This window comes from Sphingomonas sp. LHG3443-2 (assembly GCF_049896405.1).
Taxonomy (GTDB): domain Bacteria; phylum Pseudomonadota; class Alphaproteobacteria; order Sphingomonadales; family Sphingomonadaceae; genus Sphingomicrobium.
In genome coordinates this window covers 1,715,510-1,829,268 of the sequence record NZ_JAFCUG010000001.1, presented here as the reverse complement: position 1 = coordinate 1,829,268, position 113,759 = coordinate 1,715,510, and the positions used below count along the sequence as shown (strand labels likewise).

The following is a 113,759-nucleotide window of genomic DNA, read 5'->3' as shown; positions in this document are numbered from 1 at the left end:
GTGGATGCCGCCGAGCGGATAGGCCAGCGCATGGACGCCCGCGACCGGAGCATTGGCGAAAGCGAGGCCGGCGAGGTGCGCGCCGATCAGCATCGCTTCGCGGGCCGCGACGTTGCCCGGCTCCTCGCAGGCGGTGATGAGGTTGGCCGAGAGCAAGCGCAGCCCCTCGCGTGCCTGCATGTCGGATACCGGGTTCTTCGCCTTGGCCGAGGTGTAGGCTTCGATGGCATGGACCATGGCATCGATCCCGGTCGCTGCGGTCAACGCCCTGGGTTTGCCGAGGGTCAGCGACGCGTCGAGCACCGCGAGGTCCGGGATCAACGGCGCAGCGTTGACGCCGCGCTTCTCGGCGCCCTCAACGGTGATGATTGCCACTGGCGTCGCTTCGGAGCCGGTGCCGGCAGTGGTGGGAACGAGCGCAAGCGGCAGGCGCGTGCCGCGGGCGAGGCCCACGCCCCAGATGGCATCGAGATCGTCGCCCGAGCCGAGAAGATAAGCGGCAAGCTTCGCCACATCCATCGGGCTGCCGCCGCCGAAACCAATGACCGAAGTGGCGCTGCCCGCTTGGCCCGCGTCCACCGCCGCCATCAGGGTGGCGCGGCTGGGGTCGGCCTCGACGCCATCGAACAGGACGACCTCGCGCTCGCGTTCCAGTTCGGTCAGCAGCGGGTCCAGCAGCCCCATCGTCCGCACTGCTTGATCGGTGACTAGCAGCACCGGACCATGGGGGAGGATGCCGGCAAGCTCCGGCGTGCGGCCATGGCCCATCAGGAGCCGCGGGCCGGGGTGGAGGATCTGCGTTTGGGTCACGTCCAAGCCGTAGCGGCTCAGCGCGGAGCGTTCCAGATGAGGTCGCGCTCGAGCCGGCCCATCAGCGCGCGCGCGGGGCTTGGCACCGGCTGGTCGCTGAGTTGCTCCTCGTCGAGACGCCGCACCCGCTCGTAAAGATCGATGCTCGACGAGATCAGTGCCTTGGCCGCCTCGGGCAGCTGCGCCAGCACCTGCGCATCGCTTGCACCCGCGTGGCCGAGCCGACGCTCGGGTCGGCGGCCCGATGCGGCGCTGAGTTCGCCCGTCTCGACCGCCCGCTGGGTCAGCAGCCAGGCGATAATGTGCATCAGCCTGGTCGTGACCTTGAGCGATTCGCAGGCAAAGCCGACCCGGACGAACGGATCGAGCGAGTCGCGGTCCGCCCTGCTCGCCGTATCGAAATAGGTCCGCGCCTCGTCGGCCAGCAGCATCGCTTCCGTATAAAGGCTTTCGACCAGACGCGGCGTGATGCGGCTGCCGGTGGCTGTGGCTTCGGGGTTCGACACGTCCTTCATATGCGGCTCACCATAGGGGCTGAGGCTCGGAAGAGGAAAGCCGTTGCGGCCGTCTGGCTCCCGGCCGTCCCGATGCGAGACGCGGGAACCTGCACGCGCCTGTTACGCGATGATGTCCGGGACGCAGGCATCGAGCAGCAGCTGGATCTCGTCCTTGAGCCGCAGCTTGCGCTTTTTCAGCCGGGCCAGCGACAACATGTCGTCATCGCCGGCCGCAGCGCGCGCGGCGATTTCAGCGTCGAGAATGCGGTGTTCGGCACGAAGCGCCTGCAGACGGGCGGTAGGCTGGTCGTCGTTCATGATCGTCCGTTACCGCCAAAGCCCCAACGCTTGGTGACCAGCTCCACGGCAAACTGCGGCAGCGGCGCGGCAGGTCGCGCAAATTGGACGGGACAAACGGGCGGTTTCATGGTTTCTTCTTGTGGCTGTCACACCAATGAAAGGGAATGACGCACGATGGAAAAGGCTCACGTCGAGGCACTCGAATCAAAGCATGCCGCAATCCAGTCACAGATTGACCAGGAAGAGCGGCGACCCAACCCCGACGACATCCTTCTTCACCAACTCAAGAAAGAAAAGCTCCGCCTCAAGGACGAAATGCTCGGCCTGACGGTGCATTGAGCTGACACTTCGCCTCCCTGTCGCGCCGCGGCGGGGAGGTGCCAGTCAGAGACCCGGCCCACCCCGCTCGTCGTGCGGTGAGGCATCGGCCGCTCCGGTCAGTCGTCGCGGCTGACCTTCTCGATCCGCTCGTGTCGCTCCTGCGACTCGAGGGTCATGGTCGCGATCGGGCGGGCTTCCAGACGGCCAAGGCCGATCGGTTCACCGGTCACTTCGCAATAACCATATTCGCCGGCATACAGGCGGCGAATGGCAGCGTCGATCTTGGCGATCAGCTTGCGCTGGCGGTCCCGGGTGCGAAGCTCGATCCCCCAATCGGTTTCGCTTGATGCACGGTCGGCAAGATCAGGTTCGCGCAGCGTGTCGACCTGAAGCTGGGCCATGGTTGCCCGGCTCTCCTCGACAATCGCCTCCTTCCAGGCGCGCAGCTTGGCGAGGAAATAAGCCCGCTGGGTCGGCCCCATGAACTCTTCCTCGTCGCTCGGGCGATAGCCTTCGGCGAGGATGATGCGATCGAACGGTTCCGGTGTGTCGTAGACGTCGCTGAGTGCGGTAGCCATCTTCCCCTCCCCAAGTGGGTCGGAGACCGGCGGCATGGTCACCATGGCGCGCCGGTACCAACCCAAAGCACACCCGCCGCTTGCCCCTGACTCGACGCAGGACCGCAAGAGGCGATCACAAGGCATTTCCGAAGCTTAGCTCCGGTTCGAAGCCCAACTCGGCCCCTGCCGCGCCTCTACTTATAAGCGCCTCCGTGAACAAGCGGTGAAACGCCTTTCCCTCACCATGTTGCCAAAATAACGCAACCTTCCGCGGGCACTGTGGAGGTTGCACCGCAGCATTGGCTTCGCGCATAGCGAGACCCATGCGCATTCTCCTGACCAACGACGATGGGGTGAACGCCTCGGGCCTGAAGCTGCTGGAAGAGGTCGCGAGCGCCTTTACGGATGATTTGTGGATCGTCGCTCCGGCCGAAGAGCAGTCGGGCACCGGCCACTCGCTAACCCTGACCCGCCCTGTCCGCCTGCGCCGGCTGGGCGAGCGGAGCTTTGCAGTGGCGGGAACGCCGACCGATTCGGTGCTGATGGCGCTGTTTCACCTGATGCCTGACGAGCGGCCGGACGTGATCATTTCCGGCATCAACCGCGGTGCCAATCTGGCGGAGGATGTGACCTACAGCGGCACCGTGTCGGCCGCAATGGAAGGCGCGCTGGCCGGAGTCCGTTCCATCGCGCTGAGCCAGGTCTATGCCCGCGAAGGCATGGGCGACACCGTCCCCTACGCCGCCGCCGCGCATTGGGCGCCGCGGGTGCTCGAGCAATTGCTGCAAACGCCGCATGAGCCCGGCACCCTGGTCAACGTCAACTTTCCGGCATTGGCGCCCGAAGAGGTCAAGGGCATCAAGGTCGTGCGCCAAGGCATTCGCGATTACGGCCGCACCCGTATCGTCCAGCGCACCGACCCGCGCGGCTATCCTTATTACTGGTTCGGCCTCGGCCCCTCGATCGAAACGCCAGGCCACCAGACCGATCTCGAGGCGATTGCCGATGGCTATGTCTCGGTCACGCCGCTCCACCTCGACCTGACGCACGACGCGTCGCTCCAGGCGCTCGCCGACCGCTTCGAGAACCGATGAGCGTCGATCCCGCGGTCTGGTTCGAGTTCAAGGAGTTCGTGCGCCACAGCACGGGCTGGCCGATGGACACGCTTCACGTGGTGGGCGGGGTCGTTCTGCAACTGATGGTCGCCGCGTTGCTGCGTACCTCGCTGGCGAGCAAATGGCCGTGGCTGATCGTGCTCGGCCTGGAGTTCGCCAACGAAGCCTATGACCTGTGGCTGGAGCGCTGGCCGTCGATGGCCATGCAGTTGGGCGAAGGCGCGCGCGATCTTGTCGGCACCATGCTGTTGCCGACGCTCCTGTGGTGGGTCGCGAAACGCCGCCCGCGATTGCTGACCGGCGCCAAGCGGTGAGCCCTTTGCGCTCGTTCCGGCTGGTCGTCGGGGCACTCTCGGCAAGCGGGCGTCGGCAGCTCACCCTCCTAGCGCTGCTGACCGTCGCTGGCGGAGTGCTCGAGTTCGCACTTCTCGCAAGTCTCGTGACGCTGCTGCGGCAGTGGCTGGGGGGCACGGGCACTGCGGCGAACGCAGGCACCATCGGGCTGTTCGTCGGCGCAGTGCTGGCGACGGGTCTGGTCCGCTTCGCCCTGCTTGCCCAGACTCAGCGCCTCGCCTTCGGCACCGGCCACCGGCTGATCGTTGCGGTGCAGCGGCGCGTGCTGGCCCGCGACTGGCCGACCCATGTCGCTGCCCGCGCCAGCGGCCCGCTCGCCGCCATCGAGTTCGCCGAGCAGTGGCTTTACTGGGTGCTGCTGCCGATGCTGCAGGCGGCGGGAGCAGCGGTGCTGGCGATCGGCATCATGGCTGCCCTTCTCTGGTATGACGCGCCCGTCGCGCTAGCCGCCGGAGGCCTGCTCCTGGCTTTGTTCGCCGCCGCCAACCTGCTTGTCCGTGGCCGCATGAAGCGGGCCGGCGCTGATCTCGGCGACGGGTTCGAAGAACGCATCGCGGCAGTGCAGCAGAATGTCGGCGCGATGCGCGAGCTAATCCTCGCCGGCGCGCGCGGTGCTGCGGCCGAACGCTTCACCCGCATCGATCGCGCGCTTGCCGATACCCGCACCCGGCTGCTGACCGCGCAGGGAGTGCCGCGCATCCTTGTCGAAAGTGTTGGCCTCGCAGCGCTGGCTCTTGCCGCCTGGTGGCTGGCACAACGCAGCGGCGGGATTGCGGCGGCGCTTCCCTCGCTCGCCGCGCTTGGCCTCGGCGCGCAGCGCCTCCTGCCCCTCCTCCAGACCATTAATCACAGCCTGAACGCGCTAACCTCTTCCGGAGCGATCCAGGAGCGAATGGCAGCGCTGTTGGCCGAACCCGACCTCGACCTCTCCCCGCCGCCGCCGCCGCTGCCCTTCGCTGCGACCATCGTGCTGGAAGGTGTCGGCTTCACCTACCCGGGCCGCGATGAGCCGGCCCTCGACGGTATCGAGCTGACCATCCACCGCGGCGAGCGGATCGCGCTTGCGGGCCCCAACGGCAGCGGCAAGAGCACGCTTGCCGATCTCGTGATGGGCTTGCTCCTGCCCTCGGGCGGGCAGTTGCGGATCGACGGCCGGCCGCTTGATGCCCCCGACGTACCTTCCTGGCAGCGCAACGTCGCGCACGTGCCGCAAGCGCCTTTCGTCGCCGACACGAGCCTGATTGCCAACATCGCCTTCATGGATCCCACCCCCGACCAGCGCCGCGTGGACGAGGCGGTGCGGCTTGCAGGGCTGGAGGAGCTGGTCGCCACCTTGCCGCATGGCCTCGCGACGCGTGTCGGTGACCGCGGCCAATTGCTGTCGGGCGGCCAGCGCCAGCGGCTCGCGCTTGCTCGTGCGCTTTATGCGCCAGCACCCCTGCTGGTGCTCGACGAGGCGACCAGCGCGCTCGACCCGGCGTCGGAAGCCTATGTCCTGAGCGCCCTCGACGTGCTGCAACAGCGCGGGACCACCATCCTCATCATCGCCCACCGCGAGACGATGCTGGCGAGCTGCGACCGGGTGGTGCGGCTGGAAGGCGGCCGGCTGGTCTAGGCGGCGTTCGACAGGCTGGCCGACCCTTGCGCGTCCATCCAGCTTTCGAACATCAGGATCGACCACAATGCAACCGTGCTGTCGCGGTGGCCGGATTGATGCTCGGCATAGCGGCGACGGATTGCCTCGACATCGAACAGCCCGCCGCGGCGCAAACGCTCTTCGGACAGCAGATCGTCCGCCCAGGCTTTGAGCGGCCCGCGCAGCCATTCGCCGACCGGAATACCGAACCCCGCTTTGGGCCGGTCGGTCAGTTCGCGCGGCACATGGCGGTCGAGGATCTTGCGGATGATAAGCTTGCCGCGCCCGTCGGCGATCTTCATGCCGATCGGAATCCGCGCCGCCACCGCCGCCAGCCGGTGATCGAGGAACGGCACGCGGGTTTCGAGGCTCACCGCCATCGACGCGCGGTCGACCTTGCACAGGATGTCGTCGGGGAGATAGCCAAGCGCATCGCCGACCATCATCCGCTCCGCCGGGCTTGCGCCTGCGAGTGAAAAGGGCACGTCCGGCACCGGAGCGGCGCCCAGCACCGGGCTGCGCTCGAACGCCCATTCGTCGATGAAGGCGCGGTAGATGTCGTTGGGGCCTTGCGCGTTGGTGGCAACGCGCAGCCCCTTGGCGATGCGGGCAGCGCCGGTGCCGCGCGGGCCGCTGCGGACCAGCAGCTCGAACCAGCGCTGCGGCAGACTGCCGAGCGGTTTGCCGAGCGCACGAAGGCCCGCCGGAATAGGCTGAAGCCGGCGCCACATCGCCGGACCGATGACATGGCGGTTGTAGCCGCCGAACAGTTCGTCGCCGCCGTCACCGGTCAGCGCTACCGTGACGTCTGCCCGCGCGAAACGGCTGACCAGATAGGTCGGGATCTGCGAGCTGTCGGCGAACGGCTCGTCATACATGGTGGGCAGCAGCGGCAGCACCTCCATCGCCTCCCTGGGCGTGACGTAAAGCTCGTGATGCTCGGTGCCGAGGTGGGCGGCGACGGCTCGCGCATGAGGTGCTTCGTCGAAGCCCGCTTCGGTGAAGCCGATCGAATAGGTACGGACGGGCCGGCCCGAAACCTGCTGGTAAAGAGCAACTACGGTGGAGCTGTCGAACCCGCCCGACAGGAACGCGCCGACCGGCACGTCGGCTACCGCCTGATCGGCGATCGCTTGGCGCAGCGCTTCCTCAGCGGCATCGAGGGCCTGTCCCTCGTCGCGGATCGGGTTGGCGAGCCCGGCTGCGACCACTGCCGAATAGTCGTAGTAACGGGTAAGTCGCAGCCCCTGTCCTGCCTCGCCGAGCGATGGTGGCGCCGTCCGGGGGGCGACTCCCGGCGTCACCCCGAGAATGCAGCCTGGCTGGAGCTTGAAGACCCCGCGGTAGATGGAGAGGGGCGCCGGAATGTAGGAGCGCGCGCACAGGCCGGCGACTGCCTGCCGGTCGATCTCGGCGCTGAAGCCGGGCAAGGCGCGGATCGACTTCAGCTCGGAGGCGAAAGCAAGATCCTTGCCGATCCACCCGTAGTATAAGGGTTTCTCGCCAAACCGATCGCGCACGAGGCTGAGCGTCCTACTGCTCCGGTCCCATAGCGCCAGCGCGAACATCCCCGCCGCACGCTCCAAGGTCGCAGCGAGCCCCCAGTGGGCAATCCCTTCGGCCAGCGTCTCGGTGTCGCTATGCCCGCGCCAGCCGCCGTCCGGCGTCGCGCCCGCTGCATCGAGCTCGGCGCGCAGGTCGCGATGATTATAGATCTCGCCGTTGTAGCTCAGCACATAGCGACCGTTGAACGAGGCCATCGGCTGCGCCCCGTGGGGGCTGAGGTCGACGATCGCCAGCCGGCGATGCGCAAAGCCGACGCCGGCCTCCCCGTCCGCCCACACGCCGCCCGCGTCCGGCCCGCGATGGAGGATAGGACCGGCCATCTCCTCCAGCAAGCGTTCGTCGCCCGCGGAGGGGCCCAGCAATCCAGCGATACCGCACATGGCCTCGCCTCTACCCCGCCCAGTCTCGGCAGGGAAGCGGGCGCGGGGGCCTGCGGGCTGGCCAGCGGCTCCCTCCCCCGCTAGTGCCCGGCGCGTCAGGGAAGGATAGAAGAACTTTATGCGCATCTGCATGATCGGCACCGGCTACGTGGGCCTGGTTTCTGGAGCCTGCTTCGCGGATTTCGGCCATGACGTGACTTGCGTGGACAAGGTCCCTGCCAAGATCGAAGGCCTGCTCGCCGGCAAGATGCCGATCTGGGAGCCGGGGCTCGAGGCGCTCGTCAAGCATAATGCCGATCACGGCCGCCTGAAGTTCACCACCGACCTTGGCGAGGGCATTCGCGACGCCGATGCGGTGTTCATTGCCGTTGGCACGCCCGCGCGGCGCGGCGACGGCCATGCTGACCTCAGCTTCGTCTACGCCGCCGCCAAGGAGATCGCCGGCGCGCTGACCAAGAAGGCGGTGATCGTCACCAAATCGACCGTTCCGGTCGGCACCGGCGACGAGATCACCCGCATCCTCGCCGACAATGGCGCGCCCGAGGGCACCAGCGTCGCCTCCAACCCCGAATTCCTCCGTGAAGGCGCCGCTATCCGCGACTTCAAGATCCCCGACCGTATCGTGGTCGGGGCGGAGGACGAATTCGCCCGCGAGGTGCTGCGCGAGGTCTATCGCCCCTTGTTCCTCAACAAGGCCCCCATCCTGTTCACCGGCCGGCGCACGGCCGAGCTGATCAAATATGCCGCCAATGCCTTCCTCGCGACCAAGATCAGCTTCATCAATGAGATCGCCGACCTCTGTGAAGCCGTTGGTGCCGACGTGCAGGAAGTCAGCCGCGGGATCGGCCTCGACAATCGCATCGGGCCGAAGTTCTTGCACGCCGGCCCCGGCTACGGCGGAAGCTGCTTCCCCAAGGACACGCTGGCCTTGCTCCAGACTGCCGAAAAGGAGCAGGTCGGCATGCGCATCGTCAACTCTGTCGTCGAGGTGAACGATGCGCGCAAGGCGGCCATGGCCGACCGGGTCCGTGAAGTTCTCGGCGGCGACCTGCAGGGCAAGCGCGTCGGCGTACTCGGCCTCACCTTCAAGCCCAACACCGACGACATGCGCGATGCGCCGAGCCTGGCGCTGATCAAGCGCCTGCAGGAAGGCGGCGCCGAGGTCATCGCCTTTGACCCGGTCGGGCGTGAGCAGGCCGAACCGATGCTTCCCGGCGTCACCTTCGCCGAGGACGCCTACAGTGTCGCCGCCGGTGCCGATGCGCTGGTGCTGGTGACCGAGTGGGACGAGTTCCGCGCCCTCGACCTCCGCCGCCTCGCCGGCGCGATGCGGGCCAAGCACCTCATCGACCTGCGCAACGTCTACGATCCCGCCGACGTCGAGCGGGCGGGCCTCTCCTACCGCGGCATTGGGCGCGGCGAGCAGCGCGGCTGAACTCGCCATGGCGGTCCTCGTCACGGGCTGCGCAGGGTTCATCGGGATGCATGTCACCCGGGCCCTGCTTGCCCGCGGCGAGCATGTGGTCGGGATCGACAACCTCAACGATTATTACGACCCGGCGCTGAAGCACGCCCGGCTGGCCGAGATCGGCCGAGCGGGCGGGGAGTTCGCCTTCCACCAACTCGATTTCGCCGATGCGGCGGCGCTCGAGGCCGCGCTGGCAAGGGTCGAGATCGACCGCATCGTCCATCTCGGCGCGCAGGCGGGCGTTCGTTACGGCCTTGAAGCGCCGGCGACCTACATTCTTTCCAACCTCGTTGGCCATGCCAACATCCTCGAACTGGCGCGGCACCGGGAAATTGGGCACCTCGTCTATGCAAGCTCCTCCTCGGTCTACGGCGGCGGCACGACCTTGCCGATGTCGGTCGACCAGCGCGCGGACCGGCCCCTGTCGCTCTACGCGGCAACCAAGAAGTCCGACGAGCTGCTGAGCGAAAGCTACGCTCACCTGTTCGCGCTGCCGCAGACGGGGCTGCGCTTCTTCACTGTGTATGGACCCTGGGGCCGGCCGGACATGGCGATGTGGCTGTTCACCGACGCGGTGCTCGCTGGGACCCCGATCAAATTGTTCAACCATGGCCGGATGCGCCGGGATTTCACCTTCATTGACGATATCGTCGATGGGCTGATCCGCACCCTCGATCGCCCGCCCGCAGCAGACGGCAGCGCGAAGCCCGGCGGCAGCCGCGGCCCTCACGCCATCTACAACATCGGCAACAGCCGCTCTGAAGAGCTTGGCCGTCTGGTTTCCCTGATCGAGCAGGCGACCGGCCGCACGGCCATTGTCGAGCACGCCGAGATGCAGCCCGGCGACATGACCGACACCTTTGCCGACACCAGCGCCATCGCCCGCGATACAGGGTTCGCGGCGCGCACCAGCCTCGATCAAGGCGTGCCGCGCTTCGTCGAGTGGTTTCGCCACCACCACAACCGCTGAAACATCCTCCGCATCGGCGAGGCCTTGCCTCCCCACCCCCTGCCTCTAGAAGCGGCGGCAGTATTCCGTCCGGAGCCTCGCTTGACCCTGCCCACCCTTCCCGCCGGCTGCCGGATCATCGACTTCGCCCTTCGCGGCGACGAGCGTGGCAGCCTGATCGCGCTGGAAACGGGCAAGGACGTGCCTTTCGACATCCGTCGCACCTATTACATTTTCGGCACGCTTGAAGGCGTCAGCCGCGGCTTCCACGCGCATCACCGGCTGCAGCAGATGGTGGTGGCGGTCAGCGGCTCGTGCGACATCCTGCTCGACGATGGCAAGGAGCAGGTCACCGTCACCCTCGACCGCCCCGACCAGGGGCTTACCCTTCCACCGATGGTCTGGCACGAGATGCACGACTTCTCGCCCGGCTGCGTGCTGCTGGTGCTTGCCGACGACCTCTACGACGAGGCCGATTACATCCGGAACCACGACGACTTCATGGCGCTGGTCGAAGGCGCGGCTGCGTGACCGTACCGTTCCTGGAACTTGGCGCGGCCTATCACGCGCTCAAGGCTGAGATCGACGCGGCGGTGAGCCGAACGCTGGATTCTGGCTGGTACATCGGTGGCCCCGAAGTCGCGGCGTTCGAGCAGGCTTTTGCGACGTCGGTAGGCGCCGCTCATTGCGTCGGGGTCGCGAACGGCCTCGACGCCTTGCACCTGGCCCTGCGCGCGCTCGGGATCGGTCCAGGGGACGAGGTGATTACCGCCAGTAACAGCTATATCGCAACGCTGCTGGCGATCAGCATGGTGGGCGCGACGCCGGTACTGGTCGAACCGGACGAGCACACGCACAATCTCGACCCAGCGAATATCGAGCGGGCGATTACGCCCCGCACCCGCGCCATTCTTCCGACCCATCTCTACGGGCAGCCCGCCGACCTCGATCCCATGCTGGAGATCGCCGAGCGGCACGGGCTGAAGCTCGTCGAGGATGCGGCGCAGGCGCATGGCGCGCGCTACAAGGGCCAGCCGGTCGGCGCCCACGGGCACGTGGTCTGCTGGAGCTTCTACCCAAGCAAGAACCTCGGCGCACTGGGCGACGCGGGCGCGGTCACGACCAACGATCCCGAGCTTGCCGACCGCATCCGCACGTTGGGTAACTACGGCAGTCACAAGCGCTACGTGAACGAGGTACGGGGAACGAACAGCCGCCTCGACCCGGTGCAGGCTGCAGTGCTTGGGGTGAAGCTCAGGCACCTTGCCGAGTGGAACGAGCGCCGGCGCGCGACAGCGGCCTTTTACCTCGAGCGCCTTGCCGGCACGAATCTTATCCTTCCCGCAGTGCCCGAGTGGGCCGATCCGTGCTGGCACCTGTTCGTCGTCCGCAGCCCCGAGCGCGATCACCTGCAGGAGCGGCTGGCAGAAGCGGGCATCCAGACGCTGATCCACTACCCCATCCCGCCGCACCGCCAGCAAGCCTATGCCGACCTCGGCCTCGGCGAAGGCGCTTTCCCGATCGCCGAACGGCTCGCAAGCGAAGTGCTGAGCCTCCCCATCGGCCCGCATCTCGCTGGCGAACAGGCTGAGCGGGTTGTCGAGGCGGTGCGACAGGCGGCAGCGCAGTGATCGCGGCCGACGCGACGATCCACCCGCGAGCGGAGGTTCATCCCGGCGCGGCGATCGGCGCGCGAACCCGCGTGTGGCAGTTCGCAATCGTGCTCGGCGGCGCGCAGGTCGGCGCGGATTGCAATCTCAACGCACATACCTTGGTCGAAGGCGGAGCCACGATCGGCGACCGCGTGACCCTGAAGTGCGGGGTCTACGTCTGGGATGGAGTTACGCTCGAGGACGATGTGTTCTGCGGGCCGAACGCCACCTTCACCAACGACAAGCAGCCTCGCTCGCGCCAGCATCCGCAAGCCTATGCGCGTACGGTGGTCGAGCGCGGCGCTTCCATTGGAGCGGGCGCGGTTATCCTGCCAGGCCTGCGTATCGGTGCCGGTGCGATGATCGGGGCGGGCGCGGTGGTCACCCGTGACGTGCCGGCAGGCGAGACCTGGGTTGGTAATCCCGCTCGCCCGCTCGCCTGAGCCGGGCGGATGGTGAAGACGTCTCACAGCCAGATCTTGCGCGCTACCTCGCTGCTTGGCGGCGCGGGGGTGGCGAACATCCTGATCTCGCTCATCCGCAATAAGTTCGCCGCGGTGCTGCTGGGGCCAAGCGGCCTTGGCCTCGTTGGGCTGATGCTGTCGCTGATCCAGTCGGCAAGCGCGCTCGGCGGGCTTGGCATCCCCAACGCCGCCGTGCGCGAGGTTGCGGCGAAGCAAGCGGGCGGTAGTGACGAGGAGCTTGCCAAGGTTCGCTGGGGAGTGACGCTGGGCACGGTGCTTGCAGCCACGCTGAGCGGGGTGCTGCTCTACCTCTGCCGCCAACCGATTGCCGATCACGTGCTCGAGCAACCGGAACTTGGCTCGATGGTCGGGTGGATGGCTCCAGCTGTCGCCTTGTCCATCATCACCGCAAGTCAGGTCGCCCTGATTGCAGGGTCCGGCAAGGTCAGCTGGGTTGCTGGAGCAGGGGTCGTCGGTGCCGCCATTTCGACCGCGCTTGGCGTTGCCGTTCTGCTGATCTGGGGCGACGCGGCGATCCTCCCGTATATCCTGGCAACGCCCGTAGGGAGCTGGCTTGCAGCGCATCTCTTCGCCCGGCGCCTTGCACGGCCGCGGCCAACGACCATTTCCGCAGCCTTCGAGCAGAGCCGCTGGCTCATGCTGATGGGCGCTCCGATGATGCTTGGCACCTTTGTGACCTATGGCTCGCAATTCGCGGTGCGGGCGATTGTCAGTGTCGAAGGTGGCATCCATGAGGTCGGCCTGTTCCAGGCGGCCCTGGCGCTTTCGACCATCTATGTCGGGGTGCTGCTGCAAAGCATCGGTAGCGATTTCTACCCTCGCTTGAGCGGCGTCATCGACGACCGGGAGACGGCGGTCCGGCTGATCAACGAGCAGACGGAAACGCTGCTCATGCTCGCCGGCTTGGTGGTGTTGGGCTTGTTGGCGCTCGCGCCGTTTGCGCTGAGGCTGCTCTACGCCGATGCGTTCGACGACGCGGCCACGGCGCTTCGCTGGCTGGTTCTCGGCAATCTAGTTCAGATCGCAGCCTGGCCGCTGGGCTTCTGCCTGCTCGCCGCCGCCCGCAGCAAGCTGTACCTGATCCTGGAGATCGGTGCCGCCGTGGTGACGATCGGATCGGCGAAGCTGCTGGTTCCCGCCTTGGGCTTCGAAGGCGCGGCGATTGCCACGCTGTGCGGGGCGTCCGCCTATCTCCTCGCGGTTGGGATCACGACCGCTTGGATCCGGCGCTCGGCGTGGCGGACGAAGACCTATGTTCTCTTCTTGGCCTTGCTCGGCGCCGCAGCTGGCGTGTTCGCTGCCGCGCAATTCGACTTCTGGTTGGGGACACTGGTCGGAGCGCTGCTCACCTTGTTGTGGATCGCCCTGGTATATCGGGAACTGCGCTTCCTGATCTTCCCGAAACGCGGCGTGGAGCCTGCCTCCTAAGGCCTGAACCGATAGGGTGCGGTGGACAGCATTTTCAGCGGTGGGTAGGCCGCCGGGCATGAGCATGCGTGAGCGCCCCCTGGTGACCCTGGCCGTGATTGCCTTCAACCAGGAGGAGTATATTGAGGAGGCGGTCCGCGCCGCCTTTACGCAGACGCATCAACCGCTTGAGATCCTGCTCAGCGACGATTGCTCCACCGACAGCACGTTCGCCCGCATGGAAGCGCTGGCCGCGGCGTACGACGGCCCGCATCGGGTCCGGCTCAACCGTAATGCGTCGAACCTTCACATCGGCGGCCATATCCAGAAGGTAGGAGAGCTGTCGTCCGGTGAGCTGATCGTGATCAATGCCGGCGACGACGTGTCCGAACCGAACCGCGTCGAGCGTCTGGTCGAAGCATGGTTGTCGGCCAGCCCCCGACCCGATCTCCTGCACAGCGACACTCGCCGCTATTCGCCCGAGGGTGAGCTTGGCGCGGTGGTCAAGCCAGCCGCCCTGCTCCGCACCAATCCCAGCCCGCTGAAGCTAGCCGAGAGCGGCGAAGGCGTGCTGGGAGCGACCCAGGCGTGGAGCCGCACCTTGTTCGAGCGCTTCCCGCCGCTTGGGTCTCACATCCATTGCGAAGACCGCATCCTGCCTTTCCGCGCCGCGCTGGGCGGGGGAATCGCCTATGTCGAGGAGCCGCTGCTGCGCTATCGCACTGGCGGCATCTCGGCGGACTTCCTGGCGAACAGCGCACGTGAGACCCTGTGGGGCAGCGGCCTCAAGGTGCATCGCTGGCTGCGCGACGGCTTTGCGCAGATGCAGCGGGATCTTGATGCGCGCCCCGACCTTGCCGTTGCGCCGGGCTTACGGGAGACTCTCGCCCGGCAGGAAGCTTGTAACGCAGCGCCGCTTGATCTTGCCGCGGCGCCATACGGCAAACGGCTGAGTCTCGCAGCCCGCCTGCTGCGTGATGCCAAGCTGTCATGGCCCGACCGCCTGCGCCCCGCTTTCATGTATCTCGCGCCAGCGCTGTGGAGCCTGCAGCTCGAAGCCAAGCGCAAGCTCGGCCGGCTTTAGCGGCGTCCAAGCAGGCGCTTGACCAGTTCAGCCCCGCGCTCGGCACGATAGGCGCCGACCCCTTGGCTCAGCAGTCGCAGCGGCAAGGGGCTTGTTCTAACGACACCGCCGTCGATCGCTTGCGCCATGGCGAACAGCCGCTCTGCTGCAACCCGGTCGCGCGCTCGCGCGGCATCGCGTGCAGCGACCCAGATCGCTTCCTCCATGGCCTGCCGCGCGTGCAAGTCGAACTCCGGAACGGCGGCAACCTCCTCTGTGATCGCCGACCACAACTGCACCGCGCGGCTTCCGAACTCACGATTAGCCGTGCCGGACAGCCGCGGCGCGTCGTGGATCCGGACGTTGATCGTCGGCACCTCGGTTGCGACGTAACGCAAGCCAGCGGCATGAACTCGGACTGCGAATTCCTGGTCTTCGCCAAGCCGGAGGCCGGGTCGAAGACCCCCGAGCCTGCGAAACAATGCGGCCGGAAGCAGCGTCAGCCAGAGCGGCATCGTTCCAGAGAGAAGCCCGGCAAAGTCGAGCTCCTCGCCCCGTCGGACCGAGCCGAAGCCATATTTCGCGGCTTCAACGGGGCGACCAGCCTCGTCGATGGTCGTGGCTTCGCCAAACGGGATTTTGGTCGGTCCGAGGAGCCTGGCCTCGTCAAGCAGGCGCCCTACAGCGCTCGGTTCGATAAGGTCATCAGAGTCCGCGAAGAAGAGATAGTCACCGCGCGCGGCTTCTGCCGCCAGGTTCCTTGCCGCGCTCGGCCCCTTGTTCGCTTGGCGCAGCACGCGGATGCGGTCGCCATAGCCCGCCAGCAAGGCGGCCGTGTCATCGGTGGACCCATCGTCCACCACGATCACTTCGTAGCGCTCGCCCTGCGCCAACGCACTGTCGATCGCACCGCTCAGGAGGGCTGCGCGATTGTAGGTCGGAATGATGATGCTGACGTCAGGCACCTGCGAGGCTTAGCCGCTACAGCTCAGCCGGCAAGAAGCTCTTCGTAACGCTGAAGATTGGCCGGACCGCTGATCTCCCGCGCCCTTGCCCGCTGCCGCACGGCATTTGGTGGTGCGTCCAGTTCGTCCAGCATGGCGTGGGCGAGCGCCCGTTGATCGCCGACCGGCGCAAGGCGGCCATACCGGCCACCCTCCAGCAACTCGGCCGGTCCCGCTTCGCAGTCGGTGCTCACCACGCGCAGGCCGGCGTGCAGCGCCTCGACCAGAACCAGCGACATGCCCTCGTAGTCGGAGGAGAGCACGAACAGGTCTGCCTCCGCATAGAAGGGCCAGGGGTCGAGCTGGAAGCCCGGCAGCACCACCTTGTCGCGAAGGTCGAGTGCGTCGCGCAGCGCTTCCAATTCCCCCCGCAGCGATCCCTCGCCAAGGATGATCAGCCGCGCCTGCGGATGTTGCTCCGCTACGATCGCAAAGGCTCGGATCAGAAGCTGGTGGTTCTTCTCTGCCTTGAACGATCCGGCGGAGATGATGCGGGGCGAGGCGCCAGCCCAGGACTCGCATGCGCCCGCCGTGGTTTCAATCGTCTCGGGCAATCCCACCGGATTGTAGATCACCTCGACAGCCTCGGTCGGCAGGCCAGCAAGCTTTGCGACATCGGCTGCAGCTCCCCGCGACACTGCGACCCGGTGTTCGGCGCGGGGATAAAGCAGACTCATGCTGGCTCGCAGCGCCATGTGCTTGCGCGCGCCCGAGTAATGGTCGGAGAGAAACGTATGGTCGCTCAGCACCAGCTTGGTGCGGGAACGAGCCAGAGCCCTCGCGGCAATGGCGATCACCGTGCAGGGCCACATGATCGCCTGAAGCGACCATGGGCACTCTGCCTTCAGGTAGCGAACGAGCCCTGCCACGCTCGCGGCAAGGCGAGAGGACTGCAGCTCCACGACACGGACGCCAGGGGGCACCAGCGGGAGCAACACCCCGCCACTGAAGGCCAGAACGAGGTGCACTTCATGCCCCGCCGCAACGAGATGGCGCATGATTTCTAACTGCACCCGCTCCGCCCCGCCCCCAGCCATGTCGGGCAGGAAGAAAGCGACCTTTCGCCGTGGCCGGGGTGGAGCCGCGGCCGGCGGCTCAGACAAAGCGGCGGAAATAGTCGATCGTCCGCGCCAAGCCCTGCTCAAGCGGAACGGTCGGCTCCCAGCCGAGCTTTTCACGAGCGACGCTGATGTCGGGCTGGCGCTGCTTGGGATCGTCGGCAGGCAGCGGCATGCGGATGATTTCCGAGCTGCTGCCGGTCTGCCGGATCGCCATTTCGGCGAGTTCCAGGATGGTGAATTCGTTCGGATTGCCGATGTTCACCGGACCCGTGATCTCGGCCGGCGATTCCATCAGCTTGACGAACCCGTTGATGAGATCGTCGACGTAGCAGAAGCTGCGGGTCTGACTGCCGTCACCGTAAATGGTAATCGGCTCACCCTTCAGCGCCTGCATGATGAAGTTCGACACCACGCGCCCGTCGGCCGGGTGCATGTGCGGACCATAGGTGTTGAAGATCCGGACGACCTTGATCTCCATCCCGTGCTGGCGGTGGTAATCGAAGAACAATGTCTCGGCGCAGCGCTTGCCCTCGTCGTAGCAGCTACGCGGGCCGATCGGATTGACGTTGCCCCAGTAGCTTTCCTGCTGCGGATGGACGTGGGGGTCGCCGTAGACCTCGCTGGTCGAAGCCTGGAAGATCCGCGCGCCGAGCCGCTTGGCAAGCCCCAGCATGTTGATCGCGCCGATCACGCTGGTCTTGGTCGTCTGCACCGGATCGTGCTGGTAATGAATCGGCGAGGCCGGGCAGGCGAGATTGTAGATCTCGTCGACCTCCACGAACAGCGGGAAGGTAATGTCGTGCCGCAGGAACTCGAAGTGCGGGTTGCTTGCGACCGCCTTCAGATTGTCCTTGGTGCCGGTGAACAGATTGTCCACGCACAGCACTTCGTGCCCGTCGTCGAGCAGGCGCTTGATCAGGTGGGAGCCAAGAAAACCGGCGCCGCCGGTAACCATCACACGCTTGCGGGAAGAATAATTGCGGGGCACGGCGGCTTTCGAAAGTTGAGTGAACAGGCCCAATCATTGCCCCACGTGGCGAGGGCTGTCCAGCGGACTGCATCTTCTCTAAGCGGGCCGCCGTCATGGCCGCCATTCTATATCTTTCCTATGACGGTCTAACCGATCCGCTGGGACCGAGCCAGGTTCTCGCCTACCTCGTCGAACTGGCAAAGGCGGGGCACCGGATCAGCCTCATCACCTTCGAAAAGCCGGAGCGGTCGGCGGCCGAGCGCGCCGCGCTGGCGGAGCAATGCCGGGCGGCCGGGATCGACTGGCATCCGCAAACCTATACCAAGAAGCCGCCGATCCTGTCGACGCTGAAGGATCTGCGGGTCATGACCAAGGTGGCCGAGCGGCTGGCCGCGCAGCACCGCTTCGATATCGTTCATTGCCGAAGCTACCTTCCCGCGCTGGTCGGGGCGCGGCTGAAGCGCAAGGCGGGCACCCGGTTCCTGTTCGACATGCGCGGCTTCTGGGCGGACGAGCGGGTCGAAGGCGGGCTGTGGGATGTCTCCAAGCCGATTTACCGTACGATCTACGGCTGGTTCAAGAAACAGGAAAAGCGCCTGCTCGCCGCGGCGGATCACGTCGTCGTGCTGACCGTAGCCGGACGCGACATCTTGCGCGGTAAGTGGAACGTGCAGTCGGCAGTTCCCGTCACGGTTATCCCCTGCTGCGCAGACTTCGCCGCTTTCCCTGCGGTGACGCCGGACGCGCGCGATGCGGCACGCCGGACGTTCGACATTCCGGCGCACGCACCCGTTGCCGCGTATCTCGGGTCAATCGGCACCTGGTACATGCTCGGCGAGATGCTCGACTTCTTCGCGGTTCAGCGCGCCCGTGATCCCGCTTCCGTGCTGTTGTTCGTCACCCGTGACGCGCCCGAGCCGATCATCGCTGCGGCGGCGGAGCGCGGGATTCCCGTTTGGGCGCTACGCATCCAGGGCGGCACCCGCGCGGAGGTCCCGCGCCTCCTCGCCGCTGCCGACTATGGCTTGTTCTTCATTCGCCCGACTTTTTCCAAGCAAGCGAGCTCGCCGGTGAAGCTCGGCGAATTGCTGGCAATGGAGCTGCCGGTGGTCACCAATGCGGGCGTCGGCGATGTCGATCGTATCCTGGAGGAAACTGGTGCGGGTGTCTCAATCGCGACGCTGGACGAGCCCGGCTATGAGCGTGCGCTGACCAATCTGGACGCGCTACGGCCGGACATGGTGCGCTGGCGAGAAGGCCGTGCGCGCTGGTTCGATCTTGGCGAAGGCGTGCGGCGCTACGATGCCATCTATTCGGAACTCAGCCGCTGATCAGCCGCGCCCGACCGCACGGAAGAGGTCGATGAGCCGCGGTGCCTGCGACGCGAGCGAATAATTGGCGACCGCCCGCTCGCGGCCCTTGGCTCCGAGCTGTTGCCGAAGCGCGGGATCGGCAATCAGGCGGCGCAGCCCCACTTCCCACTCCGCTTCGCTGGTAGCGAGAAATCCGTTTCTCCCCTCCTCCACGATGCTGCTGTTGACCCCCACCGGCGAGGCCATGACGGGCAAACCGCAGGCCATGTACTGGATGAGCTTGAAGCCGCTTTTGCCCCGCTCGAACGGCCGGTCGAGCAAGGGCATGATGCCGATCGACAATGATCGCACCATCCCGATCTCGCTGTCCTCGCTCCACTCGATGAGGTCGAGACCATCGAACCGGTCCGCCTCCGCTGCCGAGCCAGCACCGATGGCGCGGACCCGGACGCCCGTGTCACGGTGAAGCCGCTCGAGGAGGGGGAGCAAAGGCCGCATGTTGGCCCACGTCGTCGGACTACCGATCCAGCCGATGATCGGCCGCTCGGCCAGTGGCGTTGAAGGCCGCCACCGATCGGTATCGACGACCGTCGGCACCACGACCGTGCGGTCACAGAAACGCGCGGCATGCTCGCGGAGCAGATCGTTGCCGCAGGTGACCGCCGCGGCTCCTTTCAGGAGGCGATCGAACTTGCCACCCAGTAGGCGGCGCACCGCTGCCTTCCCGTTGGCCTGGTAAGCAAGATGGAAGGCATCATCCCAGTCGTAGATGACTGGCACCCGGCGCGGCATGGCTGCTTGTTCAAGGGCGGCCGGCAAGTAGGGAAACAGCTCGCCATAGACCCAGAGGAGATCGGGTTTGCGAGCGGAAGCAAGGGTCGCCATGCGGCGCGCATAGGCTGCGGCAACGCCGCTTCCGGCGCCGCCACGCCCCTCGACCAGCCGCTTCATGTGGCCATCGCCGAGCAGCGGGTGCCATTCGACCTCGATGCCGGCGTCCGCCAGCGCGGGCAGGAACTGGAGCAGGCGATAGCGCGTGCTCGCCGCATCGCGGTCGTAGCGGGTGAACGCAAGCACCCGCATCAGCGTTCGTCCAGCAGCCTCTTTACGACCGGTGCGAGACTGTCTTTCCAGTCGGGGAGGGCGAGCCCGAAGGCGTGGCGAAGCTTGGAGCCATCGAGCACCGACCAGGCCGGCCGCTGCGCAGGAGTCGGGAACTCGCTGGTCGGGATCGGTCTGATGCGCGTCGCGGCGCCGCTGACGCGCATGATTTCGGCGGCGAATTCCGCCCAGCTCGCCTGCCCGCTGCCAGCTGCATGATAGGTCTCACCCCAGCCGGCGCGGTCGCCGGTCGCGCGGCGTGACGCAAGCGCAAGGATCAACTCGGCAAGATCAAGCGCGTTGGTGGGAGATCCGACCTGATCGGCGACGACCGCAATCTCCTCGCGCTCACGCGACAGGCGAAGCATGGTCTTCACGAAGTTGGCGCCGAACGGCGAATAGACCCACGCGGTGCGAAGGATCAGGTGATCACCCTGCCCCGCGCGGACCGCGGCCTCGCCCTCGGCTTTGGTCCGACCGTAGGCGCCAAGCGGGGCGATGGGCTCATCCTCGCGCATCGGCGCATTGCCAGTGCCGCCGAAGACGTAATCAGTGGAAACGTGGATCAGCGGGGCACCGACCGCCGCCGCCGCCTCGGCGATCTCGCCGGCGGCGTCGGCGTTGATGCGGTGCGCGAGATCGGGCTCCGCCTCCGCTTTGTCGACGGCGGTATACGCCGCGGCGCTGATTACTAGGTCCGGCTGTGCCGTGCGAATAGCGGCTGCAGCGGATTCGCGAACGGCCAGGTCGCATTCGGGACGCGCGGCGAAATGAAGCGATAGATCGGGGTACCCAGCCGCCCGCTCTGCCAGGCTCCGCGCAAGCTGACCGTCACGCCCGGTGACGAGGACCCTCATCAGGCCTTGCCGAGCCGCTCGCCGGCATACGCCTCACGCAGCGGGCCCCACCACCATTCGTTGGCAAGATACCAGTCGACGGTGCGGGCAAGGCCCTGCTCGAAATCGACCGAGGGCGTCCAGCCAAGTTCACGCTCGATCCGCGAGCAGTCGATCGCATAGCGCCGGTCGTGGCCCGGGCGGTCGGTGACGAAGGTGATGAGCTCGCGCCGCGGGCGGCCATCCGCCAGGGGGCGGCGCTCGTCCAGCACGTCGCAGATGGCTTCCACCACCTGCAGGTTGGTCCGCTCGGCCTTGCCTCCGACATTGTAGCTTTCGCCGACCACGCCGGTGCGGAAGATGGTCTCGAGCGCCGCGGCATGGTCCTCGACGAACAGCCAATCGCGGACATTCTCACCCTTGCCGTAGACCGGCAGCGGCTTGCCTTCGAGCGCGTTCAGGATGACCAAGGGAATTAGCTTTTCGGGGAAGTGGTACGGTCCGTAATTGTTGGAGCAATTGGAGAGCACCACCGGCAGGCCATAGGTGTGGTGCCAAGCGCGAACCAGGTGGTCGGACGCCGCCTTGCTTGCGCTGTAGGGCGACGAGGGCGCGTAGGGCGTTTCCTCGGTGAAGAAGCCGCTGTCGAAGGGCAGGTCGCCGAAGACTTCGTCGGTGGAGATGTGGTGGAAGCGGAACGCTTCTTTCGCGTCGCCTTCGAGGCTGCGCCAATAATCGAGTGCGGCCTGAAGCAGTTTGTAGGTGCCGACGACGTTGGTCTCGATGAACACGCCCGGCCCGTCGATCGAGCGATCGACATGGCTTTCGGCGGCGAGGTGCATGATGCCGCTGACCTGCTCTTCGCGTAGCAGTGCGCCGACCAGCGCCTGATCGCCGATATCGCCTTCGACGAAGCGATGGTTGGCGGCGCCTTCGACCTCCTTGAGGCTGGTCAGCGAGCCCGAATAGGTAAGCTTGTCGAGGGTGATGACGCGCTGGCCGGAAGCGACCAGCCGGCGCACCACCGCGCTGCCGATGAAACCGGCACCGCCGGTGACGAGAATGGCATTCATGAAAAAATGTCCGCCTCTGCGAGAAGGGGTGCGTTCTGGTCCTTGGCCGACAAAAGCCACTGATCGCGGGGCAGCGGCCAGTCGATGCCGATGGTGGGATCTTCGGGGTTGATCCCACGATCATGGTCAGGGCTGTAGGGCGCCGTAACCTTGTACTGCACCTCGCTCTCGTCCTCGAGCGCGAGGAAGCCATGGGCGAAGCCGGCCGGGACGAGCAGCTGGTTCCAGCTCTCCGCCGACAGGGTGACGCCGGTCCACTGGCCGAACGTCGGGCTGGAGCGCCTGATGTCGACTGCGACGTCAAATACGCTGCCGCGGGTCACGCGAACCAGCTTGGTTTGGGCAACGGGTTCGAGCTGATAATGAAGGCCGCGCAGCACGCCCCGCGCCGAGCGGCTGTGATTGTCCTGCACGAAGACATGGTCGAGCCCGGCTTCGCGAAAGCTCCGCTCGCTCCACACTTCCGAGAAGAAGCCGCGATCATCGCCGATCCGTCGCGGCAGGATCTCGAGCACACCCTCGAGGCTGGTCGCCCGAACCTCAAGCATGGGCAAGCTCCTGAACCCGGCGGCGCAGATAGCCGGCGTAAGGCGTCTTGCCGAGCTGCTCGGCCCGCTTCAGCACGGCCGCCCCATCGAGCCAGCCCTGTTCGAGCGCGATTTCCTCGGGGCACATCACCTTGACGCCCTGGCGATGCTCGATGGTGCGGACGAAGCTGCTGGCGTCGAGAAGGCTTTCGTGCGTGCCGGTGTCGAGCCAGGCAAAGCCGCGGCCGAGCCTGGTCACGTAGAGGTCGCCAGCGGCAAGATAGGCGCGGTTCACGTCGGTGATCTCGAGCTCGCCGCGCGGGCTGGGTGCCAGATAGGCGGCGATCTCGACCACGCGGTTGTCGTAGAAATACAGGCCGGTGACCGCGAAGTGCGATTTCGGATTGGCAGGCTTCTCTTCGATGTCGGTCACCTTGCCGTCGGCATCGAAGGTCGCAACGCCGTACCGCTCGGGGTCCTCGACCGAATAAGCGAACACCGTGGCGCCGCTCTCGCGTGCGGCGGCTTCGCGGGCGAGATCGCCAAGGCCGGCGCCGTAGAAAATGTTGTCGCCCAGCACGAGTGCGACCTTGTCGTCGCCAATGAATTCGCGGCCGATGATGAAGGCTTCGGCAAGTCCGTTCGGCTCGGCTTGCTCCGCATAGCTCACGCGGATGCCGAATTCCGTCCCGTCACCAAGCAGGCGCTGGAACAGCGGCAGATCATGCGGCGTCGAAATCAGCAGGATGTCTCGGATGCCCGCCAGCATCAGCATCCCGAGCGGATAATAGACCATCGGCTTGTCGTAGACCGGAAGCATCTGCTTGGAGACGGCCAAGGTCGCCGGATAGAGACGGGTCCCGCTCCCGCCGGCAAGAATAATCCCCTTCACTGCTACTCCCCGCTTCGCTACGCCGCGCCCCATGAGGCTGCGACACTCCGATAGCAGAGACTTGGGCCTAAGCGAGCGCAAAGTCGGGGCACTTGCCCCGCTGAGGGACGGCGCGGCGTGATCCCTTACTGGCTCCTTTGGGCCTTCTTCTTCTGCGGCGTGATGCTGTCCCAGCGCCAGCCGCGGGCGGAGCTGCAGCTGCAGCTGCAGTATCAGCAGTATCCGGGTTGGATGCCGCCACTTGGCCGTCCAGGCTTGTCGCTCGTCGCCATCGTCGGGCTGATCGGCATGACCCTGATGATCGGTCTGCGCTATGATGTCGGGGGCGACTGGAACGCCTACGAGTTCATCTTCAAGCGCGCCGGTTATCGCACCTTCGACCAGAGCCTGCTCCAGAGCGATCCCGGCTATGCCGTCCTGAACTGGCTGGTGCAGCAGGTCGGCGGCGAGGTGTGGCTGGTCAATCTCATTTGCGCCGCAATCACCGTCTGGGGCCTTGCCGCGCTGGTCCGGCGGGAGCCCAACCCGTGGCTCTCGCTGCTCCTTGCCGTGCCCTACCTCATCGTGGTCGTCGCAATGGGCTACACCCGGCAGGCAGCGGCGCTCGGGCTGCTGATGCTCGGCCTCGCGAACCTGCTGCGGACCGGAAGCCTGCCGCGCTTCATCTTCTGGGTCGCGCTGGCGGCGCTGTTCCACAAGAGCGCCGTGGTCTGCCTGCCGATGGTCGCCTTCCTCGGCAATCGCCGCAGGATTGTCGACCTCGCCCTGCTCGCCACCGCGGGCCTCGGCCTCTACACCCTGCTGCTGCAGGACAGCGTCGATACCCTCGTCAAGAACTACATCGGCGCACGCTACAGCTCGGCCGGCGCGGCGATCCGGGTGTCGATGTCGCTGCTGCCCGGAATCATCTTTCTGCTGTTCCGGCGCCGCTTCGGCTTCAGCGAAACCGAAGAAAAGCTGTGGCGCAACTTCTCGCTGGTCGCGATCGGCAGTGCGATCGCGCTTGCCATCTCACCTTCGTCGACCGCCGTCGATCGCATCGCGCTGTACCTGCTGCCGATCCAGTTCGTCGTCCTGGCGCGAATTCCCGGCACGTTGGTCCAGCGCGGCTTCGGGACGGTCCTGGTCTCTGCCTACAGCGCCGCCGTGCTGTTCACCTGGCTCACCTTCGGAGTCCACGCCCAGCATTGGCTGCCCTATCGCACCTGGCTCGACAGCTAGGCGATCACTCCACCGTCACGCTCTTGGCGAGATTACGGGGCTGATCGACGTCGGTGCCCTTCACTACCGCCACGTGATAGGCAAGGAGCTGCACCGGCACGGCATAGACTAGAGGCGCGATCAGCTCGTGCACCGCCGGCATCTCGATGGTCGCGACGCAGCCCTCACCCGCCGCGGCAATCCCTTGCGCGTCGCTGACCAGGATGATCTTGCCGCCGCGGGCGCTTACTTCCTGCATGTTGCTGACGGTCTTGTCGAACAACGGTCCTGACGGCGCCAGCACGATCACTGGCACCGCATCGTCGATCAGCGCGATCGGACCGTGCTTCATCTCGCCGGCAGCATAACCTTCGGCATGGATGTAGCTGATTTCCTTCAGCTTCAGCGCGCCTTCCAGCGCCATCGGATAGTCCGGGCCGCGGCCGAGATAGAGCACGTCGCGGGCGGGGGCGACGAGATGCGCCATCGCCTTGATGTCCTCGTCATGGTCGATCGCGCGGGCCATCGCTTCGGGCGCTTCGGCGAGGTGAGCGACGATCTCACGCTCCTCGTCCGCCGTGATCCGGCCGCGAGCGCGCGCTAGATTGACCGCCAACGCGGCCAGCACCGCCAATTGGCAGGTGAACGCCTTGGTCGAGGCAACGCCGATCTCCGGCCCGGCGCGGGTCGGCAGCAGCAGATCCGCTTCGCGTGCCATCGAACTGGTCGGCACGTTCACCACCACGGCGATCTTCTGACCTTCGGCGCGGGCATGGCGAAGCGCGGCCAGCGTGTCGGCAGTCTCGCCCGACTGGCTGATGAAGAGGGCGAGGCCGCCCTTTTCGAGCACCGGATCGCGATAGCGGAACTCGCTCGCGACATCGATGTCGACCGGAACGCGTGCAAAGCGCTCGATCCAATATTTGCCGACCATCCCGGCATAAAAACTGGTTCCACAGGCGACCATGGTCACCCGGTCAACCTGGCTGAAGTCGAAGTCGGCGGTGGGGATGGCGACCTCACCCTCGAACGCGCGGACATAGCTCTGCAGGGTCTGGGCAACGACCAGCGGCTGCTCGAAGATCTCCTTGCGCATGAAGTGCGCGTGGTTGCCCTTGGAGATCGTCTCGGCATTGGCTTCGCTTGTCACGATCGGCCGCTCGACAGCCTGATTGTCGCGATCGAAGATCCGCACCTCATCGTTGCGGACGACGACCCAGTCGCCTTCTTCCAGATAAGCGATCCGGCGGGTCCAGGGCGCCAGCGCGATAGCGTCGGAACCAAGGTAGTTCTCGCCCTCGCCATAACCGACGGTCAGCGGCGCGCCCATGCGGGCACCGATGACCAGCCCGTCATGATCGCGGAAGAGGAAGGCCATGGCGAAAGCGCCGTGGAGCCGCGGCAGGACGGACGCGACCGCTTCCTCGGGGCTCCGGCCCGCCTCGACCTCGCGCGCGACGAGATGGGCGACGACTTCGCTGTCAGTTTCGCTGAGAAGGGTGCGGCCCTCGGCGATCAGCTCGGCGCGGAGCGGCTTGAAGTTCTCGATGATGCCATTGTGGACCAGCGCCACCGGCCCGGCGATGTGCGGATGCGCATTGGTCTCGGTCGGCGCGCCATGCGTCGCCCAGCGGGTGTGGGCGATGCCGGTGATGCCCGGCAGCGCCTTCTCGGCAAGACGTGCACCAAGGTTGTCGAGCTTGCCCTCGGCGCGGCGACGCTCGAAGCCGCCGTCGACGAGGGTGCAGATGCCCGCGCTGTCATAGCCGCGATATTCGAGGCGCCGAAGCCCCTCGAACAGCCGCTCGGCGACCTCCTTTCGGCCGACAATGGCGACGATTCCGCACATGACGCTTACTTGCCTTTCTTGGCCGACTGGCGTTCGCGAAAGCGCGCCGCCCAGCCGGAAAGTTGTTTTTGCTCCGCGCGCGTGACGCCAAGCGCGTCGCCTTCGACGTCGCGGGTCACGACCGACCCCGCTCCAACGATCGCGCGGGGTCCAACATTGACCGGCGCAACCAGCGAACTGTTGGAGCCGATGAACGCGCCTTCGCCTATGCGCGTCGGATATTTGAAGAAGCCGTCGTAATTACAGGTGATGGTGCCAGCGCCGATATTGGCGCCCGCGCCGACGTCGGCATCGCCGATGTAGCTCAGGTGATTGGCCTTGGCCTTGGCGCCCAGCCGAGCCTTCTTGATCTCGACGAAATTGCCGACCTTGGACTTTTCGCCGAGCTCGGCACCCGGTCGCAGCCGGGCATAAGGACCGACTTCCGCTTCGGCGCCGACGCTTGCGCCTTCCAGATGCGAGAAGGCACGGACGATGGCGCCGTCGGCGACGCTCACACCCGGGCCGAAGTAGACGCTAGGCTCAACCAGCACGTCACGGCCGAGGTTGGTGTCTGCGCTGAACCACACGGTGTCGGGATCGATGAGCGTCGCGCCTTCCGCCATCGCCCGGGCACGGCGGCGGCCTTGCCAGTCGCGCTCGACCAGCGCGAGTTCGGAGCGGCTGTTGATGCCCGCGGTCTGCCACGCGTCGCACTCGACCGCCACGCTGTGACGCCCTTCCGCATTGGCGACCATGACGATGTCGGGAAGGTAATATTCGCCCGCGGCATTGTCGTTGCCGACCTGGCCCAGCCAGCGAAACAGGTCGGCCGCCGCAACCGCCATCATGCCGCTGTTGCAGAGCCGAACCGCCCGTTCCTGCTCGGTCGCATCCTTATACTCGACCATCTTCGCGATGGTGTCGCCCTGTTCAAGAATGACCCGGCCGTAAGCCGCAGGATCGGCCGGCGAGGACGCGAGCACCACCACGCCGGGCTTGTCGTCAGCTTCCAGCCGCTCACGCATCCGTCGCAGCGTATCGGCCTCGATGCAGGGCGTATCGCCATAGAGCACCAGCACGGTGCCATCGAAGCCGTCCAGCGCCTCGGCCGCCTGCGCAACCGCGTGGCCGGTGCCCTTTTGCTCTGCCTGCACAGCAAGGGTCAGCCGATGACCAGCCAGCGCGCCTTCCAGCTGCTCCCGGCCCTTGCCGACGACGACGACCCGCCGCTCCGCGTTGAGCGTGTCGGCGGTATCGAGGAGGTGCATCAGCATCGGCTTGCCGGCGAGGGGGTGAAGGACCTTGTGCAGGTCCGAACGCATTCGCGTCCCCTGCCCGGCAGCGAGAATGACAACGGCAAGCGGCTTCATGATCGTGGCTGTGGCAGAGGCGCGCCCAAAGAGAAAGGGCCTCCATCCAGTGGAAAGAGGCCCTGTCCTGCTCTCAACGGCTGGAGCTTAGCTGTTGCTGCCGCCCTCGCTGCCGCCATCCGATCCGCCGCCGCTCGGCTTGCGGGTCGATCCGCGCCGGGCCGCGCCCGTGCTGCGCGACGTGGTTGAGCGCGAGCGGGTCGCGGTGCCACTGCGGCTGGCGGCGGCACGCTTGGGCGTGGCAGCACTCTTGGCCGCACCAGCGGCGCCTTCCGCCTTCTTGCGGGTGCTGGTCGAGCCCCCGCTGCTGTTACCACTGCCGCTGCTGCTGCGCGAAGACGCCGAGCGACCGGTGCCGGTTGCCTTCTCCTTCGCACCCGACGCGCGTTGGCTGGCGCTGCGCTTGGCAGTGCTGGCCTTGCTCGACGAACCGCGGCTGCTGCCCGACGAGGACGACGACGACGAGGACGAGCTGCCGCTTCCGCCGAGCACCTTCTGCGCTGCATCGGCGACGGCTTCGGCGATCAAGGAACCCAGCTTGCCGACGCTGCTTGCCATGGAGCTTGCGGCGCTGCTGGCGCTGTCGGCGGCATCAAGGCCGGCATCGCGGATTTTGCGGCGCACGGACGGGCTGGCGCTGATCGCAGCCGCTGCGGCGGCGAGCCCCGCGGCAAGCATTTCCTTGCTCATCGCGGCCTTGGCGAGCTTGTCCAGCGTCTCGTTGAAATTGCCGTCGTTGCCGTCCTGCGCGGCGCTACCGCCACCCTGACCCGGCTTGCCGCCACCCGCGCCGCCGGTGCTGCCGCCAAGCGGATCGTTCTGCGCGGTGAAGCTGCTGCTGCCGCCCTGGTTGTTCGACTTCGACGTCTTGGACCTGGCCACGAGATGATCTCCCCGTTGTATGCGTTGCCGACAAGACGATGCAGAGCCGCAACGGTTCCCGCTTATGCGCCATCCCAGACGCGTAAAAGGGACCGTCGCCTCGAAAGACAACGGCCCCTTCGACATGGTCAGCGGCCGGAGAGCTCCAGCCCGGGAGACCATAAAATAGGCTGGTTAGGCCTGCATCTCCCGAACGAACTTCACCGTGCCCCTTGCTGAACCATGAGACATCGGATCACCTCCTTTCGCTGCGTTGTTGGTAGGTACGAGAATGCGCGAAGTTGAGGATCGTTCAAGTCTTGTAATGATCGTCAGCTTCGGCAATCCTCGACCGCTCGTGCCGGCTCCGGCGCAGAGCGCAGGACCAGCGGCATGACGCCGGTCGCATCCACCCACAACCGCCCGCGGCTAAACGCAATTGCGTCAAGCAGGGGATCGCTGGCGAGCAGCATGTTGCCGATCGGAAGCTGCCGTTCGCTGCTGGTCGTGGCGATGCGAATCGGCTGCGCCGGCGCGGCACCAGCGCGTGAGAAATTGACTCGCCGAGTCGCCCGGGTGCAACGGATCACCAGCTGAACGCCGCGCGAATCGGAGAACACCGCTTCGCTCGCTTCGGGCGAGTTGCGCCAGGTCCAGGCACCGGCGTTGGTCGGGCGGGTGCGCCAGTCCGCCGGCGGCGGCTGAAGCGTGGGTGCGGCAGCGGCTTGGAATGCGGCGAGCGCGAAGGCGAGAACACTCACGGCTCAGCTTCCCAGCTTGTCGACCTTGGCCCGAAGCGCATCGAGCTCGGCCTTCAGCGCCGCCACATCATCCTTGCCGCCGGCAGGCTCCGCAGGGCGCGCGCTGGGCGCGGCTGCAGCGCCGGTGAACGCCTTTGCGCCCTGTTCGAACAAGGCCATCTGGCGCTTGGCCATCTCGGCGAACAGATTGCTCCCGAACGCATCCCCGAACGCTGCCCGGTTCTTGGAGAAGCTCTGCATCGCGGCGTCGAGATAGCCCGGCACCATCGTCTGCATGCTGTTTCCGTAGAGCGCGATCAGCTGCCGCAGGAAGCTTGCGGGGAGCATGGTCGCGCCGCCGCGCGCTTCTTCCTCGACGATGATCTGGGTCAGCGCCTGATGCGTGATGTCCTCGCCGGTCTTGGCATCGACAACCACGAAATCACGGCCCTCGCGGATCATCTGCGCCAGCCGGTCCAGCGTCACATAGGTCGAGCTTTCGGTGTCGTAGAGCCGCCGATTGGCGTATTTCTTGATCGTGACCTTGTGGGGCGAGGCATTCATGGGCAGTCCTTGCGGCGACGTGGCCCACGACCTAGCACCGCCGCATACTGCACCGCAACAAATGCGCGGGCCACGGCCGCTGCCCTTGTTCCTCGACTTGCTGCGCGACACGGCTGCCCACGATCCGGCTTTTGGCCGCAAGGCGCTTGAAGGCTTACGCCGCTATCAATCGGCACCTCCTGCGCCACCGCGGCGCGAGCGGCCGATCATGCATCAGGTCGGCGAGGCGAGCTTGCGCGATTGCGGCGGCACGGGGCCGACCCTGGTGCTCGTCCCTTCGCTGATCAACCCGCCGACCATCCTTGATCTCGATCCCGATTGCTCGCTCGCCAACGCTCTCGCAACCCGCCATCGCGTCCTTCTGCTCGACTGGGGACCGGCGGCTGCGCGCAAGCACCTCAGCCTTGACGGCCACATCGACGAGCGGCTCATACCCCTCGTCGAGGCCGCGGGTCAGGCTGCGCTGGTCGGCTATTGTCTTGGCGGCACCCTGGCCCTGGCGGCAGCGGCAAGGAGCCGGGCTGTGGAAGTAGTGGCGACCCTTGCGTCACCTTACCACTTCGAAGCCTACGGGCATGCCGCCAGGACGGCGCTGGTGCACTTGTGGCGCACCAGCGAAATGGCGGCGGCGCAGCTGGGCTTTCTCCCGATGGAAGTGCTGCAGGTTGCCTTTTGGCAGATCGATCCGGCGCGGATCGTCGCCAAGTTCGCCCGCTTTGCAACGGCCAAGGCGGACTCTGCCGAAGCGCGCCGCTTCGTGACACTCGAGGACTGGGCAAACGGCGGCGAGCCCCTCCCTCTTCCCGCCGCACGCCAGCTAGTCGAGGTCTTGTTCGAAGGCAACGGAGCCCTTGCCCCTCTGCCCTCCTGCCCGACGCTCCATGTCACCGCTGCCGGCGACCGGATCGTTCCTGCAGCCACCGCCGCGCCGGGCGAGCAACTGCGCTCGCCTTCCGGCCACGTCGGCATGATCGTCGGACGTGACGCGAAAGCTTCTCTCCACGCGCCGCTGCTGTCATGGCTTGAAGGCACCGCACGGTCCCGCTAGGGCCGCTCGGCACGCACCCGTAGCTCAGCTGGATAGAGCGCTGCCCTCCGAAGGCAGAGGCCACAGGTTCGAATCCTGTCGGGTGCGCCAGTCTCAAAAAACCATCATCTCGCATTGCTTTGGCCTTTCGGCCGGGCGGACGCTGCCCTTATGGCGGCGCCATAAAAGGCCGATCAAGGAAATCTGGCCAGAACGTGGGGATCGCTGATGGATGATACGCAGGGCAATTCGCCATGGCCGAGCCGGCTGGTGGACGAAGGCGAATGGAGCGGATGGACGCAGTTCACCGCCGACCCGTTTGAAGAGCATGCCGGGCCGTTCTTCTTCCGCCGCGATGAGGATGGCGCTGTCCGTTGCGGCATGCGGGTGGAAGAAAAGCACCTGAACGGCGCCCACTTCATCCATGGCGGCGCCCTGATGACCTTCGCGGACCATTGCCTGTTCGCCATCGCGCAGGACGAGCTTCACGACAGCCCGGCGGTCACGGCGACCTTCAACAGCGAGTTCGTTGCTTCCGTTCCGGCCCTCGCTCTCATCGAATGCACCGGCGAGGTCATCCGCAGCACCCGGCATCTCATTTTTGTGCGCGGGCTGATGCGCAGCAATGGCGCGCCGATCTTTTCCTTTTCAGGGACTTTGAAAAGGATCCGCGCCAGCGCCATCGACCGGCACTGACGGAGCATTCCTAACGCTCTTGCATATCGAACTTACCGGACGATGCTGAGCCATCGGACAGCGTGCTGTTGCACCTGGCGCGATAATGGAGGGGAGTCCATGAAAGACGTTTATGCAACCTCGCTGATGGCATTGGCCGTCGCGCTCAGCCAGCCTGCCGCCGCGCAAACCGCCGGCACTGCAACCGCCCCGGCCGGCGATCCCGTCGAGGCGGCACAAACCGCGACAACCGCGCCGGCACCGGTGGCCGAAGAAGCTACCGGACCACAGGTCAACGACATCATCGTCACCGCGCAAGGTCGAAGCACGCGCCTGCAGGACACGTCGGCCGCGATCAGCGCCTTCGGCGGCCCCAGCCTCGAAGAAGATCGGGTCCTGAGCTTCGAGGATCTGGCCGGCCAAGCGACTTCTCTGTCGTTCACTGCGCTGTCCCCGCTCGACCAGGAATTCAACGTCCGCCGGACGACCAATCGGTCGGTATCTTCATCGACGACGTCTATGTCGGTCGCTCAGGGCTGTTCAACTTCGACCTATGACATCGACCGGGTCGAAGTGATCCGTGGGCCCCAGGGAGTGCTGCTCGGCCGCAACGTGGTCGGTGGCGCGGTCAGCATCTACAGCGCGGCGCCCAAGTCGATCTTCGGCGGAAGCATGACCGATGGCTACGGCAACTACAACGAGAAGCTGGTGAAAGGCCATCCGACCGGGCCGCTCAGCCAGGGCCTTAGCGGCCGATTCGCCTTCCAGGTTCGCCAGCGCGACGGCTTCAAGCGACATCGCCCACGACGTCGACCTCGACAATGTCGACAGCGTCCAGATGCGCGGCCAGGTCGAATATCGCCCCGACGGCAGCACCTTCTCGGCGCGTCTGATCGGCGATTACACCCGCGACAAGGCGAATGGCTTTCACTCGGTGGTGGTCGATGGCCCCGCTGCTGGTGCCGGCCCGTGGAGCCAGGCGCGCGCCCGCGTCGCCGCCCTTCGCGGGGGGCTGTCGGTGCGCGAGAGCCTGCCTGACTGGAACACCTACAAGGGCGACGCCTATCCGAGCCCGCAGGCGCTGAGCCGCAAGGCGTGGGCCTGACTCTTAACCTGCAGCAGGAGTTCGAAGGCTTTGTGACGCTGACGTCGATCACCGGCTACCGCCAGGGCGACGGCTTCAACCGCTACGACCAGACTGGCATCGGGCCGAGCAACGCTTATGGCATTTCGTTCCCCCTGCTGTTCCGCTCGCCGGTTCGCGAGTCACCGCGCCTTCGAGCGCGCGTGCAGGCCGGACATGCCCAGCGCCCGCGACCCAGATGTCGCCGGTTCGGCTCCATTCGGGGCTGCACAAGGCGACCAGCGCCTCGGCGGCATTCGCCGGCGACATACGGTCATCGGGCCCCCGGTCGGGCCGCGCCGTCATGTTGGTCGCCGCATAAGGCGCGATAACATTGACCTTGATAGCGGTGCGGCGAAGCTCGTCGGCAAGACTAAGCGCCCAGCCGTTCACCGCTCCCTTGGACGCCGCATAAGCAGCGCGCCCGCGCACACCATGCAGCCCTCCGGTCGACGACACGAACACGATCCGCCCCGCCGGGCTCTCGCGCGATGCGGGAAGCGCTGCCTCGACCAAAGCGGCGTTGGCGAAGAAGTTGATTCCCATGACGTCAGCCAGCGCGGTGTCGCCCTCCCCGACCTTGGTTGCGGGACCGCTGATCCCAGCGTTCAGGACCAGGGTGTCGAGCCTGCCGAACGCCGCAAGGGCCGCCGCAACAATACGCTTCCGGCGCACCCTTGGCATCGACCGCGCTGCCTTCGGCAATGGCAGTTCCGCCAGCCGCCTCGATCCGTTCCACAACCGCCAGCGCGCTGTGTGGCCGGTCGTGGTGCATCCTATTATTGACCACCACCCGGTGACTTCGGCCAAGCGCTTCCGCAAAGGCGGCGCCCAGGCCATTGCCCGCTCCGGTAACGACGGCCACGCGGCCGCTATGATCTTCAGCCATGCCGCAAGGGGTAACACGTCAGTATGATAATGAAAGTATCATCTGGCGTCCGCAGCGTTCTCGATCACCGAGTATTCGACCTCGTCGGGCTTCAGCGGCGCACGGCATTCCGAGCACACCACCTTGGGGTCGAGCGGCTTGCCGCAGACCTTGTGGGTCAGCAGCAGCGGTGGACCCTCGGGCGACACGTAATATTGATCGCCCCAGCGCAGCAGCATCAGCAGCACCGGGAAATATTCCACGCCCTTGCGGGTCACCCGATATTCGTTGCGCCCGGGTGACGTGGGATCAGGCCGCTGGCGGACTACCCCGACCGACTGCAGCCATTGCAACCGCTCGGTCAGGATGTTGGTCGCCATGGCAGTATCCATGCGGATGTCCTCGAACCGGGTAATGCCGGTGAAGATCGATCGCATGATGAGGCTCGCCCAGCGATCGCCCATCAGTTGCGCCGCCTGGTCGAGCAGCGAGGTCGCCCCCGCGCTCGATCCGCGCTGCTGGCGGCGACGGCTGTAGAGCGGCGCCATCAGGCCGACGCCAGGCCCTTCCTTCCACTCGACTTGCGTCGCATCGATCGTCTCGCCGCAGCTGCCGCAGGCGGGTTCGGGCGCGAACTGCTGACCGCAAATCTTGTGGGTCAGGACCACGCTGATCTTGTTGCGCGTTTCGCCGCACGTCTGCTCCCACCGGAGCATCATCAGCGAGGTCCAGTAGACGTCGCGCCCCTTGGGCGTCATTACGTAAGCATAGCGCGGCGGCCGCTCGCAATAGAGCTGGCGTTCCATCAGCCCGGCCGCGACCAGCCGCTTCAGTCGGTCTGACAGCAAGGCATTGAGCAGTCCGGTGCGGCTGCGCAGTTCGTCATACTTGCGGGCGCCGAGCCAGCTCGCCTCGAGGATCAGCAGGATCGGCGTGTCGCCGACCACTTCGAGGGCGCGCCAAACGGAACAGGTGCGGATCAGGGTCGGGGCGTTCATGGCGTCCGGTCTATAGCCGCCTCACATCTCCGCGGTCGAGCGGGCGGCGTGCCGCGCGGCGACGAAAAAGAGCGCGGCGCCAATCGCATATCCGGCCGGCGCCACGATCGCCATCGCATAGCGGATGCCGTCGCCGCCCGGGAACAGCGCGTCGCCCAGCGCCGCGGTGACGCTCGGCCCGAAACCGATTCCCACAAGGTTGATGATAAACACGTAAAGCGCGGCAACGGTGGCGCGCATGCCGCCTGGCGACAATTGCTGCAGCACCGAGGGTGCAGCGCTCACCACCCCGGCCGCGGCAGAGAAAAAGGCGATGAAGAGGATCGCCATCAGCCACAGGGATTCGACCAGCGGGAAGGCTGCGGCGGCCAAAACTGCGACCGACACCGACCAGCCGCAGAAGCGCATCCGCGACGCCGGCGTGCCGCCGCTCAAGCGGTCCATCAGCGCGCCGAACCCGATCATCCCGATCACGCCTCCGGCAATCAGCATCGCGCCCGACAGGAACCCCGCGTTGGCGAGCGCCAGCCGGCCGCCGCGCACCAGCATCGCCGGCAGCCAATTGACCGTGCCGAGCACCGACAGATTGACTGCTGCAACGCCCAGGAAGACCGACCAGAAGAAGCCGGCATTGCGGCTAAGGTGATCCCGCACCTCGCGCACGCTCCACGCCGGTGCACGAGCGCCAGTGGCGTGGCTGGGATCGCGAATCAGCAGGAACAATAGGCTGATGAGAAAGCCCGGAAGCCCCGCGACGATGAAGGCGAACTGCCACGGTCGCACCTCGCCGATCAGCGGCATCAAAACGCTATCGGCGCCCGCTACCAGCGACACCACCGCGCCCCCGATCATGAATGCGAGGCCCGCGCCGATCGCCGAACCGAGACCGAATACGCCCATGGCAAGGCCAAGGCGGCGGCGGTCAAAGCTGTCGGAGATCATCGAATAAGCCGCCGGCGACAGCACCGCTTCGCCCACCCCCACGCCCATCCGCGCCACGAACAGACCGCCAAAACTGGTCGCGAAGCCGCAGGCCACCGTCATTGCGCTCCACACAGCGATGCCGGCCGACACCGTGCGGGGGCGATGCACCCGGTCGATCAATCGGCCAAGCGGAATGGCTGCGAGGGTGAAGAACAGCGCAAACGCCAGCCCCTGAAGCAGGCTGATCTGGGTGTCGCTGATCTGAAGGTCGGCCTTGATGCTGTCGACCAGCAGGCCGATGATCATCCGGTCGATGAAGCTGACGATGTAGGCGACGAACAAGGCGGCGAGGAGTAGCCACGCGCCCAGCGTGTTGCGCTGGGCGGCGGCGACCGGCGGATCGGGGCTGAGCATGTCGGGCCTTTCGCCTAGAAGTCTTCGCCGACCCCCATCGCCTCCAGCAACTCCTTGCGATCGTAATACTCGCGCCATTCGGCGACCTTCCCGTCGCGGATCTCCAGCACACCGACCACCGGCACCTTGCCGCTATGACCCTTGAAGGTGAAGTTGTCGGTCCGTTCGAGGAAAACCGTGTTGCCTTTCACCGCGATGTTGCGCGGCTCGATCTTCATGTAGGTCGCGTTGTCGACCAGGAACTTCATTCGCGGGCGGATGTTTTCGCGCCCCTTGATCGGGTCGATCATCATCGAATGGAGCACGCCGTCCTCGGTAAACAGGTCGGCGATCTTGTCGCCGTCGCGGTCGTCCCACGCCTTGATCATCTGCATCACGACATCGACGGGATCCTGGCTCATGCGGCTCTCCTTGGCTGGTTTCGCTGTGGGTGCGGCTGAGGCCGCCTGAGGCAGGCACAGTGCCGCCAGCAACAGGAGGAATCCCCTCGCCAACGTCCTCATACGGCCTCCTCGATATTGTTATGAAAGTGGGACTGTATGGCAGCGGGGGTTGCGTCAAGAAGATTGTCGATAGACTTGCGCAATCGAACTTACCACCGTAATTCTGTGGCAACCTCCTTTGCCCGGAAGTGCGTCCATGAAAGTCGAACAGCTCCCGCCCGTCGTCTCCTCGCTGCAGCCGAGCAACCATCCCTATCTCAACGGAGCGTGGACCCCGCTCCACGAGGAGGTGAACGCCACCGACCTCGAGGTGATCGAAGGCACGATCCCGACCGACATCGACGGCAACTACCTTCGCAACACCGAAAATCAGGTCCACCAGCCGCTCGGCCGCCACCATCCGTTCGACGGGCACGGCATGATCCACCAGATCAGCTTCTCGAATGGCACAGCCACCTACCGCAACCGCTTCATCCGCACCCGCTGCTTCGAAGCCGAGCAGATTGCTGGCGGTTCGCTGTGGGGCGGGTTGATGGATGGTAATGCGGTGTCCAAACGTCCGGGCTTCGGCGCGCATGGCGGACTCAAGGGCAGCGCGTCGACCGACGTTATCGTTCACGCCGGCAAGGCGATCGCCACCTTCTACCAGTGCGGCGAAGGCTATATCCTCGATCCCGAGACGCTCGACCAGTCGGGAGTCGCCTCATGGGTGCCGCTGGACGGCGTATCGGCCCATCCCAAGGTCGACGAAGAGACCGGCGAACTGCTGTTCTTCAACTACTTCAAATCCGCGCCCTACATGCACTACGGTGTGGTCGATGCGAGTGGGAAGCTGGTCCATTACACGCCCGTGCCGCTTCCCGGACCGCGGCTTCCGCACGACATGATCTTCTCCAAGAACTGGTCGATCCTGAACGATCTGCCGGTGTTCTGGGACCAGGAGCTGATCAAGACCCGCGGCCTCCACGCGGTCCGTCTGCACGAAGGGATACCCGCGCGTTTTCGCGCTCATCCCGCGTCACGGAAGCGCCGACCAGATCCGCTGGTTCGAAGCCGCGCCGACCTATGTCCTCCACTTCCTCAACGCCTATGAGGAAGGCAACGAGGTGATCGTCGACGGCTATTTCCAGGAGAACCCGACGCCCAAGCCGCAGCCCGACGCCGGCGCGCACGGACACCTGATGAGCTATCTCGACGGCCATGCGCTCAGCACCAAGCTGCACCGCTGGCGCTTAATCTCGCCGACGGCACCACCCGCGAGGAGCGGCTCGACGACCGCACGGTCGAGTTCGGCATGATCAACCAGAAGTACGCCGGCAAGAAGTACCGCTACGCTTACTCCACCCTCGCTAAGCCCGGCTGGTTCCTGTTCGAAGGCTTCGTCAAGCACAAGCTCGAGCCCGGCCGCTACGGCTCCGAAGCCCCCTTCGCGCCGCGCATCAGTGCGGTCGACGAGCACGATGGCTATCTCGTCAGCTTCATCATCGACGAAAACCGCGGCACCAGCGAGTGCATCCTGATCGACGCCAAGCGCTTCGCCGATGGCTCGGTCTGCCGCATCGCCCTTCCGCACAAGTTGTCGAGCGGAACCCACGCCCACTGGGTCGACCGGACAAGCCTGCGCAAGGCCCGCGCGGACGAGATCGCCCGGCTCCAGGCCGCCGGCTGAGTCGCCTTACAGCTTCGCGAGCACCGCCTCGCGCAGCTCCGAGCGGACCACCTTGTTCATCGCGTTGCGCGGCAGCCGGTCGAGCGTCACCAGCCGCTCGGGCAGCTTGAACACTGCCACTCCGCGCTCCTTCAGGAACGCGCTGACTTCGGCGATCGATAGGTTTGCGCCCTCAGTCGGAACGATGCCCACCGCGACCCGCTCGCCTAGGTCCGCATCGGGTATGCCCACGGTTGCCGCCTCGCGGCTGCCGGGCAGTCCGGCGAGCAGATCATCGAGCTCGGCCGGCGAGATGTTGACCCCGCCGCGCACGATGATTTCCTTCGATCGCCCGACGAAGCGGTAGAAGCGTTTGAGATTGCCGTCGCCCGCAATCTCGAACTGGTCGCCAGTGCGGAACCAGCCCTCCTCGTCGAACGCCGCAGCGGTGATTTCCGGCCCGTGCCAGTAACCACCGAACAAAGTCGCGCCTTTCAGTCGCAGCTCTCCCGGCCGTCCCGGCTCCTCGATCTCCTCGCCGGTTTCGAGATCGACCAGCCGGGTCCGCAGTGCCTCGTGGTTGAGCCCGCTCCAGCCGTGCCCCTCGACCCCAAAGCGCGGGAAGTAGCGCGAGCGGTCGGTGGTGTCGGGCACGTCGACCGCACTCGAATAAAGCGAGGCGCCTTCGTTCGACCCGAAGATGTTGCAGATCTCGATGCCGCGCGCCTTCCAGCCTTCGATCAGCCACGGGGACAGCGGCGCCGAGCCCGATCCAATCGCGCGCAAGGACGACAAGTCGAACTTCTCCATCAGCGCCGGCTGCTTCAAGAGCGCGGTCAAGACCGCCGGCGGCGCGATGGTGTAGGTCACCTTCTCCGCTTCGATCTGTTGGAGCAAAATGCCGAGGTCGAACGGATGGTGCAGCACCAGCCGCGCTGGGAGCGTCAGCCACGGCATGACCAGCCCGCCGATCGACCCGATGTTCACCAGCGGAAAGGGGTTGAGCAACGTGTCGCCCGGCACCATCCCTGTCCCTTGCGCGACCACATGCGCGTTCAAGATCCAGTGATTATGATCGCGCGGCACGCCTTTGGGCCGCGACTCCGTGCCCGACGTCCAGCAGATGGTCAGCACCTCGCCGCCAACGGTCGGGTTCTCGGCGACATAGGTCGCTGTAGTGGCCGGGTCGACCTCCGCCATCTCGGACCGGAGGTCGCCGTTGCCATCACCGAACAACGCCACTTCGAGCCCCAGTTTGCGCCCCTGCGCGGCGTGATCGAAGCCGGCGAAGTTCGGCACCGCCACCAGCAGTCGCGGCCTGGTCTGGGCCGAGATGAAGGCGAGCTCGTGCACGCGATATTGCATGACCACTGGCGAGACGATCAGCCCCAGCCGTGCGCAGGCGAGAAACAGCAGCACCGCGTCGACCATGTTGGGGAGCTGCGCGACCACGATGTCGTCCTTGCGCAATCCGCGGGCAAGCAGCGCCGCCGCCAGCCGCTCGGTTCGCTCGGCCACCTCGTTCCAGCTCAGCCGCTCGGGCGCGCGTCCATCTAGCGCCTCGCGGTTGAGCGGATCGACCAGCGCCAGCGCGTCACCCCCCCTGCGCAACCGCCGAATGCAAGGCAGCGACGACATTGTCTCCGCTCCACCAGCCCTTGTCTTCGAAGGCGCGAATACGCTCGGGGGGGAGTGAGAAACATTGGTCCTCCATGGGCCTAGGCCGTGGTCGCCAACGGCCCGCTGCCAACTTTCATAAATATACTGACACCGGCAGGCAAGTTGGCTAGGCCAGAGGTACAGGCAGGCGGGGCAAGACGAAACGTGGCGACAATCGTGCACTGGGCGACGGGGTCGATGGGGCGGACCTCGATCCGCGGGATCCTCGACGCTCCACGTCACCGGCTCGTCGGCGGGTTCGTCTATGGCGACCGCAAAAACGGTAGCGACCTCGGCAACATCGCGCGGCGCGGTTCATCGGCGTCGCTGCTACCAACGACCGGCAGCAGATCCTCGATCTCGATGCGGACCTCGTCCTCCACATGCCGCGCATCACGCTTCCCTATGACGCGCTGGTCGACGACGTCGCCGCGCTGCTGCGGAGCGGCAAGAACGTCATTTCGGTTGCGGGCTTCCACTTTCCGCAAGCCCATGGCGAAGATTATGTCCGACGCCTCCACGATGCGGCGCTCGAAGGCGGCGTTACCCTGGCCGGGGGCGGCGTGAACCCGGGGCTGATTGTCGAGCGGCTGGCGCTCGCCGCCACCGCGATGAGCCACGACCTGAAGCGGCTGGCGGTGTTCGAGACGGTTGACGCCTCGGCGATGACCTCGCCCGACTTCGTATTCGGCCTGATGGGCTTCAACAGCGACCCGGCCACCACTGATATCCGCTCCGGCCCGCTCGCCGAGCTCTACGGCCAGCTCTTCTCCGAAGTGCTTCATTTCGCCGCGGCCGAACTTGGTACGAGCGTGCGCGAGATCTGCCCCGATCACCAGCTCACGCTTGCGCCTGCGCCCCTCACCATCGCCGCCGGCCAGATCGAGCAAGGCCGCGTCGCCGCCACCGAATGGCGCTGGACGGCGCTGACCGAGGCCGGTCCGGAGATCCTGATGTCGATCCTGTGGACCGCCGACCCGTCGCTCCACGGCCCCGACACGCTCGGGCATTGGAAGATCGAGATCACCGGCCGCCCGACCATCACCATGACCCTCGATATCACCGAAGCCGATCCCGCCATGCCGCCCTCGCGCGCGCTGACCGACGCGGTGGTCGCGGTCGCGGTCCGGGCGATCCCCGACGTCATCGCCGCTCCGCCCGGCTTCTTCGCCTATCGCCCGCCCGCCGTGTGGAGCGCCGCATGACCGTCTTCATTCACGACGCCGTCCGCACCCCTCGCGGCAAAGCCCGCTCTGATGGCGGCCTTGCCAGCCAGACGCCGCACGGCCTCGTCGCCCGGCTCGTCGATGCGCTCGAACAGCGCGGGAGCGACGCGCGGCGGGTCGATCAGCTGGCTCTGGGCTGCGTCGGTCAGGTCGGTGCGCAAGGGGGTCATGTCGGCATGGTGGCCAAGCTCGCGAGCGGGCTTCCCGACACGACCGTCACCCACACGCTCAACAATTACTGCGCCTCGGGCCTCAGCGCGATCGGACAGTCCGCTGCCGCAATCGAGGCTGGGCAGATCGACCGCGCGCTCGCCGGCGGAGTCGAGATGATGAGCCACGTGCCCTTCATGGCCGACCGCGCGACCTACTACGAGGCAACCGAATTCGAGCCGCGGCTACGCTACATCCCGGTCGCCCTCGCCGCCGACCTCTTGGCCGAGAAGGAAGGCATCGGCCGCGCCGAGCTGGACGCGGCGGCGCTGCGTTCGCAGACCCTTGCCGCAGCCGCGGAAGGCAATTCCGCCTTCCAGCGCTCGCGCATCGCTGTGGGAGGTCTCGACCGCGACGAAGCCGTGCGCCCGACCACTACCGAGAAGCTCGCCGCGCTCGATCCCGCTTTCGCCGCCATGGCCGGTGCCTACTCCGGACCGCTCGAAGCCAAGTCAATCGACCATCGCCATACCGTCGCCCATGGCCGACGGCGCCGCGCTCGCGCTGGTCGGCCGCGACGGCACCGGCGCACGCGCAAAGATCCTCGCCTATGCCGAAGCCGGAGGCGATCCTCGCGACAGCCTGACCGCGGGTTTCGCGGCGCTCGACAAGGTGCTCGCCGCGGCCGGCCTGTCGCTCGCCGACGTTGGTCGCATCGAATTCATGGAAGCCTTCGCGGTGGTGATCGCCCGCTTCCTTCGCGAGCGCCGCATCGCCGAGGATCGCGTCAACGTCTCCGGCGGCCACCTCGCCAAGGGGCATCCGATGGGCGCCACCGGGGCGATCCTTCTGTCAACGCTGCTCGATGTCCCCGAAGCCGCTGACGAAACCATCGGCGCGGTCGTCGCGACCGGGGCGCAAGGCGTCGGCGCAGCGATGGTGGTGGAGCGCCTCGCATGACCCACCCGCTCCTCGCCCGCCTCCGCCTGCCGGTCGTCGCCGCGCCGATGTTCCTGGTCACCGGGCCCGAGATGGTGGTCGCGGCCGCCCGCAGCGGCATCGTCGGCGCCTTTCCGACACCCAATTGCCGCACCGTCGAAGAACTTGATCGCTGGATGGAAGAAATCGCCGCCGGTTGCGCCGATGCGCCCGGCCTGTGGGCCGCCAATCTCGTCACCCACTCGACCAACCAGCGCCTCGCCGACGATCTTGCTTTGGTCGCCAAGCACAAGCCACCGATCGTCATCACCGCGCTCGGCAGCCCGGCCCCCGTGGTCGAAGCGGTGCATGGCTATGGCGGGATCGTATTAGCCGACGTCGTCAGCGAGACGCTTGGACGCAAGGCGGCAGCGGCGGGTGCCGACGGCCTCGTGGCAGTGGCGGCAGGCGCCGGCGGCCATACCGGCAGCCTGTCGCCCTTCAGCTTCCTCGCCGTGCTGCGCAGCTTTTTCGACGGCATCGTCTGCCTCGGCGGCGGGATCGCCGATGGGGCGGCGGTGGCGGGCGCGGTCGCGGCCGGCGCCGACCTCGTCTACATGGGCACCCGCTTCCTTGCATCGGAAGAGAGCCGGGCAAGCGAGGGGTACAAGGCGATGGTCATCGCGTCCGTCGCCACCGACCTTCTGGTCAGCCCGGCGATAACCGGCACCGCCGCTTCCTGGCTCAAGCCCTCGCTTGCCCAAGCCGACTACGACATCGACAATCTCGATAGTCCCGCCAAGCGCGACTATTCCGCCCCAACCGGCGCGCGCTGGCGGGATGTCTGGTCGGCGGGCCAAGGCCTCCACGCTGTGCAGGCGGTCGAGCCGGTCGCCGCCATCATCGACCAACTCGAGCGCGGCTGGAACGACGGCCGTGCCCGCCTTCTCAACACAGGAACGCCCGCATGACCGAACAGGAAATCGAAGCCTTCGCCGCCGACTTCGTCGATGCCGTCCAGCAGGGCGCCGCCGACCGCATGCGCGCCTGCTACGCGCCGGGCGGCGTGATCTGGCACAACACCGACGGGGTGGAGCAGACGATCGACGACAATGTGAAGGTGCTGGAATGGTTCATCCGCACCCTCCCCGACCGCAAATACACGGTCCTCCGCCGTGAACCGCTCAAGGATGGTTTCGTCCAGCAGCACATCCTTTCCGCGACCCTGCCCGACGGCACGCCGTGGAAGATGGACGCCTGCGTCGTCGTCAAGATGAAGGACGGCAAGATCACCCGCCTCGACGAATATATCGACAGCGCGGCGGGCGCGAAGCTGCGGGCGTTCGGCCGCTAGGCGACGGAGCGCTTGGGCGGCCACGGTACGAAGCCCGAGGTCCGCGACACATAGTCGGCATAGCCGGGCTTGGTCTTGGTCATCTTGCGTTCGACCGTCGGCGCGCCCGACCACTTCATCAGCGTCCAGGTCAGCAGCGCGGGGCCGATGAAGCTCCATACACCTGGGCTCGTCTCGGCCGCGATCAGATACATGCCCCACCAGGCGCAGGCATCGCCAAAGTAATTGGGATGGCGGGTGTAGCGCCACAGTCCGCTGGTCATCACCTGCCCCTGGTTGGCGGGATCACGCTTGAACCGCACCAGCTGCGCGTCGCCAATCGTCTCAAAGGCGATCCCGAACAGGCTCAAAGCCGCGCCGATCCACGCCAGCGTGCCCAGGGGCGGCTGCGCGGCGATCTGTCCCAATTGCACCGGCAGGCAGACGATGAACAGCAAGGGTGCCTGCGTGGCGAAGACCAGCAGTGCCGACGCTTTGGCGAAGCTCCATCCGCGCTGCGCTTCGGCCCTGCCGAGCAGCGCGACGTAACGCCGGTCACTGCCATGATCGCGCCACCGCCACAGCATGTAGCTGCCGAGCCGGATGCCCCACAGCGCGCACAGGCCAAGCAGGAGAAGCTTTCGCTCGTGCAGCCCGTCCGCAAGGAAGAAGCTGCTGACCGCCATCACCACCATGCCGAACGCCCAGAAGCTGTCGACGGGCGTCACGTCCTTGCCTTTGAGGCAGAGCGCCCGGGCTCGGCGCATCGGCATAGAGCTGCTCAACAAGGTCGCTGCGGTGGTCGAGCACCGCTCGGCGGTTGATCGTCCCTTTGTCCGAAATCTCGTGCGCATCGACCGAAGGCGGGCTGGTCAATATCGCCACCCGCCGGATCGTCGCCGACCCACCCTGCTGCCCCGCGTTGAAGTCGCGCAGCCGCTGGACGAGCTGGTTCAGCAAATCCGCGGGGGCATCGGCCTTGGGCCATACCAACAGGCCTAAGAACGGTCGGTTGTCATCCGCCAGAACGATCTCGGTGACCAGCGGCGACAGCGCCTTCAGCAGCGCCTCACGCAGCTGCCCGCCATAAACCCAGGTGCCGTTGGTGAGCTTGAACTCCTCCGCCATCCGCCCGGCGAAGGCGAGGCCCTGTTCGGGATGTGCCTCATCATGGAACACGGCCATGTCGCCGGTCCGGTAATAACCTTCCTCGTCGAACACCGCAGCGGTCTTCTTCGGCTCGTCGAGATAGCCGCTCATCAGCATCGGGCCCTTAAGCCGCACTTCGTAGCGCGCGCCGTTGGGCAACAGCTTGATATCGACGCCCGGCCCGGGAAGGCCGATCCCGACCTTGTCGGTCTCGAAGTGAATGGCGCAGCAGCCCGACACCGTCTCGGTCATGCCGTAGCCGGTGGTCATGTGGACGCGGTGCCCAGTGGCGGCCACCGCATGCTGCTGCAGGCGATCGTAGACCGGCTGCGGCAACCCCGCTCCGCCATAGAGCATCAGCCGCATCTTCGCGAAGAAGGTGTCGCGCAGGACTTCGTCGCGATCCATCGCATCGACCAGCATGGCGTAGCCGAGCGGCACGTTTTGAAATAAGCGACGCTCTTGCTGCGCAGGTTGTCAATCGAGCGCTCGAAGAGGCCGGGCGCGGGCTTACCGCTGTCGATATGCAGCGTGCCCCCCAGCATCAGCCCGGCGCGCAGCACCGACGCGCCCGCGGCATGATGCCACGGTAACCAGTCGAGCATCTCGTCATCCCATCCCGCGGCGCGACCAATCAGGCCGATCCCCTGCGCGGTGTTGGCGGCCAGCGCGTCGAGCGACTGCTCGACCACCTTGGGCAGCCCGGTCGAGCCGCTGGTTATCATGTACGAGCCGGTCGCGGAAGGATCGACAGCCGCGACGGCTTCATCCACCGCCTCGGTTGGTTCGGTCACGATGACGTCGGCAAAGGCCACGGCATTCCCGAACACCGACGGGTCGGTGGAAATGATCTGGCAGTCGGCGCCGATCTCCTGCAGCGCTTTGGCGTAGGGCGCTTTGGGATCGAGGAAGATGGCTGCCGGCTTCACCTTGGCGAACACGTGCCGAAGCCGCGCATGGTCGCCGCCAGCGATGCCATAAGCCGGGCTCACAGGGCACAGGATCCGGCCCGTAACAAAAGCCGCAAAGGTCATGGTCGCGACTGCCACGCTGTTCTCGGCCATGATCACCAGCACGCCGCGCGGCGGCAGGTGATCGATCATCCATTGCGCCGCGCCGCGCACATTGCGGGCAAGCTCGCGAAAACTGGTCGGCTTCCACTCGCCACCCTCGTCGCGCTCGGCCAGCGCCGGCGCATCACCTTTCTTCTCTGCCATGGCCAAAAAGGCTCGTGCGAGATTGCCGTCGATCGGTTGGTACGGGTGGTTGGTGGTCAGACGGATCGTGCCATCGGCATCGCGCTTCAGGTCGAGATCGACCGGCAGGAACTCGGCATGGCGGAACGGCGCCTTGCGCCAATCGCCTTCCGCAACGACGCGCTCCTTCTCCGCGACCGTCATTGCGCCGGCCGTCCAACCAGCTCCTTGACTTGCTCGGTCCAGCCGCCGCCGGCCTTTTGCGCCTCGATCACCCCCCGGTCGACATAGTCGCGCCAGCCGCTGATCTTGTCGCCGCGAAACTCGATCACCCCGGCGTAGGGCGCCGCAATCGCGATCCCGTCCTTGGTGGTATATTCGTCGACGCCTTCGACAAACAGGCGGTCGCCGACCTCCGCGTGGTGGAAGATCCGCCAGCGCACTTCGCCGATGTTCTTGCCGAACTGGTCAATGAAGGCCCGCGCCGCATCCTTTCCTTTGGCGACCGGCGCGATGGCGGCGGCATAATGCCACACGACGTCGTCCGTCATCTGGCTGAGCACATAGTCGACGTCCTTGCGCTTCCACCCATCGATCACGGCCTGGAACTGCTGCATTCTGGTCATTGCTGGTTTCCTCGCGAACGCCGGGGCGGGAAGAAATGGAAGGGTGGCAAGGGCAGCGAGTAACGGTCGCCGCTCAAGATGCATCACGCCGCCTGCTCCACGATGAAGCTGACGGTGGTGGTGGTCGATCCGCCGATGTTGAGGGTCTGGACGCGCTTGGCGCCCTCGACCTGATAGTCGCCGGCCGTGCCGGTCACCTGCTTGTGCGCGTCGAGAAGCATGCGCACGCCCGTCGCGCCGACGGGATGGCCGAGCCCGATCAGCCCGCCCGAGGGATTGATCGGGCATGATCCGCCCATCTCGATCACGCCTTCCTCGATCGCCTTCCAGCTTTCGCCGGGCGCGGTGAGGCCAAGATGATCGATCGCCATATATTCGGTAGCGGTGAAGCAGTCGTGGGTCTCAATCGCTGAGATGTCCTTGAGCTGGACGCCGGCACGGCGGCGCGCATCCTTGATGGCGCGGCGCACCTGCGGGAAGACGTAGGGCTGCCCTGCGCTTGCCTTGACCTTGTGATCGTAGCCGATGGGGGCACTGCGATGCCCCCAGCCGCTGATCCGCGACAGGCTCGACAGCGGAATGCCGCGCTCCCGGGCATAACGCTGAGCCCGCTCGTCGGACGCCAGGAAGATCACCGTCGCTCCGTCAGTGACCTGACCGCAATCCATCTTGCGGGTGCGCCCCTCGACCACCGGATTGGCCTCGTCGTCAGCGGTGAAGCTCTTGTCGGTGAAGCCGTACTTGCGGGTCTGCGCGTCGGGATTGCGCTTGGCGTTGCCGAAGTTGATCTCGGCGATCCGCATCAGATGCCCGTATTTAAGGCCATGGCGGGTGTCATATTCCTCCGCCAAGTCGGAAAAGGCCCGCGGCCAGACGTAATCGGCGTCGCCAAATTCCTTTCCGGTCCACGCCGCCGCCCCGAGGTGCTCGGCCGCCGTCTTACCCGGCACGTTGCGCATCTGCTCGATGCCGAGCACGCAGGCGAGGATCTCGGCCGTGGCCGCGAGGATTGCTACGCTGCCGCTTGCACAAGCCGCCTCGTGACGAGATGTCGGCAATCCGTCGAAATCAGGATGCACCAGACCGAAGAAGCCGCCAAGCAGCCCCTGCCCCGCAAAAAGCTCACCAACGAAATTGCCGACGTGGCCGGTCTCGATATCCTTTGGCTCCAGGCCAGTCTCGGCGAGGCCGTGGTTCAGCGCCTCCAAAAACGCGCCGGCGATATCCAGCCCTTCGCGGCTCCAATTGCGTCCGAAGTCGCTCTGCCAACCGCCAAGTATGTAGACGATCGCCAACGTCCCAATCGAAGCGGGTTTGATTACGCAAGGCTATGCGCGGCGCGAGCGAATGACAAGCTGCAAATCTGGTGCCCTCGCGCAAGCCGATAGTCGCGGGGCAGCGCGTCAGGGCGAACCGCCGGGAGACAGCGACGCGATCAAACGATAAGCGGCGGTCATGGCCCGGCTGCTCCTGTTCAACAAACCGTTCGGCGTGTTGTCGCAGTTCACCGACCGCGGCTCGCCAACGGTTCGCTCGACTTTGTCGGACTTCATCGACGTGAAAGGCGTCTACCCCGCCGGCCGGCTCGATCGAGACAGCGAGGGGCTGCTGTTGCTGTGCGATGACGGGAAGCTGCAGGCGCGCATTGCCGATCCGCGGTTCAAGCTGCCCAAGACCTACCTCGTGCAGGTCGAGGGCGAGCCGCAGGAGAACCAGCTGGAACAGTTGCGCTGGGGCGTCGAGCTCAAGGACGGAATGACCCGGCCGGCCGAGATCGCGCGCATCGAAGAACCGGACCTTTGGCCGCGCAACCCGCCGATCCGTGCGCGTAAGTCCATTCCCGACAGCTGGCTCAGGATCACCATTCGCGAAGGCCGTAATCGGCAGGTGCGCCGGATGACCGCCGCGGTAGGCCTGCCCACGTTGAGGTTGGTTCGCTGGTCGGTCGGCGAGTGGACCGTCGCCGACATATCGCCGGGTGAGTTCAAGGAAATCGCTGTCTAGCGCGGCACGCCGACTGTAGGCACATCACCGAAAGATCCATGAACTACCGTCATTCCTTTCACGCTGGAAACAGCGCCGATGTGGTCAAGCACAGCCTGCTGATCGCTCTTGTCCGCGCCTTGCAGCAGAAGCCGGGAGCGCTGACCCTGATCGACACGCATGCCGGCTGCGGGCTGTATGATCTGGAGGGTGAGACGAGCCAGCGGACCGGCGAGGCTACGCAAGGTGTGGTGCGGGCCTTTACCGACGCCAATCCCTTGCTCGACGACTATCGGGCCGCCGTGAAGGCGGTGAATGTCGCAAGCGAGCCGCGCCTGTATCCCGGCTCCCCGCGCATTCTGTCGCAACTGCTACGACCGCAGGACGTGCTGATCCTGAACGAAAAGCATCCGCAAGATGCTGTTGCCCTGCGCGCCGCGATGCGCGCCACGCCTGCCGCCGTGCACGAGCGCGACGCTTATGAGCTTTGGCTGGCTATGCTGCCAACCAAGACATCGCGCGGTGTCGTAGTGGTGGATCCGCCTTACGAGCAGACCGACGAGCGCGCCCGTATCACTGCCACGCTGGCCGCTGCGCATCGCAAATGGGCGCATGGCGTGACGGTGATCTGGTACCCACTCAAGGATCGCGACACTCATGAACGGTGGAAGCAGCAACTTCGCAGGCTGGCCATTCCGAAGTTCCTGGTGATCGAGCATTGGCTGTACGACGCCGACCAGCCCGGCATCTACAATGGCGCAGGCCTGTTCATCGTGAACCCGCCGTATGCGTTCACTCAGGCGCTGCCGCCTCATCTCGAAGCCCTGCGCGCCGCCCTTGCGCCTGATGGACACCGGGGTTCCATTAGCGCTGAATGGCTGAACGACTAAGCGAACACTGACACAGCTGTTGCAACTGCTTCGCAATAGCGGCTAAAGGCGCCGCCATGACGCGGTCGGCAATCCGGTTCTGGTATCTGGTCCACAAGTGGACGAGCCTTGTCTGCACCCTGTTCCTGTTGATGCTGTGCCTGACCGGGCTGCCACTCATCTTCCATGACGAGATCGACACCCTCACCAGCGACACGCCGCCGTTGAGCGGACCGGCCTCGTCGTCGAACGCGCCCGGTCTGCTGTCGCTCAACACCATGCTCGGACGAGCGCTGGCAGAGCGGCCCGGGGAAGTGCCGCTTTATATGGCGTTCGACAATGAAAGCCCGATGCTGACGGTCACCACTGGTCCCAATCCAAATGCCGATGCCACCGACATGACCTTGCTGTTGTTCGATCGGACCAACGGCCGGCTGGTCGCCCCGCCCGGCGAGGAAGGGTTCATGGACTTCCTCCTGGAACTCCACACCGACATGTTCCTCGGATTGCCCGGCATGCTGTTCCTCGGCGCCATGGGCGTGTTGTTCGTCGCGGCTCTGGTCTCCGGCGTGGTTCTCTACGCACCGTTCATGCGCAAGCTCGACTTCGGGACGCTTCGCACCAGCCGAAGCCGCCGTTTGAAGTGGCTGGACTGGCACAATCTCCTCGGCATCACCGCCTTTGCGTGGATGACGGTGGTTGGGGTCACTGGCATCATCAACGCGCTGGCGACCCCCTTGGTCGACCAGTGGCGGACCAGCGCTTTGGCCGAGATGACCGGGCGCGAGGCGGGCGCCGCCACGCTGCCCCCTTCCCGCTACGGTTCGCTAGACAAGGCCATGGCCTCCGCGCGTGCGGCGCTACCCGGCAACAACCCGCAGTTCATTGCCTTTCCGGGCGGCTCGTACAGCAGTGGTCACCATTATGCCGTCTTCTTCCAGGGCGACACTCCGGTCACGCAGCGGCTGCTGATCCCGGCGCTGATCGATGCCGAGTCCAGCACGCTGACCGATGTCCGTCCCATGCCGCTGAGCATGAAGGCGCTGCAACTAAGCCAGCCGCTGCACTTCGGGGATTATGGCGGATTGCCGCTGAAGCTCCTGTGGGCGGCGCTGACGCTCTTCACCATCGTGGTGCTCGGGTCGGGCGTCTACCTATGGCTCGGCCGTCGCCACTCGAGCCTGCCGCAGCGCCTTTCCGAAGTGACAAGCGGCGGCCGGATCGAGCCTTCGGTGAGCCCCGCCGAATGATCCGCTTGACCTTCTTTCTTCCTGTGCTGCTGGCGCTGCTCAGTCTTGCCGGTCTGGTCATCGCCCTCACCGGCGAAGGCTGGCGCGACCACCTGTCCTCACTCGCACTGCTGACCCCAGTGACCGCTGTCATCTGGGCAGTGGCACGATCATCTTCTCCAAAGGATCTCTCCAAGTGACGAACCGCTTTCTGTTGCTCGCCTGCGCCGCCCTGCCGACGCCCGCCCTGGCTCAGGAGGCGGCAACCAGCGAGGACGTCGTTGTCACCGCGCAGCGCAACAACCAGACCGATGTCCGCCGCGCCGGACAGGTCGGCATCCTTGGCGACAAGCCGGCCGAAGACGTGCCCTTCAGCATTCGCAGCTATTCGGACGCACTGATCTACAACCAGCAGCCGCAAAGCCTCGGGCAGGTGCTGGAGAATGATCCCACCATCCGCACCAGCTACGGCTTCGGCAATGCCTCCGAACAATTCGTCATCCGGGGCTTCACCCTGTTCGGGGATGATGTCGGCCTGGACGGCCTTTACGGCATCACCCCGCGCCAGCTGGTTGCGCCGGAGCTGTACGACAGCGTGCAGGTGTTGAACGGAGCGACCGCTTTCCTGAACGGCGCGGCGCCGGGCGGATCGGGGATCGGCGGCAGCATCAACCTCGTCCCCAAGCGTGCCCGCCGAGACCTGACGCGGGCCACCGCCAGCTATCTGTCGGATGGTCACGTCGGGGCCAGCTTCGACGTCGCGCGCCGGTTCGGCGGAGGCACTTGGGGGGTCCGCGTCAACGGCGCGCATCGTCGCGGCGAGGTCGCGATCGAGGACGAGAACCGCCGCGCCACCCTCCTCGGGTTCGGCCTCGATTATCGTGGCAGCGCCGTGCGCCTGTCGTTCGATCTCGGCTATCAGAAGATCCGGGTCGAGCAGCTTCGGCCCAAGGTGGCGGTCACCGGCTTCATCCCTCGCGTGCCGAGAGCCGATGCGAACTATGCGCAGCCGTGGACCTATACCGAACTGGAGGATCTGTTCGGCCTCGCCAGGGCCGAATGGGACGTTGCCGACAACGTCCTCCTCTATGCGCAGGCCGGCGCCCGCGACGGATCGGAAGATGGCGTATATGGCGGCATCACCGTCACCGGCATCGATGGATCGGCAACCGGATCGGGCACGCTGGTGCCGCGCACCGACAATAATGAAGCGGGCCAGGCCGGCATCCGCGCCAAGCTCGCGCTTGCCGGCATCACTCACGAGATCAACGCCGGCATCAGTCACATCCGCCAGGTCAATCGCAATGCGTTCGACTTTTTGGCGGGCTATGCGACCAATCTCTACAATACGCCCGACGTGCCACTGCCTGCGTCAGGGTTCGTCGGAGGCGACCTCGACGATCCTTTCCCGATCGGCCGCGCGCGCCTGACCAGCCTGTTCGTATCGGACACCATCGGCCTTGCCGGCGACCGCGTGCTGCTGACCGGCGGCCTTCGTCATCAGCAGATCAAGGTGACGAGCTACGATTATTACAACGGGGGCTTGTTCGATAACCGCTACAACAAGAGCGCGGTGACCCCGGTTGTCGGCCTGGTATTAAAGCCGCGCGCGGGATTGTCGCTGTTCGCCAACCGGATCGAGGGGCTGCAGCAGGGACCGATTGCGCCGATCGATCCCTTGCTCAGCAATCCGGGCGAAGTGTTCGCACCGATCAAGTCGGTGCAATATGAGGCGGGCGCCAAGGCAAGCTTCGGACGGCTGAACGGCAGCCTTGCCGCCTTCCGCATCACTCGCCCGAGCGGCTTCGCGATCGCCGATCCGAACGCGCCCGGCCAGCTTCGCTTCGGCTTGTTCGGCGACCAGCGCAATCAGGGTATCGAACTGACGCTGGACGGCGAGATCGCTCGCGGGTTGCGGCTGATCGCCGGCGGATCGTGGATCGATGCCGAGTTCCGCAACACCGCAGGCGGCTTGCAGGATGGCAAGGACGTCCCGGGCGTTCCCCATCTTCTCGCCAACGCCAACGTCGAATGGGACGTGCCCACGGCCCGCGGGTTGACCCTGACCGCCCGGGTCATCGCCACGGGTGAGCAGCCGGTCGATCCCGACAACAAGCTCGAGATCGATGGCTGGACGCGCTTCGACCTTGGTGCCCGCTATGTGACGCTGGTCGGCGGCCGGCCACTCACCCTTCGTGCGGGCGTCGATAACGTGGCGAACAAGCGCTACTGGGCCTCGGCGTTCGAGACATTCGGCACGTCGCTTCTCCAGGGACAGCCCCGGACCTTCCGCGCATCCGCCTCCATGGACTTCTGACGCGAAGGACCCTTGGTTTGGAGTCGTCATCGCTTCGGCGATGTGATAAACATTGGTTAAGCATCTCGCGAGGCTTCGAGTCACCAGATAAGCGACACTTCTGAGCAGGGGCGTGGGTTGGCCGGGCGCGACATCTTCATTTCCTACAGCCGAAGCGACCGCGCTGCTGCGCGGCATTTCGCCAAATGCTTCGAGGACGAGGGATTTTCGGTCTGGTGGGACGCTGCGCTCCACTCGGGCGAAAGCTTCGATCAGGTCATCGAGCGGGAATTGCGAGCCGCCGCCGCAGCGATCGTGCTGTGGTCGCCGCGGTCGGTCGCCTCGCGCTGGGTTCGCGCCGAAGCGACCCTTGCCGATCGCCAGGGCAAGCTGATCCCGGTCATCATCGAACAATGCGAACGCCCGATCATCTTTGAACTGACGCACACCAACGATCTTGCCGATTGGGCCGGCGATAACGCCGATGGGCGCTGGCAAGGGTTGGTGGACGACGTCCGGCGGCTAGTTCGCGATCGCAATGCGATAGCCGCACCTGCGCTTTCGGAGCCATCGGCCGCCGGACCCCTGCCCTTCTCCTCCGCGCTTCCGCTGCACCAAAGCCCTGCGCGTGCCACCAAGGGCGCGGTGCTCCCGCAGGACAATGACGATTCGCAGGCGACCCAATTCTTTGTCGGCGCCGATCGCCAGGACCATTTCCATTGCCTCGAGATCTGCACGGACGAGCATGGCGAACGCCGCTACATCGTCTCGCCGCAAGGGTTGCGGATCGGCCGTGCACCGCCCGCCGACATCATCCTTTCGGATCGCCAGGTGTCGCGCTCGCACTGCATGGTCGAACTCGACGGCGGCAATCTCAAGATCACCGACCTTGGATCGACCAACGGCACTTTTGTCGATGGGAAGCGGGTGGAGCGATCCGCATCGCTTGCGGTGGGCTCTGTCCTGAGTGTCGGCACGGTATCGATGCGCCATCAGGTGCGCAGCGCGCAGGTGGTGACCGAACGGAGGCAGGCCGTCGGCTAAGGCCGGTGTGTAAAGGGGGGTTATCTGGCATCAGCTCATCCGCCGCGGCCGCGGCTCACGCTCAACGTTGGAATTACCGGTCACCGGGCCTCCATCCTTCCTCCCGATCTCATCGATGACCTCGTGCCCGTGGTGGACGACGTCTTTCGTCAGCTCGCAGCGGCAATGCTCCGCCTGCATCGGCGCGAGCCGACCCTGTTCGATGCCGCTTCGCCCCAGCTTCGCCTGCACACCCCCCTTGCCTCTGGCGCCGACCAGATGGCCGCTCGCAGTGCCCGGGCCAGCAACTTTCAGATCAGGGCGCTGCTGCCCTTTGCCCCTGACGAATATCGCGCCGACTTCACCGAGAATGTCGAACGGGCCGATTTCGAGCGTGAGCTGGAAGCCGCCGACCAGCTTTTCTCTCTCCCGGGTCAGCGCTCGGAAGAAGAAGGCGCCTATGTGCTGGTCGGCAAAGCAGTCGTGGCGGCCGCCGACATATTGATCGCCATCTGGGATGGCGGTGCGGCAAATGGACTCGGAGGGACCGGCCAGGTGGTGGAGCAGGCGCTCGCCAACTCGGTTCCCGTGATCCACATATTGGTGGACCGAAGCGGCGGCGAAAGCGGCCTGCTTCGGCTGCTGACCGATGGTGAAGCGGGAACGGCAGCGGTCGCTGCCTTCGGCACGCCCGATGAGTATGACGCGCTGCTCGCCGACACCCTTCTTCCGCACACCAGTGACGAGCGGCAGCACATTGCCGATTTCTTCGCCGAGACCACGCGGACGTTCAATTGGCGGTTGGAATATCCACTCCTCCTCAGCAGCCTTGCGGTGAAGCCCCTGCCATCGGCGGCCTGGCGCGAAGCCCCGCTGCCCGCGCTCGACCGCAGCCGGCGACCGGATCTCGCGACCTACGCCTGGGCCAATCTGCTCGCCATTCGCTACGCCCAGATGTTTCGCAGTGGGCATGTCGCGAACTACATCTTGTCGGCATTGGCAGTGCTGCTGGCCCTCGTTGGCCTGCTGTTCCCGGCAGCCAAGGTGTTCCTGGTGATAGCCGAACTCGGTGCGATCGGGCTGCTGTTCCTCAACACGCGGGCGGGCACCGAAGGCGAGTGGCACCGGCGCTGGCTGCAATACCGGCATCTCGCCGAATCGCTCCGGCCTTTATTCTATCTCAAGGGGACCGGGCTGATCAGCACGCCCTTCCGAAGCGACTTCGTACGCGGAAGTGCCCACCGCGAAACAGGTGCCGATTGGACCCGCTGGTACGCGGCCGCCATCTGGCGCGAGATGGACAGCCCCACAGGCTCCATCGAACCTGCCGAAATCTTCAGCCTGGCAAGCCGGTTCAGTGAAGAACAGATCGTCCCGCAGGCACAATATCACCGCGTCAATGCCGCGCGCATGACCAAGCTCGACCATCGCCTGCACGAGGTCGGAAGCTTTCTCATCGGCGCGGTGATCTGCGTCTGCTGCCTGTATCTGGTCGGCTACGTCTTCTTCCATGACGTCGCCAAATCGCTGACCAATGCCTTTATCTTCCTCACCGCGGGTCTGCCGGCGGTCGGCGCAGCGGTGTTCGGCCTGCGCGGCCACGGCGAGCATCTGCTGGCCGCCAGCCGCTCGATCAGTTCTGCAGCCGCCTTCGATACGTCGGCGGCAAGGCTCGGCAGGGTGTCGGACGCCGAAGACCTTGCACGTGAGTTCGGGCATGCAGCTTCGATCATGCTCGCGGACCTCAACGAATGGACGATCACCTACCGCGAGCGCTCGTTGGAGATTCCCTCCTGATCAAAGTTTGTCGTCAGGGCCGTGGCGCCCCCACAGCCGCTCCATGATGAGGTAGGTGAAGGACGCGCTCCAGGCGACGAGCACCAGCCCATTCAGCGCCTCAAGACCGGCGAGGATGCGAATGTTGCCGTGCGGCAATATGTCTCCGATGCCGAGCGTCGTGTAGGATGCGATCGAAAAATAGAAATGGTCTGCGAACCAACCCGGCCCGCCAACGATCGCGCCGGTCAATTCTCCTTCACCGGCCCAGTCGAGCAGCGACAGACCAAGGGCATAAAGAAAGACCTCGAAGAGGTGCGCCAGGAACAGGGTCGTCAGGACAATCGGAAGCGGGTGACGAAGTTCGTCCCGGCGCCGGTAGACCCACCGACCGAGGCGCTCCAGCACCCACAAGTGGACGAGGAGGCAGCCGCCGATCAGGGCGATCGCGACGATTGAGGTCAGCAGCATCGCGGGGTCACTGCCAGGATTGCCACACGGCCTGAACGGCTATTGCGCTTGGGTTTGTTTGACCAGGAACACGAGATAGGCCCGCGTTCGCTTGGCACTGGTGATGATCGTATCTGCCTGGGCGTTCGTTCGCGCCGTGCGGGCAGAGCGTTTCAGCACCTTGAGATAATCGTCATAGCCGCGCGCCAGGCGCCCATTCTCACCCCGATCCGCCCGCATCACCTGCCGCGCCATTCCGCGCGCTTCATCGATGATGCCGTTCATCTCGCCCAGCTTGGCTGCCGACGCATTTTCCGAACTGGCCGCCGCAGGCGCGACGACTGGCGCTGGTGCAGTTGCTGCTGCAGGTGCGGCGGCGGCCAGCGCAGGCTTGGGGGTCACAGCTTTCGGGACAACTGCCTTCGGTGTCTCCGCTGGTGCGGCGAGCTTGGCTGCGTGGACACTGGCCAAGGTCGATCGCAACGCACGATAGCGGGCAAGCAGATCGCGCGCGGCGGCGGACGAGGCTGACCCGTCGGACGCCGCCGCCACCGCTTGCGCGGCGGTCTGAAGCCCGGCCCACTGATCGTTGAGGCGCGCAAGATAGGTGCGTTCCGCCGCACCGCTCGGCACCGCGCCGCTCTGCGCGGTCCACGGCACGGCGCCGGCCAGTCGTTGCCGCCGCGCCGCTGCGTCCTGCGCAAGCGCGGAGGCAAACGCCTTGTCGGAGCGCATCGCCAGCTCATTCATGGACGCCTGCAAGGTGGCGGCCTCTCCCGCGCGCTGAGCCTCGCCAAGGAGTGTCTGCACCTGTGCCTGGTCCTCGCCAAGTTTGTCGCCGGCGGCGGCAAGCGCGTCGATCGCGGCGACGGGCGCATCAGCGGCCCGCGCCTCGTCAGCCAGGGTCTTGAGACCCGATGCGAACATGCCGGTGTCCGGTCCGGAATAAGAGGCGACCGGCACCGAGGTATCGATGATCTCCTCTGACGACGGGCCGTCTGCGCCCGGATCGGTCCTCGGCAGCAGGTTCCATCCTGCGGTCCCCACCGCAAGCACGGCCGCTGCCACACCCGCCGCCAGCAGGCCCTTGCTTCGCTTCGCAGGCGCCGCCGCCGTAACGGGAGCGCTCGAAGGCTTCGCGATCTTGTCTGGTTCCTCCTCCTTGACCTCCGACGCCGCAGCAGCTGCGGCAGCGCTACCTCCCGCAGCGGCCGCCGCTTGGTCGGCCTTTTGCGCCAGACTGGGATCTTCACCCGCGCGCCGAAATCTCGCCGCGCCCGGTTCGGCGGGGACGTTCGTCTCGATCGGCACGTCCGCAGCTTCGGCGGGCGGTGCCACCGGGACGATCTCCTGTACCGCCACCTCGTTGATGGTGAAGCGCGTGCGCTCCTCATCCTCCGCGTCGCTTACGTTTGCCGAAGAGACCTGGGGAAACAGCGCGAGCCATTCGGTGATCGACTGCGGCCGTTCCTCAGGTTTGATCGTCATCGCCCGATCGATCGCGGCCAGGAACTTCTTGCTGTAGCCCGGCCACTTGCCGGCACTAAGCGGCGAAATCTGCCTACCATGCAGCCGTTCCAGCACCTCCGGCGGCTTGGCCCCGGTGACGCATTCGTACAGCACCACGCCAAGCGCGTAGATATCGGTCCACGGGCCCTGACTGTACGTTTTCACATATTGTTCGATCGCCGCGTAGGGCGGCGTGTGGAACGTGACCTGCGTGCTGGTCGCCTCCGCCGTATCGAACCGCGCAGAACCGAAGTCGATCAGCACCGAACGGCCTTCAGGCGTGATCAGGATGTTGGGCGGCTTGATGTCGCGGTGAAGAACGCCGACCCGGTGCGCCCGGTCGAGCCCTTCCGAGATCGGGGCGATAATGTCCCACAAGCTGCGCTCGTTGAACCGTTGGCTGTTCTTGAGCAGGCGCGACAGCGAGGTTCCGTCCTCGAAGTCCATCACCATGTAGGCGGTGCCGTGAATCTCGAACAGGCTGCGGACGCTGACGATGTTCGGGTGCCGGCTCGGCGTGGAGAGGTTCCACAGCAGCTTGGCTTCTTCGACGAACTTCTTCAGCCCGAGCGCGTGGACTTCCTCGGCATCGGAATCGATCGGAACAACCGTTGCTTCCTCGTCCCGCTCGCTGATCGAGCTCGGGAAATATTCTTTAATCGCGACCAGTTCGTTGAAGTAGATTCCGCGCGCCTTGTAGACGATGCCGAACCCGCCGACGCCAAGGACCTCTTCCAGCCGCCACTCGCGCAGCACCGTTCCCGGCGGCAGGGCCTTGTTCGAATACGCCTTGCTCATGCGTGATCAGCCCTCACGAACTGCTAAACTGGATCGCATAAATGGCTTGCAAATGCTAGTCATCTTAACCTCGAGCGGGGTGCACGCGATGGCCTTTGAATGCGTCAGTCGAACTCACGTCGGGTTGAAGCGCCGGGTGAACGAGGATTCGCTCATGATCCGGACCGAGCGGGGCCTGTGGGCGGTGGCCGATGGCATGGGCGGGCATGAGGCGGGCGACGTCGCCAGCAGCAAGATCTCCGATGCCTTGCAGCACTTGCCGATCGTCTACGATGTGGACGAACTCATTGGTTCAGCCGCTGCGTCGCTACAGCAGGTCAACCACGAACTGATCCAGCTCGCCCGCGGCGATGGGCTGCCGCGAACGATCGGCAGCACGGTGGTCGCTCTCGCAATTTCCGGAGCGGAGATGCGGTGCCTTTGGGCGGGCGACAGCCGGGCGTATCGGTGGCGGGGTGGCAAGCTGGTGCAGCTCACGCGGGATCACAGCCTGGTGCAGGAGCTTGTCAACGCCGGGATGCTGCACCCGCACGAGGCGCAGGATCATCCTCAATCGAATGTGGTGACCCGCGCCGTAGGCGTGTCCGAGGACCTGAAGCTAGAGGTCGCCACCGGTGATGCCCGGCAGGGCGACCTATTCCTGCTGGCCAGCGACGGTCTAACCAGAGTGGTGCCGGACGACGATCTTGCCGCCGAACTGGAGACCGGCACGCTCGACGCCATTGCTGATCGGCTGGTCGAATTGGTGCTGCAGCGCGGTGCGCCCGACAACGTCTCGCTGATCCTCGTCCGTGTGTGAAGCAATCAGGCCGGCCGCCGCGCGTAGAAGCCATAGCCGGCGATGACGGCATAGCAGGCGGCCGGCAGCAGCAGCGCGATTGCCAGGCTGCCGCTCGCATCGGCCAGCATGCCGGTCAGCAGCGGGATTACTGCGCCGCCGAAGATGGCGATGTTGATGATCCCGGATCCGTCCGCGGCGCGGGCGCCAAGCTTTTCGCAGGCGAGGCTGAAGATGGTCGGGAACATGATCGAGTTCATGAGGCCGATGCCGAGCAGGCTGTAGGCTGCGACCGCGCCGCTGCTGTTGGTGGAGATCGCCAGCAGCGCAATCGCGCCCGCAGCGACGGTCGCGAGGATCAGTCCGGGGCTCATGATCCGCAGGAACCAGCTGCCGATGAAGCGGCCGACCATGGCGCCGCCCCAGTAGATGAAGATCATGTCGCCCGCCGCACGCTCGGTCAGCCCGAGGACATGGCTTTGCTGGAGGTAGTTGACGATGAGGCTTCCGATCGAGACCTCGGCGCCGACGTAGAGGAAGATGCACAAGGCACCAAAGCCGAAGCGCTTGCGGCTGAGCAGCGAGAAGCCGGCCAGCGGCGAGCTTCGCTCGTGTTGCTCGTTCGGCAGCCGATTGCGGAACAGGAACACCGCGCCCGCGATCACCAGCAGCGCGGCAGCAAGGCCGATGTAGGTGTTCGAGATCGCCTGCGTTTCCGCAGTGCGATACGCCTCCAGCTCCGCCCCGCTGAAGTCCGACGCGCTGACACCCGCAAGTCCGCCCAGGATCAGCGCCGAGCCCACGATCGGAAACACGGTGGTGCCAAGGCTGTTGAACGCCTGCGCAAAGGTCAGCCGGCTGTGCACCGTCCTCGCCGGCCCGAGCAGGCTGATCAGCGGGTTGGCGACCACCTGCACCACCACCACGCCGCTTGCCAGCACGAACAGGGCGAACAGGAACAGCCCGTAGGTCGCGGTGCGTGAGGCCGGGATGAACAGCAGGCAGCCGGCCATCATCACCAGCAGCCCCGTCATCGCTCCGCGCATATAGCCGATGCGCTTCACCAGCTGCGCGCCCGGGATGCCGATCACCAGATAAGCGGTGAAGAAGCAGAACTGCACCAGCATCGCTTGGGTATAGTTGAGCGTGAACAGCTCTTTCAGCTTGGGCAGGATCACGTCGTTGAGGCTGGTGATGCCGCCGAAGATGAAGAACAAAGCGAACACGAAATACCGCAGCTCGGGCGCGTTGACGCCGTCAGTGGCGGCCGTTGTCGGATTGGCTGGTGCGGCTACGGCCATGCTGTTCTTCCCCCTCGAAACTCGAATGTCAGGCGCGGCGACCGCTTGCTAGAATGAGCATTCCACGCCAGCCGGAATATCCTGTCGTGCGATCCGCGCGATGCGCAATGTCAGCGGTCCAGCGCTGGTGATTGACAGCGTTCGCCCATCGCCAGGCGCGCAGGCGCCAGTGACGATCAACTCGCGCCAGCCCTTGCCCGCGGACGTCGTCAAGCCGGCCGTGATGTCGATCGCCTTCCCACCGGTGTTCAGCGTCACCGGCGCCGTGGGGGCAGTGGCAACCTCATAGACGATACGGAAACCGCCCGTTCCACGACCGGCATCGGCCAACGTCAGGGTCGAGCCGGGCGCAAAGGTGATCTCCCGCGCATCCTCCTGGCGATTGCGGTCGATACCGCGGGCGGTGATCCCCCCGCCGGTGCCGCGCAGATTGGCAAGCGCAACATCGCCGCCACGCGCCGTGATGCCGCTACCAAGACGGCCTAGGTCGAACCATTCGGCCGATCGCGCATCAAGAATGGGGCAGGCTTCGGATAGTCGCGCGGCAGGCGCCGCCTGGCCGAACGACAGACCATAACCGCGCTGGAAAAGCGCACCCTCCGGCCCGTTCACCGGCTGACCGGTGCAGGCGGCTGGCCAACTGAACGACAAGCGCCCGGTTGCCGGACGCCGGCCATAGAGGAAGTCCGCGACGCCCGCCCCTTCCCCGCCTGGCAGCCAGCTCGCCACAAACGCATCGGCGGCGTTCATTTCGCGGTTCATCCACATCGGCCGACCCGACAGGAAAACGGCCACCGTGCGGATCCCCGCCGCGCGATATCTGCGCAGAAGCTCGAGCCCCTCGGTATCAGCGAACACCAGATCCTTTCGGTCGCCCGAAAACTCGGCATAGGGTTTCTCGCCGAACACAACTACCGCGACGTCCGGCTTCGTCTTGTAGCTGCCATCAGCCGAAAGGGTCGCAGAACCGCCAGCGTCAGCGGCAGCGGCTTTCAGTCCCGCCCAGATCGACGTCGCACCGGGGAAGTGGGCGTTGTTGAGATCCTCGCCGCCCTGCCAGGTCAGCGTCCACCCGCCCGACGCCTGCGCGATGTCGTCCGCCGCACGGCCCGTAACCAGAACCGACGCTCCGGCCTTGAGCGGAAGCACGCCGTCGTTCTTGAGCAGTACCTGGCTCTTCGCCACCGCCTCCCGCGCAATGGCGCGATGGGCGGGCGATCCGAGCAGCGCCAGCTTGCCGCCATTCATTCGTTGCGAGGGACGCTTGGCATTCGGTTCGAGCAAACCGGCGCGCAACTTCATCCGCAGCACCCGGGCCACCGCTTCGTCGACGCGCGCCATCGGGATGGTGCCGTCCTTGACCTGTGCAAGCAGGCTGGCGTGCAGCGCCTTGGCATCGTCCGGCACCATGTAGATGTCGAGGCCGGCCAGCAGCGCCTGCGGGCAGTTCGAGTTGGTGCAACCAGGAATTTGCGCATGCCCGTTCCAGTCACCGACGACCACGCCGGTGAAGCCCATGCGCCCGCGCAGCAGTCCGGTCAGCAGCGGCTTGTTGCCGTGCATCTTGGTGCCGTTGATCGAGTTGAAACTCGCCATGATGGCTTCTACGCCGGCGGCGATCGCCGCGGGATATGGCCGCGCGTGGATGGCCTCCAGCTGCGCAAGGTCGCCGTCGACATTGCCTTGGTCGACACCCTGCGCGGTACCGCCGTCGCCGAAGAAATGCTTGGCGGTGGCAAGGACATGGCCTTCGCCGATGTGGCCGCCGGGAGATGCCTTTCCCTGCAGTCCCTCGACCAGCGCCGAGCCGAGTTCGGCGGCGATGACCGGGTCTTCGGAATAGCTCTCGTACGTCCGCCCCCAACGATCGTCCTGCGCGACCGCAACGGTTGGTGAGAAATTCCAGTCGATGCCGGTCGCCGCAATCTCGGCCGCGGTGGCCGCGCCGATGCGGCGGACGAGGTCCGGATCACGCGCGGCGCCAAGCCCGATATTGTGCGGAAAGATGGTCGCGCCGACGACATTGGTGTGGCCGTGAACAGCATCCGTGCCCCAGATCGCAGGGATCGCGGGCTCGCCATTCGGCAGCGGCGCGGTGGACGCGTCCCACATTTCGTCGGCAAGCTTCAGCCAGTCGGCGGCGGGCGCAAACTCATTGCCATACGGGCCGCCGTTGCCGCCATTCAGATAGCTGCCGTAGCGGTAGGTCCGCATCTCCTGTGGCGTGACCGAATTGATCTGCGGCTGGATCAGCTGGGCAATCTTATGTTCAAGCGACATGCGCGACAGAAGCGCCGCGATCCGGGAATCCTCGCTCCCCGCCGCCGCTGGCGCAGTGGCGACCGGCGCCACCACTTGAGTGCTGGCACAGCCGGCCAGTGTGGCGGTGCACGCCGCCGCCGCCAACAGCTTGGAACTCCACTTCACCACTTACCAGCCCCGCCCCTTGAGAACGTTCTCATTCGTAGGTCTCGCATGCACACCGCCCCTTTGCAAGCGGCTAAAGCGTACGCGGCATGCGTAGAAGGAGGATGGTCGCCGCAAGCGCAAAAGCGGCGAGCACCATGAACAGCCCGGTGAAGCCGAATGCCGGCACCAGCGCGATCGTCAGCCAAGGCATTACCAGCGAGGGTCCGGTGTTGGTAAGATTGAACAGGCCGAGATCGCGTCCGCGATGCTGAGGACGCGGCAGCACGCGCAACGTTTGCGCGCTGTGCAAGGAGAGGAAGATCGAGGCCGCGAGGCCGAACAGCACATAGCCCGCTAGCGCGGCTTGAAGGCTAGCTGCGGCCGCCATGATCAGGAGGCCGAGCGCGGCGATGGCGGCGCACAGCACAAGCGGCGCAAACGGACGATCGTGGCGGTCGGCCCAGCGTCCTGCGGTCAACGCCAGCGGCACGGCGCCGAGCAGGATCAGCCCGAAGATCTGGGCGACCTCGGCGTCGGTCATCGCCGGATCGATTGCGCGAAACCAGAAAAAGAGAAACGCGAACAAGGCGGCCTCGGAAATCTGCACCAGAAGCCGCGCAAGCCACATGCGGGCAACTGCCTTGCGCGGACGCGAGCCAAGGCTTTCGTGCTCTTCTTGGCGGGCGATGCCTTCGATCCTGCGCGGGCAGCCAACCAAAAGCACCGGCGAAACGCACAGCGTGACGAGCGCGGCGACCAGCCACAACCTGGTGTCGGCAGACGCAAGGTCGGGCAAGGTCACCAGCACTCCCGCCGCCGCGCCCGTCGCCGGCGCAAAGGCGAGCAAGCCCCCGAGCCTACCCTTCTGTGTGTCCGGAACATGATCCCCGGCCCAAGCCGCCAGCGGCGCCAGCATCATGTTGAGCGCGATCTGCCAGGCAACGAGTAGAACGATGATTTCGGCTACAGTCGCGGTTCGTCCGAAGCTCCCGAGCAGCAGGCACGAGGACAGCAATCCCGCCACGATCCACGGCACCCGCCGCCCCGTCCAATCGCTGGCCCAGCCGAAAGCAATGTTCGACAAACTCGCCGCGATAGCACCGAAAAACGTCGCATAGGCAAGCCAGGCTACATCGCCGGAGCCTGCCATCGCGCTCACCCGCATGGGAAGCAGAATGGTCAGGAACGGCACGTAGGCGACCGACCCGCCTGCCGATGCCAACGCGTATAGCCACAGGAAGCGCCGGGACTGCAGCGCGCCGTGCTCGATGTCAGGTGGCAAGCGGTGCTGGCCCGGTTGAAGCGCGCTCGATCAGGCGGGCGGGCACGACCACCGGCAGCGCTGGCAAAACCTCACCGCGGCTGGCGGTGATCAGCAGTTCAACCGCCCGGCTGACCGTCTCGGCAACCGGCTGGTCGATCGCGGTCAGCGGCGGATTGGCGAAGGTGGTGACGGGCGTGTTGTCGAAGCTGATCAGCGACAGCGCTTCCGGGATGGCGATTTCCATCTCCTCCGCCACGTCACCGGCGGCGAGCGCCATGTGGTCGTTGCTGGCGATGATCGCGGTCGGACGGGGTTCGAGCGCCAGCAGCGTGCGTGCGGCATCGACCCCGGACTGGTAGCTGAAATCCCCCCGTACACAGAGCGTGTCCATAGGCAGCCCGGCGTCTGCCATGGCGCCGCGCCAGCCAGCCTTGCGCCATTCACTAAGCGAATATTCGGCCGATCCCGCGATAAAGCCGATCCGCTGGTGGCCAAGTTCGATGAGCCGGCGAGTCGCATCCCGCGCGGCGTCTTCGTCGCCCATGACCAGCGGGATTCCGCCTGCCTTTCCCTTCGAACCGATGCGCGCGAACGGAACGCGGCGGCTCTGCAGGAAGCTGGTGATCTTCGGGTTGTCGGAGTGCGGCGGGGTCAGGATCACGCCATCGGGCTGAAGCGCAGCCAGCGTCGCGGTCAGCTCGCGTTCGACATGATCGTCGTGCGTGTCGACAAGCTCGAACAGCATGCGATAGCCGTGCTCGGCGCATTTCAGCATGCCGCCCAGCAGCATCTGGTCGACCCAGTCCGATCCCTGCCGTGCACGCCACGCCTCGATGGTGCGGTCGCGATCGTTAAGCGCGAGGATAAGGTACGAGCGCGACCCGCTCATCCGCTGCGCCGCGATGGAGGGGATGTAGCCCAAGCGGTCGATCGAGGCCTGAACCCGCTCGCGCATCTCGTTACGAACATTGGGTTCGGCGTTGATGACGCGGCTTACGGTTTGAAGCGACACACCCGCGTCGGCGGCGACATGCTTGATCGTAACGGCCTGTCGCCTTCTCGGCATCGGTTCAGCGGCCTCCCTCGCAGGATTGTCCGCTACCTCGCTGCGGCCGGCATTGCCAGACCCGTACCCAATCGACCTGCATTGTTTGTGGCCAGATCGTCGCGTCGACGCCCTTCAGCCCGCGTTCTTCCGACAATCCACCACCCACGGCAAGGTTGAGGATCAGATGGAAGTTGCGATCGAACGGCGCATCGGGATCGCTGGACGCCGAGGTCCACCAATCGCCGCGCCGCTTGGTCGCATACACACGGCCGTCATAGGTCCAATCAATCCGGCCAGGCGCCCAGACGACCCCGAACGTGTGAAAGCCGTCGAGAATGTCCGGCGCATGGGTCTCGGTGCTATTGAGCGCGTTCTTGGGCCAGTTGCCGCCGAAGTGCAGCGTGCCGAGAATGGTGTTCTCGCGCCCGCCCGGACATTCGGCGCACGCGACCCCGAGGTTTACCGCTTCCAGGATGTCGATCTCGCCCGACGCAGCCCAAGGCCCGAGGCTCTTGTCTTCTGGCAGCATCCAGATGGCCGGCCACGTCCCCTGCCCTGCCGGCAGCTTGGCCCGTATCTCGATCCGTCCATAACGCCACGAGGCCTTGCCCCGAGTCACCATTCGCGCGGAGGTGTAATCCTTGGTGACGTTGGCCGCATCGGCCGATGCCGGGCGCATGTGCGCCGGGACCGCCGCTCCGGTGAAGCGCTCCTTGCGCGCCGTGATAGTGAGGAGGCCGCCACCCACCGCGGCATTGGCACGGCGGTCGGTATAACATTGCCGTTCGTTATTGCCGCCGCCCCAACAATCGCGGTCGAAGTCCCACTTCGCACGGTCCACCCTCGAACCATTGAACTCGTCGGACCAGATCAATTGCCAGCCGCGTTCCTTCGCCGGCTCACGGGTTGTGCCCGGTGCCGGCATCGCGACCGTTACAATGGTTTTCGGCGGGCTGTTGGGACCAAGCGGTGCCGATGCTGGCTGCGCCGCGCCGGCGGAACATCCTAAGCCAGCTGCTGCGAATCCGAGCGCAAGTGCGGGTGCGCGCAACGTCATGGTTCGCATCCCTTTGATTGTTCCGGATGGCACCGCGGCGCCATCCGGAAATTGCCAGGCGGCTTAGAAACTGAACCGCGCCAGGAAGGTGTAGCGGCGATCGTTGCGGAATGCCGAGCGGGTCACGCGATTGCCGTCGAAGTCGATCACCTGCGTGGTCCGCGTCACTTCATCGAGCAGGTTTACGCCCTGCACGCCAAAGGTAATCTGCTTGGTCGGCGAATAGAACAGCGAGGCGTCGAGTTGCCCCGTCGATTCCTGCCAGATCGGCGAGAAGGGGAAGATGTCGTCGCGCGGCGTAATCAGGAAGTCCGACCTCCAGTTATACGCCGTCCGCGCGGCGAACTTGCCCTTTTCGTAGAACAGCACGGCATTGGCGGTGTGCCTGGAAATGCCCGCCAACGGCTGGCGCGATGCGAACGAGCTGCGCGTCGCGCCGCCGACCTGCGTGTTCCGGAAGTCACCACCATCGACATAGGTGTAGGTAAATTGGGTACCGAGGCCGTTCAGCAGGCCGGGAAGGAAGTCATAGACCTGCTGGTAAGCGATTTCGAAGCCCTTGAGCTTGCCGCCGCTGCTGTTGATCGGGCCGTTGACCTCGACCGGGATGGTAAGCCCGCCGGGACTGGTGAACGACTGCAGGTCGACGCCCCCGTTCACGATCCCCTTGATGTCCTTGTAGAACAAGGCGCCTGTCAGCGACCCCACCCGCGCGAAATACCATTCGAGCGAAAGGTCGTAGTTCCACGACGTTACCGGACGCACGTTGCGGTTGCCGGTGAACAGCTGGAACAGCGGTCCGGTCGCCAGCGTCCCCTCGGACCTGAGATCGTTGGTATTGTCGCTGATCCCGCCACCCGACGAGAAGAGGTTCAGCTCCGGCCGCGACAGGCCCTTCGACACGGCGACACGCACCAGCTTGCCGCCGCCGAAATCGAACTTCGCGTTGAAGCTCGGCAGCCAGTGATCGAACGTAATCGCGCGATTGTCGTTCAGGAACTCGCCGGTGAAGGCGTTGGCGAACTCCTGCAGGCGCGCCGGCGTCAGGCTGCAATAGCCCGGCAGCGATTGGCCCGGCGGAGTCTGCTCGCAGGCCGCCGTCAGCTCCGCGACCTCGACCTTGCCGTTCTTGTTGCCGCCCGGCCCGTTGTCGAACGAGAAGCCGTTGGGGAAGCCGATCAGGCCGGTCGTCTTGACCCGCGTCTGGACGTAGCGGACGCCGATGTTGCCATCGACCTTGATCCCGCCACTACCGAGATCGCCACCGAAATCGAGGCGGCCGTAAGCGGCCTTGGTGACTTCGCCGACCGTGGAGATTTCCGGCGGGCAGAACGGCGTACAGGCGACCACGGTGCCGTCGAGCTGCGTGTAGGAGCGTCCCTGAATGCCGAAGAACGGATTGGGCGTCTGCGAGAAGGTGTTGATCTCGGCCGCCTGCTGCTTGGTCTTGCCGGCGAGATACTCACCCAGGAAGTCGTCGCCGCCGAAGAAGAAGGCCGAGCCGCCGGGGATGGGGATCGGGACATTGCCGCGCTGGAAGCTGTCGCCGAACGGGCTGCGGAACTGCGAATAGTTCGGGAAGTCGCTGATGTAGGCGCCGCCCGCGATCGCCGAATCCTGGCCCGGAAGGCCGGTGTAGAAACGGCCGGGAACGAACGGACAATTCGGCCCAGCACCCCACGGTGCGCAGCCGGCGCGGCCTGCCCACGGGGCGGACAGATTGCCCCAGGTGCTGAAGTTGGTGTTGCGCGTGGTGCGATCGCGATCCGCCCAGCGCGCGCCGAAGCGGAGGTTCTTGAGGAAACCCGTGTCGCTGATCTCGTAATCACCGTCGACACGCAGCGTGTCCATCTTGGCGTCGTTCTTCTCGGCGCTGTCGATCAGGAACCAATAGTAGGTGTAGAAGCCGCTCGAGAAGTAATCGGCGGGCGAACCCTGCGGCGCCAGGAAGGTGACGTTCGGGGTCTTGCCGGTTGCATCGATCTGGACGTCCGCCCAGGTGCTCATCGCGGCGATCACGGAATCGCGATTGAGGTCCGACTTTACCCGCTGCGCTTCGAAGTTGAGGCGCAGGCGGTCTGAGAGGTTCCACTTGACGTCGAACGAGAAGTCCTCGGTCGTGCCGGTCGCGTCGCGCTGGAAGCGCAGACTTTCGAGCGGGATGCCGCCGCGGCCGAACGGATTGGCATAGGCGTCGCCTGGACGCTGGGTCAGGATGCCGCTCTGAAACACACCATTCTTGTCGAACTGCCAGGTGCTTCCGGCCCGAGGGACCGGGAACAGTGCATCGTCATTGACCAGCGCCAGCAACGCATATTCGTCGGTGAAGAAGCTGGTCTTGGACCTTAGCCACTCGCCTGTCGCGACGATGTTGCCGCTTGGCGATTCCCATTGAACGGTGGCGTTGTAGGCGCGGCGCTTGCGCTCAAGGTCAGTGGTGCGGACACCCGCTCCCTTGGGTGCTACCACGGTTCCCGGCGGCGGGAAATTGGCTTCGGTGAAATTGGGTACGTCACCAAGCCCGGCCGAGCTCGCCGACTGCACGCGTAGACACGGCCCGTCCAGCGACGCCGCGCGATAACAGGGGTCGGTCAGCTGCGAGGCATCGGTGCGCGAAATGAGCTTGGAATCCGCAACACCGAACTGCAGGCCGATGGTGCCGATGCCGGTCTTGAAGGTGTTGGACGCGAGCAGCGAGAAGCCTGGCGTCCACTTCTTGGCCATGTCGCCGTAATTGGCTTCGAGAGTGCCCGCGATGTGGAATCCGCTGCGGTCGAGCGGCTTGCGGGTGACGAGGTTGACGGTGCCCGAGATGCCTCCGTCGATCATGTCGGCGGTGACGTTCTTGAACACCTCGACACGGCCGAGCAGTTCGGGCGAGACGTCGTTGAAGCTGAGTTCGCGCCCGCCGGTCGCCGAGAAGATGTCGCGGCCGTTCAGTTCGGAACGGACGAACGGCAGGCCGCGAAGGATGACTCCAGTCCCCTCGACCGAAAAGCGATCGGGATCGCTGGTCTTCTCGAAGCGGCCGATGTTGATGCCGGGCACGCGCTGCAGCGCTTCGGCGACCGACCGGTCGGGCAGCGCGCCGATGTCCTCGGCGGTGATGACATCGACCACGGTGTCGGCATTACGCTTGCGCGACTGCGCGCTGCCAAGCGCGGCACGGTAACCGGTGACGACGATCGCGTCCGCGTCGCTTTCCGGAGACGTGGGGGTTGTCGCAACCTCTTCCTCGTCGTCGGGATCCTTGGCCGGGGCAGCCTGCGCGTAGGCGGGCTCGGCCGCGATTAACGCAAGCGCCGATGCGCTGGTGACGATGCAAAGACGGCTTGCATCAAGACCGAGCCGGTGACGACGAACCAAGTGATCCTCCCCCTGCCAAAAGGCACTGTCACAAGGAACACACACCCCTGTGACACGACAATGGATAACTTGGCTCGTGAACGTTCACAACAAAATAATGAACGTTCACATCTTGCATCGTGAAAGGCCCTGCGCGAACCTTCGTGTCGTTGGGGGAGGGTCAGCCAGTGAAGCCAATTCGACACATCGTCATCGTCGGCGGAGGTACCGCCGGATGGATGGCGGCAGCGGCGCTGTCCCGGCTGCGCGAAGGTAATGACCTTGCCATTACATTGATCGAGTCGGAGGAGATCGGCACCGTGGGAGTCGGCGAAGCGACCATCCCGCCCTTCGTGGAATTCAACCAGCTGCTCGGTGTCGATGAGCGCGAGATGATGGCCGCCTGCCAGGCGACGTTCAAACTCGGCATTCAGTTCGTCAACTGGGGCAAGCAGGGTGACAGCTACATTCACCCGTTCGGTGCTTATGGTTATCCGATCGACGGCGTCGGCTTCCAGCAGCATTGGCACCGCGCGCGCATGCTCGGCGACCCGCGGCCAATCCAGCTGTTCAACCTTGAAACCATGGCGGCCTATTTCGGCAAGTTTGCTCGCACCGACGACTATCGCCGCGATGATCTGCCCCCGGTAAACTACGCCTACCACCTCGATGCTTCGCGCTACGCCAGATACCTCCGCGGCTTCGCTGAACAGCGCGGCGTCGTTCGGCAGGAAGGACGCGTCGCCGACACCGCGCTCGATGGCGAAACCGGCTTTGTTCAGTCGGTGACCATGCAGGATGGCACGGTCGTTGCCGGCGACCTGTTCGTAGACTGCTCGGGCTTCCGCGGACTGCTGATCGAACAGGCGCTGAAGACCGGTTACGAGGACTGGCGCCACTATCTGCCGTGCGACCGCGCCGTCGCCCTGCCCTGCCAGCGCGAGGACGGCTCGCCCCCTGCCCCCTTCACCCGCGCCACCGCGCATTCGGCGGGCTGGCAATGGTGCGTGCCTCTGCAGCAGCGCAACGGCAATGGTCATGTCTATTGCAGCGAGTACATGGCCGACGACGAGGCGCTTGATGTCCTCACCAACAACCTCGCCGGCAAGCCCCAGGCGGACCCCAACTTCCTCCGTTTCGTCACCGGCCGGCGCAAGAAGTTCTGGAACGGCAACGTCGTCGCGCTGGGGCTTGCCGCAGGCTTCATGGAGCCCCTGGAATCGACCTCGATCCACCTCATCAACACCGGCGTGAACAAGCTCATCTCTCTCCTCTCGCTCGACGGGATCACGCCGGTGCAGGAGGAAGCGTTCAACCGCCTGACGACCAAGGAATATCTCCGCATCCGCGACTTCCTGGTGCTTCACTACAACGCCACCGCGCGCACCGACTCACCCTTCTGGAACCACGTCCGCACGATGGCCGTGCCCGACACACTGACCGAGAAGATGGAGCTGTTCCGATTGAACGGTCAGATCTTCCGCGAAGAGGATGAGCTGTTCACCGAGACCAGCTGGGCCGCGGTGATGATGGGTCAGGGAATCGCCATGCAGGGCCACAATCCGATGGCCGCCCGAATGCCGCCCGCCAAGCTCCGCGGTGAGTTCGACGAGATCGAGAAATCGGTCCGCTATGTCGTCGATCGCATGCCGTCGCATGCCGACTATGTCGCCCGCTACTGTCCGACGGCCTGACAGGCCCGTTCAGACGCTACCCGGGTATCGCGCGACTTCGGTGTACTGCTCGTGCTGCGGTGCGCCGAGCAGGACCCTGCCGTCTACGCTGACCCACACGTGAGCGGTGATCTTTTTCGCCTCACGCGGCATCTGCACACCATAGTGAAGGATCGCATCGATCCCGCGGCGGCGCAGCATCCATTGCAGGGCAAGGCCGCGTTGCAGGCAAACAGCCCGAAACGGCGCCCGACGCCCAAGCGCATCCATGATCCGTGAGGTCTCATGCTCGGTTGTTGACCCCGCCCGATCGAGCGGCCGTGCACCCAGCCGGATGTAACGCTTGAATGGCAACAACCGCGTCGCTGCCGATGCGGCGGCAAGCGCCAGCCCGGCCTCGACGATCGTGCCCCAGTGACGGCGGGCAAGCAGGGAATTGGTGGCGACCCGCATCACACCCTCTTAGCAGGCTCGGAACCCGAACGTCAGCCTTGCTGCTGCTGTTGCTGATCCTCACCCGGGATCGGCGTGGCCGTGTCCAGCGCCTCCCGCACGTAGAGCTTCTTCACCAGCACGTAGAGGACCACCGTCAGCGGCGCGGCGAAGATCACGCCAAGCGCGCCGAACAGCGTTCCCATCGCCAGCAAGGAAAAGAGCAGCACCGCACCGGGAAGATCGACCGCCCATTGCTGCAGCAGCGGCGAAAAGACGTTACCCTCCAGCTGCTGCACCACCAGGTAGACCCCGGCCACCCATAATGCGGATTGCGGATCAACCGCCGCCGCGATCAGGATCGCCGGAACGGCAGCGAGGATCGGTCCGATAAAGGGAATGAATTCAAGCAGCGCTGCGAGGAGTCCGAAGGCCAGCGCATTGTCGACGCCGACCAGCCACAGGCCGAGCCCAGTCGCGATGCCGACCGCCGCCATGGTCACGAGTTGCGCCTTGAGCCACAGGCGGAGCGCCGTCCCGCTATCCTCGATCGCGTCTGCGGTGAGGCCGCGGCGCTGCTCGGGAACAAGCTTGATGAGGCCGGCGCGATAGAAACGGGGCGAAGCCGCAAGGAACACGCCGCCGACCACGATCAGCAACGCATCGGCAAGCCCGCCGCCAAGGCTCATGACGAAGCTACCGGCGTTCGAGACAAAGCCGCTGCCGCCGCTCTTCAGCTGGTCAAGCTGCCCTGCTAGTCCGAAGCCCTCAAGCCGCTGCTGCAGCGCGGCCCACGCCTTGGGCAGGGTCTCACGGATTTGCTCATACTGGTTGACCAGCTGCGCCCCAAACAGGGCCAGGGCGATCCCGACGACCAGCAGCACGGTCAGAACAGCAAGAAAGAGACTGATGCCTTCGGGAAGGCGTGCCTTGCGGTAGAGACCCGCCAGACTCTGGAACAGCGTCGCGACGACCACCGCGCCGAACACCATCAGCAGGACTTCGCGCAATTCCCACGCAAGCAACGCAAGCGCCACCAACGCGATGACGATCAGCGTTCGGCGCACAAAGAGCCCGTCGGGCATGGAAGCTGGGTTCATGCCCGACCGGACGCTTCGACGGAGCTACGGTTCCGTAAGGATCAATCCTTGCCGCTGCCCGGCTCGTTCATCTTGCGCCCCTGCTCGGCGCTGACGCTTTCGGGGAGCACGCCGGCAGCGAGCACCTGCGCCTTGTTCATCAGGCCGTGAACAACCGCATGCTCACCCTTCTTCATCGCCTCCCAACCGGTCTTGGCGACATCAGCCGCGCTCGCCTTCTTGGACTGGCCGACCTTGGTGTCCTCCATGTCGGCGCGGGCAAAGAACTCGGTCTCGGTCGCACCGGGCTTGAGGCAGGTGACGGTGACGCCGCTGTCCTTGAGCTCGTTGCCAAGCGCGGCGGCGAAGCTGTCCACGAACGCCTTGGAAGCGTGGTAAACCGCCTGAAATGCCGCCGGCACGTGGCCCGCGATCGAACCGGTGATGAGGATCTTCCCCTCCCCGCGCGTCGCCATCTTCTTGGCGACCGGCTGAATCAGCAGCAGGGTGCCGGTAATGTTGGTGTCGATGACGTGGCGCCATTCCGCCGGCGGCTGCTCAAGGAAGCCGTGGCCAAGGCCGTGCCCCGCATTAGCGACCAGCACGTCGACCGGCCGATCCCCGATCTGCTGCAGCAACTGCTTCACGCCCTGCTCGGTCGCGAGGTCGGCTTCGATCGAGCTAACCTCTCCTTCCAGCCCTGCACCGGCATCCACCATCGGAGTGTCCGACGCCACGATCAGATCATAGCCCTCGGCCGAAGCCAGGCGTGCGATTTCTAGTCCGATGCCCGAGGAGGCACCGGTGATGACGGCAAGTTTGCTCATGGTTCTGTCCTTTATTCAGCCGGCTCGACCTGACGCGCAGCGACGAGATCGACTTCGGGCTTCTGATCCATGCCGGGCTTCAGCACGATCTTGGTGTAGGTATCCTGCTCATCATGCCACTTCTGGTAGAGCTGCGCCGCGTCGCTGAGCGGCTCGCGGTGCGAGATCATGAAGGTGGTGTCGAGTTCGCCTTCCTCGATCATCTTCAGAAGCGGCTTGGTGTAACGCTGGACGTGGGTCTGACCAGTCTTCAGCGTCAGCCCCTTCTCCATCACCTGGCCAAGCGGGAACTTGTCGGCAAAACCGCCATAGACGCCCGGTATCGAGACCCGCCCACCCTTGCGGCAAGCGATGATTGCCTGGCGAAGCGCGTGTGGCCGCTCGGTCGCCAGCATGAGGTGCGCCTTCACGGTGTCGACCACATTGTCGACCGCAAGGCCGTGGCTTTCCATGCCGACGCAATCGATCACCGCGTCGGGTCCGATTCCGCCGGTCATCTCCTTCAGCGCTTCCAGCACCTCGACCTCGCGATAGTCGAGGATGTCGGCGCCCATCTTCTTGGCGAGTTGGAGGCGCGCCGGATAATGGTCGATCGCGATCACCCGGTGCGCGCCGAGCTTGAAGGCACTCTGGATCGCGAACAGGCCGACCGGGCCACAACCCCATACCGCAACCGTGTCGCCGGGTTCGATGTCGGCATTTTCCGCTGCCATCCAGCCGGTCGGAAGGATGTCGCTGAGGAACAGCACCTTGTCGTCATCGAGATGATCGGGAACGACGATCGGACCCACATCGCTGAATGGCACGCGGACATATTCCGCCTGGCCGCCGGCATAACCGCCGGTGAGATGGGCATAGCCGAAGGCAGCGCCCATGGCGTGACCCATCAGCGTCTCCGACGCGTCGCTGGTTTCGGCCGGATTGCTGTTGTCGCAGGCGCTGAACTGCGTCTTCTTGCAAAAGAAGCACTCGCCGCAACTGATGGTGAAGGGCACCACCACGCGCTGCCCCTTCTTCAGGGTCGAGTTGGACCCGACTTCCACGACTTCGCCCATGAATTCATGGCCAAGCACGTCCCCTGCGCGAAGCGTCGGGATGTATCCGTCATAGAGATGGAGGTCCGAGCCGCAGATCGCGGTCGAGGTGACTTTCAGGATCGCATCGCGCGGATTGACGATCTCGGGATCGGGCACCCGCTCGACGCGAACGTCGTGGCGGCCATGCCAGGTAAGGGCTTTCATGAGGGTGCGCTCCTAAATGCGGGGTTCGGTCGGGCTTTCGCTCTTGCGGCCCGACGGTGAGGCGTTGACCGGCACTTCGCCGGTTTCCATCAATTGCTTGAACCGGCGCAGGTCGCGGCGCGCCTGGACGTTGGGCTCACGCTGCATGACCTTGGCGACCAGGCGGCCAAGCTCGCCGGCGGGCGGCGTGTAGCGCAGCAGCAGCCGGACGTAGGTGCCGCGGCCCGGAGGCGCGTCGGCGAACTCGACCCGGCCTTCATGCTCGATCTGGCTATCGGGCTCGCTGACCCAGGCGATGGTCTTGCCCGGCACATCTTCGACGATCCGCGTCTTGACCGACACGGTGGCGCCTGCAGGCGCTTCGATCAGCCATTCGGAGCGGGTCTCATCGATACGCTTGATCTCACGGACATTGTCCATGAACTCGGGAAAACGCTCGAACTTGCGCCAAAAGCCGTAAAGCTCTTGGGCCGGCTTGCCGATAGTGACGGTGCGTCCGACCAGCGAACGGCCATCCTCCTGATTGCGGGCGCGCTTCAGCGCCTTGCCCCGGAGCACGTGATCCGGTGCATCGCTGAGCAGCGGTCCATCCGGTCCATCATCCGCGGCCCTGGCCTTGGCGAAGAAAAAGGCGGCGGCACCAGCTGTGGCGAGTGTCAGGCCAAGCCCGATCAGCGCGCCACTATTCCCGCCTCCGCGCGATGAGCGCGACGACCGGTTTTCGGCGTCGTGGATCCGGACGCGTTCGTCTTCGTCCACATCCGGCAACTTGCGGTTGGTCGCGCGCTCGGCCGGGCCGCTCCGCGCCTTTTCGGTAGCTTCGTCGTTGAGGCGAGCGGCCTCGGCGGCAACCTCATCATTGTTATTGTTTCGGACCACGTCATCCTCCTGTCCTGGGCTCGCCAACGGGCAGAAGGATGGGCCGTTCCTATTGTTTCGGCTGCGCTTCGGGCCAAGTCTCGATGATCTCGACGAAGCGACTCAGCCAGGCGTTGGTCTGATGCCCGTCGATCACCCGGTGGTCGATCGTCAGCGTGACATAGGCCATCGGTCGGATCGCGATGACATCCGCGCCGCCTTGGCTCAGCACCACAACCCGCTTCTGCAGCTTGCCGACGCCGAGGATGGCGGCCTGACCCTGGTGGAGGATGATCGGAGCCGCGAGCAGCGACCCCGAGACGCCGTGATTGGAGATGGTGAAGCTGCCGTTCGCGACATCCGACCGCTCGAGCTTGCCGGCGCGGGCACGCGCGGTGAGGTCGTCGAGCTTGGCTCCAATCTCCTCCAGGCTCGCGGCGCTGCAGTCGCGAACCACCGGCACTACAAGACCTTTGTCGCCGAGGGCAGTGCCGACCCCGATGTCGACAGTGGGCGAGACGATGACGCGATCATCTGCCCAGCGGCCATTGACCGCGGGCGCTACCGCCATCGCCTCTGCGGCAGCCTTGAGCAGGTAAGCGGTGTAGCTGAGCTTGGTGCCGCACGCGGCAAGCGCCTTCTTGTGCGCAGTGATGGCCGTGAAGTCGGCCTCGAACAGGGCTGTAACATGCGGCGCCTCGGCGACCGCGCGAACCATGTTGTCGGCAATTGCGCGGCGCATTCGGTCGTGGGGAATGTCCTGCCAGTTCGCTTCGGCTACGCGCGGCTGGGCGATGGCCTTGGTGCCGCCATCGACATGGCTGACCGTGGCGCCTTCCACCGCACGGTCGACGTCTTCGCGGGTGATGCGGCCATCTCGCCCGGTGCCGGTGATGCGGGCGGGATCGATGTCGTGCTGAAGGAGAGCGCGGCGCACCGAAGGGGAGAGACGCGTCTCGGTGCCGATCGCGCTGGATGAGGGAAGAGCGGTTCCGCGCGGAGCCGCTTCAGCCGTGCGTTGCTCACTCCGATCCGGCCCAGCATTAGGGGAAGCGCTTGCGAAGGCTTCGGAGCTGATCCGCCCAAGCACTGCACCGGGCACTGCCTCGGCATCGGTGCCGAGCAGAATCTCGGCCAGCACTCCCGCCGCGGGTGAGGGCACTTCCTGCGTCACCTTGTCGGTCTCGAGTTCCACCAGCGGATCGTTCAGCGCCACCGTGTCGCCAAGCTGCCTCAGCCAGGCGCGGACCACCGCCTTGGTGCCTTCCTGTTCGTCGGGGACGCGGACGTCGATCACGTGTTTCAGAACCCCACCAGGCGGTCGATCTCAGCCCGGATCCGCGCCACGCTCGGCACCGCGGCTTCCAGCAGAGAAGGATGATGCGGGCTGGGGATATCAGGCATGGTCACCCGGGCAACTGGCGCGTCGAGGTCGAGGAAAGCCTCGTCCGCTACCACCGCGGCGATCTCAGCCCCGAAACCGCCGGTGCGCAGGTCCTCATGGACGATCAGGCAGCGGCGGGTCCGGCGGACGCTTTCCAGCACCATGTCGCGGTCCCACGGATTGAGGGTGCGCAGGTCGATGACGTCAGCGCTGATGCCTTCGGCTGCCGCCTCGCAGCGCGGCACCATCGCGCCCCAGGTGACGATGGTGATCTTGTCGCCGGTCCTGGTCTTCTTCGCCTTCCCGAAGGGCAGCACATAGGCGTCGCCCGGCCAAGGCCGTCGCGCCCAGCTATCGTCCAGCATGGCGCGATGCTCGAAGAACAGCACGGGATCGTGCCCACGCAGCGCCATGCGGAGAAGGCCCACCGCATCTTCGGCATTGCTCGGCACCGCGACCATCCAGCCGGGGTTGTGGACGAACTGCACTTCGTTGGTCTGGCTGTGCCAGGGATCGCCGCACTTGAAGAAGCCGCCCGGCACGCGCAGCACCATCGGCGCAGCGAAGCGGTTTGCGGTACGCCAGCGCATGGTCCCGGTGTCGTTGATCTGCTCGGTCGCCGGCTCCGCATATTTGCGGAACTGGATTTCGGGCACCGGCAGCAGCCCGGCAAGCGCCATCCCGACCGCACGGCCAACGATGCCTTCCTCGTTGAGGCTGGTGTCGAACACCCGATCGTGCCCGTATTTGTCCTGCAAGCCGAGCGTCACCGCATGGACACCGCCCTTGGGCCCGACATCCTCGCCGAACACGCACATGCGCGGATTGGCGCCGAGTTCCTGGTCGAGCACCTTGCGGATCGCCGTGACCATGTTGATCCGCTGACCCTCTGGGCGCGGCTCGTCATGGGTTCCGTCGAGCGACAGCCCGGCCCGGCCGCCGACCTCGGCGTGAGTGCCCGAGAAGAAGACATCGTCCGCTACCCTGCCGCCATCGAGGACCGGGCGAGCTTCGGCTTCTTCGCGGGCGCGGGCGACTTCCCATGCCACCTGGGTTTCCAACTCGCCCCAGCGCGCTTCGCCGATCTGCAGCGCGGCGCAATGCGACTTTAACTTCGGCAGCGGATCGCGGGCCCATTCCGCAGCGATCTCCGCCTCGCTCTTGTAGGTCTGCGTGTCCTGGTAGCTATGTCCCTCGAGCCGCGGGACGGTGAGGCGGAGGAGCGCCGGCCCCTCCCCGCTCCGCACATGGGCGACCGCCGCCTCGACCAGCCGCGCCGCCTCGAGCGGGTCGGTACCGTCGCCGTTGAAGATGGTCAGCCCGGTAAAGCTAGCGAGATTCGCCGCGATATTCTGGCCCGGCGTCTGATAGGTCGAGGGCACGGAAATTCCGTAGCCATTGTCCTCGACATAGAAGAGCAACGGCAGTTTCTGCGTGGTGGCGATGGTCAGCGCCGACCAGAAACCCCCGGTTGCACAGCTCGCGTCGCCGCCGAGCACCAGGGCGATGTTGCCCTCGCCGCCGTCCTTCAGCACCTCGGCTTTGTAGCGGACCGCCTGCGCCCAGCCGGCGGCCGGCGTATATTGCGCGCCCACCCCACCGCACATCGGTAGCGCGTGCGCACCACCCGGATTGGGGTAGTTGAACACGACGCCGATATCACGGCCGCCCGAATAGCCCCCGCTCCGCCCCATTCCCGACCCCAGCGCATCGGCCAGCGGCACGCCAAGTGCCAGCAGCAGCGGACGCGAGCGATAATAGCCGCAGGCCGCATCACCATCGCGCAGCTTCAGGCCGAGCAGCACCTGCGCCATGTCGTGGCCGCGGGCGCTGAACTGGTAGAGAACTTGGCGGGCGGGAACGAGTTCCTCTTCCTCCAGCCGGTCAAGCTCGCGGCTGGTGAGAACCAGTCGGGCAACTTCTTCCCAATCCGTCGCAACGGTAAATTCGGGGTCCGCTTCAGCCATTCATCGTCTCAACGATGGCTGCGCAGAAGCGGTCGATTTCATGGTCGGCAATTCCAATCAGATTCGCACGGCCGCTATCGGCCATGTAGATGGCGTGGCTTTCACGCAGTTGCCTAACCTGGTCGACCGACAAAGGAAGCATCGAGAACATGCCCTGCTGCTCGGCGATGTAAGCGAGCCGTGGATCGGTACCGGCGATCTTCTCGCGGACCATGCGGATGCGGGCGTGCATTTCGTCCAGCTCCGCCCGCCAGTCGCCCGCGAGCGCCGAATCCTCCAGCACGGTGCGCACGGTCGCAGCCCCATGATCGGGCGGCATCGACCAGGCTTCGCGGCTGATCTGCAGCAGGTGGGTGAAGGCGAAGTTCGCGTTGTCTACGCTGCCCGCCTTGACGAACAGGCAGCCGACGCGGTCGCGATAGACGGCAAAGTTCTTGTCGCAGCTCTGGGTGATCAGCACTTCGTCGCAGGTATCGAGCATCAGCTCGACACCGAAGCGATCCTGTTCCAGCCCGCGCGCGAACCCCTGATAAGCAAAGTCGATCAGAGGCAGCAGCCCGCGCCGGGCGACGATCTCCACCACCTGGCGCCACTCGTCCTCGGATAAATCCGCGCCGGTCGGGTTGTGGCAGCACCCGTGCAGCAAAGCGACATCGCCCGGCCGCCCGGCGTCGAGCGCCTCGGCCATGGCGGCGAAATCGACCTTTCGAGCAGCCGGGTCGTAATGACGATATTCGCTGATCTCGAGCCGTGCGCCAGCAATCATCGGCGGATGGTTGGGCCAGGTCGGCGTGCCCATGATGACACGCGCTTCCGGATTGGCCGCGGCAACCAGCTTCAGCGCCAGGAACAGCGCGCCGCAGCCGCCGGGGGTCTGAAGGCCAACGACCCGCTCGTCACCCGCATGCTTGCCAAGCACAATCGGGCGAAGCGCCTTGGCAAAGCCACGGTCGCCCGCGCCGCCAAGGTAGGATTTGCTATGCTGCTCGTCGTGGAGCTTCTGCTCGGCGGCCTTAACCGCCCGCATGATCGGGGTGCGCCCTGCGCCATCGCGATACACACCCACGCCGACGTCGATCTTGTCGGCCCGGGGATCCGCATTGACCATGGCGATCAGCGCCAGCAGCGAGTCGCTGACGAGTGGAGGCAGATCGGCAAGGCCGCGGCGCGCTGGGCTGGTCAACATAGGATCGCGATTAGCGCGGTCAGGCGTCGTAATCCACCGCCACGCCTTCGCCCTTGGGCACCGACTGGCAGGTCAGCACATAGCCGGCGGCGATTTCCTCGTCGCTGAGGCCGTAGCGCGCAGCCATGCTGACCTCGCCTGCGGTCACCCGCGCTCGACACGTCGCGCAGACGCCCGCCTTGCAGGCGAACGGCGCTGGCAGCCCCGAGGAACGTGCGGAATCGAGAATGTTCGTGCCGTCGAACGCAACTCGCCGCGTGCGGCCATCGATGGTGACGCTCATCGTCTGACCGGCCGCTTTCTGGCTGAGCTCGGCCATCTCTGCGGCTAAGGCGGCGGAAGGCCGCCCGGCGGTGAAGCGCTCGATGTGGATGCGGTCGGCAGGCGCACTGGCATCAAGGAGGGCGGCTTCTGCCGCATCCATCATAGGGCCGGGGCCGCAGATGAAGAAAGCGTCGACCTCGGCCACGTCCGGCACAAACGCCGCGATGACCTGCTCACAGGTTTCGCGGTCGAGCATCCCGTTCAGCAATTCGACGTCCCCGTCCTCGTCGCTGAGCAGGTGGAACAGCTCGAAGCGGCCCAGATAGCGGTCCTTGAGCTCAGCCAACGCGTCGAGGAAGATGATGCTGCTTGCATCGCGATTGCCGTAGAACAGGGTGAAGCGGCTGTTGGGCTCTTCCGCCAGCGCGGTCCGCGCAAGGCTCATGATCGGGGTTATTCCCGAGCCACCGGCAAAAGCGACGTAGCGGCGGGCCGCCGTGGCGTCGAAGTCGGTCGTGAAAGACCCATGCGGAGGCATCACGTCGAGCCGGTCGCCGGCCTTGAGGTTGCGCGCAACCCAATTGGAAAAAGCGCCGCCGGCGATCTGCTTCACCGTCACCTTGAGCGCGCCCTCGTTCGGCGCGGTGCACAGCGAATAATTGCGGCGCACTTCCTCGCCGCCGATGTCGGTGCGGAGCGTCAGATGCTGTCCGGCGCGATAGCGGAACAGGTCGGCAAGCTCGGGCGGGACGGCGAAGCGGATCGAGCGCGCGTCGGCAGTTTCCTCGACGATCTCCGCGACTTCTAGCGCGTGGAAATGCTTCTCGCTCACCACACGGCATCCGGGTAGGTGCGCGGCAGATATTGCATGATCGCCAGCAGATGGCCGAGATGCTCGCTATGATGCCCGCGCCGCCCGCCGAGAATGGCGCGCTGGTCGGCGGGGGCCGGCAAGGTCGCTTCAGTCAGCACCGCCGCGATGGCCTCGCGATACTCGGCCTCGAAGCTGCGCGGATCGGCAGCGATGCCGACGGAAATGGCGGCGTCCAGTTCCTCATCCACCTCGAACAGTTCGGGGACGAAGCGCCAGCACCAGGCGAGCGCGTCGAGGGCACGGACGCGGCTTTCGTCCGTCCCGTCGCCGAGGCGGACGATCCATTCGCCGGCAATCTCGCGGTGATAGGCGACTTCCTTGACGCCCTTGGCCGCGACCTCGCGGACGGCCTGGTCGCGGCTGTCGGTGAGGGCCTGATAGAGCATGTGCTGCCAGGTCGAGAACAACAGCTGCCGCATCATGGTGCGGGCGAAGTCGCCGTTTGGCTGCTCGACCAGCAGGCAGTTGCGAAAATCGAGCACGTCGCGCTTGAACGCCAGCTCGTCGGCGTCCCCCGCGGCGCCGAGGAACAGGGTCGCCTGACCCACGAGGTCGAGCGCAAGATTAGCGAGGCTGAGATCGACCTCGACCGACGGCGCATGGCCGGTCCATTCGCTGAGGCGCTGACCGAGGATCAGCGCATCGTCTCCAAGCCGCAGCAGATAGCCCGCACGGACCGGATCGTGCGCATCGGACGGCGCATCGAACGCACCGGCCGGGCAGATGCTCTCGGCGACGGCTTCGTCCTCGGGGCGGATGGGCGGCAGGCTCGGCATCAGATGTGCTTCACCTCGTCCGGAATGTCGTAGAAGGTCGGGTGGCGATAGACCTTGTCGGCCGCCGGCTCGAACAGCTCGCCAGCCTGCGCGGGATCACTGGCAACGATGTCGGAGGACTTCACCACCCACAGGCTGACTCCTTCCTGGCGGCGGGTGTAGGTGTCGCGGGCGTGGCGCAACGCCATCTCCGCGTCAGGCGCGTGAACGCTTCCGAAGTGACGGTGCGCGAGCCCGCCCTTGGTGCGCACGAATACTTCCCACAGCGGCCAGTCCGACATCACATCCTCCGTCCCTCAGGCCTTCGCCGGGGCGGCGAACAACGTCAAGCGGCGACCTTGCGGGCCTGCTTCTTCGCCTCATGCGCCTGCGCCGCTTCGCGCACCCAGGCATTCTTCTCCCACGCCTCGCGGCGGGCGGTGATCCGCTCCCTGGCAACCGGCCCCTCGCCCTTCACGACCGAATAGAATTCTTCCCAGTCCACCGCGCCGAAGTCGTAGCCGCCCTTTTCCTCGTTCCACTTGAGATCGGGATCGGGAACGGTCAGCCCGATGAACTCGGCCTGCGGTACGGTGATATCGACGAACTTCTGGCGCAATTCGTCATTGGTCTCCCGCTTGATCCGCCAGCGCATCGATTGCGCGGTGTTGGGCGAATTGTCGTCCGGCGGCCCGAACATCATCAGGCTCGGCCACCACCAGCGGTTGAAGGCGTCCTGCATCATCCGCTTCTGCTCGGCCGTGCCGCGCGCAAGAGCCATGCTGATTTCATAACCCTGGCGCTGGTGAAAGCTTTCTTCCTTGCACACACGGACCATGGCGCGCGCGTAGGGGCCGTAGCTCGTCCGCTGCAGCGGGACCTGGTTCATGATCGCCGCGCCATCGACCAGCCAGCCGATCGCGCCGATGTCGGCCCAGGTCAGCGTGGGATAATTGAAGATGGTGCTGTACTTGGCCTTGCCCGAGTGGAGCGCCTCGATCATCTCCTGCCGAGACGTGCCCAGCGTCTCTGCCGCGCAATAAAGGTAGAGGCCATGCCCCGCCTCGTCCTGCACCTTGGCGAGCAGGATCGCCTTGCGCCGCAGCGAGGGCGCGCGGGTGATCCAGTTGCCCTCGGGCAGCATCCCGACGATCTCGCTATGGGCATGCTGGCTGATCTGACGCGTCAGGGTGCGGCGATAAGCCTCGGGCATCCAGTCCTTGGGTTCGATGAATTCGTCCGCCGCGACGCGCGCTTCGAACGCTTCGAGCAGGGCGGGATCCTCGGCGGGGCCGATCGGCTGCACCTTGGCGCTGCCGGACTTGGAGAGATCGGTCGTGTACATGATGCTTAGATAGCGATTGCAGGGCCTTGGTTCCACCCGGTCCTTTCGCCTAGAGCGCCCGGGTGCCCCTTCCCCGCGCCCGTATCGTCACTTTGAACGCCGCTCTCGGCCCGCTCGACTATCGCGTCCCCGATGGCATGACGGTCGAGCCGGGCAGCGTCGTGGTCGCGCCCTTGGGCCCGCGCCAATTGGTCGGAGTTGCGTGGGAAGCTGAGCGACTGCCGAGTGAAGAAGTCGGCGACAATCGCCTCCGCCCGCTGGCCGGCCTGATCGACGTGCCACCGATCCCCGCCCCGCTTCGCCGCCTGTGCGAATGGACCGCCGACTATTACCTTTCACCGCTGGCCTCGGTGCTGCGGATGGTGCTGCCGTCGTCCTCGGCGCTGGAAGGCTCGCGCCAGCTCACCGAATATCGCCTGACGGGGGAGCGGCCCGACCGCCTGACCCCGCAGCGCACGCAGGCCCTCGACCGGCTCGAAGGCCGCCAGGGCACGATCCGCGAACTCGCCACCCATGCCGAGGTCAGCGACGCCGTTCTGCGCGGGCTGGTGAACAGCGGCGCGCTCGAACGGATCCAGGTCGAGGCCGATCAGCCGCTGACCTGCCCCGATCCCGATCACGCCCCACCAACCCTTAACGACGACCAGCAGGCCGCCGCCGACAGCCTGGTCGCGGCGATTGGCGGCGGGTTCGATCCGGTGCTGCTCGACGGCATCACCGGTTCGGGCAAGACCGAAGTCTATTTTGAAGCCGTGGCAGAAGCCGTCCGCAAGGGACTGCAAGTGCTCGTCCTCCTGCCCGAAATCGCGCTCACCCAGCCGTTCCTCAAGCGCTTTGCCGCCCGCTTCGGCTGCGAGCCGACCGCATGGCACAGCGATCTCCGCTCGTCCCAGCGGCGCCGCGCTTGGCGGGGAATCGCGAGCGGCGAAGCGAAGGTGGTGGTCGGCGCCCGCTCCGCCCTGTTCCTGCCTTATGCCAACCTCGGCCTCATCGTGGTCGACGAAGCCCATGAAGCGAGTTTCAAGCAGGAGGACGGGGTCCAGTATCACGCCCGCGACGTGGCGGTGATGCGGGCGCGGTTCGAGGACATTCCGGTCATCCTCTCCTCCGCCACGCCCGCGCTCGAAACGCGACACATGGTCGAGACCGGCCGCTACCGCGAATTGCAGCTTCGCGAGCGTCATGCCGGGGCGCAATTACCAACCCTCACCGCCCTCGACCTCACCGCTGACCCACCTCCACGCGGGCGCTGGATTGCGCCGCAACTGGTCAGCGAAATTGAGGCCAACCTTACCGCAGGCGAGCAGAGCCTCCTCTTCCTCAACCGCCGCGGCTTCGCGCCCCTGACGCTATGCCGCACCTGCGGGCACCGCTTCCAATGCCCCAATTGCACCGCCTGGATGGTCGAACACCGGCTGATGCGCCGGCTCGCCTGCCACCATTGCGGCCTCGTCATCCCGCCGCCCGCCGCCTGCCCCGAATGCGGCGACCAGGACAGCCTCGTCGCCTGCGGGCCGGGGGTGGAGCGCATCGCCGACGAGGTACAATCGCTGTTCCCCGACGCGCGCACCGCCATCGTCACCTCCGACACCATCTGGAGCCCTGCTCGCGCCGCCGAATTCGTCCGCCAGATGGAAGATGGCGAGATCGACATCGTGGTCGGAACCCAGCTCGTCACCAAGGGCTATCACTTTCCCAATCTCACGCTCGTCGGCGTGATCGACGCTGATCTGGGCCTAGCCGGAGGCGATCTGCGCGCGGCGGAGCGGACCTTTCAGCAGATCAGCCAGGTCGCCGGTCGTGCCGGTCGCGGCGGGAAGCCCGGCCGCGTCCTGGTCCAGACCCATCAGCCCGACGCCCCGGTCATCGCCGCCCTCGTCAGCGGCGACACCGAGCAGTTCGTCGCAGCCGAAACCGAATCGCGGCAGGAAGCCGGCATGCCCCCGTTTGGCCGCCTCGCCGCCATCGTCGTCAGCGCCGAAGACAAGGGAGAGGCCGAGCAAGCCGCCGCCCGCATCGGCCGCAAGGCCCCGCAAGTAGACGGCATGGCGGTCTATGGCCCCGCCCCCGCTCCCCTCGCCATGCTTCGCGGACGCCACCGCTTCCGCCTGCTGGTCCACGCCCGCCGCAGCCTCGACGTGCAGGACGTTATCCGCGACTGGCTGGGGGAGATAGAATGGTCCGCAAAGGTGCGCGTTGCGGTTGACGTTGACCCCTATTCTTTCCTTTAAGCTGCGGGCGAGCCGCGGGCTGGCGGAGGAGTGAAGATGTTGTTTCGTCGCGTGATTCTTGCCGCTGCCTTGTCGCTTTCGACCGCCGCCCAAGCGCTTGCCGCCTGGCACGAAGCCCGAACCAAGCACTTCATCATCTATTCGGAACAGCGTCCCGAAGACCTCAAGACCTATGCCGAGAAGCTGGAGCGTTTCGACGCCGCTGTGCGCAAGGTGCGAGGCTATGGCGATCCCGCGCTGACCGATGGAGCGCGGCTGACGATATTCGACCTCCCCTCGGTTGCCGCGGTGCAACGGCTGCTGCCGGCACGGGCCAACGCGGCCGGCTTCTACATTCCGCGCGCGTCCGGCGCAGTGGCCTTTGTCAGCAGCAGGGACGATAAGTCAGGCCGCTTACTTGGCCCCAGCCATCTCCTGCAGCACGAATATACGCATCACCTGATGCTGACCGATCCCGATAGCCCGCTTGCCGCCTGGCTGGTCGAAGGTACGGCCGAGTTCTTCGGCACGGCGGTGGTCGAGGCAGACGGCAGCGTGAAGATCGGCTATCCACCGCAGGGCCGTGCGCAAACCATCCTTCGCGACGTGGGCTTCGGCGCCGGGGACCTTCTTGCCGGCACGCGGCCGCGCAGCGACCTCGACCGTAGTTCGCTCTACGGCAAGGGCTGGCTGCTGACCCACTATCTCGCTTTCAACCCCGCAAGGCGCGGCCAGCTTGATCGTTATGTCCAGGGGCTGGCGCGCGGCGTTCCGGCCCGGCAGGCGGCCGAGGCCTCTTTCGGTGACCTGAAGCAGCTCGACCGCGAAATCGACCGGTATGCGACCAAGAAATTTCCGGCGCTGCAAGTGCCGGCCGGCGCCGGGCCGACGGTAGAGATCCGGACGCTAGGTGCCGGCGAGGCAGCGATCATGCCGGTTCGCATCCGCGTGGACCGCGGCCTCCGACCGCAAGACATGGCATCCGTTTCCGAGCAGGCGCGTGGCGTCGCCGAACGCTATCCGACCGATCCTGCGGTTCAGGCAGTGCTTGCCGAAGTCGAATTGGATGCCCGCCGGACCGGGCCGGCAATTGCCGCGGCCGACCGCGCGCTCGCCAGCAACCCGAAGCATATCGGCGCCATGATCATCAAAGGCCGCGCGCTGCTGGAAGAGGCGAGGGCCAAGGGCGGCACCGCGAACTGGGGCGAAGTGCGTCGTTGGCTGATCCAGGCCAATCGCGCCGACACGGAAAATGCCGAGCCTCTGTTCCTCTTCTACCAAAGCTTCCTCGCTGCCCGGCAGAAACCTACCGCCGACGCGGTGAAAGGGCTCTACTACGCCCACGTCCTGATGCCGCATGACGTCAATCTGCGCTTCCACGTCGTTCGCCAGCACCTCACCGATGGCGAGCTCCCGGATGCGCTGCGCGCCTTTGCACCGATCATCGCCAACCCGCATCTTGAGGTCGAGAAGCGTCCGATGCTGCTCCAGGCGATGCAGAAGATGCAGGGCGGCGATGCACCAGGCGCGCTGGCAGCGATCCTGATCGATTACCAGACCCGCCGCGGCCGGACCGACGACTAGGGCATCGCCCTTCCGTCGACATTGCCCGAGGGCGAGTAGCGGCAGACGAGATAGGTCCATCCCCCGCCGGTCCGCACCGCGCAGCCGACGCGCGTCGTGCGGCTCGATACCATTTGCGTGTAATGGCCGACGTCGATCCAGTTGCCGGTCGTGCTGACCGCCGGGAACACGCCGGGGCGGAACCACCGCCGCTCGCCGATCCAGCCGCCGACCATGTCGTTGATCTGGTAAGCGCCGGCCGTTCCCATCCACAAATTCTCGCCCTGCCCTGGCCGCGTCGCCTTGGGGCTGTGCCCCCAGCGCCCAGTCCGCGCGAGTTCGCTCGCATAAACGTCGGCAGCGCCTGCCAACCCGAAGTCCCAGGCGAGCGGCGCCACCCGGAACGCGGCGCGCTCACGATTGTGCAGCGACAGCGCCTGCGCTTCCCACGACTGGGCGAACGCGGGAGCGGCGGTGACGAGGAGTGACAGGGCCATTCCGGCCGAGATTCGGGAAAGCATCGGGATGATCCTTGCCCGACAATGTCTTAACCGGGAGTAGCCATTGCCGCGTTAGCGCCAGAACGAAGCTGTGTTCTGACGAGATGTTGTGTTTGGGCGGCCGGTTAACTTGCCGATACCGTCAATGGACCAAGGCCGGCATCCATCCACGGGCTCTATCCGTCTAGCCCTGCGTCATGCTCCTCATCCCCATCCTCGGCGACCAGCTCACCCACGGTCTCGCCTCCCTGCGCGGGATCGACAAGGCCGCGGCCCGGCTGCTGCTGATGGAGGTGGCGGAGGAAACCACCTACGTTCGCCACCACAAGGCGAAGATCGTCCTGATCCTGTCGGCCATGCGCCATTTTGCCGAGGAACTCCGGGCCGACGGCTGGCGGGTCGACTATGTTCGCCTGGACGACCCTGAGAATAGCGGCAGTTTTACCGGCGAGGTCGCCCGGGCGGTGGAGCGGCACCGGCCCACCGCCATCCGCATCGTCGAAGCCGGCGAGTGGCGCGTCCAGAAGGCGATCGAGGGCTGGTCCGAACGCTTCGGACTGTCGGTCGAGATCCTCGCCGACGACCGCTTCATCTGCCCCCTCCCCGACTTCTTCGCCTGGGCCGCAAGCCGGCGCGAGCTGGTGATGGAAAGCTTCTACCGCCAGCAACGCCGCCGCACCGGCTTGCTGATGGAGCCGGACGGCACACCCACCGGTGGCCAATGGAACTATGACAAGGACAATCGCGCACCGCCGCCCAAGGCTCGGCCGCTGCGCGAACCTCAACGCTTCCCACCCGACGAGATCACCCGCGAGGTCATCGCGCTGGTCGAGGGCCGATTCCGCCATCACTTCGGCACCCTCGACAGCTTCGCCTTGCCTGTCACCGCCGCGGAGGCTCGCACACTCCTTGCCGATTTCATCTCCGAACGCCTGCCCCGCTTCGGCACCTACCAGGATGCGATGCTGGAAGGTGCCGACTTCCTTTATCATTCCCGCCTGTCGACCAGCCTCAATTGCGGGTTGCTGACGGCGCTGGAGGTCTGCCAGGCAGCCGAAGCCGCCCATCGCCGGGGCGAAGTCCCGCTTAACGCCGCCGAAGGCTTCATCCGCCAGATGATCGGCTGGCGAGAATATATCCGCGGCATGTACTGGCTGGAGATGCCGGGGCTTTCGGAGGTCAACTTCTTCGAGAACAGGCGCGACCTGCCGGACTTCTACTGGACGGGCGCCACCGACATGGCCTGCTGCGCCGACAGCGTCCGCAACACGCGGGACAATGCCTATGCCCACCACATCCAGCGGCTGATGGTGCTCGGCAATTTCGCCATGCTGGCGGGCATCGATCCCGCCCAAGTCGCCGACTGGTATCTGGTGGTCTACGCCGACGCCTACGAGTGGGTAGAGCATCCCAACGTGCTTGGGATGAGCCAGTTCGCCGATGGCGGGCGGCTCGGGACCAAGCCCTATGCGGGCTCGGGCGCCTACATCAATCGGATGAGCAACTATTGCAAAGGCTGCCGCTACAACGTGAAGAAGCGCGTCGGCGAGGATGCCTGCCCCTTCAATGCGCTCTACTGGGACTTCCTCGACCGCAACGAGAAGAAGCTGCGTGGCAATCGGCGGCTATGGCAGCCTTATGCGACGTGGGACCGCTTCGGACCGGACACGAAGGAAGACGTGCGGGCGCAAGCACGGCGATTCCTCGACTCGATCGAACCGGCTGCCCCGGGCTGGGCCAAGGCAGTGGCCGGCAGCCCTTACGAATGAGCCGCGGCGTAAGCAGGCGCACTGCGCAATGACGCGGCGGGCGTCTGAGCAAAGGCGCGCCTGATCTCATGCTCGTCGAGCCCGAAGTCGTGCGCATCGTAGCAATGGCCGCGATGATCGCGCGCTCCGGCAAGATAGCGCTCCATCCCGCGCAGCGCCTCGGCGGTCAGCGGCTCGCCAATGAACCGATAGACCTTCTGCATAGCCGTTCGCCAGTCGCTCGACACCTCATCATAGAACAGGTCGAGGGCGGCCACCTGCGGATGGCCGCGACGCGCCGCGCCCTGCTGTCGCTGTCGCTCAAGGGTGCGCGTGAACCACTCGGCACCAATGGCCTCACGAGTTACGGCCTCGCTGTGAATGCGGCGCTGCTCGAAGACCAGACTGGCGCTGGAGGCGACCACTTTCACCGGATCGCGGCTGAGGTGGATCACGCTGGCATCGGGAAAGGCGTCGAACAAGGCATCGGCCATGTCGCCATAGGCCGGGCACTTCAGCACCCAGCGGCGGCCCGGCCGCTCACCACGCGCCCAGGCGTTAAGCCGCAACAGCATTGCAAGCTCCGCCACGACCGGCGACCAATCGCGCTGCCGCTCAGCCGCGACCAGCCCCGGCACATGCCATTGCACCGCCGCCTGCGCGCTGGTCATGGCGAAAGATAAGTGGCCGAATTCCTCGTCCGGCTGCATCGCGCCCGAGGGATGGATGCGTTGCACCGCCGGGTTGAGGGTCCGCAGCAGCCGATGCACCGCCGCCCCGGCCCAGCGCCGCCTGCCGCCAGCCTCTCCATAGGGCACCGGAAACAGGCTCTCGTGAAGACGCGTCCAGTTGAACCGCGGATCACAGGCGAGCAATCGCTGCACCCGGGTCGAGCCAGATCGCATCGGCCCCATGATGATGATCGGCCGCTCGATGCGTTGAGCCATGATCTCCGGATATCGAGCCAGCAGGCGCTCCGCCCGCACCCTTGCGATCAGCAGCCCAACCAGCTGTCCATTGGCGATGATGCGGCCAAGCGGGTTCAATGCCGCACTGCGCTCCAGCTCTTCAGCAAGGAGCGCGAACCACGGCCGCCAGTGCTCACCCTCGATCCGTGTTGCGCCGCTCCGCTTCAATACGAATGCCTCGATCTCGCCCGGATCAAGCGTAACCCGCGGCACTTTGGCGAGTGCGCGATTGGTCAACTCAAGAAATGGAAGCCGCGTTTTCAAGACGTCAGAGCAACGATCCTTGGCTCTGCTTTGTTTCGACGGCGAGAAGATCCTTCTTCCGCTCCAGCCCGCCCGCATATCCACCAAGCGTTCCGTCGTTCCGCACCACGCGGTGGCATGGAACGATGATCGCAATCGGGTTGGCACCATTCGCCGTCCCAACCGCGCGGGTGGCATTGGGATCGCCCAGCACCCTTGCGATATCGAGATAGGAGCGTGTTTCGCCCGGCGGGATGCGGCGAAGCTCCGCCCAGACGCGCTGCTGGAACGCGGTTCCCGATACGTCGGTCGGCAACGAGGCCGCAAGCGCCGGGTCGTCGATGGCGGCTCGCGCGGCGACGATCAGCGGCGCGCCATCGTTCTCGACCAGCTCGGCCGCCGGGTAGCGCCTGCGCAAGGCGTCCACTCCCTCGTCGAAACTGACCCGGCACAGCCCACGCTCGGTTGCTGCGATCAGCAAGGGACCGAACGGACTGTCGACCTTCGCCCAATGGATGATCGTCCCTTGTCCGCCTTTCCGCGCGTTGGCCGGCGCCATGCCAAGCACTTTTGCATCCTCGTAGAAGCGGCTCGGCGCACTATAGCCTGCGTCATACATGGCCTCGGCAACGCTGGCGCCCTCGCTCAATCGTTGGTCAGCCTGCCTGAGCCGCCGCGCCCGCTGCCAGGCCGCGGGAGACACGCCGACCTCGCGCGTGAACAGACGTTGGAAATGATGCGGCGCATAGCCGACGGCCGTAGCCAGCGTCTCCAGCCTGAGCGGCGCTTCTGCTTGCCGCAACAGGGTCAGCGCCCGAGCCACGGCCTGTTTGTCGCGCGCCGCTTCATCGGGCCTGCAACGAAGGCACGAGCGATAGCCAGCCGCCACCGCCTCACTACCTTGGCCAAAGAACCGCACATGCTCGCGCCGCGGCCGCCGCGCGGGGCAGGACGGGCGGCAGTAGATGCGCGTGGTGGTGACGGCGACCACGAAGCGCTCGTCGGCCGAGCGGTCGCGCCGTTCGAAAGCGTCCCAGGCCTCCTCTTCGCTGATCATGTTGCTCGCTCCACCGCCGCGGCGATGCAGCCGCGGGTCGCATTATGCGCATGGATGTACTCCACCGCATCATTCTCGAACAGGCGCAGGATCATCGCATCCGCGTCGCCCGGCGCCGCCATCGCCGCATCGATCATCATCTCCGCCCCATCGAACGCCCGCAGCGATAGCAAGCGGCGCTCGAGCGCGGGCGGAATCTCGTCTTCGAACTCCCCCTGCACCGCCCCGTGGCTGACGAAGATGGCGTGCGTCGCGGCATAAGGACCGGCGGGAATGCTTCGGTGGTTGAGTAGCAGCACCGTCCCGCCCACCCCAACATCGTCCAGGCTGACCCGGCACGGAGACCCGGGGCAAGTGGTGACGGCCATTCGTACGATGCTGCGCCTCGCCAACACGTCCTCGGACAACTCGAACAATGGAGCAAAGTGAGTGGGATCGAGCCCGGTGATGCGGTAGGTCATGCCGTGCACGATACCGCTCGCCACTTCGGCACGCGTCCCGCTTCTTGCGGTCAAACCTTCACCTCGCCGCATTGGGCAGGTGCAATTATGTGCAGCGCGATGCCGATCACCATCACTCGAGGCGAGCTCGACAAACCGGACGTCCAGGCGCTGCTCGCGCTTCACGTCACCGCCATGCACGCCCACTCGCCGCCCGAAGCGTGCCACGTGCTGCCAGGCTCCGCCCTCGCCCGCCCGTCGATCACCTTCTTCACCGCGCGCGACGGCGATCGCCTGCTCGGCTTCGGTGCGCTGAAAGCGCTCGGCGACGGAGACGGCGAGGTAAAGTCGATGCGGACCGCTCCCGAAGCGCTAGGCCAGGGCGTCGGCCGGGCGATCCTCGCCGCCCTCACCACCGAAGCCCGCGCCCGCGGCTACCGGAGTCTTCTGCTCGAAACCGGCACCACGCCCGACTTTGCCGCGGCCTTGCGCCTGTACGAGCGTGCCGGCTTCCGCTCGAGCGAGCCGTTCGGCGGCTATCCGGCCAGCGATTTCACCCGTTTCCTCCGCCTCGACCTGTGACTCGCCTTGCATCGTCCCGACCCCGCTGCTAGGGGCGCGGCAATCCAGCAGGGGCGATCGATCGCAAGGTCGAAAACGCCCCGCTTTGCATATCTTTGACGGAGCTTTGGGCGCGTGGAGACTTCCGGCGGCATTCGGGCCAGCTTAGCGGGACGCTATGCGTCTGCGCTGTTCGACCTTGCCCGTGACGAACGCCAGATCGATAGCGTCGGGCAGAGCCTCGACAAGCTGAAGGCCGGCCTTGCCGAATCGCGTGAGCTGCAGGGCCTGGTCTCGAGCCCGCTGGTCTCGCGCGAAGCGGCCGGGAAGGCGCTGGGCGCCGTGGCCCCCTCGCTCGGCCTCGATCCGCTGACCACCCGCTTCCTGGCGGTGCTGGCCAAGAACGGCCGCCTGCGTCAGCTATACGACGTGATCCGCATCTTCGGGTCGCTGGCTGCCGAGCATCGCGGCGAGACCACCGCCGAGGTCACCTCGGCCCGTCCGCTTGATGACAACCAGATCGCCGCTTTGAAGACCCAGCTCGGCGCGCGCGTCGGGCGTGACATCCGTATCGACGCCCGCGTCGATCCCGCCATCCTTGGAGGCATCGTTGTCCGGCTCGGAAGCCAGATGATCGACGCCTCGATCCGCACCAAACTCAATACTCTAGCTACGGCTATGAAAGGCTGAACATGGACATCCGCGCCGCTGAAATCTCCCGCGTCATCCGCGATCAGATAGCGAACTTCGACGCCGACGCGCAGGTCTCCGAAGTAGGCCAGGTGCTGTCGGTCGGCGACGGCATCGCCCGCATCCACGGCCTCGACAACGTCCAGGCCGGCGAGATGGTCGAATTCGAGAACGGCACCAAGGGCATGGCCCTGAACCTCGAAGCCGACAACGTCGGCGTCGTGATCTTCGGGTCGGACTCGAACATCTCGGAAGGCTCGACCGCCAAGCGCACCGGCACCATCGTCGACGTCCCCGTCGGCAAGGGCCTGCTCGGCCGCGTCGTCGACGCGCTCGGCAACCCGATCGATGGCAAGGGCCCGATCGTCGCCGAAAAGCGCAGCCGCGTCGAAGTGAAGGCGCCGGGCATCATCCCGCGCAAGTCGGTGCACGAGCCGATGCAGACCGGCCTCAAGGCGCTCGACGCCCTCGTCCCCGTCGGTCGCGGCCAGCGCGAGCTGATCATCGGCGACCGCCAGACCGGCAAGACCGCCGTCGCGCTCGACACCTTCATCAACCAGAAGGCCGCACATCAGGGCGATAACGAGAACGAGAAGCTCTACTGCATCTACGTCGCGGTGGGGCAGAAGCGCTCCACGGTCGCGCAGATCGTCCGCGCGCTCGAAGAGAATGGCGCGATGGAATATTCCATCGTTGTCGCCGCCACCGCCTCGGAGCCGGCCCCGCTGCAGTTCCTCGCGCCCTACACCGGCTGCGCGATGGGCGAGTATTTCCGTGACAACGGCATGCACGCCGTGATCGTTTATGACGATCTGTCGAAGCAGGCCGTCGCCTATCGCCAGATGTCGCTTCTGCTGCGTCGTCCGCCGGGCCGCGAAGCCTATCCGGGCGACGTCTTCTATCTCCACAGCCGGCTTCTCGAGCGCGCCGCCAAGATGAACGACGCCAACGGCAATGGCTCGCTGACGGCCCTTCCGGTCATTGAGACGCAGGCGGGCGACGTGTCGGCCTACATTCCGACCAACGTCATCTCGATCACCGATGGCCAGATCTTCCTCGAGACCGATCTGTTCTATCAGGGCGTCCGTCCGGCCATCAACGTCGGCCTTTCGGTCAGCCGCGTCGGCTCGGCCGCGCAGACCAAGGCGATGAAGAAGGTCGCCGGCTCGATCAAGCTGGAGCTCGCCCAGTATCGTGAGATGGCTGCCTTCGCGCAGTTCGGTTCGGATCTCGACGCCTCGACCCAGAAGCTGTTGGCCCGCGGTGCGCGCCTGACCGAGCTTCTGAAGCAGGGCCAGTTCCAGCCGATGCCGATCGAAGAGCAGGTGGTTTCGATCTTCGCCGGCACCCAGGGCTTCATCGATAACGTCCCCACCAACGACGTGACCCGCTACGAAGCCGCGCTGCTCAGCTACATGCGTTCGGACAAGCCGGAGATCCTGGCCAAGATCCGCGACACCAAGGCGCTGGACGATGAGACCGCCGCGTCGCTCAAGAGCGCGCTTGGCGAGTTCGGCAAGCAGTTCGCCTGAAGCTTAATCCCCTCCCCGTTGCGGGAGGGGTAGAGGAACGAAGATGGCATCGCTTAAAGCCCTCAAGCTCCGCATCGGCTCGGTCAAGTCGACGCAGAAGATCACCAAGGCGATGAAGATGGTCGCCGCGGCGAAGCTTCGCCGTGCGCAGAGCAATGCCGAGCAGGGCCGTCCCTATTCGCAGCGCCTGAGCGATGTCGTCGCCAGCCTCGCCAGCCGGATCACCGTCGGCCCGCAGTCGCCGCGCCTGATCGCAGGCACCGGCTCGGACCAGCGCCATCTGATCGTGGTCGCATCCAGCGATCGTGGTCTTGCCGGTGCGTTCAACACCAACATCGTTCGCGCCGTCCGCCGCCAAGCTGAAGAGCTGACCGCGCAGGGCAAGGACGTCAGCTTCTTCGTCGTCGGCCGCAAGAGCCGTCCGGTGCTGACCCGCTTCTTCGGCGCGAACAAGATCGTCGGCCAGTACGACACCAGCGAGATGAAGAACCCGACCTACGCCGACGCGCAGGCCGTCGCGGCGGAAGTCACCCGCCGCTTCGAAGCGGGCGAGTTCGACGTCGCGCACCTCGCCTATTCGAACTTCCGCTCGGTCCTCGCGCAGGAACCAACGATCGACCAGATCATCCCGGTCAAGCCGCGCGCCGCCAACGACGCCGGTGTCCCCGCCGCCTCGGCCGCGGTCGAATATGAGCCGGACGAGGAAGCGATCCTGGCGGATCTCCTGCCGCGCAACGTCGCGGTGCAGATCTACCGCGCTATGCTGGAGAACCAGGCCGGTTTCTACGGCAGCCAGATGACCGCGATGGACAATGCGACCCGCAATGCCGGCGACATGATCAATCGCCTCTCCATCCAGTACAACCGCCAGCGCCAGGCAGCGATCACGACCGAGCTGGTCGAGATCATCTCCGGCGCCGAAGCGCTTTAAACAGACACGACAAGGCAAGGAAGACAGCCATGGCCACCGCCGCCGACAACATTCTCGCCCCGCAGGGCAGCACCTCCAACCTCACCGGCCGCGTGGCGCAGGTGATCGGCGCCGTCGTCGACGTCGCGTTCGACGGCGAGCTTCCGGCCATCCTCTCGGCGCTTGAAACCGACAACAACGGCAACCGCCTAGTTCTCGAGGTCGCCCAGCACCTCGGCGAGAACATGGTCCGCACCATTGCCATGGACGCGACCGATGGTCTCACCCGCGGCCAGTCGGTCCGCGCCACCGGCTCGCAGATTCGCGTTCCCGTCGGTCCCAAGACCCTCGGCCGCATCATGAACGTCATCGGCGAGCCGATCGACGAGCGCGGGCCAATTGGCAGCGACCTGTCATCGCCGATCCACGCCGAAGCTCCTTTGTTCGTCGACCAGTCGACCGAAGCGGCCATTCTGGTCACCGGCATCAAGGTCATCGACCTTCTCGCTCCCTACGCCAAGGGCGGCAAGATCGGCCTGTTCGGCGGCGCCGGCGTCGGCAAGACCGTGCTCATCCAGGAGCTGATCAACAACATCGCCAAGGGCCACGGCGGCGTGTCGGTCTTCGCCGGCGTCGGCGAGCGTACCCGCGAGGGCAACGACCTTTATCACGAGTTCCTCGAAGCGGGCGTCATCGCCAGCGACGCGGACGGCAACCCGACCAGCGAAGGCTCCAAGGTGGCGCTCGTGTTCGGCCAGATGAACGAGCCGCCGGGAGCGCGCGCCCGGGTCGCCCTGTCGGGTCTGACCCAGGCCGAATATTTCCGCGACGTCGAAGGCCAGGACGTGCTGTTCTTCGTCGACAACATCTTCCGCTTCACCCAGGCTGGTTCGGAAGTGTCGGCGCTTCTCGGCCGTATTCCGTCGGCCGTGGGCTATCAGCCGACCCTGTCGACCGACATGGGCGCACTGCAGGAGCGCATCACCTCGACCAACAAGGGCTCGATCACCTCGGTGCAGGCGATCTACGTTCCCGCGGACGATCTTACCGATCCGGCCCCGGCGACCAGCTTCGCCCACTTGGACGCGACCACCACCCTGTCGCGCGCCATTTCGGAGCTCGGCATCTACCCGGCGGTCGATCCGCTCGACTCGGTTAGCCGCGTTCTGACCCCGTCGGTCGTCGGCCAGGAGCATTACGAAACCGCCCGTGCGGTCCAGGAAGTGCTCCAGAAGTACAAGAGCCTGCAGGACATCATCGCCATTCTCGGCATGGATGAACTGTCGGAAGAGGATAAGCTGGTCGTCAGCCGCGCCCGCAAGATCCAGCGCTTCCTCAGCCAGCCGTTCCACGTCGCCGAAGTGTTCACCGGCATCCCCGGCAAATTCGTGCAGGTCGAAGACACCGTGCGCAGCTTCAAGGCGGTGGTGAACGGCGAATACGACCACCTTCCCGAGAACGCCTTCTACATGGTCGGCGGCATCGACGAGGCGGTGGCCAAGGCCGAGAAGCTGGCCGCCGACGCGTAAGCGCTGAACGGGCAGCGGAAGGGTGAGGGCCGCTCCGCTGCTTGGATTTTGAACGGGCCCCCCCCTGCCCCCGGCGCGCTGCGCCGAGGGCCTATCGGTAAGGCAAGATGGCAGACCTTCACTTCACCCTCGTCACCCCCGAGCGCCAGATGATGAGCGACGACGTCCACATGGTCGTCGTCCCCGGCACCGAGGGTGAGTTCGGCGTGATGGCCGGCCATGCGCCCTTTATGACCACGCTGCGCGACGGCGAACTCAGTGTCTACCGCACCGCCAACGGCACGCCGGAGCGCATCCGCGTCTCGGGCGGCTTTGCCGAAGTCGGCGACAGCGGCCTCACCATCCTTGCCGAGAGCGCCGAGGCCTGATCGCACGGGTAGGGGCGGAGCAGTCCGCCGCCCCCTCATAGTTAAGGACTGGCTGACCCGATTAGCTTTTTGGCAAAGTTTGCGTGGCATCAACCACGCTGAACTTTCGCGGATAAGAAACGGGACAGCACGGGCATGAGCGCATTCGGCAAGCGTGGCGGCGGACGCCCGAGCTTTGGCGTCGCCCGCCCCATGAAGGGCGGCGCGGCCGGCTCACCTGGCGGCGGAGAGCAGTTCCCGCCGATCGAAGAACCGGCAATTGCCCCCGCTGCAGCCGTCGAGCCCGGCGGCGCGATGGACCGCCTCAATTCCCGCATGAATGCCAGCTCCGATGCCGGCTCGTCCAAGCAGGAAGGGTTCGAGGCATCGGTCCACCGGATCAAGGAACAGGTGCTTCCGCGTCTGCTCGAGCGGGTCGACCCGGAAGCCGCCGCCACCTTGACCAAGGACGAGCTGGCCGAGGAATTTCGCCCGATCATCTCCGAGGTGCTGGGCGAGCTCAAGATCAACCTCAACCGCCGTGAGCAGTTCGCGCTGGAAAAGGTGCTGGTCGACGAACTGCTCGGTCTCGGGCCGCTCGAAGAACTGCTTGCCGACCCGGCGGTCAGCGACATCATGGTCAACGGCCCAGACCAGACCTTCATCGAAAAGAAAGGCAAGCTCCAGCTTGCCCAGGTCCAGTTTCGCGACGAAGAACATCTGTTTCAGATCGCGCAGCGGATCGTGAACAAGGTCGGCCGCCGCGTCGACCAGACCACACCGCTTGCCGACGCCCGCCTTCAGGACGGCAGCCGCGTCAACGTCATCATCCCGCCCTTGAGCCTCAAGGGCACCGCCATCTCCATCCGTAAGTTCTCGGAAAAGCCGATCACGCTCGACATGATGCGCGGGTTCGGGTCGATGAGCGAGAAGATGGCGACCTGCCTCAAGATCGCCGGCGCGGCGCGAATGAACATCGTCATCTCGGGCGGTACCGGTTCGGGCAAGACGACGATGCTGAACGCGCTGTCGAAGATGATCGACCCGGGCGAGCGCGTGATCACCATCGAAGACGCGGCCGAACTTCGCCTGCAGCAGCCGCACTGGCTGCCGCTTGAAACCCGTCCGCCCAACCTTGAAGGCCAGGGCGCGATCACTATCCGCGACCTCGTCATCAACGCCCTGCGTATGCGTCCCGACCGGATCATCCTCGGCGAAATCCGTGGCCAGGAGTGTTTCGATCTTCTGGCCGCGATGAACACGGGTCACGACGGCTCGATGGCGACGCTCCACTCCAACTCCCCGCGCGAATGCCTCGCGCGTATGGAGAACATGGTGATGATGGGCGACATCAAGATTCCGAAGGATGCGATCAGCCGCCAAATTGCGGATTCGGTCGATCTCATCGTGCAGGTGAAGCGTCTCCGCGACGGCTCGCGCCGCACCACCAACATCACCGAGGTGATCGGGATGGAGGGCGAGGTCATCGTCACCCAGGAACTGTTCAAGTTCGAGTATCTGGACGAAACCGCCGACGGCAAGATCATCGGCGAGTATCGCGCCATGGGCTTGCGCCCCTACACGCTCGAAAAGGCCAAGCAATACGGGTTCGATCAGCCGTATCTGGAAGCGTGCCTCTAAGTCCGCTTTCGACCCAATGCGGACGTTAAGGCTGAACGCCTAGTCTTCGCGCAAACCACGGGAATAAGCAGCGAACAGATTTCGCGGCTGCCAATGCCGAAAACAATATGCAGGGAGTTGCTTGGTGGGCGATAGAGTCTGGGTAAGCAGCATCTTCGTTAACATCGAAATTGGCTTCAAGCAGGGAACCCATAGCAAGTTCTTCGGGGATGACTGGAACCCAGCATCGTTCGATATTCCCGTTGAGCCTGATGAGGTCTACTCAGCATTGCGGCGCTATCGGTGCGGGTTTGCCTTGAACCGCGAAGACTTTCCTGAAGCCGAAGCCGTCTTCGATCCAGGGCGATTTAAGAAGCAACGCGAAATCTTCTATGTCGGGCCGTTTCTTGCCGTTAAAGGCGAATTTGCCAAAGAATTAGCGGGGATCGACCTGGGGAATGGCGGGCTAATTCCCTTCACCATTTACGCGACCGATCGCATCACACCGCTGCAAGAAGAGTTCTTCGTTCTCAGCATCGGGAACCAGAAGAACACGTTCAATTCAGAGCGTAGCCAGAATGTCCGGAAATTGGGGGTCGACAAGAACAGCGGTCACCAATTCTGGGCTATCAATGGCTGGTTCAAGGACGGCGAAATAGCCGTAAGCGCGGAGGCGTTGGCGGGCCCCGATCTCTGGATTGAGGAGACCGTCAATAACAAGCTCTTCATAAGCAATCGTTGCGCCGAAGCCATCCACAGGGTCGGGCTAAGCGGTGCCTTTGAGTTGAGAGAATGCACGGTTTTATAGATTGATGAAGGCCGGAGTCCGCTTTCTAAGGACGAGGCGCAAACGTCCGCTTTCTAGCCAACTCGGACATAGACGATCTACTCGACCCTGCTGCCGTCGGAGACTTGCAGCGGCTTCACCAGCACCGTCTTCACGTTGACGAACTCACGGATGCCGTAGTCTGCACATTCGCGGCCGTAGCCCGAATGCTTGACCCCGCCGAAGGGCATGCGCGGGTCGGAGCGGACGTTCTCGTTAACGAAGCTCATCCCCGCGTCGAGCTCGTCGCGGGCGATAAGGCAGCCGCGGTCGATGTCGCCGGTCAGCACGCCCGAGCCAAGGCCGAATTCGCTGTCGTTGGCAATGCGGATGGCGTCCGCCTCATCCTTTGCCGAGATGATCGCCGCAACGGGGCCGAAGATTTCCTCGTCATGCGCGGGCTGCCCGGCGTCAACGTCGGTCAGCACCGTCGCGGGATACCATGCCCCAGCCTTGTCCGGCACTTCCCCGCCGAGCAGAAGCTTCGCGCCCTTGGCGATGCTTGCCTCGACCTGCTCGTGGACCTCGTCGCGCGCTGCCACGCTCTGCATCGGGCCGAGCTTGGTCGCCGCTTCGGTCGGATCACCTATCGCAAAGCCGCGCATGGCGTCGACCAGCGCTTCCTCGAATTGCTGCTTGACCGAATCGAGGACGATGAACCGCTTGCCGGCGATGCAGCTCTGCCCTCCGTTCACCATCCGCGCCCTTGCAGAGATCTTGGCCGCCGCACCGGCGTCTGCGTCGTCGAGGATGAGGTAGGCATCTGACCCGCCAAGCTCGAGCACGCATTTCTTGAGCACGCCGCCAGCCGCCGCCGCGACACTTTTCCCCGCCGCGACGCTGCCGGTCAGCGAGACGGCGGCGATGTGTGGGCTCTCGATCAGCTTGGCGACGTCCTTGCTTGGCAACAAGAGCGTCCGGAACACGCCGTCCGGCAGGCCAGCGTCGCGCAGCACTTGCTCGATCGCCAGCGCGCAGCCGGGGACGTTGCTGGCATGTTTCAGCACCGCGCCATTGCCGGCCATCAACGCCGGTGCGGCAAAGCGGATCACCTGCCAGAAGGGGAAATTCCAAGGCATCACCGCCAGCACGACGCCAAGCGGATTGAAGGTGACGAACACGTCCCCTGCCCCGTCCACGTCGATCGGCTGGTCCGCCAGATAGCGCTCGGCATGTTCGGCGAACCAGTCGCAATGCGCGGCGCACTTCTCGATCTCGGCGCGGCCGTCCGTGACGGTCTTGCCCATCTCTTCCGTCATCAGCCCCGCATAGTCATCAGCGCGTGCGCGAAGCAGCTCGGCCGCCTTGCCGATCACCGCCGCGCGATCGGCGAAGCTTGTCCTGCGCCAGTCCCGCTGCGCCGCATGAGCGCGCTCGGCCGCCTTCAGCGCCTCGTCGAGCGAGTTCAGGGGATAGTGCTTCCCCTTCGCGCCAGTGGCAGGATTGATGACCTCTGCCACCGCCGCGCTGTCCTGGTCGGCCATGCTTGCTCCCTATGGTTTGACGCCTCTCAACGCTCCATCCGGTAGATGAGGTTCAGCACCACGCCCGTCTCGTGCTGGCCCGGCGCGACTAGCGCATCGCTGCTCTGAGCGATCGCCGGAGGCGGCGGAGGCGGCGCCATCTCCGCGCGGTTGACCCGGCTCCCGGTCACCACGACATCGGTCCCGCGGTAGCTCGTGCCCTCCTCCACCGAAAGCAAAGTGACCCGCGTGAAGCCGCTGCTGCGGGCATATTCCATGGCTTCTGCCATGCCGCGGGCAAGGGCGCGCACGCGGGCCTCCCGGCGCAGCAAGGTGGGATCGCTGATCGAGAAGTTCGGCCCGTAGACGCTGTCCGCACCTGCCGCGGTCAGCGTATCGAGCAGCGCGGTAAGCTTGGGAATGTCGCGGGTCTTGAGCTGGATCGTGTTGCTGGCAAGATAGCCGCGGAACACCTGCCGGCCGCTACGCGCGCCGGGATCCTGCACATAGTCATATTCGGGCTGGAGCTGAATGCCCTGGGTCTGGATGTCGCGTTCGCGAAGACCGGCGCGGCGAATGGTGGCGAGCAGCCGCTCGGTCTTCTCCTTGTTCGCGGCGGTTGCCGCAACCGCGGTCGGGGCGCGGCTCTGGGTGCCGACCTGGATGCTCGCTTCGTCGGGCGGAGTGCGGAGGTTTTCGGCGATCTGCAGCTTGACCAGCGGCGTGCTCGCCATCTCTGCAATGCTGGTCTGCGGCGCGACCTGGGCAGAGCCGGGAGCCGCAACGAGGCAGGCAGCAAGAGCAACAGATGACAGCAACAGGCGCATGGGCAAATCCTTCGGCAAGGTTCCACATCCGAAACGGAAGGCTTCGGCAGCAGGTTCCACATCTCTGCCGCGCCGCTCCTGAACCCTGCCTACCGTGGCCCTCGGCGATCGTTCAGGTGACGCCCACACGTGGAAAAAGGGCCGGCACGCTCCCATCAGGAACCTGCCGACCCTCGTCCTCAAACCAACGCTTCAAGCCTGCCGTCAGTCGGTCCGCACCCCTGTGGACCGAAGCGGGATCGCCTGATCAGGCGTCGTCGTCCGCTCCCGGGCCGACCATCAGCGCGTCGCCGATCTGGTCCTTGCCGCGGCGAATGGCGTTTTCGAGCCGGGCCATCACATCGGGATTTTCCTTGAGGTAGGTCTTGGAGTTTTCACGACCCTGACCGATGCGAATGCTGTCGTAGCTGAACCACGCACCCGACTTCTCGACCACGCCAGCCTTGACGCCAAGGTCGAGGATCTCGCCGACCTTGCTGACGCCCTCGCCGTACATGATGTCGAATTCGACCTGCTTGAACGGCGGGGCGACCTTGTTCTTCACGACCTTCACGCGGGTGGTGTTGCCGACGATATCGTCCCGATCCTTGATCTGCCCGGTGCGGCGGATGTCGAGGCGGACCGAGGCATAGAACTTCAGCGCATTGCCGCCGGTCGTCGTCTCCGGATTGCCGTACATGACGCCGATCTTCATGCGCAGCTGGTTGATGAAGATCACCATACAACGCGAGCGGCTGATCGAGCCGGTCAGCTTGCGCAGCGACTGGCTCATCAAACGGGCTTGGAGGCCGACGTGGCTGTCGCCCATCTCGCCCTCGATCTCGGCCCGGGGAACCAGCGCAGCGACCGAATCGACGACCAGCACGTCGATCGCATTCGAACGCACCAACGTATCGACGATCTCCAGCGCCTGCTCACCCGTGTCGGGCTGCGACACGATCAGTTCGTCGATGTTGACGCCCAGCTTCTTGGCATAAACCGGATCGAGCGCATGTTCGGCGTCCACGAACGCCGCGGTGCCGCCATTCTTCTGCGCTTCGGCGATGGTGTGTAGCGCCAGCGTCGTCTTGCCCGAGCTTTCCGGCCCGTAGATCTCGATCACGCGGCCGCGCGGCAAGCCGCCGACGCCCAGCGCGATGTCCAGTCCGAGGCTGCCGGTCGAGATCACCTCGACCTCCATCTTTTCGCGGCTGCCCAGCTTCATCGCCGAGCCCTTGCCGAACGCCCGATCAATTTGCGCCAGCGCCGCATCCAGCGCTTTTTGCCTATCCACGCTCATTGCTTCCCCGCCCATTCCAACGACCTTCAGCTGCGTTGCCATGCGCTCGTCCCTTCGTCCACAGTTAAGGCGTAAGCCCCATTACGGACGGGATGTACACTCTTCGTTCCTTGAGAACAAGAGGAGAACAAAAAGAAAGGAAACGCACGACAATGAGTTAGCCGAGCACACTTACTCTACGCGACTTGCAACCCTGTGCAACCGCAATCAGGTAAGTCGTGGCCCAACCGGCGGAGCCTTAAGAACGCCGATCAGTCGGCAAGCGGAAGGGTGCCGATAGCAGCGCTCGCAAGCCCGCCTGCTGCGCCGGGGTAGTTGCCGTTCGCGCGGGGACCGCGGCAGTGAAATGCGGCTGCAACGTCTGTCCGCCGCGGCGCCATTCGAAATGCAGATGCGGTCCGGTCGCAAGCCCTGACGCACCCACCTGACCGATCACGGCGCCGCGCGCGACCTCCTCGCCGGCGGTCACGTCCATCGCCGCAAGATGCGCATAAAACGTCGTGCTGCCGTCGCGGTGGAGCAAGCGCACCGTGCGCCCGTAGCCGCCCCGCCATCCGGCTTCGACCACCCGCCCTTCCGCCGCGGCTTGCACCGGTGTCCCGGCGGGCGAGGCGAAGTCGGTGCCGCTATGCCAGCGCAGGAAGCGAAGGATCGGATGAAAGCGCAGGCCCGGATTGGAGGTGACCCGCCCGGGAAGCGGGCGCAACAATCCTGCGTCAGCAGCAGCCTCTTCCCTGCCGAGCGGGTGCAGCTGTCCACCCTCGCCGATCCAGCGACGCACCTCGCCGCCGCCAAGGTAAGCGCCGAGATAGAGCGGCGCACCATAGTGCTGGACCGAGGCGCTGCCCTCATGCGCCACGATGAGGTCGATCGCTTCCGGCCTCGTCCCGCGCAGTTGGTCCAGCACCGCGTCACGGGTTTCGCGCGGCAACCCGGCTTCAACCAGGCCTGCAGCCAGTCCCGCGCCGCCGTCGAGGCGGATGCGGACGGGAGTCATGTCCACCGGCTCGACGATGTCGCGGCGGCGAAAGCCGTCACCCTGGCGCTCGACAAGGATGGTCCGGCCCGAACTCACCCGAATGGCAAGCCGCTCCAGCGCACGGGCATCGCGTCCGACGCTGGCGCCGAGCCAAAGGTCGGCACGCCCGCCCACGTCGCCGGCTGCTTCGCTCGCCAGTGCTGCGTCCAGCCCGCCGACGCCTGAAGCCAGCAAGGCCACCGCAACGCCGCGCTGCGGGTCAACACCGACGATGCGGTCGGGCCGCGGCAAATCAGGCCGCTCGGGCGCGCGCACAGGAAGGGGAAGATCAGCCGCCGTCACCTCGTCTGCCGCTTCGCTCGTCGCAGCATAGCCAATCGCTCCACCACCAAGGGCGAGCACGGCCAGCGCCGAGGTCAGGAGCGTCAAGCGAGACATAAAGTGAGCCTCGCCAGCATAAGCCCGCGGCACCGGCTCGGCAACGCATCCGAAGGCAACCCCCTTGCGAAGATACTGTCATTGATCCGAAACATTGCCTATCCAGGGACATCTCGCGGGAGAGGGACGCGCCTGAATGCGGCGGACGATGATCATTCAGCGGGCAGTGGCCGCGCGGCAATTGCTGCCGCGTGACGTCTACTTCTGGCTGAAAGCCGTTCTGCTCGCGTTGGTGGCGATCCAGGCCGCGCGGCTGATCTGGATCCTGCTAACCCCCTTGGGTCCGGTTGGACGCTGGTTACCGCCCGCCCCTCCGGTCATCCCTGCAACCGCCCAGCTGGCTCTGTTCTCGACCTTCGACCCCTTTGCCACCGCGCAAGCACAGGCCAGCGCCGCGGCGCCCGCGCCAGCAGCGACCGGCTTTACCCTGTTCGGAACCCGCATGTCCTTCGGCGGCGCGCCTGGGTCGGCGATCATCGCCGGCGCCGACGGCGTGCAGACAAGCTATGCGATCGGCGACGAGATCGCGCCGGGCGTCCGCCTGCTTTCGGTCGGGTTCGACTTCGTGCTGGTCGGCGGCAATGGTTCGGAACAACGGCTTGTAATGGAAGGCGCCGATCCGCCGGTCGCCGCGGCCTCTGCACCGTTAGCGGCAGGCTCGGGCGTCGCGCTCACTCCGGCCGCCATCCGCAACAATGTCGCGCTTGCGCCGCGCGTGGTCGCCGGGCGCATCAACGGCTTTCTCGTCAGCGCGACCGGCAATCCTTCCGTGTTGTCGCGCACCGGCCTTCGCGAAGGCGACATCATCACGCAGGTCAACGGCCAGCCCTTGACCGACCCCGCCGCCCTGCAATCGCAGCTCAGCCCCGGCGCCCGCCTGTCGCTCACCGTTGAGCGCGGCGCGGGAACGGTGCCGGTCGCGCTGACGCTCGAAGGAAATCCATGAAGCCGTTCACCGCCCTTTGCGCCGGCGCGCTGCTGTTCGTCGCCGTCCCCGCCCCGGCGCAATATGCGCTGAACCTGCGCGACGTTGACGTCCGCGCGCTCGCCTCCGACGTCGCCAAGACCACCGGCCTGACCCTCGTGGTCGACGGCCGGGTCAATCAGAAGGTCAGCGTCACCACCCGCCAGTCGCTGAGCCGCAGCGAATATTTCGAGGTGTTCCTGTCGACGCTGCGCGCCAACGGGCTCGTCGCCATTCCCATTCGCGGGGGCTACCGCATCCAGCCGGTCGAAGGCGCCGCCACCCAGCCGACCCGCATCGGCAGCCGCAACGCTTCGCGCAATCAGGTCGTCACCGAGATCTTCCGCCTGCGCAACATCGAGGCTCCGCAAGCGGTGGAAACGCTCCGCCCGCTGGTCAGCGCGTCGGGCACGGTGACTGCCAACCGCAACGCCAACAGCCTGATCGTGGTGGATTTCGCCGACAACATCGCGCGCATCCGGCAGCTGATCGGAAGCATCGACAGGCAGAGCCAGACCAACCAGATCGTCTATCTCCGCAACGCCGGCGCGCGGGAGATCGCGACCTCTTTGTCGGCACTCGCGGGGCAGAATAGCGGTGCCTCCGTCTCGGCGGTGGACAGCAGCAATGCGCTCGCCTTCAGCGGCGAACCCGGCGCGGTCGCTCGCTTGGCAGCCGTCGCCCGCGATCTCGACGCGCGCTCGGCCGCCAACGCCGACATTCGCGTCTACTGGCTCGAACATGCCGATGCCGAGCAGCTCCTCCCCGTGCTCCAGCAACTGCTTGGCCAGCCGGTGACGCAAGGCACGAGCGCTCCCTCGTTTATCCGCAGCCAGGAAGGCGAAGGCACCGGTGCCGGTCCAGCAACGCCGCCACCAGCGCCGGTGCAGACCAGCAGCAGCGGCGAGCAGAACAACGGCATCGCCCGCCGCGGCCCGGCGGTGGTCGCGCGCTATCCTGGGACCAACGCCATCGTGGTCGCCGCCAGCGCCGACGTGCAGCGCCAGCTGGGCGAAGTGATCCGCCAGCTCGACACCCGCCGCGAGCAGGTGCTGGTGGAAGCCATCATCGTCGAGATCGGCGACCTCGCGGCCAAGCGCCTTGGCGTCCAGTTCCTGCTCGCCGGGCAGAACGCGCCTTTCCTGGCGACCAATTATTCCAACGCAGTCCCCAACATCCTGACGGTCGGCGGCGCGATCGCCAATTACCAGCTTGGCCGCACCACCACGACCAGCACCGACGGCACCGTCACTACCACCGTTGACCGGCCGCTTGGCGACGGCATCACCGACGCCGCGGTGCAATCGGTTCTGCAGGCGACGGGCGGCTTTGCCGGCGGCCTGATCGACATCGGCAAGAATGCGGTGTTCGGCGCCATCCTCAATGCGGTGAAATCCGACACGCAGAGCAACATCCTGTCCACGCCGTCGATCATGACGCTCGACAATCAGGAAGCGAAGCTGCTGGTCGGGCAGGAAGTCCCGGTCACCACCGGCGAGCGGCTCAGCACCAATTTCGACAATGCCTTCCGCACCGTCCAGCGGCAGAACGTCGGCATCCAGCTCGACGTCAAGCCGCAGGTCAATTCATCAGGCTCGATCAAGCTGTTCCTCCGCCAGGAAGTGTCCAGCATTGCCGGTCCGGTGGCGACCGGCTCGGCCGACCTCATCATCAACAAGCGTGAGTTCAAGACGGTGCTGACTGTCGACGACGGCGAGATCCTCGCGATCGGCGGCCTTCTCGACGAGAATGAGCGGCGCACGATCGAGAAGATCCCGGTGCTCGGCGACATTCCGCTGGTCGGCAACCTGTTCCGCTCCAAGAGCCGGTCCAAGGCCAAGACCAACCTGATGGTGTTCATCCGTCCAACCATCATCCGCAGCGCCGCCGACGCACGCCGGATCACCGCCCAGCGCTACGGCACCATTCGCAACGACCAGCTCCGCGTCCGCCCGCTGGAGGAGCCGTCGATCGATACCTTGGTGCGCGATTACCTGGGCACGGTGCCGCCGGTGGCGGTCGAAGAGCGACCCGGCGACGTCCGCTACGGCCCCGCCCCGCCCCCGCCGCCCCCAGCGCCCGTTCGGGGCTGACCTGTGGCAGACGACGACAAGCAACTGGTGATCGACACGCCCTTGGTCGCGGCGGATGAAGACCCATTGCTTGCAGACGTCCAGGCCTCCGAACTCCAGGCGGTTCCGGTCACTGCGCTGGTCGACCTTCCCTTCGCCCTTGTCCGCGAAAGCGGCCTGCTGCCCTTGCCCCGCGAGGACGGAAGCCTGGAGGTCGCCTTGCGTGAAGGTGCCGACCCGCGCCGCCTGATCGAGCTTCGCCGTCATCTCGGCCAACCTTTCAACCTCCGCCGCGTCGACACCGCCGAATTCGATCGCTTGCTGCAGGACCGTTATGCGCTGGGCGGAAGCGCTGCGGGTCTCGCCCAATCGATCGGCGATAGCGACGGCCTCGACGCGCTCGCCAGCGGCCTTCCCACCGCCGAAGATCTCCTCGCTTCACCCGACGATGCTCCTGCCATCCGCCTCATCAACGGCATCCTCGCCGAAGCCGTCCGCGCGGGCGTCAGCGACATTCATATCGAGCCCTACGAAAGCGGTCTGATCGTCCGCATGCGCCGCGATGGCGTGCTCAAGGAATCGCTGCGGATGCCGGCCCACGTCGCGCCGGTGGTGGTCAGCCGGATCAAGGTCATGGCCCGCCTCGACATCGCCGAGCGCCGCGTTCCGCAGGACGGGCGCATCTCGGTCCAGCTCGGCGGCCGCACCCTCGACGTCCGCGTCTCGACCCTGCCCAGCCGCGCGGGCGAGCGGGTCGTGCTGCGCGTCCTCGACAAGCAGCAGGCTGGCCTCACCCTCGCCCAGCTCGGCCTGTCCGGCACTGCCGCCCACATCCTGATGAAAGCGCTGGCCGAGCCCAACGGCATCATCCTCGTCACCGGTCCGACCGGCTCGGGCAAGACCACCACGCTCTACGCCGCGCTGGCGCACCTCAACGACGGCAGCCGCAACATCCTGACCGTTGAGGACCCGGTCGAATATGCGATGGACGGCGTCGGCCAGACGCAGGTCAATTCCAAGGTCGGCATGACTTTCGCCGGCGGCCTCCGTGCTATCCTTCGCCAGGACCCCGACGTGGTGATGGTCGGCGAAATTCGCGATCGCGAGACCGCCGACATCGCGGTGCAGGCTTCGCTCACCGGTCACCTCGTCCTCTCCACGGTCCACACCAACGACGCGCCAGGCGCAATCACCCGCCTGCGTGACATGAAGGTGGAGCCATTCCTCCTCGCTTCCTCCCTCCGCGCGGTAATCGCTCAGCGGCTGGTGCGGCGCCTGTGCGACCAGTGCCGCTCCCCCGAGGACGAGGCGAGCGGTGCCGCCGCCCTGCTCGGCTTTCCCGCCGGCACCACCCTCTACCGCCCGGTCGGCTGCAAAGCGTGCAGCGGGACCGGCTATCGCGGCCGGATCGGCCTGTTCGAAGCGGTCGCGGTGGACGCCGAGATCCGCCGCCTGATCCTCGAAGGCGGGGACGAAGGCGCGATCGCCGCTCACGCTTTTGCCCATTCCCCAAGCCTCCACGCCGCCGCCCGCGCGCTCGTCGCGGACGGCCTCACCACCGCGGCCGAAGCAATCCGCGTGTCGCGCATGACGGACGAGCCGCTTGCCTAGCTTTGCCTACCTCGCGATCGATCCGCGCGGGCGCGAGCAGCAGGGCCGCCTCAGCGCGCCAAGCCGCGAAGAAGCGCAAGGCCAACTGGCGAAACGCCGCCTCCATGTGCTCCGCCTCGCCGAAGCACAGGAAGGCGCGGCACCCACCCCCGCCGCTGCCGGCATCACCCTGCCCTGGCGCCGTGGCGAGCGCCTCCGGTTCAAGGATCTCACCCTCTTCACGCGCCAGCTCGCGACGCTGACCCAGGTCTCGCCGATCGAGGAATCCCTCCGCACCATCTCGCGCCAAAGCGACCGACCTGAAGTGCGCGGCATCGTGACGCGCGTCGCCGACGCCGTGGTCGAAGGCCGCCGCCTTGCCGACGCGCTGGCCCGCGAACCGCGCAGCTTTCCCCCGCTCTATCGCGCCATGGTCGCGGCCGGCGAAAGCTCGGGCTCGCTCCCCGACATTCTCGAGCGCCAGTCAGTCCTCCTCGAACGTCAGGCAGCAATGCGCTCAAAGCTGCTGTCGGCACTTGCTTATCCCGCCGTTCTCACCCTGGTCGCGCTGGCCGTCGTTGCCGCCCTGATGATCGCCGTCGTGCCGCGCGTGGTCGAGCAGTTCGACAATGTCGGCCAACAGCTTCCCCTTCTCACCCGCATCATCATCGCGCTGTCGAGCTTCATGGCCAATTGGTGGTGGCTGTTGTTGCTGCTGATCGGCGGCTGCCTCGCCTTGCTGTCGGTCGCGCTGCAGCGCCCCGACAGCCGTTTGGTCATCGACCGCTTCGTTCTTCGTGTGCCCTTCGTCGGCCGCCTCATCCGCGACCTTCACGCCGCCAGCATGGCGCGAACGCTGTCGACCATGATCGGCAGCCGCCTGCCGCTGATCGAAGGCCTTCGCCTCACCTCAGAAACGGTCAACAATCGCGCCCTCCGCGCGGCGACGGAAGGCTTGGTCGAAGCAATCCGCCGCGGCGGCAGCCTTTCGGGCGCGCTCGGCCGCGCCGGCGTCTTTCCGCCGCTCCTCGTCTACCTCGCTGCCAGCGGCGAAAGCGCCGGCCGGCTCGAGCTGATGCTCGCCCGCGCCGCCGATTATCTCGAGCGCGAGTTCGACGCCTTCACCGCGACCGCGCTCGCTCTGCTCGAGCCGCTGATCATCGTGGTGCTCGGCGTCATCGTCGCCACCATTGTCCTCGCCATCCTCCTCCCCATTCTGCAATTGCAGTCCCTCGTCGGAGCCTGACCCCATGCCGCGTCCCCCAGTTAGCCCCCGCCGCAAGCCCCGCCGCAACGGCTTCACCCTCGTTGAGCTGATGGTGGTGATCGTGATTATCGGCCTGCTGGCGACGGTGGTGATGATCAACGTGCTGCCGAGCCAGGACAAGGCGATGACCACCAAGGCCCGTGCCGACATCGCCACGCTCGGCCAGGCGATGGAGATGTATCGCCTCGACAACATGCGCTATCCGCCTTCGCTCGAAGCGCTGGCGCAGCCGCGGCCGAGTGGCGGCGGCGCTTATGTCCGCAGCCTGCCGGAGGATCCGTGGGGTCGCCCTTATCAGCTGAGCGTGCCCGGTCCCAACAACAGCCCGTTCGACATTGCCTCGCTCGGCGCCGACGGCACGCCCGGCGGCCAGAACGAGAATGCCGATATCCGTGCCTCGGCCCAGCCCTGACGATCGCCGGAAAAACGGCTTCACGCTCGTCGAGCTGATGGTCGTGCTGGCTGTCATGGGCCTGCTCGCCGGGGTGGCCGTGTGGCTTTGGCCTGAAGGAAGCGGCCGTGTCCGCGCCGACGCCCTTGCGTTGTCCAGCCGGATCGCCGCAGCGCGTGACCAGGCGATCATTTCCGGGCGCCCATTGGCTCTCGAGATCGACGCGGGCGGCTACCGTTTCGTGCAGCGCGGCGAGCAAGGATGGCAGCCCGTCGCCGAACCTGCCCTGCGCGAACGCAGTTGGAGCCGCAGCGTTCGGCCGGCCGACACTGCCTCCGCCCGGCTCGGCTTCGACAGTGTCGGCCTGCCCGACCGCGCGCTCAACCTCACACTCGCCGGCACCAATGCCAAGGCAGTGGTCGAAATCGCCGCCGACGGCGAGGTCAGCATCAAGTGAAACGCAACGGCTTCACCCTGCTTGAAATGCTGGTCGCCTTGGCAGTTTTCTCGATCGCCGCGCTGGCGCTGCTCCGCCTCGACGCCGTGTCGCTCGCCACCGCGACCGACCTCAAGGCGCGCGAAGGCGCGATGCTGGTCGCCGAGAACGAAGCCGCGCGCATTGCGACCGACCCTGCCGCCCCGCCGCTCGGCAACGCTGCCCGCCGCCTCGTCAACGGCGGCCAGAGCTTCGTCGTCGCGCAGGCGGTCACCCCCACGCCCGACCAGCGCCTGCTTCGCATCGACCTCTCGGTTCGCGGCGAGAACGTGCCTGCCACCGTTCGCCTGTCCTTCATCCGGAGAGCGCGGTGAGTCCTCCTCCGCCCGAACGCGGCTTCACCCTCGTCGAGATGATCGTCGCGTTGCTGATCTTCGCCATTCTCGCCGGCGCCGGGGTGACCTTGCTCCGCGCCAGCGTGAACACCCAGGAAGCCGTTGGCGAGGCGCTGGCCGATCTCGGCGCCGCCGCCCGTCTCCGCGCCTTGCTGTCCGCCGACCTCGCTCAGGCCGTCGTGCGCCCCATCGAGGGCGCCCCCGCCGGCTTTGCCGGAACGAGCAGCGAGCTTCGTCTCGTTCGCACCTTCGAGCCTGCCGAGCGCGTCGCGGGCTCCAGCGGCCTGCAGGCGATCCGCTGGCAGGTGCAGGGCGGCAACCTCGTCCGCCAGTCAATTACGCCGGCCGGTAGCCCCACTGGTCCCGCCGCCATCCTTGCCCGCGATGTCGACGCCGTGTCCCTTCGCTACCGCGCCGCCGACGGCGGCTGGCGCACTCTTTGGGCACCGCTCGTCACCGAAGCGCCGCTGCCCCGCGCGGTGGAGCTTCGCCTTCAACGCCAGGGCGAGGCCGAGACCAGCCTCCTTGTCGCGCTTCCGGATGGACCCGCGCCGCAAAGGCCGCAGGCATGACGCCGAGACCTGACGAGCGCGGCGCCGCGTTGCTCACCGTGCTGATGCTGGTGGCAGTGATCGCGACCCTGGCCGCCACTACGCTCGATCGGCTGACCGTCGCCACCCGCCTCGCCGCCAATGCCGGCATCGCCGCACAGGGTCGCGAATGGCTTGGCCTCGCCGAACAGCTCGCCGCCGTGCGACTTCAGGACCTCGCTGCCGCCGATCCTGCACGGACCCTCGGCGGCCCGTGGCTCGGGCAAGTGCGCGAGATCCGGCTGCCCGACGGCGGTACCTTGCGTGCAGAAGTGCGCGACGGCGGCAATTGCTTCAACTTGAACGGACTCGCCCGGGCCCAGATCGACGGCACCACGGTCGCCGACCCCGCTGCCGTCCAGCTCCTGTCGCAGCTGCTGATGGTGCTTGGCGTCGACGGCAATCGTGCCGCCAACATCGCCTCCGCCGCCGCCGATTGGGTCGACAGCGACCGCACGCCGCTTCCCGCGGGGACCGAGCAGGCGAACGGCGCCAGCGGCTGGCCCCCTGCCAACGCGCCGTTCGCCGACGTTTCCGAACTCGGCGCGGTGCAAGGCGTGACGCCGGATCTCCTCGGTCTTGTCTCACCATTCCTGTGCGCCTTGCCCGACTCTGGCCCACAAGCGATCAACCCCAACACGCTTGCGCCCGAACAGGCACCGCTGCTGGTCATGCTGGCCCCCCAGCAGCTCTCGCTTTCCGCCGCGCGTGCGCTGATCGCCGGTCGGCCGCTTGCCGGTTACGCAAGCAGCGTCGCCTTCTGGCAAGCCTCCGGCATTGCCGCGACCAGCCTGCCGCCCGCCGCCGGCGAACAAATCCGCCTCAAGTCGCGCTGGTTCGAACTTCGGGCCGAAGCGAGCAACAGTGGCCAGAGCCTTGCGAGCACCAGCCTCCTCGACTTGCGGGAATCAGGTGCCCGGATCGTTCGACGTCGCTACGGAAGCTGGCAATGAGCGATACCCTGCTCCTTCTCTTGCCGGCGGTCAGCGACCGCGCGGACGCGACCGCCTGCTGGTGGCGA

Annotated in this window: 106 protein-coding genes, 1 tRNA gene and 3 pseudogenes (2 of these 110 running past the window's edge); 54 read left to right on the top strand and 56 right to left on the bottom strand. The window is 65.9% G+C overall.

The genetic code is table 11. The features are described 5' to 3' along the window. The 3 genes from ACP69Z_RS09130 to ACP69Z_RS09120 form a co-directional block, all read right to left on the bottom strand. On the bottom strand, window positions 1–810 hold the 5' portion of the coding sequence (locus tag ACP69Z_RS09130; protein ID WP_426267187.1) for an iron-containing alcohol dehydrogenase. The gene continues 336 nt to the left of window position 1, outside the view; 810 of the gene's 1,146 nt are visible here — the first part of the coding sequence; it begins with the start codon at window positions 808–810; the stop codon falls past the left edge of the window. Between the two features lie 17 nt (window positions 811–827). Next, the gene (locus tag ACP69Z_RS09125; RefSeq protein ID WP_426267186.1) at window positions 828–1,325 is read right to left on the bottom strand and encodes a DUF1465 family protein; all 498 of its coding nucleotides are present in this window, start codon (window positions 1,323–1,325) and stop codon (window positions 828–830) included. Window positions 1,326–1,427: 102 nt separating this feature from the next. Next, a complete protein-coding gene (locus tag ACP69Z_RS09120; RefSeq protein ID WP_426267185.1) occupies window positions 1,428–1,625 on the bottom strand; it encodes a DUF465 domain-containing protein in 198 nt (65 codons plus the stop codon). A 156-nt stretch (window positions 1,626–1,781) separates the two neighbouring features. Between ACP69Z_RS09120 and ACP69Z_RS09115 the strand changes: the two genes are divergently transcribed. After that, on the top strand, window positions 1,782–1,946 hold the full coding sequence (locus ACP69Z_RS09115) for a YdcH family protein (RefSeq protein ID WP_426267184.1): 165 nt from the start codon (window positions 1,782–1,784) through the stop codon (window positions 1,944–1,946). A gap of 98 nt (window positions 1,947–2,044) precedes the next feature. Here the strand turns inward: ACP69Z_RS09115 and dksA are convergent, their stop codons facing one another. Beyond that, window positions 2,045–2,506 carry an RNA polymerase-binding protein DksA gene (gene dksA / locus ACP69Z_RS09110; RefSeq protein WP_426267183.1) on the bottom strand — a complete coding sequence of 154 codons (462 nt, stop codon included), beginning with the start codon at window positions 2,504–2,506 and terminating at the stop codon, window positions 2,045–2,047. 305 nt (window positions 2,507–2,811) lie between these two features. Between dksA and surE the strand changes: the two genes are divergently transcribed. From surE to ACP69Z_RS09095, 3 genes are read left to right on the top strand one after another with little or no spacing between them, the layout of a single operon-like run. Then, the gene (surE, locus tag ACP69Z_RS09105) at window positions 2,812–3,582 is read left to right on the top strand and encodes a 5'/3'-nucleotidase SurE (RefSeq protein WP_426267182.1); all 771 of its coding nucleotides are present in this window, start codon (window positions 2,812–2,814) and stop codon (window positions 3,580–3,582) included. Then, window positions 3,579–3,917: a hypothetical protein gene (locus ACP69Z_RS09100; RefSeq protein ID WP_426267181.1), complete on the top strand. Its 339-nt coding sequence runs from the start codon at window positions 3,579–3,581 to the stop codon at window positions 3,915–3,917. The genes surE and ACP69Z_RS09100 overlap by 4 nt, the downstream gene beginning before the upstream one ends. Beyond that, window positions 3,914–5,572 carry an ATP-binding cassette domain-containing protein gene (locus tag ACP69Z_RS09095; RefSeq protein WP_426267180.1) on the top strand — a complete coding sequence of 553 codons (1,659 nt, stop codon included), beginning with the start codon at window positions 3,914–3,916 and terminating at the stop codon, window positions 5,570–5,572. Before ACP69Z_RS09100 ends, ACP69Z_RS09095 begins: the two co-directional genes overlap by 4 nt. On the opposite strand, the gene asnB is transcribed toward ACP69Z_RS09095, so the two are convergent. Beyond that, the gene (gene asnB / locus ACP69Z_RS09090) at window positions 5,569–7,539 is read right to left on the bottom strand and encodes an asparagine synthase (glutamine-hydrolyzing) (protein ID WP_426267179.1); all 1,971 of its coding nucleotides are present in this window, start codon (window positions 7,537–7,539) and stop codon (window positions 5,569–5,571) included. The two genes, ACP69Z_RS09095 and asnB, sit on opposite strands and share 4 nt — an antisense overlap. Window positions 7,540–7,657: 118 nt before the next feature. On the opposite strand from asnB, the gene ACP69Z_RS09085 reads away from it, so the two are divergent. The 7 genes from ACP69Z_RS09085 to ACP69Z_RS09055 all read left to right on the top strand — a co-directional run bounded on the left by ACP69Z_RS09085 (window position 7,658) and on the right by ACP69Z_RS09055 (window position 14,584). Continuing rightward, window positions 7,658–8,974: a UDP-glucose dehydrogenase family protein gene (locus ACP69Z_RS09085; RefSeq protein ID WP_426267178.1), complete on the top strand. Its 1,317-nt coding sequence runs from the start codon at window positions 7,658–7,660 to the stop codon at window positions 8,972–8,974. A gap of 7 nt (window positions 8,975–8,981) precedes the next feature. Beyond that, window positions 8,982–9,977, top strand: coding sequence for an NAD-dependent epimerase/dehydratase family protein (locus ACP69Z_RS09080; RefSeq protein ID WP_426267177.1), 996 nt, complete (start codon window positions 8,982–8,984; stop codon window positions 9,975–9,977). Between the two features lie 81 nt (window positions 9,978–10,058). Continuing rightward, window positions 10,059–10,487, top strand: coding sequence for a sugar 3,4-ketoisomerase (locus ACP69Z_RS09075; protein ID WP_426267176.1), 429 nt, complete (start codon window positions 10,059–10,061; stop codon window positions 10,485–10,487). Continuing rightward, window positions 10,484–11,587, top strand: a complete 1,104-nt coding sequence (locus tag ACP69Z_RS09070; protein WP_426267175.1) for a DegT/DnrJ/EryC1/StrS family aminotransferase — start codon at window positions 10,484–10,486, stop codon at window positions 11,585–11,587. The genes ACP69Z_RS09075 and ACP69Z_RS09070 overlap by 4 nt, the downstream gene beginning before the upstream one ends. Then, entirely contained in the window at window positions 11,584–12,051 is a 468-nt protein-coding gene (locus ACP69Z_RS09065) for a DapH/DapD/GlmU-related protein (protein WP_426267174.1), read from the top strand. Before ACP69Z_RS09070 ends, ACP69Z_RS09065 begins: the two co-directional genes overlap by 4 nt. 9 nt (window positions 12,052–12,060) lie before the next feature. Next, a complete protein-coding gene (locus ACP69Z_RS09060) occupies window positions 12,061–13,521 on the top strand; it encodes an oligosaccharide flippase family protein (RefSeq protein ID WP_426267173.1) in 1,461 nt (486 codons plus the stop codon). Between the two features lie 64 nt (window positions 13,522–13,585). Further along, complete coding sequence (locus ACP69Z_RS09055) at window positions 13,586–14,584, top strand: glycosyltransferase (protein ID WP_426267172.1); 999 nt, start codon at window positions 13,586–13,588, stop codon at window positions 14,582–14,584. Here the strand turns inward: ACP69Z_RS09055 and ACP69Z_RS09050 are convergent. The 3 genes from ACP69Z_RS09050 to ACP69Z_RS09040 are packed head-to-tail and all read right to left on the bottom strand — an operon-like array spanning window position 14,581 to window position 17,583. Next, complete coding sequence (locus ACP69Z_RS09050) at window positions 14,581–15,528, bottom strand: glycosyltransferase family 2 protein (protein ID WP_426267171.1); 948 nt, start codon at window positions 15,526–15,528, stop codon at window positions 14,581–14,583. The genes ACP69Z_RS09055 and ACP69Z_RS09050 overlap by 4 nt on opposite strands. 23 nt (window positions 15,529–15,551) lie before the next feature. Further along, a complete protein-coding gene (locus ACP69Z_RS09045) occupies window positions 15,552–16,604 on the bottom strand; it encodes a glycosyltransferase (RefSeq protein ID WP_426267170.1) in 1,053 nt (350 codons plus the stop codon). A gap of 58 nt (window positions 16,605–16,662) precedes the next feature. Next, a complete protein-coding gene (locus tag ACP69Z_RS09040; RefSeq protein WP_426268076.1) occupies window positions 16,663–17,583 on the bottom strand; it encodes a UDP-glucuronic acid decarboxylase family protein in 921 nt (306 codons plus the stop codon). A gap of 128 nt (window positions 17,584–17,711) precedes the next feature. Here ACP69Z_RS09040 and ACP69Z_RS09035 point away from each other — a divergent pair, with 128 nt between their 5' ends. Next, entirely contained in the window at window positions 17,712–18,929 is a 1,218-nt protein-coding gene (locus tag ACP69Z_RS09035) for a glycosyltransferase (RefSeq protein WP_426267169.1), read from the top strand. On the opposite strand, the gene ACP69Z_RS09030 is transcribed toward ACP69Z_RS09035, so the two are convergent. Genes ACP69Z_RS09030 through rfbA form a run of 5 tightly spaced genes read right to left on the bottom strand, consistent with a single transcriptional unit; the run spans window position 18,930 to window position 23,340 of the window. Continuing rightward, a complete protein-coding gene (locus ACP69Z_RS09030) occupies window positions 18,930–19,994 on the bottom strand; it encodes a glycosyltransferase family 4 protein (RefSeq protein WP_426267168.1) in 1,065 nt (354 codons plus the stop codon). Continuing rightward, entirely contained in the window at window positions 19,994–20,869 is an 876-nt protein-coding gene (gene rfbD, locus ACP69Z_RS09025; RefSeq protein WP_426267167.1) for a dTDP-4-dehydrorhamnose reductase, read from the bottom strand. Before rfbD ends, ACP69Z_RS09030 begins: the two co-directional genes overlap by 1 nt. Next, complete coding sequence (gene rfbB, locus ACP69Z_RS09020; RefSeq protein ID WP_426267166.1) at window positions 20,869–21,921, bottom strand: dTDP-glucose 4,6-dehydratase; 1,053 nt, start codon at window positions 21,919–21,921, stop codon at window positions 20,869–20,871. The genes rfbD and rfbB overlap by 1 nt, the downstream gene beginning before the upstream one ends. Further along, window positions 21,918–22,469, bottom strand: coding sequence for a dTDP-4-dehydrorhamnose 3,5-epimerase (gene rfbC / locus ACP69Z_RS09015; RefSeq protein WP_426267165.1), 552 nt, complete (start codon window positions 22,467–22,469; stop codon window positions 21,918–21,920). The genes rfbB and rfbC overlap by 4 nt, the downstream gene beginning before the upstream one ends. Further along, window positions 22,462–23,340: a glucose-1-phosphate thymidylyltransferase RfbA gene (rfbA, locus tag ACP69Z_RS09010; protein ID WP_426267164.1), complete on the bottom strand. Its 879-nt coding sequence runs from the start codon at window positions 23,338–23,340 to the stop codon at window positions 22,462–22,464. Before rfbA ends, rfbC begins: the two co-directional genes overlap by 8 nt. Window positions 23,341–23,457: 117 nt before the next feature. Between rfbA and ACP69Z_RS09005 the strand changes: the two genes are divergently transcribed. Next, window positions 23,458–24,561 (top strand): EpsG family protein, encoded by a 1,104-nt coding sequence (locus ACP69Z_RS09005; protein ID WP_426267163.1) that lies wholly within the window; start codon window positions 23,458–23,460, stop codon window positions 24,559–24,561. A gap of 4 nt (window positions 24,562–24,565) precedes the next feature. Here ACP69Z_RS09005 and glmS read toward each other — a convergent pair whose 3' ends face one another. The 5 genes from glmS to phaR form a co-directional block, all read right to left on the bottom strand. After that, window positions 24,566–26,389 (bottom strand): glutamine--fructose-6-phosphate transaminase (isomerizing), encoded by a 1,824-nt coding sequence (gene glmS / locus ACP69Z_RS09000; RefSeq protein WP_426267162.1) that lies wholly within the window; start codon window positions 26,387–26,389, stop codon window positions 24,566–24,568. Window positions 26,390–26,394: 5 nt separating this feature from the next. Next, window positions 26,395–27,741: a bifunctional UDP-N-acetylglucosamine diphosphorylase/glucosamine-1-phosphate N-acetyltransferase GlmU gene (glmU, locus tag ACP69Z_RS08995; protein ID WP_426267161.1), complete on the bottom strand. Its 1,347-nt coding sequence runs from the start codon at window positions 27,739–27,741 to the stop codon at window positions 26,395–26,397. Between the two features lie 87 nt (window positions 27,742–27,828). Continuing rightward, window positions 27,829–28,623, bottom strand: a complete 795-nt coding sequence (locus ACP69Z_RS08990; protein WP_426267160.1) for a hypothetical protein — start codon at window positions 28,621–28,623, stop codon at window positions 27,829–27,831. A gap of 311 nt (window positions 28,624–28,934) precedes the next feature. Beyond that, on the bottom strand, window positions 28,935–29,363 hold the full coding sequence (locus tag ACP69Z_RS08985; protein WP_426267159.1) for a hypothetical protein: 429 nt from the start codon (window positions 29,361–29,363) through the stop codon (window positions 28,935–28,937). Between the two features lie 3 nt (window positions 29,364–29,366). Beyond that, on the bottom strand, window positions 29,367–29,906 hold the full coding sequence (gene phaR, locus ACP69Z_RS08980) for a polyhydroxyalkanoate synthesis repressor PhaR (RefSeq protein WP_426267158.1): 540 nt from the start codon (window positions 29,904–29,906) through the stop codon (window positions 29,367–29,369). A 61-nt stretch (window positions 29,907–29,967) separates the two neighbouring features. Here phaR and ACP69Z_RS08975 point away from each other — a divergent pair, with 61 nt between their 5' ends. The 4 genes from ACP69Z_RS08975 to ACP69Z_RS08960 all read left to right on the top strand — a co-directional run bounded on the left by ACP69Z_RS08975 (window position 29,968) and on the right by ACP69Z_RS08960 (window position 32,713). Further along, a complete protein-coding gene (locus tag ACP69Z_RS08975) occupies window positions 29,968–30,954 on the top strand; it encodes an alpha/beta hydrolase (protein WP_426267157.1) in 987 nt (328 codons plus the stop codon). Window positions 30,955–30,967: 13 nt separating this feature from the next. Then, window positions 30,968–31,044, top strand: a tRNA-Arg gene (locus ACP69Z_RS08970). A 117-nt stretch (window positions 31,045–31,161) separates the two neighbouring features. Further along, entirely contained in the window at window positions 31,162–31,629 is a 468-nt protein-coding gene (locus ACP69Z_RS08965; RefSeq protein WP_426267156.1) for a PaaI family thioesterase, read from the top strand. Window positions 31,630–32,446: 817 nt separating this feature from the next. Then, the gene (locus ACP69Z_RS08960) at window positions 32,447–32,713 is read left to right on the top strand and encodes a hypothetical protein (protein ID WP_426267155.1); all 267 of its coding nucleotides are present in this window, start codon (window positions 32,447–32,449) and stop codon (window positions 32,711–32,713) included. A gap of 75 nt (window positions 32,714–32,788) precedes the next feature. On the opposite strand, the gene ACP69Z_RS08955 is transcribed toward ACP69Z_RS08960, so the two are convergent. From ACP69Z_RS08955 to ACP69Z_RS08940, 4 genes are all read right to left on the bottom strand, one after another. Further along, the gene (locus ACP69Z_RS08955; RefSeq protein WP_426267154.1) at window positions 32,789–33,406 is read right to left on the bottom strand and encodes an SDR family NAD(P)-dependent oxidoreductase; all 618 of its coding nucleotides are present in this window, start codon (window positions 33,404–33,406) and stop codon (window positions 32,789–32,791) included. Between the two features lie 252 nt (window positions 33,407–33,658). Continuing rightward, window positions 33,659–34,597: a winged helix-turn-helix transcriptional regulator gene (locus ACP69Z_RS08950; protein ID WP_426267153.1), complete on the bottom strand. Its 939-nt coding sequence runs from the start codon at window positions 34,595–34,597 to the stop codon at window positions 33,659–33,661. Window positions 34,598–34,618: 21 nt separating this feature from the next. Then, window positions 34,619–35,935: an MFS transporter gene (locus tag ACP69Z_RS08945; protein ID WP_426267152.1), complete on the bottom strand. Its 1,317-nt coding sequence runs from the start codon at window positions 35,933–35,935 to the stop codon at window positions 34,619–34,621. Window positions 35,936–35,949: 14 nt separating this feature from the next. Then, the gene (locus tag ACP69Z_RS08940) at window positions 35,950–36,336 is read right to left on the bottom strand and encodes an SgcJ/EcaC family oxidoreductase (protein WP_426267151.1); all 387 of its coding nucleotides are present in this window, start codon (window positions 36,334–36,336) and stop codon (window positions 35,950–35,952) included. Window positions 36,337–36,574: 238 nt separating this feature from the next. On the opposite strand from ACP69Z_RS08940, the gene ACP69Z_RS08935 reads away from it, so the two are divergent. Then, window positions 36,575–37,471 carry a carotenoid oxygenase family protein gene (locus ACP69Z_RS08935; RefSeq protein WP_426267150.1) on the top strand — a complete coding sequence of 299 codons (897 nt, stop codon included), beginning with the start codon at window positions 36,575–36,577 and terminating at the stop codon, window positions 37,469–37,471. Next, window positions 37,389–38,047, top strand: a pseudogene (locus ACP69Z_RS08930) (carotenoid oxygenase family protein). Before ACP69Z_RS08935 ends, ACP69Z_RS08930 begins: the two are co-directional and overlap by 83 nt. Before the next feature lie 6 nt (window positions 38,048–38,053). Here the strand turns inward: ACP69Z_RS08930 and ACP69Z_RS08925 are convergent. Then, complete coding sequence (locus ACP69Z_RS08925; protein WP_426267149.1) at window positions 38,054–39,637, bottom strand: class I adenylate-forming enzyme family protein; 1,584 nt, start codon at window positions 39,635–39,637, stop codon at window positions 38,054–38,056. 431 nt (window positions 39,638–40,068) lie between these two features. On the opposite strand from ACP69Z_RS08925, the gene ACP69Z_RS08920 reads away from it, so the two are divergent. From ACP69Z_RS08920 to ACP69Z_RS08900, 5 genes and pseudogenes are all read left to right on the top strand, one after another. Further along, window positions 40,069–40,890 carry a hypothetical protein gene (locus tag ACP69Z_RS08920; RefSeq protein WP_426267148.1) on the top strand — a complete coding sequence of 274 codons (822 nt, stop codon included), beginning with the start codon at window positions 40,069–40,071 and terminating at the stop codon, window positions 40,888–40,890. Beyond that, window positions 40,887–41,486, top strand: a pseudogene (locus ACP69Z_RS08915) (beta-ketoacyl synthase N-terminal-like domain-containing protein); the annotation flags it as partial. The gene ACP69Z_RS08920 and the pseudogene ACP69Z_RS08915, both read left to right, overlap by 4 nt. A 115-nt stretch (window positions 41,487–41,601) precedes the next feature. Then, complete coding sequence (locus ACP69Z_RS08910; RefSeq protein ID WP_426267147.1) at window positions 41,602–42,021, top strand: hypothetical protein; 420 nt, start codon at window positions 41,602–41,604, stop codon at window positions 42,019–42,021. After that, entirely contained in the window at window positions 42,018–42,950 is a 933-nt protein-coding gene (locus ACP69Z_RS08905) for an NAD(P)H-dependent flavin oxidoreductase (RefSeq protein WP_426267146.1), read from the top strand. Before ACP69Z_RS08910 ends, ACP69Z_RS08905 begins: the two co-directional genes overlap by 4 nt. Then, on the top strand, window positions 42,947–43,333 hold the full coding sequence (locus ACP69Z_RS08900; RefSeq protein ID WP_426267145.1) for a nuclear transport factor 2 family protein: 387 nt from the start codon (window positions 42,947–42,949) through the stop codon (window positions 43,331–43,333). The genes ACP69Z_RS08905 and ACP69Z_RS08900 overlap by 4 nt, the downstream gene beginning before the upstream one ends. On the opposite strand, the gene ACP69Z_RS08895 is transcribed toward ACP69Z_RS08900, so the two are convergent. From ACP69Z_RS08895 to ACP69Z_RS08875, 5 genes and pseudogenes are all read right to left on the bottom strand, one after another. Beyond that, window positions 43,330–43,998 (bottom strand): DUF1295 domain-containing protein, encoded by a 669-nt coding sequence (locus ACP69Z_RS08895; RefSeq protein ID WP_426268075.1) that lies wholly within the window; start codon window positions 43,996–43,998, stop codon window positions 43,330–43,332. The genes ACP69Z_RS08900 and ACP69Z_RS08895 overlap by 4 nt on opposite strands. A 139-nt stretch (window positions 43,999–44,137) precedes the next feature. After that, window positions 44,138–44,869 (bottom strand): annotated as a pseudogene (locus ACP69Z_RS08890) (AMP-binding protein); the annotation flags it as partial. Further along, the gene (locus ACP69Z_RS08885; RefSeq protein ID WP_426267144.1) at window positions 44,818–45,861 is read right to left on the bottom strand and encodes an AMP-binding protein; all 1,044 of its coding nucleotides are present in this window, start codon (window positions 45,859–45,861) and stop codon (window positions 44,818–44,820) included. The pseudogene ACP69Z_RS08890 and the gene ACP69Z_RS08885, both read right to left, overlap by 52 nt. Then, a complete protein-coding gene (locus ACP69Z_RS08880) occupies window positions 45,858–46,283 on the bottom strand; it encodes a nuclear transport factor 2 family protein (RefSeq protein ID WP_426267143.1) in 426 nt (141 codons plus the stop codon). The genes ACP69Z_RS08885 and ACP69Z_RS08880 overlap by 4 nt, the downstream gene beginning before the upstream one ends. 83 nt (window positions 46,284–46,366) lie before the next feature. After that, window positions 46,367–47,578 (bottom strand): acetyl-CoA acetyltransferase, encoded by a 1,212-nt coding sequence (locus tag ACP69Z_RS08875; protein WP_426267142.1) that lies wholly within the window; start codon window positions 47,576–47,578, stop codon window positions 46,367–46,369. A 160-nt stretch (window positions 47,579–47,738) separates the two neighbouring features. On the opposite strand from ACP69Z_RS08875, the gene ACP69Z_RS08870 reads away from it, so the two are divergent. The 7 genes from ACP69Z_RS08870 (at window position 47,739) to ACP69Z_RS08840 (ending at window position 55,480) form a co-directional block, all read left to right on the top strand. After that, the gene (locus ACP69Z_RS08870; RefSeq protein ID WP_426267141.1) at window positions 47,739–48,287 is read left to right on the top strand and encodes a pseudouridine synthase; all 549 of its coding nucleotides are present in this window, start codon (window positions 47,739–47,741) and stop codon (window positions 48,285–48,287) included. Between the two features lie 38 nt (window positions 48,288–48,325). Further along, entirely contained in the window at window positions 48,326–49,156 is an 831-nt protein-coding gene (locus ACP69Z_RS08865) for a 23S rRNA (adenine(2030)-N(6))-methyltransferase RlmJ (RefSeq protein ID WP_426267140.1), read from the top strand. Window positions 49,157–49,212: 56 nt separating this feature from the next. After that, complete coding sequence (locus ACP69Z_RS08860) at window positions 49,213–50,385, top strand: PepSY-associated TM helix domain-containing protein (RefSeq protein ID WP_426267139.1); 1,173 nt, start codon at window positions 49,213–49,215, stop codon at window positions 50,383–50,385. Continuing rightward, the gene (locus ACP69Z_RS08855) at window positions 50,382–50,564 is read left to right on the top strand and encodes a hypothetical protein (RefSeq protein ID WP_426267138.1); all 183 of its coding nucleotides are present in this window, start codon (window positions 50,382–50,384) and stop codon (window positions 50,562–50,564) included. Before ACP69Z_RS08860 ends, ACP69Z_RS08855 begins: the two co-directional genes overlap by 4 nt. Beyond that, window positions 50,561–52,681 (top strand): TonB-dependent receptor, encoded by a 2,121-nt coding sequence (locus tag ACP69Z_RS08850; RefSeq protein WP_426267137.1) that lies wholly within the window; start codon window positions 50,561–50,563, stop codon window positions 52,679–52,681. Before ACP69Z_RS08855 ends, ACP69Z_RS08850 begins: the two co-directional genes overlap by 4 nt. 117 nt (window positions 52,682–52,798) lie before the next feature. Next, window positions 52,799–53,704, top strand: coding sequence for a TIR domain-containing protein (locus tag ACP69Z_RS08845; RefSeq protein ID WP_426267136.1), 906 nt, complete (start codon window positions 52,799–52,801; stop codon window positions 53,702–53,704). Window positions 53,705–53,836: 132 nt separating this feature from the next. Then, the gene (locus ACP69Z_RS08840; protein WP_426267135.1) at window positions 53,837–55,480 is read left to right on the top strand and encodes a hypothetical protein; all 1,644 of its coding nucleotides are present in this window, start codon (window positions 53,837–53,839) and stop codon (window positions 55,478–55,480) included. On the opposite strand, the gene ACP69Z_RS08835 is transcribed toward ACP69Z_RS08840, so the two are convergent. Continuing rightward, window positions 55,481–55,930: an ion channel gene (locus ACP69Z_RS08835; RefSeq protein ID WP_426267134.1), complete on the bottom strand. Its 450-nt coding sequence runs from the start codon at window positions 55,928–55,930 to the stop codon at window positions 55,481–55,483. It lies immediately after the preceding gene. A 39-nt stretch (window positions 55,931–55,969) separates the two neighbouring features. Further along, window positions 55,970–58,216: a serine/threonine protein kinase gene (locus ACP69Z_RS08830; protein ID WP_426267133.1), complete on the bottom strand. Its 2,247-nt coding sequence runs from the start codon at window positions 58,214–58,216 to the stop codon at window positions 55,970–55,972. Here ACP69Z_RS08830 and ACP69Z_RS08825 point away from each other — a divergent pair. Beyond that, window positions 58,122–59,015 carry a PP2C family protein-serine/threonine phosphatase gene (locus ACP69Z_RS08825; protein ID WP_426267132.1) on the top strand — a complete coding sequence of 298 codons (894 nt, stop codon included), beginning with the start codon at window positions 58,122–58,124 and terminating at the stop codon, window positions 59,013–59,015. The two genes, ACP69Z_RS08830 and ACP69Z_RS08825, sit on opposite strands and share 95 nt — an antisense overlap. Window positions 59,016–59,020: 5 nt before the next feature. On the opposite strand, the gene ACP69Z_RS08820 is transcribed toward ACP69Z_RS08825, so the two are convergent. The 6 genes from ACP69Z_RS08820 to ACP69Z_RS08795 form a co-directional block, all read right to left on the bottom strand. Further along, window positions 59,021–60,295, bottom strand: a complete 1,275-nt coding sequence (locus ACP69Z_RS08820) for a sugar MFS transporter (RefSeq protein WP_426267131.1) — start codon at window positions 60,293–60,295, stop codon at window positions 59,021–59,023. A gap of 48 nt (window positions 60,296–60,343) precedes the next feature. Next, window positions 60,344–62,722 carry a glycoside hydrolase family 3 N-terminal domain-containing protein gene (locus ACP69Z_RS08815; protein WP_426267130.1) on the bottom strand — a complete coding sequence of 793 codons (2,379 nt, stop codon included), beginning with the start codon at window positions 62,720–62,722 and terminating at the stop codon, window positions 60,344–60,346. Between the two features lie 73 nt (window positions 62,723–62,795). Next, entirely contained in the window at window positions 62,796–63,986 is a 1,191-nt protein-coding gene (locus ACP69Z_RS08810) for an MFS transporter (RefSeq protein WP_426267129.1), read from the bottom strand. Then, complete coding sequence (locus ACP69Z_RS08805; protein WP_426267128.1) at window positions 63,976–65,034, bottom strand: LacI family DNA-binding transcriptional regulator; 1,059 nt, start codon at window positions 65,032–65,034, stop codon at window positions 63,976–63,978. The genes ACP69Z_RS08810 and ACP69Z_RS08805 overlap by 11 nt, the downstream gene beginning before the upstream one ends. Before the next feature lie 4 nt (window positions 65,035–65,038). Beyond that, window positions 65,039–65,857 (bottom strand): glycoside hydrolase family 16 protein, encoded by an 819-nt coding sequence (locus ACP69Z_RS08800; protein ID WP_426267127.1) that lies wholly within the window; start codon window positions 65,855–65,857, stop codon window positions 65,039–65,041. Window positions 65,858–66,136: 279 nt separating this feature from the next. Continuing rightward, window positions 66,137–69,439 (bottom strand): TonB-dependent receptor, encoded by a 3,303-nt coding sequence (locus tag ACP69Z_RS08795; RefSeq protein ID WP_426267126.1) that lies wholly within the window; start codon window positions 69,437–69,439, stop codon window positions 66,137–66,139. 167 nt (window positions 69,440–69,606) lie between these two features. Here ACP69Z_RS08795 and ACP69Z_RS08790 point away from each other — a divergent pair, with 167 nt between their 5' ends. After that, window positions 69,607–71,112, top strand: coding sequence for a tryptophan halogenase family protein (locus ACP69Z_RS08790; RefSeq protein WP_426267125.1), 1,506 nt, complete (start codon window positions 69,607–69,609; stop codon window positions 71,110–71,112). A 9-nt stretch (window positions 71,113–71,121) separates the two neighbouring features. On the opposite strand, the gene ACP69Z_RS08785 is transcribed toward ACP69Z_RS08790, so the two are convergent. Genes ACP69Z_RS08785 through paaA form a run of 12 tightly spaced genes read right to left on the bottom strand, consistent with a single transcriptional unit; the run spans window position 71,122 to window position 83,303 of the window. After that, window positions 71,122–71,544 (bottom strand): lasso peptide biosynthesis B2 protein, encoded by a 423-nt coding sequence (locus ACP69Z_RS08785; protein WP_426267124.1) that lies wholly within the window; start codon window positions 71,542–71,544, stop codon window positions 71,122–71,124. 32 nt (window positions 71,545–71,576) lie between these two features. Further along, window positions 71,577–72,623 carry an AI-2E family transporter gene (locus ACP69Z_RS08780; protein ID WP_426267123.1) on the bottom strand — a complete coding sequence of 349 codons (1,047 nt, stop codon included), beginning with the start codon at window positions 72,621–72,623 and terminating at the stop codon, window positions 71,577–71,579. A gap of 41 nt (window positions 72,624–72,664) precedes the next feature. Continuing rightward, on the bottom strand, window positions 72,665–73,429 hold the full coding sequence (locus tag ACP69Z_RS08775) for an SDR family NAD(P)-dependent oxidoreductase (protein ID WP_426267122.1): 765 nt from the start codon (window positions 73,427–73,429) through the stop codon (window positions 72,665–72,667). An 11-nt stretch (window positions 73,430–73,440) separates the two neighbouring features. Beyond that, window positions 73,441–74,670 (bottom strand): zinc-dependent alcohol dehydrogenase, encoded by a 1,230-nt coding sequence (locus ACP69Z_RS08770; protein WP_426267121.1) that lies wholly within the window; start codon window positions 74,668–74,670, stop codon window positions 73,441–73,443. Window positions 74,671–74,682: 12 nt separating this feature from the next. Continuing rightward, the gene (locus tag ACP69Z_RS08765; RefSeq protein WP_426267120.1) at window positions 74,683–75,549 is read right to left on the bottom strand and encodes an SRPBCC family protein; all 867 of its coding nucleotides are present in this window, start codon (window positions 75,547–75,549) and stop codon (window positions 74,683–74,685) included. A gap of 49 nt (window positions 75,550–75,598) precedes the next feature. Continuing rightward, a complete protein-coding gene (locus tag ACP69Z_RS08760) occupies window positions 75,599–76,825 on the bottom strand; it encodes a dihydrolipoamide acetyltransferase family protein (RefSeq protein WP_426267119.1) in 1,227 nt (408 codons plus the stop codon). A 5-nt stretch (window positions 76,826–76,830) separates the two neighbouring features. After that, window positions 76,831–78,879 (bottom strand): transketolase C-terminal domain-containing protein, encoded by a 2,049-nt coding sequence (locus ACP69Z_RS08755; protein WP_426267118.1) that lies wholly within the window; start codon window positions 78,877–78,879, stop codon window positions 76,831–76,833. Continuing rightward, window positions 78,872–80,065 carry an amino acid aminotransferase gene (locus ACP69Z_RS08750; protein ID WP_426267117.1) on the bottom strand — a complete coding sequence of 398 codons (1,194 nt, stop codon included), beginning with the start codon at window positions 80,063–80,065 and terminating at the stop codon, window positions 78,872–78,874. The genes ACP69Z_RS08755 and ACP69Z_RS08750 overlap by 8 nt, the downstream gene beginning before the upstream one ends. A 19-nt stretch (window positions 80,066–80,084) precedes the next feature. Further along, window positions 80,085–81,161 carry a 2Fe-2S iron-sulfur cluster-binding protein gene (locus ACP69Z_RS08745; protein ID WP_426267116.1) on the bottom strand — a complete coding sequence of 359 codons (1,077 nt, stop codon included), beginning with the start codon at window positions 81,159–81,161 and terminating at the stop codon, window positions 80,085–80,087. Next, complete coding sequence (gene paaC / locus ACP69Z_RS08740) at window positions 81,158–81,979, bottom strand: 1,2-phenylacetyl-CoA epoxidase subunit PaaC (protein WP_426267115.1); 822 nt, start codon at window positions 81,977–81,979, stop codon at window positions 81,158–81,160. Before paaC ends, ACP69Z_RS08745 begins: the two co-directional genes overlap by 4 nt. Beyond that, window positions 81,979–82,260 carry a 1,2-phenylacetyl-CoA epoxidase subunit PaaB gene (gene paaB, locus ACP69Z_RS08735; protein WP_209022848.1) on the bottom strand — a complete coding sequence of 94 codons (282 nt, stop codon included), beginning with the start codon at window positions 82,258–82,260 and terminating at the stop codon, window positions 81,979–81,981. The genes paaC and paaB overlap by 1 nt, the downstream gene beginning before the upstream one ends. A gap of 44 nt (window positions 82,261–82,304) precedes the next feature. Further along, on the bottom strand, window positions 82,305–83,303 hold the full coding sequence (gene paaA, locus ACP69Z_RS08730) for a 1,2-phenylacetyl-CoA epoxidase subunit PaaA (protein WP_426267114.1): 999 nt from the start codon (window positions 83,301–83,303) through the stop codon (window positions 82,305–82,307). A 62-nt stretch (window positions 83,304–83,365) separates the two neighbouring features. On the opposite strand from paaA, the gene ACP69Z_RS08725 reads away from it, so the two are divergent. Together ACP69Z_RS08725 and ACP69Z_RS08720 are read left to right on the top strand one after the other, a co-directional pair. Next, complete coding sequence (locus tag ACP69Z_RS08725; RefSeq protein WP_426267113.1) at window positions 83,366–85,534, top strand: primosomal protein N'; 2,169 nt, start codon at window positions 83,366–83,368, stop codon at window positions 85,532–85,534. A 36-nt stretch (window positions 85,535–85,570) separates the two neighbouring features. Continuing rightward, window positions 85,571–87,097 (top strand): hypothetical protein, encoded by a 1,527-nt coding sequence (locus ACP69Z_RS08720; protein ID WP_426267112.1) that lies wholly within the window; start codon window positions 85,571–85,573, stop codon window positions 87,095–87,097. On the opposite strand, the gene ACP69Z_RS08715 is transcribed toward ACP69Z_RS08720, so the two are convergent. Continuing rightward, on the bottom strand, window positions 87,094–87,597 hold the full coding sequence (locus tag ACP69Z_RS08715) for a CAP domain-containing protein (RefSeq protein ID WP_426267111.1): 504 nt from the start codon (window positions 87,595–87,597) through the stop codon (window positions 87,094–87,096). The two genes, ACP69Z_RS08720 and ACP69Z_RS08715, sit on opposite strands and share 4 nt — an antisense overlap. A gap of 176 nt (window positions 87,598–87,773) precedes the next feature. Here ACP69Z_RS08715 and ACP69Z_RS08710 point away from each other — a divergent pair, with 176 nt between their 5' ends. Then, a complete protein-coding gene (locus tag ACP69Z_RS08710; RefSeq protein ID WP_426267110.1) occupies window positions 87,774–89,345 on the top strand; it encodes a cryptochrome/photolyase family protein in 1,572 nt (523 codons plus the stop codon). Here the strand turns inward: ACP69Z_RS08710 and ACP69Z_RS08705 are convergent. The 3 genes from ACP69Z_RS08705 to ACP69Z_RS08695 are packed head-to-tail and all read right to left on the bottom strand — an operon-like array spanning window position 89,336 to window position 92,107. Next, on the bottom strand, window positions 89,336–90,529 hold the full coding sequence (locus tag ACP69Z_RS08705) for a sulfotransferase family protein (protein ID WP_426267109.1): 1,194 nt from the start codon (window positions 90,527–90,529) through the stop codon (window positions 89,336–89,338). The genes ACP69Z_RS08710 and ACP69Z_RS08705 overlap by 10 nt on opposite strands. 31 nt (window positions 90,530–90,560) lie before the next feature. Continuing rightward, on the bottom strand, window positions 90,561–91,592 hold the full coding sequence (locus ACP69Z_RS08700) for a bifunctional transcriptional activator/DNA repair enzyme AdaA (protein ID WP_426267108.1): 1,032 nt from the start codon (window positions 91,590–91,592) through the stop codon (window positions 90,561–90,563). Then, the gene (locus tag ACP69Z_RS08695) at window positions 91,589–92,107 is read right to left on the bottom strand and encodes a DUF1203 domain-containing protein (protein ID WP_426267107.1); all 519 of its coding nucleotides are present in this window, start codon (window positions 92,105–92,107) and stop codon (window positions 91,589–91,591) included. Before ACP69Z_RS08695 ends, ACP69Z_RS08700 begins: the two co-directional genes overlap by 4 nt. A gap of 45 nt (window positions 92,108–92,152) precedes the next feature. On the opposite strand from ACP69Z_RS08695, the gene ACP69Z_RS08690 reads away from it, so the two are divergent. The 8 genes from ACP69Z_RS08690 (at window position 92,153) to ACP69Z_RS08655 (ending at window position 100,029) form a co-directional block, all read left to right on the top strand. Beyond that, on the top strand, window positions 92,153–92,614 hold the full coding sequence (locus tag ACP69Z_RS08690; RefSeq protein ID WP_426267106.1) for a GNAT family N-acetyltransferase: 462 nt from the start codon (window positions 92,153–92,155) through the stop codon (window positions 92,612–92,614). Window positions 92,615–92,728: 114 nt separating this feature from the next. After that, complete coding sequence (locus ACP69Z_RS08685) at window positions 92,729–93,283, top strand: F0F1 ATP synthase subunit delta (protein WP_426267105.1); 555 nt, start codon at window positions 92,729–92,731, stop codon at window positions 93,281–93,283. A 2-nt stretch (window positions 93,284–93,285) separates the two neighbouring features. Continuing rightward, complete coding sequence (atpA, locus tag ACP69Z_RS08680) at window positions 93,286–94,815, top strand: F0F1 ATP synthase subunit alpha (protein ID WP_426267104.1); 1,530 nt, start codon at window positions 93,286–93,288, stop codon at window positions 94,813–94,815. A gap of 43 nt (window positions 94,816–94,858) precedes the next feature. Then, window positions 94,859–95,746, top strand: a complete 888-nt coding sequence (locus ACP69Z_RS08675; protein WP_426267103.1) for a F0F1 ATP synthase subunit gamma — start codon at window positions 94,859–94,861, stop codon at window positions 95,744–95,746. 29 nt (window positions 95,747–95,775) lie between these two features. Next, the gene (gene atpD, locus ACP69Z_RS08670) at window positions 95,776–97,254 is read left to right on the top strand and encodes a F0F1 ATP synthase subunit beta (RefSeq protein WP_426267102.1); all 1,479 of its coding nucleotides are present in this window, start codon (window positions 95,776–95,778) and stop codon (window positions 97,252–97,254) included. A gap of 107 nt (window positions 97,255–97,361) precedes the next feature. Then, window positions 97,362–97,622, top strand: coding sequence for an ATP synthase F1 subunit epsilon (locus ACP69Z_RS08665; protein WP_426267101.1), 261 nt, complete (start codon window positions 97,362–97,364; stop codon window positions 97,620–97,622). 135 nt (window positions 97,623–97,757) lie between these two features. Continuing rightward, window positions 97,758–99,242, top strand: a complete 1,485-nt coding sequence (locus ACP69Z_RS08660; RefSeq protein ID WP_426267100.1) for a CpaF family protein — start codon at window positions 97,758–97,760, stop codon at window positions 99,240–99,242. A 124-nt stretch (window positions 99,243–99,366) separates the two neighbouring features. Continuing rightward, window positions 99,367–100,029, top strand: coding sequence for a hypothetical protein (locus ACP69Z_RS08655; RefSeq protein ID WP_426267099.1), 663 nt, complete (start codon window positions 99,367–99,369; stop codon window positions 100,027–100,029). A gap of 77 nt (window positions 100,030–100,106) precedes the next feature. Here ACP69Z_RS08655 and ACP69Z_RS08650 read toward each other — a convergent pair whose 3' ends face one another. The 4 genes from ACP69Z_RS08650 to ACP69Z_RS08635 all read right to left on the bottom strand — a co-directional run bounded on the left by ACP69Z_RS08650 (window position 100,107) and on the right by ACP69Z_RS08635 (window position 105,033). Continuing rightward, window positions 100,107–101,531 (bottom strand): NAD-dependent succinate-semialdehyde dehydrogenase, encoded by a 1,425-nt coding sequence (locus ACP69Z_RS08650; RefSeq protein ID WP_426267098.1) that lies wholly within the window; start codon window positions 101,529–101,531, stop codon window positions 100,107–100,109. 26 nt (window positions 101,532–101,557) lie between these two features. Then, a complete protein-coding gene (locus ACP69Z_RS08645; protein ID WP_426267097.1) occupies window positions 101,558–102,337 on the bottom strand; it encodes an SIMPL domain-containing protein in 780 nt (259 codons plus the stop codon). Between the two features lie 247 nt (window positions 102,338–102,584). After that, window positions 102,585–103,658 (bottom strand): recombinase RecA, encoded by a 1,074-nt coding sequence (gene recA / locus ACP69Z_RS08640; RefSeq protein ID WP_426267096.1) that lies wholly within the window; start codon window positions 103,656–103,658, stop codon window positions 102,585–102,587. 196 nt (window positions 103,659–103,854) lie between these two features. Continuing rightward, window positions 103,855–105,033, bottom strand: coding sequence for a M23 family metallopeptidase (locus tag ACP69Z_RS08635; protein ID WP_426267095.1), 1,179 nt, complete (start codon window positions 105,031–105,033; stop codon window positions 103,855–103,857). Between the two features lie 148 nt (window positions 105,034–105,181). On the opposite strand from ACP69Z_RS08635, the gene ACP69Z_RS08630 reads away from it, so the two are divergent. The 10 genes from ACP69Z_RS08630 to gspL all read left to right on the top strand — a co-directional run. Next, window positions 105,182–105,979 carry a type II secretion system protein N gene (locus ACP69Z_RS08630; protein WP_426267094.1) on the top strand — a complete coding sequence of 266 codons (798 nt, stop codon included), beginning with the start codon at window positions 105,182–105,184 and terminating at the stop codon, window positions 105,977–105,979. Beyond that, window positions 105,976–108,090: a type II secretion system secretin GspD gene (gene gspD / locus ACP69Z_RS08625; protein WP_426267093.1), complete on the top strand. Its 2,115-nt coding sequence runs from the start codon at window positions 105,976–105,978 to the stop codon at window positions 108,088–108,090. The genes ACP69Z_RS08630 and gspD overlap by 4 nt, the downstream gene beginning before the upstream one ends. Window positions 108,091–108,207: 117 nt before the next feature. Further along, window positions 108,208–109,680: a GspE/PulE family protein gene (locus ACP69Z_RS08620; RefSeq protein ID WP_426268074.1), complete on the top strand. Its 1,473-nt coding sequence runs from the start codon at window positions 108,208–108,210 to the stop codon at window positions 109,678–109,680. Next, a complete protein-coding gene (gene gspF, locus ACP69Z_RS08615) occupies window positions 109,673–110,905 on the top strand; it encodes a type II secretion system inner membrane protein GspF (protein ID WP_426267092.1) in 1,233 nt (410 codons plus the stop codon). Before ACP69Z_RS08620 ends, gspF begins: the two co-directional genes overlap by 8 nt. A gap of 4 nt (window positions 110,906–110,909) precedes the next feature. Beyond that, on the top strand, window positions 110,910–111,338 hold the full coding sequence (gene gspG / locus ACP69Z_RS08610) for a type II secretion system major pseudopilin GspG (RefSeq protein WP_426267091.1): 429 nt from the start codon (window positions 110,910–110,912) through the stop codon (window positions 111,336–111,338). Next, window positions 111,319–111,774, top strand: coding sequence for a GspH/FimT family pseudopilin (locus ACP69Z_RS08605; RefSeq protein WP_426267090.1), 456 nt, complete (start codon window positions 111,319–111,321; stop codon window positions 111,772–111,774). Before gspG ends, ACP69Z_RS08605 begins: the two co-directional genes overlap by 20 nt. After that, complete coding sequence (gspI, locus tag ACP69Z_RS08600; protein ID WP_426267089.1) at window positions 111,771–112,127, top strand: type II secretion system minor pseudopilin GspI; 357 nt, start codon at window positions 111,771–111,773, stop codon at window positions 112,125–112,127. The genes ACP69Z_RS08605 and gspI overlap by 4 nt, the downstream gene beginning before the upstream one ends. Beyond that, entirely contained in the window at window positions 112,124–112,720 is a 597-nt protein-coding gene (locus ACP69Z_RS08595) for a type II secretion system protein GspJ (protein ID WP_426267088.1), read from the top strand. The genes gspI and ACP69Z_RS08595 overlap by 4 nt, the downstream gene beginning before the upstream one ends. Beyond that, on the top strand, window positions 112,717–113,691 hold the full coding sequence (gene gspK, locus ACP69Z_RS08590; protein ID WP_426267087.1) for a type II secretion system minor pseudopilin GspK: 975 nt from the start codon (window positions 112,717–112,719) through the stop codon (window positions 113,689–113,691). The genes ACP69Z_RS08595 and gspK overlap by 4 nt, the downstream gene beginning before the upstream one ends. Continuing rightward, window positions 113,688–113,759, top strand: partial view of a type II secretion system protein GspL gene (gspL, locus tag ACP69Z_RS08585; protein WP_426267086.1) — the 5' portion only. 1,026 nt of this gene lie beyond the right edge of the window; 72 of the gene's 1,098 nt are visible here — the first part of the coding sequence; it begins with the start codon at window positions 113,688–113,690; the stop codon falls past the right edge of the window. Before gspK ends, gspL begins: the two co-directional genes overlap by 4 nt.

Coding starts and splice junctions, on each gene's coding strand:
- ACP69Z_RS09125 (WP_426267186.1), bottom strand. CDS start 1,325: ATGAAGGACGTGTCGAACCCCGAAGCCACAGCCACCGGCAGCCGCATC.
- ACP69Z_RS09120 (WP_426267185.1), bottom strand. CDS start 1,625: ATGAACGACGACCAGCCTACCGCCCGTCTGCAGGCGCTTCGTGCCGAA.
- ACP69Z_RS09115 (WP_426267184.1), top strand. CDS start 1,782: ATGGAAAAGGCTCACGTCGAGGCACTCGAATCAAAGCATGCCGCAATC.
- dksA (WP_426267183.1), bottom strand. CDS start 2,506: ATGGCTACCGCACTCAGCGACGTCTACGACACACCGGAACCGTTCGAT.
- surE (WP_426267182.1), top strand. CDS start 2,812: ATGCGCATTCTCCTGACCAACGACGATGGGGTGAACGCCTCGGGCCTG.
- ACP69Z_RS09100 (WP_426267181.1), top strand. CDS start 3,579: ATGAGCGTCGATCCCGCGGTCTGGTTCGAGTTCAAGGAGTTCGTGCGC.
- asnB (WP_426267179.1), bottom strand. CDS start 7,539: ATGTGCGGTATCGCTGGATTGCTGGGCCCCTCCGCGGGCGACGAACGC.
- ACP69Z_RS09085 (WP_426267178.1), top strand. CDS start 7,658: ATGCGCATCTGCATGATCGGCACCGGCTACGTGGGCCTGGTTTCTGGA.
- ACP69Z_RS09080 (WP_426267177.1), top strand. CDS start 8,982: ATGGCGGTCCTCGTCACGGGCTGCGCAGGGTTCATCGGGATGCATGTC.
- ACP69Z_RS09060 (WP_426267173.1), top strand. CDS start 12,061: ATGGTGAAGACGTCTCACAGCCAGATCTTGCGCGCTACCTCGCTGCTT.
- ACP69Z_RS09055 (WP_426267172.1), top strand. CDS start 13,586: ATGCGTGAGCGCCCCCTGGTGACCCTGGCCGTGATTGCCTTCAACCAG.
- ACP69Z_RS09045 (WP_426267170.1), bottom strand. CDS start 16,604: ATGGCTGGGGGCGGGGCGGAGCGGGTGCAGTTAGAAATCATGCGCCAT.
- ACP69Z_RS09040 (WP_426268076.1), bottom strand. CDS start 17,583: ATGGTTACCGGCGGCGCCGGTTTTCTTGGCTCCCACCTGATCAAGCGC.
- ACP69Z_RS09035 (WP_426267169.1), top strand. CDS start 17,712: ATGGCCGCCATTCTATATCTTTCCTATGACGGTCTAACCGATCCGCTG.
- ACP69Z_RS09030 (WP_426267168.1), bottom strand. CDS start 19,994: ATGCGGGTGCTTGCGTTCACCCGCTACGACCGCGATGCGGCGAGCACG.
- rfbD (WP_426267167.1), bottom strand. CDS start 20,869: ATGAGGGTCCTCGTCACCGGGCGTGACGGTCAGCTTGCGCGGAGCCTG.
- rfbB (WP_426267166.1), bottom strand. CDS start 21,921: ATGAATGCCATTCTCGTCACCGGCGGTGCCGGTTTCATCGGCAGCGCG.
- rfbC (WP_426267165.1), bottom strand. CDS start 22,469: ATGCTTGAGGTTCGGGCGACCAGCCTCGAGGGTGTGCTCGAGATCCTG.
- glmS (WP_426267162.1), bottom strand. CDS start 26,389: ATGTGCGGAATCGTCGCCATTGTCGGCCGAAAGGAGGTCGCCGAGCGG.
- glmU (WP_426267161.1), bottom strand. CDS start 27,741: ATGAAGCCGCTTGCCGTTGTCATTCTCGCTGCCGGGCAGGGGACGCGA.
- phaR (WP_426267158.1), bottom strand. CDS start 29,906: ATGAATGCCTCGCCCCACAAGGTCACGATCAAGAAATACGCCAATCGG.
- ACP69Z_RS08975 (WP_426267157.1), top strand. CDS start 29,968: ATGCGCGGGCCACGGCCGCTGCCCTTGTTCCTCGACTTGCTGCGCGAC.
- ACP69Z_RS08965 (WP_426267156.1), top strand. CDS start 31,162: ATGGATGATACGCAGGGCAATTCGCCATGGCCGAGCCGGCTGGTGGAC.
- ACP69Z_RS08960 (WP_426267155.1), top strand. CDS start 32,447: ATGCGCGGCCAGGTCGAATATCGCCCCGACGGCAGCACCTTCTCGGCG.
- ACP69Z_RS08950 (WP_426267153.1), bottom strand. CDS start 34,597: ATGAACGCCCCGACCCTGATCCGCACCTGTTCCGTTTGGCGCGCCCTC.
- ACP69Z_RS08945 (WP_426267152.1), bottom strand. CDS start 35,935: ATGCTCAGCCCCGATCCGCCGGTCGCCGCCGCCCAGCGCAACACGCTG.
- ACP69Z_RS08940 (WP_426267151.1), bottom strand. CDS start 36,336: ATGAGCCAGGATCCCGTCGATGTCGTGATGCAGATGATCAAGGCGTGG.
- ACP69Z_RS08935 (WP_426267150.1), top strand. CDS start 36,575: ATGAAAGTCGAACAGCTCCCGCCCGTCGTCTCCTCGCTGCAGCCGAGC.
- ACP69Z_RS08920 (WP_426267148.1), top strand. CDS start 40,069: ATGCCGCGCATCACGCTTCCCTATGACGCGCTGGTCGACGACGTCGCC.
- ACP69Z_RS08910 (WP_426267147.1), top strand. CDS start 41,602: ATGGCCGACGGCGCCGCGCTCGCGCTGGTCGGCCGCGACGGCACCGGC.
- ACP69Z_RS08905 (WP_426267146.1), top strand. CDS start 42,018: ATGACCCACCCGCTCCTCGCCCGCCTCCGCCTGCCGGTCGTCGCCGCG.
- ACP69Z_RS08900 (WP_426267145.1), top strand. CDS start 42,947: ATGACCGAACAGGAAATCGAAGCCTTCGCCGCCGACTTCGTCGATGCC.
- ACP69Z_RS08895 (WP_426268075.1), bottom strand. CDS start 43,998: ATGGCGGTCAGCAGCTTCTTCCTTGCGGACGGGCTGCACGAGCGAAAG.
- ACP69Z_RS08885 (WP_426267144.1), bottom strand. CDS start 45,861: ATGACGGTCGCGGAGAAGGAGCGCGTCGTTGCGGAAGGCGATTGGCGC.
- ACP69Z_RS08880 (WP_426267143.1), bottom strand. CDS start 46,283: ATGACCAGAATGCAGCAGTTCCAGGCCGTGATCGATGGGTGGAAGCGC.
- ACP69Z_RS08870 (WP_426267141.1), top strand. CDS start 47,739: ATGGCCCGGCTGCTCCTGTTCAACAAACCGTTCGGCGTGTTGTCGCAG.
- ACP69Z_RS08865 (WP_426267140.1), top strand. CDS start 48,326: ATGAACTACCGTCATTCCTTTCACGCTGGAAACAGCGCCGATGTGGTC.
- ACP69Z_RS08860 (WP_426267139.1), top strand. CDS start 49,213: ATGACGCGGTCGGCAATCCGGTTCTGGTATCTGGTCCACAAGTGGACG.
- ACP69Z_RS08855 (WP_426267138.1), top strand. CDS start 50,382: ATGATCCGCTTGACCTTCTTTCTTCCTGTGCTGCTGGCGCTGCTCAGT.
- ACP69Z_RS08835 (WP_426267134.1), bottom strand. CDS start 55,930: ATGCTGCTGACCTCAATCGTCGCGATCGCCCTGATCGGCGGCTGCCTC.
- ACP69Z_RS08825 (WP_426267132.1), top strand. CDS start 58,122: ATGCCGAACCCGCCGACGCCAAGGACCTCTTCCAGCCGCCACTCGCGC.
- ACP69Z_RS08830 (WP_426267133.1), bottom strand. CDS start 58,216: ATGAGCAAGGCGTATTCGAACAAGGCCCTGCCGCCGGGAACGGTGCTG.
- ACP69Z_RS08820 (WP_426267131.1), bottom strand. CDS start 60,295: ATGGCCGTAGCCGCACCAGCCAATCCGACAACGGCCGCCACTGACGGC.
- ACP69Z_RS08805 (WP_426267128.1), bottom strand. CDS start 65,034: ATGCCGAGAAGGCGACAGGCCGTTACGATCAAGCATGTCGCCGCCGAC.
- ACP69Z_RS08785 (WP_426267124.1), bottom strand. CDS start 71,544: ATGCGGGTCGCCACCAATTCCCTGCTTGCCCGCCGTCACTGGGGCACG.
- ACP69Z_RS08780 (WP_426267123.1), bottom strand. CDS start 72,623: ATGAACCCAGCTTCCATGCCCGACGGGCTCTTTGTGCGCCGAACGCTG.
- ACP69Z_RS08775 (WP_426267122.1), bottom strand. CDS start 73,429: ATGAGCAAACTTGCCGTCATCACCGGTGCCTCCTCGGGCATCGGACTA.
- ACP69Z_RS08770 (WP_426267121.1), bottom strand. CDS start 74,670: ATGAAAGCCCTTACCTGGCATGGCCGCCACGACGTTCGCGTCGAGCGG.
- ACP69Z_RS08755 (WP_426267118.1), bottom strand. CDS start 78,879: ATGGCTGAAGCGGACCCCGAATTTACCGTTGCGACGGATTGGGAAGAA.
- ACP69Z_RS08750 (WP_426267117.1), bottom strand. CDS start 80,065: ATGTTGACCAGCCCAGCGCGCCGCGGCCTTGCCGATCTGCCTCCACTC.
- paaC (WP_426267115.1), bottom strand. CDS start 81,979: ATGCCGAGCCTGCCGCCCATCCGCCCCGAGGACGAAGCCGTCGCCGAG.
- paaB (WP_209022848.1), bottom strand. CDS start 82,260: ATGTCGGACTGGCCGCTGTGGGAAGTATTCGTGCGCACCAAGGGCGGG.
- paaA (WP_426267114.1), bottom strand. CDS start 83,303: ATGTACACGACCGATCTCTCCAAGTCCGGCAGCGCCAAGGTGCAGCCG.
- ACP69Z_RS08720 (WP_426267112.1), top strand. CDS start 85,571: ATGTTGTTTCGTCGCGTGATTCTTGCCGCTGCCTTGTCGCTTTCGACC.
- ACP69Z_RS08715 (WP_426267111.1), bottom strand. CDS start 87,597: ATGCTTTCCCGAATCTCGGCCGGAATGGCCCTGTCACTCCTCGTCACC.
- ACP69Z_RS08710 (WP_426267110.1), top strand. CDS start 87,774: ATGCTCCTCATCCCCATCCTCGGCGACCAGCTCACCCACGGTCTCGCC.
- ACP69Z_RS08700 (WP_426267108.1), bottom strand. CDS start 91,592: ATGATCAGCGAAGAGGAGGCCTGGGACGCTTTCGAACGGCGCGACCGC.
- ACP69Z_RS08690 (WP_426267106.1), top strand. CDS start 92,153: ATGCCGATCACCATCACTCGAGGCGAGCTCGACAAACCGGACGTCCAG.
- atpA (WP_426267104.1), top strand. CDS start 93,286: ATGGACATCCGCGCCGCTGAAATCTCCCGCGTCATCCGCGATCAGATA.
- ACP69Z_RS08675 (WP_426267103.1), top strand. CDS start 94,859: ATGGCATCGCTTAAAGCCCTCAAGCTCCGCATCGGCTCGGTCAAGTCG.
- atpD (WP_426267102.1), top strand. CDS start 95,776: ATGGCCACCGCCGCCGACAACATTCTCGCCCCGCAGGGCAGCACCTCC.
- ACP69Z_RS08665 (WP_426267101.1), top strand. CDS start 97,362: ATGGCAGACCTTCACTTCACCCTCGTCACCCCCGAGCGCCAGATGATG.
- ACP69Z_RS08660 (WP_426267100.1), top strand. CDS start 97,758: ATGAGCGCATTCGGCAAGCGTGGCGGCGGACGCCCGAGCTTTGGCGTC.
- ACP69Z_RS08650 (WP_426267098.1), bottom strand. CDS start 101,531: ATGGCCGACCAGGACAGCGCGGCGGTGGCAGAGGTCATCAATCCTGCC.
- ACP69Z_RS08645 (WP_426267097.1), bottom strand. CDS start 102,337: ATGCGCCTGTTGCTGTCATCTGTTGCTCTTGCTGCCTGCCTCGTTGCG.
- recA (WP_426267096.1), bottom strand. CDS start 103,658: ATGGCAACGCAGCTGAAGGTCGTTGGAATGGGCGGGGAAGCAATGAGC.
- ACP69Z_RS08635 (WP_426267095.1), bottom strand. CDS start 105,033: ATGTCTCGCTTGACGCTCCTGACCTCGGCGCTGGCCGTGCTCGCCCTT.
- ACP69Z_RS08630 (WP_426267094.1), top strand. CDS start 105,182: ATGATCATTCAGCGGGCAGTGGCCGCGCGGCAATTGCTGCCGCGTGAC.
- gspD (WP_426267093.1), top strand. CDS start 105,976: ATGAAGCCGTTCACCGCCCTTTGCGCCGGCGCGCTGCTGTTCGTCGCC.
- gspG (WP_426267091.1), top strand. CDS start 110,910: ATGCCGCGTCCCCCAGTTAGCCCCCGCCGCAAGCCCCGCCGCAACGGC.
- gspK (WP_426267087.1), top strand. CDS start 112,717: ATGACGCCGAGACCTGACGAGCGCGGCGCCGCGTTGCTCACCGTGCTG.